Annotated in this window: 97 protein-coding genes and 1 tRNA gene (1 of these 98 running past the window's edge); 45 read left to right on the forward strand and 53 right to left on the reverse strand. The window is 65.3% G+C overall.

The features are described from left to right. Positions 1-155 precede the first annotated feature (155 nt). The gene (locus tag RMP10_RS06415) at positions 156-3,134 is read right to left on the reverse strand and encodes a M14 family zinc carboxypeptidase (protein ID WP_310569542.1); all 2,979 of its coding nucleotides are present in this window, start codon (positions 3,132-3,134) and stop codon (positions 156-158) included. A 146-nt stretch (positions 3,135-3,280) separates the two neighbouring features. On the opposite strand from RMP10_RS06415, the gene RMP10_RS06420 reads away from it, so the two are divergent. After that, entirely contained in the window at positions 3,281-4,060 is a 780-nt protein-coding gene (locus tag RMP10_RS06420; RefSeq protein WP_310569543.1) for a DUF1028 domain-containing protein, read from the forward strand. Continuing rightward, complete coding sequence (locus RMP10_RS06425) at positions 4,060-5,166, forward strand: hypothetical protein (RefSeq protein WP_310569544.1); 1,107 nt, start codon at positions 4,060-4,062, stop codon at positions 5,164-5,166. The genes RMP10_RS06420 and RMP10_RS06425 overlap by 1 nt, the downstream gene beginning before the upstream one ends. A 26-nt stretch (positions 5,167-5,192) precedes the next feature. On the opposite strand, the gene RMP10_RS06430 is transcribed toward RMP10_RS06425, so the two are convergent. The 3 genes from RMP10_RS06430 to RMP10_RS06440 form a co-directional block, all read right to left on the reverse strand. Further along, on the reverse strand, positions 5,193-8,495 hold the full coding sequence (locus RMP10_RS06430) for a hypothetical protein (RefSeq protein ID WP_310569545.1): 3,303 nt from the start codon (positions 8,493-8,495) through the stop codon (positions 5,193-5,195). 277 nt (positions 8,496-8,772) lie between these two features. Further along, complete coding sequence (locus tag RMP10_RS06435; protein ID WP_310569546.1) at positions 8,773-11,121, reverse strand: serine/threonine-protein kinase; 2,349 nt, start codon at positions 11,119-11,121, stop codon at positions 8,773-8,775. Further along, positions 11,106-11,675 (reverse strand): ECF-type sigma factor, encoded by a 570-nt coding sequence (locus tag RMP10_RS06440; protein WP_310569547.1) that lies wholly within the window; start codon positions 11,673-11,675, stop codon positions 11,106-11,108. The genes RMP10_RS06435 and RMP10_RS06440 overlap by 16 nt, the downstream gene beginning before the upstream one ends. A 202-nt stretch (positions 11,676-11,877) precedes the next feature. Between RMP10_RS06440 and RMP10_RS06445 the strand changes: the two genes are divergently transcribed. Then, entirely contained in the window at positions 11,878-15,489 is a 3,612-nt protein-coding gene (locus RMP10_RS06445) for a hypothetical protein (RefSeq protein WP_310569548.1), read from the forward strand. A 6-nt stretch (positions 15,490-15,495) separates the two neighbouring features. Then, positions 15,496-19,815, forward strand: a complete 4,320-nt coding sequence (locus tag RMP10_RS06450; RefSeq protein ID WP_310569549.1) for a hypothetical protein — start codon at positions 15,496-15,498, stop codon at positions 19,813-19,815. A gap of 12 nt (positions 19,816-19,827) precedes the next feature. On the opposite strand, the gene RMP10_RS06455 is transcribed toward RMP10_RS06450, so the two are convergent. Further along, positions 19,828-20,421: a hypothetical protein gene (locus RMP10_RS06455; RefSeq protein WP_310569550.1), complete on the reverse strand. Its 594-nt coding sequence runs from the start codon at positions 20,419-20,421 to the stop codon at positions 19,828-19,830. Between the two features lie 133 nt (positions 20,422-20,554). Here RMP10_RS06455 and RMP10_RS06460 point away from each other — a divergent pair, with 133 nt between their 5' ends. Genes RMP10_RS06460 through trxA form a run of 5 tightly spaced genes read left to right on the forward strand, consistent with a single transcriptional unit; the run spans position 20,555 to position 26,946 of the window. Further along, a complete protein-coding gene (locus RMP10_RS06460) occupies positions 20,555-21,970 on the forward strand; it encodes a TolC family protein (protein ID WP_310569551.1) in 1,416 nt (471 codons plus the stop codon). 32 nt (positions 21,971-22,002) lie between these two features. Continuing rightward, positions 22,003-23,088 (forward strand): efflux RND transporter periplasmic adaptor subunit, encoded by a 1,086-nt coding sequence (locus RMP10_RS06465; protein ID WP_310569552.1) that lies wholly within the window; start codon positions 22,003-22,005, stop codon positions 23,086-23,088. After that, positions 23,085-26,279: an efflux RND transporter permease subunit gene (locus tag RMP10_RS06470; protein WP_310569553.1), complete on the forward strand. Its 3,195-nt coding sequence runs from the start codon at positions 23,085-23,087 to the stop codon at positions 26,277-26,279. The genes RMP10_RS06465 and RMP10_RS06470 overlap by 4 nt, the downstream gene beginning before the upstream one ends. Beyond that, positions 26,272-26,478 (forward strand): DUF2892 domain-containing protein, encoded by a 207-nt coding sequence (locus RMP10_RS06475; protein WP_309672740.1) that lies wholly within the window; start codon positions 26,272-26,274, stop codon positions 26,476-26,478. The genes RMP10_RS06470 and RMP10_RS06475 overlap by 8 nt, the downstream gene beginning before the upstream one ends. Before the next feature lie 21 nt (positions 26,479-26,499). Then, positions 26,500-26,946, forward strand: a complete 447-nt coding sequence (gene trxA / locus RMP10_RS06480) for a thioredoxin (RefSeq protein WP_310569554.1) — start codon at positions 26,500-26,502, stop codon at positions 26,944-26,946. Here the strand turns inward: trxA and RMP10_RS06485 are convergent. Next, positions 26,933-27,265 (reverse strand): metalloregulator ArsR/SmtB family transcription factor, encoded by a 333-nt coding sequence (locus RMP10_RS06485; protein ID WP_309672742.1) that lies wholly within the window; start codon positions 27,263-27,265, stop codon positions 26,933-26,935. The two genes, trxA and RMP10_RS06485, sit on opposite strands and share 14 nt — an antisense overlap. A gap of 104 nt (positions 27,266-27,369) precedes the next feature. Further along, positions 27,370-27,801: an OsmC family protein gene (locus tag RMP10_RS06490; RefSeq protein WP_310569555.1), complete on the reverse strand. Its 432-nt coding sequence runs from the start codon at positions 27,799-27,801 to the stop codon at positions 27,370-27,372. A gap of 138 nt (positions 27,802-27,939) precedes the next feature. On the opposite strand from RMP10_RS06490, the gene RMP10_RS06495 reads away from it, so the two are divergent. From RMP10_RS06495 to RMP10_RS06545, 11 genes are all read left to right on the forward strand, one after another. After that, positions 27,940-29,223, forward strand: coding sequence for an amidohydrolase family protein (locus tag RMP10_RS06495; RefSeq protein WP_310569556.1), 1,284 nt, complete (start codon positions 27,940-27,942; stop codon positions 29,221-29,223). Then, positions 29,220-29,855, forward strand: coding sequence for a twin-arginine translocation signal domain-containing protein (locus RMP10_RS06500; RefSeq protein WP_310569557.1), 636 nt, complete (start codon positions 29,220-29,222; stop codon positions 29,853-29,855). Before RMP10_RS06495 ends, RMP10_RS06500 begins: the two co-directional genes overlap by 4 nt. Next, positions 29,852-31,456 (forward strand): GMC family oxidoreductase, encoded by a 1,605-nt coding sequence (locus RMP10_RS06505; protein WP_310569558.1) that lies wholly within the window; start codon positions 29,852-29,854, stop codon positions 31,454-31,456. The genes RMP10_RS06500 and RMP10_RS06505 overlap by 4 nt, the downstream gene beginning before the upstream one ends. A gap of 230 nt (positions 31,457-31,686) precedes the next feature. Next, positions 31,687-33,882, forward strand: coding sequence for a DPP IV N-terminal domain-containing protein (locus tag RMP10_RS06510; RefSeq protein ID WP_310569559.1), 2,196 nt, complete (start codon positions 31,687-31,689; stop codon positions 33,880-33,882). Between the two features lie 32 nt (positions 33,883-33,914). Next, positions 33,915-34,286: a DUF423 domain-containing protein gene (locus tag RMP10_RS06515; RefSeq protein ID WP_310569560.1), complete on the forward strand. Its 372-nt coding sequence runs from the start codon at positions 33,915-33,917 to the stop codon at positions 34,284-34,286. A 107-nt stretch (positions 34,287-34,393) separates the two neighbouring features. Beyond that, entirely contained in the window at positions 34,394-36,772 is a 2,379-nt protein-coding gene (locus tag RMP10_RS06520) for a BamA/TamA family outer membrane protein (RefSeq protein WP_310569561.1), read from the forward strand. Then, complete coding sequence (locus tag RMP10_RS06525) at positions 36,772-41,382, forward strand: translocation/assembly module TamB domain-containing protein (RefSeq protein ID WP_310569562.1); 4,611 nt, start codon at positions 36,772-36,774, stop codon at positions 41,380-41,382. Before RMP10_RS06520 ends, RMP10_RS06525 begins: the two co-directional genes overlap by 1 nt. Positions 41,383-41,484: 102 nt before the next feature. Next, the gene (locus RMP10_RS06530; protein WP_310569563.1) at positions 41,485-42,003 is read left to right on the forward strand and encodes a phage holin family protein; all 519 of its coding nucleotides are present in this window, start codon (positions 41,485-41,487) and stop codon (positions 42,001-42,003) included. 9 nt (positions 42,004-42,012) lie between these two features. Beyond that, positions 42,013-42,636 (forward strand): hypothetical protein, encoded by a 624-nt coding sequence (locus tag RMP10_RS06535; RefSeq protein WP_310569564.1) that lies wholly within the window; start codon positions 42,013-42,015, stop codon positions 42,634-42,636. Continuing rightward, positions 42,633-43,334, forward strand: coding sequence for a DUF3618 domain-containing protein (locus tag RMP10_RS06540; protein WP_310569565.1), 702 nt, complete (start codon positions 42,633-42,635; stop codon positions 43,332-43,334). The genes RMP10_RS06535 and RMP10_RS06540 overlap by 4 nt, the downstream gene beginning before the upstream one ends. A gap of 57 nt (positions 43,335-43,391) precedes the next feature. Then, positions 43,392-44,189 carry a sulfite exporter TauE/SafE family protein gene (locus tag RMP10_RS06545; protein ID WP_310569566.1) on the forward strand — a complete coding sequence of 266 codons (798 nt, stop codon included), beginning with the start codon at positions 43,392-43,394 and terminating at the stop codon, positions 44,187-44,189. A gap of 38 nt (positions 44,190-44,227) precedes the next feature. Here RMP10_RS06545 and RMP10_RS06550 read toward each other — a convergent pair whose 3' ends face one another. From RMP10_RS06550 to RMP10_RS06580, 7 genes are all read right to left on the reverse strand, one after another. Continuing rightward, positions 44,228-45,115: a hypothetical protein gene (locus RMP10_RS06550; RefSeq protein ID WP_310569567.1), complete on the reverse strand. Its 888-nt coding sequence runs from the start codon at positions 45,113-45,115 to the stop codon at positions 44,228-44,230. A gap of 94 nt (positions 45,116-45,209) precedes the next feature. Further along, positions 45,210-46,565, reverse strand: a complete 1,356-nt coding sequence (locus RMP10_RS06555; RefSeq protein ID WP_310569568.1) for an alpha-L-fucosidase — start codon at positions 46,563-46,565, stop codon at positions 45,210-45,212. A 47-nt stretch (positions 46,566-46,612) separates the two neighbouring features. Further along, positions 46,613-47,932, reverse strand: a complete 1,320-nt coding sequence (locus tag RMP10_RS06560) for a metal-dependent hydrolase (RefSeq protein WP_310569569.1) — start codon at positions 47,930-47,932, stop codon at positions 46,613-46,615. Positions 47,933-47,983: 51 nt separating this feature from the next. Continuing rightward, a complete protein-coding gene (locus tag RMP10_RS06565; RefSeq protein ID WP_310569570.1) occupies positions 47,984-48,730 on the reverse strand; it encodes a DUF2071 domain-containing protein in 747 nt (248 codons plus the stop codon). 53 nt (positions 48,731-48,783) lie between these two features. Then, positions 48,784-50,871: a S9 family peptidase gene (locus RMP10_RS06570; protein WP_310569571.1), complete on the reverse strand. Its 2,088-nt coding sequence runs from the start codon at positions 50,869-50,871 to the stop codon at positions 48,784-48,786. 9 nt (positions 50,872-50,880) lie between these two features. Beyond that, the gene (locus RMP10_RS06575) at positions 50,881-51,183 is read right to left on the reverse strand and encodes a zf-TFIIB domain-containing protein (protein ID WP_309671986.1); all 303 of its coding nucleotides are present in this window, start codon (positions 51,181-51,183) and stop codon (positions 50,881-50,883) included. 227 nt (positions 51,184-51,410) lie between these two features. Beyond that, the gene (locus RMP10_RS06580; protein ID WP_310569572.1) at positions 51,411-51,773 is read right to left on the reverse strand and encodes a TraR/DksA family transcriptional regulator; all 363 of its coding nucleotides are present in this window, start codon (positions 51,771-51,773) and stop codon (positions 51,411-51,413) included. 211 nt (positions 51,774-51,984) lie between these two features. Here RMP10_RS06580 and RMP10_RS06585 point away from each other — a divergent pair, with 211 nt between their 5' ends. Together RMP10_RS06585 and RMP10_RS06590 are read left to right on the forward strand one after the other, a co-directional pair. Further along, positions 51,985-52,290 (forward strand): hypothetical protein, encoded by a 306-nt coding sequence (locus RMP10_RS06585; RefSeq protein WP_310569573.1) that lies wholly within the window; start codon positions 51,985-51,987, stop codon positions 52,288-52,290. Positions 52,291-52,440: 150 nt separating this feature from the next. After that, on the forward strand, positions 52,441-52,983 hold the full coding sequence (locus tag RMP10_RS06590; RefSeq protein ID WP_310569574.1) for a hypothetical protein: 543 nt from the start codon (positions 52,441-52,443) through the stop codon (positions 52,981-52,983). Here RMP10_RS06590 and RMP10_RS06595 read toward each other — a convergent pair. From RMP10_RS06595 to RMP10_RS06620, 6 genes are all read right to left on the reverse strand, one after another. Next, positions 52,980-54,698 carry an ATP-binding protein gene (locus RMP10_RS06595; protein ID WP_310569575.1) on the reverse strand — a complete coding sequence of 573 codons (1,719 nt, stop codon included), beginning with the start codon at positions 54,696-54,698 and terminating at the stop codon, positions 52,980-52,982. The genes RMP10_RS06590 and RMP10_RS06595 overlap by 4 nt on opposite strands. Then, positions 54,691-54,966 (reverse strand): circadian clock KaiB family protein, encoded by a 276-nt coding sequence (locus RMP10_RS06600; protein WP_310569576.1) that lies wholly within the window; start codon positions 54,964-54,966, stop codon positions 54,691-54,693. Before RMP10_RS06600 ends, RMP10_RS06595 begins: the two co-directional genes overlap by 8 nt. Positions 54,967-54,997: 31 nt before the next feature. After that, a complete protein-coding gene (kaiC, locus tag RMP10_RS06605; RefSeq protein ID WP_310569577.1) occupies positions 54,998-56,764 on the reverse strand; it encodes a circadian clock protein KaiC in 1,767 nt (588 codons plus the stop codon). Between the two features lie 602 nt (positions 56,765-57,366). Then, entirely contained in the window at positions 57,367-58,944 is a 1,578-nt protein-coding gene (locus tag RMP10_RS06610) for a serine protease (RefSeq protein ID WP_310569578.1), read from the reverse strand. Positions 58,945-59,418: 474 nt separating this feature from the next. Continuing rightward, positions 59,419-60,219, reverse strand: coding sequence for a hypothetical protein (locus tag RMP10_RS06615; protein WP_310569579.1), 801 nt, complete (start codon positions 60,217-60,219; stop codon positions 59,419-59,421). After that, a complete protein-coding gene (locus RMP10_RS06620) occupies positions 60,216-60,758 on the reverse strand; it encodes a winged helix-turn-helix domain-containing protein (protein WP_310569580.1) in 543 nt (180 codons plus the stop codon). The genes RMP10_RS06615 and RMP10_RS06620 overlap by 4 nt, the downstream gene beginning before the upstream one ends. A 292-nt stretch (positions 60,759-61,050) precedes the next feature. On the opposite strand from RMP10_RS06620, the gene RMP10_RS06625 reads away from it, so the two are divergent. Continuing rightward, the gene (locus tag RMP10_RS06625; RefSeq protein WP_310569581.1) at positions 61,051-62,574 is read left to right on the forward strand and encodes a serine/threonine-protein kinase; all 1,524 of its coding nucleotides are present in this window, start codon (positions 61,051-61,053) and stop codon (positions 62,572-62,574) included. 140 nt (positions 62,575-62,714) lie between these two features. Here the strand turns inward: RMP10_RS06625 and RMP10_RS06630 are convergent. After that, a tRNA-Gln gene (locus RMP10_RS06630) sits at positions 62,715-62,784 on the reverse strand. A gap of 121 nt (positions 62,785-62,905) precedes the next feature. Here RMP10_RS06630 and RMP10_RS06635 point away from each other — a divergent pair. Further along, positions 62,906-64,228 carry an integrase arm-type DNA-binding domain-containing protein gene (locus tag RMP10_RS06635; protein ID WP_310569582.1) on the forward strand — a complete coding sequence of 441 codons (1,323 nt, stop codon included), beginning with the start codon at positions 62,906-62,908 and terminating at the stop codon, positions 64,226-64,228. Positions 64,229-64,238: 10 nt separating this feature from the next. Here the strand turns inward: RMP10_RS06635 and RMP10_RS06640 are convergent, their stop codons facing one another. Further along, positions 64,239-64,745 (reverse strand): hypothetical protein, encoded by a 507-nt coding sequence (locus RMP10_RS06640; RefSeq protein WP_310569583.1) that lies wholly within the window; start codon positions 64,743-64,745, stop codon positions 64,239-64,241. Between the two features lie 55 nt (positions 64,746-64,800). Next, positions 64,801-65,721 carry a hypothetical protein gene (locus RMP10_RS06645; RefSeq protein WP_310569584.1) on the reverse strand — a complete coding sequence of 307 codons (921 nt, stop codon included), beginning with the start codon at positions 65,719-65,721 and terminating at the stop codon, positions 64,801-64,803. Between the two features lie 263 nt (positions 65,722-65,984). On the opposite strand from RMP10_RS06645, the gene RMP10_RS06650 reads away from it, so the two are divergent. After that, positions 65,985-66,356: a hypothetical protein gene (locus RMP10_RS06650; RefSeq protein ID WP_310569585.1), complete on the forward strand. Its 372-nt coding sequence runs from the start codon at positions 65,985-65,987 to the stop codon at positions 66,354-66,356. Continuing rightward, the gene (locus RMP10_RS06655) at positions 66,346-66,927 is read left to right on the forward strand and encodes a hypothetical protein (protein WP_310569586.1); all 582 of its coding nucleotides are present in this window, start codon (positions 66,346-66,348) and stop codon (positions 66,925-66,927) included. The genes RMP10_RS06650 and RMP10_RS06655 overlap by 11 nt, the downstream gene beginning before the upstream one ends. A gap of 48 nt (positions 66,928-66,975) precedes the next feature. Here the strand turns inward: RMP10_RS06655 and RMP10_RS06660 are convergent, their stop codons facing one another. Together RMP10_RS06660 and RMP10_RS06665 are read right to left on the reverse strand one after the other, a co-directional pair. Continuing rightward, entirely contained in the window at positions 66,976-67,812 is an 837-nt protein-coding gene (locus tag RMP10_RS06660; protein ID WP_310569587.1) for a hypothetical protein, read from the reverse strand. Positions 67,813-67,825: 13 nt separating this feature from the next. Then, the gene (locus RMP10_RS06665) at positions 67,826-68,056 is read right to left on the reverse strand and encodes a helix-turn-helix transcriptional regulator (protein ID WP_310569588.1); all 231 of its coding nucleotides are present in this window, start codon (positions 68,054-68,056) and stop codon (positions 67,826-67,828) included. A gap of 126 nt (positions 68,057-68,182) precedes the next feature. Here RMP10_RS06665 and RMP10_RS06670 point away from each other — a divergent pair, with 126 nt between their 5' ends. Continuing rightward, positions 68,183-69,022: a hypothetical protein gene (locus RMP10_RS06670; protein ID WP_310569589.1), complete on the forward strand. Its 840-nt coding sequence runs from the start codon at positions 68,183-68,185 to the stop codon at positions 69,020-69,022. Between the two features lie 20 nt (positions 69,023-69,042). Here RMP10_RS06670 and RMP10_RS06675 read toward each other — a convergent pair whose 3' ends face one another. Both RMP10_RS06675 and RMP10_RS06680 read right to left on the reverse strand, forming a co-directional pair. Further along, a complete protein-coding gene (locus RMP10_RS06675; protein WP_310569590.1) occupies positions 69,043-69,591 on the reverse strand; it encodes a hypothetical protein in 549 nt (182 codons plus the stop codon). After that, positions 69,588-70,535: a hypothetical protein gene (locus tag RMP10_RS06680; protein WP_310569591.1), complete on the reverse strand. Its 948-nt coding sequence runs from the start codon at positions 70,533-70,535 to the stop codon at positions 69,588-69,590. Before RMP10_RS06680 ends, RMP10_RS06675 begins: the two co-directional genes overlap by 4 nt. Positions 70,536-70,690: 155 nt before the next feature. On the opposite strand from RMP10_RS06680, the gene RMP10_RS06685 reads away from it, so the two are divergent. Further along, positions 70,691-71,254, forward strand: a complete 564-nt coding sequence (locus RMP10_RS06685; RefSeq protein WP_310569592.1) for an integrase core domain-containing protein — start codon at positions 70,691-70,693, stop codon at positions 71,252-71,254. A 425-nt stretch (positions 71,255-71,679) separates the two neighbouring features. Here the strand turns inward: RMP10_RS06685 and RMP10_RS06690 are convergent, their stop codons facing one another. The 5 genes from RMP10_RS06690 to RMP10_RS06710 all read right to left on the reverse strand — a co-directional run bounded on the left by RMP10_RS06690 (position 71,680) and on the right by RMP10_RS06710 (position 73,778). Continuing rightward, the gene (locus RMP10_RS06690) at positions 71,680-72,090 is read right to left on the reverse strand and encodes a hypothetical protein (RefSeq protein WP_310569593.1); all 411 of its coding nucleotides are present in this window, start codon (positions 72,088-72,090) and stop codon (positions 71,680-71,682) included. A gap of 402 nt (positions 72,091-72,492) precedes the next feature. Next, positions 72,493-72,789 (reverse strand): hypothetical protein, encoded by a 297-nt coding sequence (locus RMP10_RS06695; protein WP_310569594.1) that lies wholly within the window; start codon positions 72,787-72,789, stop codon positions 72,493-72,495. A gap of 135 nt (positions 72,790-72,924) precedes the next feature. Further along, positions 72,925-73,185 (reverse strand): hypothetical protein, encoded by a 261-nt coding sequence (locus RMP10_RS06700; RefSeq protein ID WP_310569595.1) that lies wholly within the window; start codon positions 73,183-73,185, stop codon positions 72,925-72,927. 62 nt (positions 73,186-73,247) lie between these two features. Continuing rightward, positions 73,248-73,469 carry a DUF433 domain-containing protein gene (locus RMP10_RS06705; protein ID WP_310569596.1) on the reverse strand — a complete coding sequence of 74 codons (222 nt, stop codon included), beginning with the start codon at positions 73,467-73,469 and terminating at the stop codon, positions 73,248-73,250. A gap of 54 nt (positions 73,470-73,523) precedes the next feature. Further along, positions 73,524-73,778, reverse strand: coding sequence for a hypothetical protein (locus RMP10_RS06710; protein ID WP_310569597.1), 255 nt, complete (start codon positions 73,776-73,778; stop codon positions 73,524-73,526). A 250-nt stretch (positions 73,779-74,028) separates the two neighbouring features. On the opposite strand from RMP10_RS06710, the gene RMP10_RS06715 reads away from it, so the two are divergent. Then, a complete protein-coding gene (locus RMP10_RS06715) occupies positions 74,029-74,988 on the forward strand; it encodes an IS110 family transposase (RefSeq protein ID WP_310569598.1) in 960 nt (319 codons plus the stop codon). 97 nt (positions 74,989-75,085) lie between these two features. Here the strand turns inward: RMP10_RS06715 and RMP10_RS06720 are convergent, their stop codons facing one another. From RMP10_RS06720 to RMP10_RS06755, 8 genes are all read right to left on the reverse strand, one after another. Then, positions 75,086-75,292 (reverse strand): DUF2283 domain-containing protein, encoded by a 207-nt coding sequence (locus RMP10_RS06720; protein ID WP_310569599.1) that lies wholly within the window; start codon positions 75,290-75,292, stop codon positions 75,086-75,088. After that, entirely contained in the window at positions 75,289-75,531 is a 243-nt protein-coding gene (locus tag RMP10_RS06725) for a hypothetical protein (protein WP_310569600.1), read from the reverse strand. Before RMP10_RS06725 ends, RMP10_RS06720 begins: the two co-directional genes overlap by 4 nt. Positions 75,532-75,690: 159 nt before the next feature. Then, entirely contained in the window at positions 75,691-76,605 is a 915-nt protein-coding gene (locus tag RMP10_RS06730) for a hypothetical protein (protein ID WP_310569601.1), read from the reverse strand. A gap of 248 nt (positions 76,606-76,853) precedes the next feature. Further along, complete coding sequence (locus RMP10_RS06735) at positions 76,854-77,759, reverse strand: alpha/beta hydrolase (RefSeq protein ID WP_310569602.1); 906 nt, start codon at positions 77,757-77,759, stop codon at positions 76,854-76,856. A 171-nt stretch (positions 77,760-77,930) separates the two neighbouring features. Continuing rightward, on the reverse strand, positions 77,931-78,857 hold the full coding sequence (locus RMP10_RS06740; protein ID WP_310569603.1) for a TonB family protein: 927 nt from the start codon (positions 78,855-78,857) through the stop codon (positions 77,931-77,933). A 270-nt stretch (positions 78,858-79,127) separates the two neighbouring features. After that, entirely contained in the window at positions 79,128-79,784 is a 657-nt protein-coding gene (locus RMP10_RS06745) for a hypothetical protein (protein ID WP_310569604.1), read from the reverse strand. Positions 79,785-79,953: 169 nt separating this feature from the next. After that, positions 79,954-80,400: a hypothetical protein gene (locus RMP10_RS06750; RefSeq protein WP_310569605.1), complete on the reverse strand. Its 447-nt coding sequence runs from the start codon at positions 80,398-80,400 to the stop codon at positions 79,954-79,956. Between the two features lie 337 nt (positions 80,401-80,737). After that, on the reverse strand, positions 80,738-82,657 hold the full coding sequence (locus RMP10_RS06755) for a sodium:solute symporter family protein (protein WP_310569606.1): 1,920 nt from the start codon (positions 82,655-82,657) through the stop codon (positions 80,738-80,740). A gap of 215 nt (positions 82,658-82,872) precedes the next feature. Here RMP10_RS06755 and RMP10_RS06760 point away from each other — a divergent pair, with 215 nt between their 5' ends. Continuing rightward, complete coding sequence (locus RMP10_RS06760; protein WP_310569607.1) at positions 82,873-83,319, forward strand: hypothetical protein; 447 nt, start codon at positions 82,873-82,875, stop codon at positions 83,317-83,319. A 103-nt stretch (positions 83,320-83,422) separates the two neighbouring features. Beyond that, a complete protein-coding gene (locus RMP10_RS06765) occupies positions 83,423-84,445 on the forward strand; it encodes an acetamidase/formamidase family protein (RefSeq protein ID WP_310569608.1) in 1,023 nt (340 codons plus the stop codon). A 67-nt stretch (positions 84,446-84,512) separates the two neighbouring features. Here the strand turns inward: RMP10_RS06765 and RMP10_RS06770 are convergent, their stop codons facing one another. The 4 genes from RMP10_RS06770 to RMP10_RS06785 are packed head-to-tail and all read right to left on the reverse strand — an operon-like array spanning position 84,513 to position 88,901. Next, entirely contained in the window at positions 84,513-85,604 is a 1,092-nt protein-coding gene (locus RMP10_RS06770; RefSeq protein WP_310569609.1) for a Gfo/Idh/MocA family oxidoreductase, read from the reverse strand. Next, positions 85,601-86,416, reverse strand: a complete 816-nt coding sequence (locus tag RMP10_RS06775) for a hypothetical protein (protein ID WP_310569610.1) — start codon at positions 86,414-86,416, stop codon at positions 85,601-85,603. The genes RMP10_RS06770 and RMP10_RS06775 overlap by 4 nt, the downstream gene beginning before the upstream one ends. After that, positions 86,413-88,005: a GMC family oxidoreductase gene (locus tag RMP10_RS06780; protein ID WP_310569611.1), complete on the reverse strand. Its 1,593-nt coding sequence runs from the start codon at positions 88,003-88,005 to the stop codon at positions 86,413-86,415. The genes RMP10_RS06775 and RMP10_RS06780 overlap by 4 nt, the downstream gene beginning before the upstream one ends. Continuing rightward, the gene (locus RMP10_RS06785; protein ID WP_310569612.1) at positions 88,002-88,901 is read right to left on the reverse strand and encodes an alpha/beta hydrolase; all 900 of its coding nucleotides are present in this window, start codon (positions 88,899-88,901) and stop codon (positions 88,002-88,004) included. The genes RMP10_RS06780 and RMP10_RS06785 overlap by 4 nt, the downstream gene beginning before the upstream one ends. A 254-nt stretch (positions 88,902-89,155) precedes the next feature. Between RMP10_RS06785 and RMP10_RS06790 the strand changes: the two genes are divergently transcribed. Together RMP10_RS06790 and RMP10_RS06795 are read left to right on the forward strand one after the other, a co-directional pair. Continuing rightward, entirely contained in the window at positions 89,156-89,746 is a 591-nt protein-coding gene (locus RMP10_RS06790) for a sigma-70 family RNA polymerase sigma factor (RefSeq protein ID WP_310569613.1), read from the forward strand. Next, the gene (locus RMP10_RS06795) at positions 89,743-91,914 is read left to right on the forward strand and encodes a serine/threonine-protein kinase (RefSeq protein WP_310569614.1); all 2,172 of its coding nucleotides are present in this window, start codon (positions 89,743-89,745) and stop codon (positions 91,912-91,914) included. Before RMP10_RS06790 ends, RMP10_RS06795 begins: the two co-directional genes overlap by 4 nt. Before the next feature lie 258 nt (positions 91,915-92,172). Here the strand turns inward: RMP10_RS06795 and RMP10_RS06800 are convergent, their stop codons facing one another. Next, positions 92,173-93,330: a hypothetical protein gene (locus RMP10_RS06800; RefSeq protein ID WP_310569615.1), complete on the reverse strand. Its 1,158-nt coding sequence runs from the start codon at positions 93,328-93,330 to the stop codon at positions 92,173-92,175. An 83-nt stretch (positions 93,331-93,413) separates the two neighbouring features. Here RMP10_RS06800 and RMP10_RS06805 point away from each other — a divergent pair, with 83 nt between their 5' ends. After that, entirely contained in the window at positions 93,414-94,010 is a 597-nt protein-coding gene (locus tag RMP10_RS06805) for a hypothetical protein (protein ID WP_310569616.1), read from the forward strand. A 74-nt stretch (positions 94,011-94,084) separates the two neighbouring features. Continuing rightward, the gene (locus RMP10_RS06810; RefSeq protein ID WP_310569617.1) at positions 94,085-95,626 is read left to right on the forward strand and encodes an alkaline phosphatase D family protein; all 1,542 of its coding nucleotides are present in this window, start codon (positions 94,085-94,087) and stop codon (positions 95,624-95,626) included. 240 nt (positions 95,627-95,866) lie between these two features. Here the strand turns inward: RMP10_RS06810 and RMP10_RS06815 are convergent, their stop codons facing one another. Then, positions 95,867-97,660 carry a cation:proton antiporter gene (locus tag RMP10_RS06815; RefSeq protein WP_310569618.1) on the reverse strand — a complete coding sequence of 598 codons (1,794 nt, stop codon included), beginning with the start codon at positions 97,658-97,660 and terminating at the stop codon, positions 95,867-95,869. A 47-nt stretch (positions 97,661-97,707) separates the two neighbouring features. Here RMP10_RS06815 and RMP10_RS06820 point away from each other — a divergent pair, with 47 nt between their 5' ends. Then, entirely contained in the window at positions 97,708-98,658 is a 951-nt protein-coding gene (locus tag RMP10_RS06820; RefSeq protein ID WP_310569619.1) for a ChaN family lipoprotein, read from the forward strand. A 4-nt stretch (positions 98,659-98,662) separates the two neighbouring features. Here the strand turns inward: RMP10_RS06820 and RMP10_RS06825 are convergent, their stop codons facing one another. From RMP10_RS06825 to RMP10_RS06835, 3 genes are all read right to left on the reverse strand, one after another. After that, positions 98,663-99,196, reverse strand: coding sequence for a hypothetical protein (locus tag RMP10_RS06825; protein WP_310569620.1), 534 nt, complete (start codon positions 99,194-99,196; stop codon positions 98,663-98,665). 35 nt (positions 99,197-99,231) lie between these two features. Then, a complete protein-coding gene (locus RMP10_RS06830) occupies positions 99,232-99,810 on the reverse strand; it encodes a hypothetical protein (RefSeq protein WP_310569621.1) in 579 nt (192 codons plus the stop codon). 182 nt (positions 99,811-99,992) lie between these two features. Continuing rightward, entirely contained in the window at positions 99,993-103,211 is a 3,219-nt protein-coding gene (locus RMP10_RS06835) for a hypothetical protein (protein ID WP_310569622.1), read from the reverse strand. Between the two features lie 70 nt (positions 103,212-103,281). Between RMP10_RS06835 and RMP10_RS06840 the strand changes: the two genes are divergently transcribed. From RMP10_RS06840 to RMP10_RS06850, 3 genes are all read left to right on the forward strand, one after another. Further along, a complete protein-coding gene (locus RMP10_RS06840; protein WP_310569623.1) occupies positions 103,282-104,334 on the forward strand; it encodes an NAD(P)-dependent alcohol dehydrogenase in 1,053 nt (350 codons plus the stop codon). Positions 104,335-104,407: 73 nt separating this feature from the next. Further along, on the forward strand, positions 104,408-105,130 hold the full coding sequence (locus RMP10_RS06845) for a response regulator transcription factor (protein WP_310569624.1): 723 nt from the start codon (positions 104,408-104,410) through the stop codon (positions 105,128-105,130). 10 nt (positions 105,131-105,140) lie between these two features. Further along, complete coding sequence (locus tag RMP10_RS06850; RefSeq protein ID WP_310569625.1) at positions 105,141-106,265, forward strand: DUF4118 domain-containing protein; 1,125 nt, start codon at positions 105,141-105,143, stop codon at positions 106,263-106,265. Here RMP10_RS06850 and RMP10_RS06855 read toward each other — a convergent pair. Together RMP10_RS06855 and RMP10_RS06860 are read right to left on the reverse strand one after the other, a co-directional pair. After that, positions 106,258-107,373, reverse strand: a complete 1,116-nt coding sequence (locus tag RMP10_RS06855) for a hypothetical protein (RefSeq protein WP_310569626.1) — start codon at positions 107,371-107,373, stop codon at positions 106,258-106,260. The two genes, RMP10_RS06850 and RMP10_RS06855, sit on opposite strands and share 8 nt — an antisense overlap. 26 nt (positions 107,374-107,399) lie before the next feature. Next, complete coding sequence (locus tag RMP10_RS06860; RefSeq protein WP_310569627.1) at positions 107,400-108,413, reverse strand: DUF4956 domain-containing protein; 1,014 nt, start codon at positions 108,411-108,413, stop codon at positions 107,400-107,402. Positions 108,414-108,617: 204 nt separating this feature from the next. Here RMP10_RS06860 and RMP10_RS06865 point away from each other — a divergent pair, with 204 nt between their 5' ends. The 3 genes from RMP10_RS06865 to RMP10_RS06875 are packed head-to-tail and all read left to right on the forward strand — an operon-like array spanning position 108,618 to position 111,687. Then, the gene (locus tag RMP10_RS06865; RefSeq protein WP_310569628.1) at positions 108,618-110,219 is read left to right on the forward strand and encodes an alkaline phosphatase family protein; all 1,602 of its coding nucleotides are present in this window, start codon (positions 108,618-108,620) and stop codon (positions 110,217-110,219) included. After that, positions 110,207-110,728: a DUF4334 domain-containing protein gene (locus RMP10_RS06870; RefSeq protein ID WP_310569629.1), complete on the forward strand. Its 522-nt coding sequence runs from the start codon at positions 110,207-110,209 to the stop codon at positions 110,726-110,728. The genes RMP10_RS06865 and RMP10_RS06870 overlap by 13 nt, the downstream gene beginning before the upstream one ends. Further along, positions 110,725-111,687 (forward strand): alpha/beta hydrolase, encoded by a 963-nt coding sequence (locus tag RMP10_RS06875; protein WP_310569630.1) that lies wholly within the window; start codon positions 110,725-110,727, stop codon positions 111,685-111,687. The genes RMP10_RS06870 and RMP10_RS06875 overlap by 4 nt, the downstream gene beginning before the upstream one ends. Before the next feature lie 171 nt (positions 111,688-111,858). Here the strand turns inward: RMP10_RS06875 and RMP10_RS06880 are convergent, their stop codons facing one another. Continuing rightward, positions 111,859-112,032 (reverse strand): hypothetical protein, encoded by a 174-nt coding sequence (locus RMP10_RS06880; RefSeq protein ID WP_171226883.1) that lies wholly within the window; start codon positions 112,030-112,032, stop codon positions 111,859-111,861. Positions 112,033-112,095: 63 nt separating this feature from the next. Then, positions 112,096-113,265 carry an aminotransferase class I/II-fold pyridoxal phosphate-dependent enzyme gene (locus tag RMP10_RS06885; RefSeq protein WP_310569631.1) on the reverse strand — a complete coding sequence of 390 codons (1,170 nt, stop codon included), beginning with the start codon at positions 113,263-113,265 and terminating at the stop codon, positions 112,096-112,098. 47 nt (positions 113,266-113,312) lie between these two features. Here RMP10_RS06885 and RMP10_RS06890 point away from each other — a divergent pair, with 47 nt between their 5' ends. The 3 genes in view from RMP10_RS06890 to RMP10_RS06900 are tightly spaced (at most 11 nt apart) and all read left to right on the forward strand, a layout consistent with a single transcriptional unit that may run on beyond the window. Then, entirely contained in the window at positions 113,313-113,756 is a 444-nt protein-coding gene (locus RMP10_RS06890; protein WP_310569632.1) for a DUF3429 domain-containing protein, read from the forward strand. Between the two features lie 11 nt (positions 113,757-113,767). Further along, positions 113,768-114,586, forward strand: coding sequence for an arylamine N-acetyltransferase (locus RMP10_RS06895; RefSeq protein ID WP_310569633.1), 819 nt, complete (start codon positions 113,768-113,770; stop codon positions 114,584-114,586). Beyond that, positions 114,583-115,343 carry the 5' portion of an MFS transporter gene (locus tag RMP10_RS06900; RefSeq protein WP_310569634.1) on the forward strand. 628 nt of this gene lie beyond the right edge of the window, so the window shows 761 of its 1,389 coding nt (coding positions 1-761); the start codon lies at positions 114,583-114,585; its stop codon lies off the right edge, out of view. The genes RMP10_RS06895 and RMP10_RS06900 overlap by 4 nt, the downstream gene beginning before the upstream one ends.

The following is a 115,343-nucleotide window of genomic DNA, read 5'->3' on the forward strand; positions in this document are numbered from 1 at the left end:
CCCTCTCGAGAAAGCTGTCCACCCCCCCGTTTATTCAGGGTCTATGTTTGGTTCCCGCCCCCTACCACGGCATATGACCCCTTTAAACTCGCTTCCCTGATCCCCGCCCCCCTGCTCGCTAGGGAGTTGACAGTTTCAATCCCGCGATGCGCCCGTTACTTCCCCGCGTCCAAATCATTCCAATTCAGGATCGCGTTGAACCCGAGGAAGTACGTGCCCTGCGTCTGCCATCTCCAGAACGGCCGGATGGCGAACATGACCACGTGTCCCTTACCCACCGGCGCGTCCACCAACTGAGCGCGATTGGCGAGCCCTTCGCCGTTCGCGAGGGTGCCGGAGAGCAGCATGTCGGCGGCATTCGCCGGGAACTGCATGATCACGCGCGGGCGCGAGCCATCGATGCCCGTCGCTCCGCCGAATACAGACCCGCCCGCGCTGCCAAGCGCCCCGCCAGCAGCTCCAGCACCGCCACGGCCATCCTGACCTGCCCCGGCACCTGCGGCGGCCCCAGCGGCGGCGCCACGGCCCGCAGCGGGCATCGGCGATCCGGTCGAGTCCGTCGCACCGAAGGTCCACGGCGAAATGCGCAGCGGCACCGCGTTGGGTGTGATGTTCTGGCTCAGGGCCGACCCGCGGCCACCGCCACCGCCCGCGAAGAGGCCGGCCGAGCCAGCCACCGAGAGCACGGGGTCTTGATTGAAATACACCGGCAGTTGCGCGTCGAAGCCGTACGACAACGGGCTGGTGCGATCGGTGACCACGCCGCGCAGAATGGTGCCGCGCGCGAAGAGTCCGGCCGGCGACTCCACGGTGATGCCACTGGTAAGGTTGTACGCCGGGAAGATCGTCGTCGTGGAGCCTTCCACGATCAGCGTGCCACCAGCCTGCACGAACTTGTACAGCTCGGTCAGACCTTCGATACCCATGCCGCCGCGGATGTCGTCGGCGCTGTCGTTTACCCCGAGATTCGGCGTGGCCGCCGACTTCTTGTACGGCAGCGGCGTATCGCCCGACTTGATGATGCCCGCCACGTGCGACTGCGCGCTGCCCCCCACGCTCGGGTAGATGATGACGTCGTACTTCGCGCGAAGATTGCCTTCCCGGAGCTTGATGTCGGCGAAGTACGTGTACGGCACGCCATACGTGTCGAGGGCCGCCCGCACCCAGCCTTCATCCTGCGTGCGCTGCCAAGCATGGATGTAGCCGATCCGCGGCAGATCGAGGTCGTGCATCTTCACGGCCGGTGCGGACGCCACGGCATAGCCACTCAGCCCCAGCTCCTTCAGCGTCGGTTCGAGCTTGGCACGATCGGCTGCCGGCACGATGAATGCGCCCGCGCGGAACGTGCGACCCGCCGCCGTGAACTCGGCTTCCGCCGCCTGCATGCGCACCGTGGCGTGCGTCGTGCGGAACTTCATGAGGTTGTTGTCGGTGGTGTGATCGACGATCAACACCGGTCCCGTGCCCTCGATGCCACCGGTCGCGTGCACCTTGGCCGTTACCGCCGTCATGCCCTGCGCCAGTATGCTCTGCTCGGCCACCGGCAGCACCGCCACGTTCCGCATGTACTGGAACGTCCATCCCGTGTCATCGTACGGACTCGGGTTGGACGGCGAATAGTTCTGGATCGAGAAGTACATGTCGGCGAGCGTGCGATACGGCTGGTCGCCACGCACGATGTAGTCGCCGGCCTTCACCGCCAGCGATCCCACCGTGAACGCGCTGTTGGCCGTGTGCACTTCGAGACCCTGCTTCCGTAATTCGTTCACCGCGTCGGCGGCGTCGGCCTTGCGGCGCTGCGTGGCGGGAATCACCCAGGCAAACGGACCGGCGCCTGTCTTGCCCTTCTCCACGGCACGCTTGTTCTTGAGCCAGTAGTTCTCGAGATACAGTGACTTGTTGTCCGCGAAGTGCTTGAGCGAAAAGAGCACCGCCGACTGCTGGATGTTCGTGTTGTTGCGCGGGCCCCACTTGATGTACGGCAGCGGCGGATTCGGCCGGAACCACTCACGGCTCGTGGTCGTCGCCGGCGGACGCACTTCGTAGTTGTCCGGGCCGTAGCTCTGCACTTCGTAGAAGCGACCGATCGCGTTCTTCGTGTGCGCCGCGAAGAACATGTAGTTCGGCGTCCACCCATCGTAGAAACCGTACGTCCACACGCCCGGCACGCCGCGCTTCGTCAGCTCCTGCACGTCCACCTGGGCCATCATCCACCATTCGGAGACCGTGATGGCGTCGATGGCATCGTTGTACGGACCGGTACCCGTACTCGAGTACAGATACGTGACCGACTCGTGCAGATCGTGCATGACCTGCGGCTTCCACTGCAGGAAGAAGTCGTTCACGTTCTTCGTGAGCGACAGGAACTGCCCCATGCCGTCGCGATTGTTGTCGTGCGCCACGTACTTGCCCCAGTACATCAACGGCAAGCGCGCCGAGCCCGGCGGCAGCTTCTTGTTGTAGTAATATGTGTCGACCTGCTTCTCGCGGCCGTCCACTTCGATCACGGGCGTGATGAACGTGATGATGTTGTTGCGAATCTGCCGAATGAACGGCGTCTCTTCCACGATGAGACGATACGCCAGCTCCTGCAGCATTTCCGGACCGCCGGTCTCTGGCGAGTGAATGCCGCTGGTGAGCCAGTACATGGGCTTCGTGGCGCCGATCAACCGTCGGGCGTCGGCCTCGCTCGTTTTGCGCGGATCACTCAACGCAGCGATGTCGCCCTTGAACGTGTCGAGATTGGCGATGGTGGCCGAGTCGGCAATGGCCAGAACGACCATGTCGCGCCCTTCTTCGGTCTTCCCGATCGTCCAGTACTTGGCGCGCGGCGACGCCTTGTCGAGCGCCTCGAAGTAGCGGTGAATGTCCTTGGCGTACGTCAGCTCACCGGGCGTGCCCACAATACGGCCGTGGAACTTGAGCGGCGTCGGTACCGTGGCCGACGACGGCAAGTGGTCGACCAATTCAGTGGTGATGCGAGGATCCTGCAGGAACTCCTTGATCTTCGCGGTATAGGCCTCGTCGATCTGCTGCGCGGCGGCACCCGCTACGCCCTGCCCCTCTGCGGGCAGGGCCGCGGCGATCATCGCCACCGCCAACGCTGCACGCCATCGATGCATCCTGCCGACCATGTGCCATCTCCTCAAGAATGTGGGCCACCTGCTGCATGGAGACTACGCGGCACATGGCGCGAGCGCTCATGCGGGCGGCCGCTGGTGCACATTTATGGCTGCCTGTTGGAGCCGACCGCTCCGTCCCCTACGTCCACATCGCCGCCATGCGCTCTCTACTATTTACCGTCCGTACCATCGCGCTCGCCGTCGGTCTCCTTGCGATCACGAGCCCTGCCCGCGCCCAATCGTCTGGGTTCTCGACGACGCCGTCACTCCCTTGGCCTCCCGTCGCGACCTTCTCCATCCTCGGCTACGACCCGGCCACCGGTGAAGTCGGCGGCGCCGTGCAGTCGCGCGTGTTCTCCGTTGGCAACGGCGTGCTCTGGGCCGAAGCCGGCGTCGGCGCGGCGGCCACACAGGCCATCGTGGATGTGAGCTACGGTCCGCAGGCCATCGCACTCCTGCGCCAGGGTGTGAAACCGGCCGACGTCGTGAAGCGCGTGTGGCAGGGCGACCCCGATCCGCGGCCGGTAGACTGGACCAAGGAAGGCCGTCAGTTCGCGGTGATCGATGCGCAGGGCAACGTGGCCGCCTACACCGGACCCAAGGCCACCGACTGGGCGGGTGACAAGCAGGGAAAGTTCTGCACCGCGCAGGGCAACATCCTGGCCAGCGCCGAGGTGGTGAGCGCCATGGTGAGCGCGTTCGAGAACACGACGGGGCATCTCTCGTTGCGGCTGATGGCCGCGCTCGAAGCGGGCCAGATGGCCGGCGGTGACAAACGCGGCATGCAGTCGGCCGCGATGCTGATCGTGAAGAAGGATGGCGGGGTGTGGCTGCACAACGACGTCGTACTGCGCCTGCAGGTCGATGATAGTCCGGAGCCGATCAAGGAGCTACGCCGCCTGGTGGACAAGGCGGCGACGATGCGGAGACCGCGCTGATGCTTCGCCGCCTCGGCCTGGCGATTACCAGCGCGCTGCTGCTTGGTGCGTCGACGGTTCACGCGCAGTCCACACAAACAGCGCCGATCGGTTTGAAAACGCAGTATGTGATGCTCGTGATTTCCGACGGCGTGCGGTGGCAGGAAGTGTTCGCCGGGGCCGATGCGTCGCTGATGGGCAAGGCCGGTGGCGTGTCGGACACGGCGTCGCTCCGTCGCGACTTCTGGCGCGACACACCGCAGGCCCGACGGCAGGCGTTATTCCCGTTTTTGTGGGGCACCCTGGCCACCCAGGGGCAGATCTTCGGCGACAGCGCGGCGGGCAGTCAGGCGCGCATCACCAACACCATGAAGTTCTCGTATCCGGGGTACAGCGAAACGTTCACCGGATTTGCCGACCCGCGCATCGACAGCAACAATCATCCGCCCAACGCGAACACGACGGTGTTCGAGTGGCTCAACCGCGATGCCGCGTTCACCGGGCGCGTGGCCGCCTTCGCGACCTGGAACGCATTCAGTCGTATTTTCAACGCCGAGCGCGGCGGGCTGCCGGTGTACGACGGTTGGACACGTGGCGTGGCCCCGTCGTCGTCACCGCGATCGGTGCTGCTGCGCGATCTGTACGCGACCACGATTCGTGTGTGGCCCGACGTGGCTTTCGATGCGCTGATGCAGCAGTCACTGCTGGAATATCTGGGCACGCACGATCCGCGCGTGCTGTTCGTGGGCTACGGCGAGACTGACGAGTGGGCGCACGCCGGCAAGTACGACCTGTACCTGCACTCGGCGCGCAACATGGACGCTTATCTCGCGCAGTTGTGGGCGCGGGTGCAGGGTGATCCGCGCACGCGCGACAAGACCACGCTGCTCGTGAGCACCGACCACGGTCGCGGGTGGGGACGCGAGTGGACCGACCACGGGAAGGAGGTGGCGGGCGCGGAGTTCATCTGGACGGCGGTGATCGGCCCGGATACACCAGCCCGCGGGGTGCGCGCCAACACGCCGGTGCAACAGGCCCAAGTGGCGGCCACGATCGCGGCGCTGTTGGGGCGGGATTGGCAAAGGGCGGAGCCGAAAGCGGCCCCGCCCCTCCCCATCTTCCGTTAGGTGCTCGTCAGCACCTAAGTGACGCGTCACTGAGCGCGCGCGGGGGCGTCAGGCACTGTGATGCCCGCCACCTGCAGCGACTTGAGCAGCGCCGGCAACCTGGCCGACTTCACCGACGCCACACGCGCGCCGTGCTGTTCGAGTTCGCGCGTCAGAACGGCCAGCATGGACTGCTGCGCCGACGACAGCGGGAAGCTGCTGTTGAGTGCACTGTTCAACAGCGCCGCACGACCGGTGAACGATCCGTCGGCCTGACCCGACGCGCCAACATCGTCGTCACCACCCGGCGGCGGACCACCGGCCGGCGAACCGGCAGCGCCGCGAGGACGCGCGCCTGGAGCCTGACCGACTTCCTTCACGTAGCTCACCAGTTCCTTGTCGATCTCCGCGAGGTTCTGCTTGAGCTCCGGCGTGAGCTTCGCGCTGTTGGCTTCGGCCGCCTTCTTCACCTCGGCAAAGCGCGCCACCACACTGTCGCCACGCGTCTGCTGCGCCGTGACGGCCTTCTGGAACTGCACCACCTTGAACCGGAAGGCATCGAGCGCCTTGAGTTCGCCGTCGGACATCGCCTGTTCCGTGTCTCGCAGCAGCGTGAAGCGCTGGGTCAGCACGGTGCTCGGGCCAGCCTTCGGCGTGATGGTGAGTCGCGCGGTGTACGGGCCGGGTGCCGCCGTGTAGCTGGGCGTACCGCCGCGACCAAAGCCACCAAAGCCGCCACCGAATCCACCACCGCCCACCGCTGAGACGCGTCCCGCCGCCAGGTTGCTATCAACGGCCGCGGTGAGCGGTGCCCCCACGCGCATGTCCCACACCGGCCGGAACAGGCCGGTACGACGCGGCACCGGAAGTTCGCGCACGATCCGTCCACCACCGTCGATGATCTCGAGCTTCGCCTTGTCGTCGAGTGTGATCTTGTTGATGAGATACGCGACACGTACGCCGTTGTCCGGGTTCTGCCCCGTGAATCCGGTGGAGCCCATGCCCGAATTGCGGCTGTTGTTGAGCGTCATCGCAATCTCGTTGCGCGCCGGGAACAGATATGCCATCTCCGCCCGCTTCGCTTCGGCCAGCTTCTCCAGCGGACCGAGGTCGTCGAGGATGTACACCCCACGACCGTGCGTGCCGAGCACGAGATCGTTCCAGCTCTCCTGAATCTGCATGTCCCACACCGGCACACCGGGAATGCCGCTCTTGAGCTGCGTCCAGTGCGCGCCGTTGTCGACGGTAAAGAATGCGCCGAATTCGGTACCGACGAAGAGCAGATTCGGCTGACGGAAATGCTCGCGGATCACCTGCACCGAGCCGCCGTCGGGGAGGTCACCGGTGATCGACGCCCACGTGCGGCCGAAGTCGGTGCTGCGCATGACGTACGGCTTGAAGTCGTTGCTGCGATGGCCGTCGAACGTGGCGTAGAGCGTGCCTTCGCTGTGCGTCGAAAACTGCACGCGGCTCACGAACGTGGTGTCGGGCACGCCGGGGAAGGTGGCGGTCTTCGTCCACGATTTGCCGTCGTTCTGCGTGACCTGAATCAACCCGTCATCGGTGCCGACGGCGAGAAGTCCGGCGCGGCGCGGCGACTCGGATACCGTGGAGATGTTGCTGAATTCCGCGGTGCCTTCATGCAGTCCGAGCACGTCACGTGACGGAACGGCGCCGCGCATGGGCAGACTGTCGCGGTCGACATTGCGCGTGAGGTCGGGGCTGATCGTCGTCCATGAGTCACCGCGATCGGCGCTCTTGAACAGGTAGTTCGCCGCCATGTACAGCGTGCGTCCGGTGTGCTTCGACGGCACGATCGGCGCGCTCCAGTTCCAGCGATGCCGTTCGCCGTTCTTCGGATACGGCTTGATGCTCTTGGTTTGCCCGGTGCGCGCGTCGTAGCGCACGACGCCGCCGTTCTGTGACTCGGCGTAGGCGATGTTGTGGTCGAGCGGATCCGGCACGTTGTAGAAGCCGTCACCGCCGGCCATACGATACCAGTCAGCGTTCGACGGACCGAAGGCGTTGCGCGTGCGGCTCGCCCCCCCCCACGTCTGATTGTCCTGCAGTCCGCCGTACACGTTGTAGAACGGCTTGGCGTTGTCCACCGCGATCGCGTAGAACTGCGCGCCGACGATGTTCTCGACGTTGTACCAGGTGCGACCACGATCGTATGAGATATCGACACCACCGTCGTTGCCGAGCACGATGTGTTCACGATCTTCGGGATTGATCCAGAGCGCGTGCGCATCACCGTGCACGCCGCCACCACCAGCGAAGCCGATCCACGTCTTGCCGCCGTCGTACGACTCCTGCGAGTTCGCATTCAAGCGATACACATGCTCGGCGTCGGTGGGGTCACAGCGCACCTGACTGTAGTACCACGCGGTGCCGTTGCTGCTGTTCACCAACTTCCACGTGCTACCGGCGTCGTCGCTGCGATAGAAACCGTTGGCGGCCGCCTTGGCATGCACCGAGGCGTACACCGTGCTCGGCCGCGAGCGGCACACCGTGAGGCCGATGCGCCCGATTTCACCGGTGGGCAGACCGCTGGCAAGCTTGGTCCAGGTCCTCGCGCCATCGGTGGTCTTCCAGATGGCGCTTTCGGTACCACCAGGAAGGAAGCCGTACTCGCGACGCTCACGCTGCAGCGATGCCGCATAGAGCACGTCGGGGTTGGCCGGATCCATCACGAGTTCGGTGAAGCCGGTCTGCGCGGAGATCGACTTGGTGTTCGTCCACGTCTTGCCGCCATCGATCGTTTTGAAGAGACCGCGTTCACCGCCCGGCCCCCAGAGGGGACCCATGGCGGCCACGTACACAATGTCCGGGTCGCGTGGATCGATGACAATGCGACCGATGTGCTGCGTTTTCGGCAGCATCGCCTTCGACCACGTCTTGCCGCCGTCGGTGGACTTGAACACGCCTACACCCCACGACGAGCTGCGCATGTTGTTGGCCTCGCCGCTGCCAACCCACACCACGTCACCATTGGACGGCGCGGCGGCGACGGCACCGATGGAGCCGACGCCAATGGAATCGGACACCGGGGTCCAAGCAAGACCGCCGTTGGTGGTCTTCCAGACGCCGCCGGTAGCGACGGCGACGTACATGGAGGTGCCGAGTCGTCCGCCGCGTAGCGTGCGCGGGCCTTCGACGACGGAGACATCAGCGATGCGGCCGCTCATGGAGGCCGGGCCGATGGCACGGAACGCGAGGGGACGCACGAGCAGCGAGTCGGCGAGTGCCGACGGCGCTTGAGCCGCTGCCACGGCGGGGAGTGCCGACGCCGCGGCCACGGCGAGCGCGGCGACGGTGCGGCCAGTGGAGCGAACGAACAGGTGAGGCATGGCGAATTGAGACGGGGAAACCCGACGGACCGAACGGCCGTAGACAGAGAAAAGTACGCTGCGGAACCACCTCTCGTTGTGTCCTCCCATGCCAACGCCTCTTCGCACGCCCTCCCCGCGCCCCTTCGGCGATGCTCCGGCTGGTTCTCACCACGCGCCTTTCCACTTGATGCCGCGACGACAGCGCGACCGGACCCGGTCCCGAGCCACGACGTGAGTCAAGAGCGACACCGAGCGGGGATGGTCGCCCGATGGCCGGTCCGTAGCACAATCGGTCTCAGTGCCTCGCGAGCCGCACCAGCACCGACTCCGCCTCCGCACGCAGGCGGGAGGCCTCGACCCTACGCCCGGCGTGGACCAGCACGCGCGCCAAGGTGAGTTGATCATTCGCCACGTCTGGGTTGGCCAGTCCAAGGACACGCCGTTTGGCCGCCACCCCCGCGCGGAGGAGCGGCAGCGCCGTCTCGGTGTGTCCGGACAGGAAGTGCGCGTAGCCCAGGTTGACGGCGCTGTTCGCGCTCTCCGGATGTCCGGCGCCAAACGCGATCACATGATGCTCATACGCGCGGGCGTAGAGCACGGTGGCGTCGGCATATCGGCCGTCGTCGCGCTGCACGTGGGCCAGATTTCGCTCGAGTTGCGCAAGTCGCGCCATGTCGAGCGGGACGCGCGACCGTTCCACCTGCAGCAGCGCCGATAACACCTCGCCGGCCGCAGCGCGACGCCCTTGCTTCTGGAGTGCCGCACCGAGTGCATTCAGCGCCGACGCGGAGTCGGCCCGCTGGTCGAGGGGCAGCGCTCGGATGATCGACACCGCTTCGCGCGCATGCCCTTCCGCTTCGACTGCGCGCGACTGGTTCAACCGAACATTGGCCAAGTACACCAGCGAGGCCGCCAGATCGGCGTTTCGTGGTGAGCGACTCGCGCGCCTCAACGCCACGGCCGCCGCGGCGGCATCGCCCGCCCGGTTCCAATCACCCAAGCCGAAGTAGGCGGGCGCGATCGCACTGTACAGCTGCGCACGAATTTCCGGTCGATCGCGCAGGCGCCCCTCCATGTCCGCCGTGCCTCGGTCGAGTACCGCGCGCAGTGACGGGGCCGGTGCGCCCATCTGGTACGGATCGGGACTTGAAAGCACGTGCTTCAGGAATTGCGTCACTTCGATCGCCTTGTCGCGCTCAGTGCGAAGCGTTCGCGCCTGCTCACGCAGCACCACGGCCTGCGCCTGCAGCTGCCGAGCCTGTGCCGCGGTGAACACGGTGAACCCCGCCGACACGACGACCGCGAGGGCGGCCGCAGTGAACGAGAGCGGATGTCGCGCCATCAACCTGCGCACCCGGTACATCCTCGAGTCACGTCGCGCATGTACCGGGAGTCCACGCAGGTGGCGACGGAGATCGACCGCCAGCGCATCCGCGGTCAAGTAGCGCCGCGCCGGCTCGTCGTCGATGGCGCGCACGATGATGGTGTCGAGGTCTCCACGCAGCCGACGGGCGAGGCGTGCGGATTGCGCCGCATCGATGGCCAACGTGCGCGTTGCCACGTCAGACGGTAACACGCCGACGTCTGGCAAGGCGCCAGTGAGCAACTCATGCAACAGCACGCCGAGCGCGAAGACATCACTCGCCGTCGACGGCGACTCGCCACGCTTCTGCTCGGGTGAGGCATACGCCGGAGTCATGGGCTGCCAGCCCGGACGCGTACGATTCGCGACAGGCCGGCCGGGATTGCCCGCGCCGATACCCCCGGCATCGAGCAGCTTGGCGATGCCGAAATCGAGTAGCGTGGGACGCCCATCGTTGGTGACGAGAATGTTGGCGGGCTTGAGATCACGATGCACCACCAAGCGTGCATGCGCATGTTGCACCGCGTCGACGACTTCGCAGAACAGCGCGATGCGTCCTTCAATCGAGAGCGACCTTTCCTTGCACCAGACATCGATGGGCACACCGGCGATATAGTCCATGGCCAGCCACGGCGTATCGCCGTCCACGCCGACATCCACCAGTCGTGCAATCGCCGGGTGCGACAGCGACGCCAGAATGCGTCGCTCATCGAGAAACCGGCGCATACTTACGGCGTCCAGCGCATCGGCATGGCGCATGAACTTGAGCGCGACCTGCATCCCGACATCGCACTCGGCGCGCTCGGCCAGATACACCACGCCCATACCGCCACGACCGATCTCGCGCAGCACGCGCCATGATCCCACCTGGGCGCCCTGAGTTCGCTCGGCCGATTCGCGCGACGCGGGCGACGACGCGCCGAACGACGAGGAGGTGGCCGCACCCGTCGCGACGGCGTCTTCAAGGACACGCCGGATCACTGACGTCGTGAGCGGTACGTCGAGCATCGCGGCCGCGTGCGCACGCCCGTCGCGGCCATTCGTCGCGGCGTGCGTGCACGCGCGCAGCCAAGCCAGCGCGGCGTCGCGTAGTGCCAGATCGCCGGCGCTGTGCGCATGCACGACAGCCTCCCGTGCTTCTGCGGGTGCATCCAGCGCGAGATCGATGATGCGTTCGAGATGATGCCAGCGCGCGGGACTGTCACCACGCAGACGTGCCAACGACGAGGCGGCCAACGAGACCTCGTCCGCAGCCTGCGGTACGGTCATCGTGCGTTGCATGGCGTGACCTGCTCAGGGCCGGCGAGCACGGCATGCAGCCAGCCGCGCGCTTTCACCCAATCGCGCCGAACCGTGCGCTCGGTGATCTCGAGCGCGTCGGCCGTTTCCGATTCGGTCATGCCGCCGAAGTACCGGCACTCCACCACGCGCGCCAACCGCGGCGCCACCTGCGCCAGGGCGTCGAGCGCCTCGCTCAGCTCTATCAACTGCGTGTCGCGCTCGCGCCCACTTTCGAGTGCCTCGTCGAGTGTCAGCGGTGCCCGCGCACTGCCGCGCTTCACCGCTCGACGCTGGCGCAAGTGATCGATCAGGACGCGCCGCATCATCCCGGCGGCGGCGGCCATGAACACCGGCCGATCGGTCCACGACGTTTGGCGCTGCACGACAAGACGAAGAAACGTTTCGTGCAAGACCGCACGCGTGTCGAGCGTTGCGTCCTCGCCAACGCGCCGCAGTTCGCGACGCGCAATGCGGAGCAACTCACCGTAGTGCACGCTGGCCAGCTCGTCGAGTGCGAGGGCATTGACCGCCAGTTCGGGCTGTACCTGAGCCATAGAGTGCATTTCGACTGACATGTCCGGTTTCGGGACCGACTGCCGCGATTACAGGCGGAAGCACGCTGCAGCACGTGTACGAGGCCAAGATGTGCCCCGCCGATGGCATGGGCAAGAGTTGCACGCGGCCATCCAACACGTGTCTGTGATTCATGTTACACGCTGAACGACGTTCGGCGGCTCGTACCAACGGAGAAACCGGATGCCAGCGAAGAAGTCGGCAACGCGTAGCGACCGCGTCGACAAGGCCAGCGTGGTAGGCGAGGCAATGGCGGCCGCAAGCGCTGCGGCTGAGGCTGCACGTGTCGTGCCGATTGTGGTTACGGCGCGCCGACCGGACGATCTCATGATCGCCGACATCCGGCTGACGAACTTGAAGGTCGTTCCCGGCGCGAATCCCATCCTCACGCGCCGTGAGTCTGGCCAGCACGCGTCCATGGTGCTGCAGCTGCCGCCACAAAGTTTTGGTGAGGAAGCGCTCCTCGATTCGACACTGCCGGAAGTCAACGCAGACGCCAGCGCTGACTTCCCGAACGCCGATGGAAAGCAGACGTTTGAGCAGAACGCGCAGACGGCGCCGGCGCCCGGCGCGACACGCATCCGGATGAGCGGCCCGAGCCGCCTCGCGTTCACGATGCCGCTGAATGTATCATCCATTCCGTTCACGCTCGAGGCCATTCTCGCCGCCTGTCGCACGTGGCCAGCACGACGCGCGCTGACCGCGCTTCATGCCCCGACTGCACTCGCCGGCGGCGCCATGAATGGGAGCGTGGCCTTTCTCAAGGGCGCCGTCGCATCCGCCGAGTTCGACGTTATGCGCCGAACCGTGGCGACGGCGCTCGAGGACTTAGGCGTGCCAGCGGCCTCGGCGCCGATCGCCGCTGCGGGCGATGCGCTCGTTCCCACGATATTGACGGCGATGCGCGGCACCGACGACGTCGCCGGCGAGCGCGCCGTCGCGCAACGCCTCTCCACGCTCGTGGACGCCATCGTGGCCAGCTTTCCCGCGCTAGGTCGCGATTCGCGAACGCGGGCATTGGTGGAAACCGGCATCGGATATGAGGCCACCGCGGGTCTTGCCATGAGCGCCGAGGCGTCGCGGCCAGGCGTAGTGGGCCATCGCGTCCCCATGCTCTCCGCGTTGTTTGCGCCGTATCGCCCCGGGCAGGATATCACGGCGATCGAGATGCCGTACCGGCTCGTGCTCTCTCCGGTGGGCGAGATTGTCTGGAATCACGCGACGTCGTCGGTGGCCAAACAGGGTCGCCACGAGCTGTGGCATACGCGACTAGATCGCGGCGGCAACTTGGGCGCCACCGAGCGGCAGGCAGACGTTCGGGCCATCTGGACGGAAGATTATGGACGCAGCGATCTCGCCGTACTCGTGAACGAGCAGCGCCCGTTCCGTATGCCGCTCGACCCCCTGGATCGCGATCTGCTCGTGCGACTCTCTGCGGGCTTCAAGGAGAAGCTCGACGGCGGCGATCCGTACACCCCGCGGCCGCTGATCTCGCGCCGGTTGATCCTCACCGCGCTCGGCGGTTCGCTTGACGCGGCGGGGACATGGACGCAGCGGCCCGGTGGAATCGATCTCGAGCAGTGGCAGCACCGCATGTCGCTGGGGCGCGACCATTACGTGCGTGTAGTCTACGCCGGCTTCCTGATGCCGTTCGGTCATGCGGCGTCGCTGATCAAGGTCACGGAGCGCAAATTCGAACCGGTGGACGCGCAATTCCCGCTGCGGCGTCGGGTGGCCCGACTTCGCCAACGGTTCTTCATCGTCGTGCGTGAGACGGTGAAGACGTTCGACGGCTCGCGGCACATGTCAGGCGGCCACGCCTTTCCCTTTACATCCGTCGAGCTGCTCACGAGCGTGACGCCGAATCTGTCGGCGCCCGACGAGGTCGGCTGCCGCGTGAGCCAAGCCGGTGGCGTGCTGTACGCCACATCGTCGGCCCCAGACCTGTTGACGCATCGGGAAGCATTCTGGCCGATGGTTAACGAGGGTTTGGAGAACTTCCGTTTCAGCCTCGCCGCCACCGATCGAGACGGACGCCGCACCACATTTGCACTTCCCCTGATGTTTGTGGCCGGTCGTGCGAACACGGCCAGCCGCACCGTGGGTGCGCAAAACGTGAAGTTCAGCGACAGCCTCCGCGCCGGATACAACGTGGAGGCCGACCTGCGGCGACAGGCGAATATCGGTGGCGAGAGCATCTGCTATGCGCCACCATCTGCCGATGCCATGGGCGATCCCCGCCTTCCCACGGCAACGTTGCGCTTCGCAGCGGGTCGGGTCGCCTCGGACTCTACCTCGCAGCTCAACGCCTATCCGGAAGTGGAGAGCGCGTACGTGGCGCTCCGTGCGGTGCAGCGCATTCTCGGGCGGGATGATGCGACGGTGCACGTGGAGTATGATCCCATTTACGCCACGCAGGGCTTCGGCCCCGGCAACACGGGCGAGCTCTTTCTGGCGCTCACCAGTCAGAACCCGTCGTGGGACGTCAGCTTCGGCCCGTCATCGAATGCGTCGCGCACGGATGCGGTGGGCGCGATCGCGTCACCGTCGATGCAGATCAAGGGCGTGTCCCGGCGCATCGGCATGGCATCGGACCTGGGCGCCGTACAGAGCAACACGTTCACACCGTCCAGCTTTTTCAAGGATGCGCGCATCCTGGGTGGCATAAAGCTCGAAGAGATCATCGAACAGGTGACCACCGGCCTCTCCGGCCCCAACGTGCCCAAGTTCGTGACGCGCGATCTGCCCGCCACAGGCGGGGCGCCGGCTCGCACGGAAGCGCGTTACGACTGGAATACGGTGATGGGCAGGCCCGATGCATTGGGCATTCTCATTCCCCGTGCGGACGGTGCAACTGCATCGGCGTTCATCATGAGTGCGGTGACGACCGCGCGCGTCGGGCAACCCGACAGCGCGTCATCCGTGATCACGTCGGTGATGAAGAATTTCTCGGTGAACATGTGGGGCTTCATCGTCCTGCGCTTCAACAGCCTGCGCTTCGAAACGACCGACGGTCGCAAGCCCGATGTCACCGTCGACATGCACCCGACCGATGCCGTGATGTTCGGCGGACCGCTCAACTTCGTCAACAAGCTGCGCGAATTCATTCCGTCAGACGGATTCTCCGATCCGTCTGCGATTCAGGTAACCCCCAGTGGAATCTCGGCTGGCTACTCGCTGACGCTGCCGAGCGCGCAGGTCGGCGTGTTTGCGCTGTCCGGGCTCAGTATCGGTGCCCGCTTCGAGCTGCCGTTCGATACGCAGCCTATGTCGGTCGCGTTCAACTTCGCAAAACGGGAAGATCCGTTTTCGCTGACCGTTTCGCTGCTGGGGGGCGGTGGATTTCTCATGATCGGCGTCGGCGCCGATGGCGTGCGCGAGATCGAAGCGGCGCTCGAAGCGCAGGCGCGGCTGAGCATCGACCTCGGCGTGGCATCCGGCTCAGTCGAAATCAGCGCGGGCATCTACTTCCACTGGCTCACCGCGGCGGAGGGTGACGGCGCCGTCGAACTATCCGGCTACGTGCGCCTGCACGGTGAGCTGAATGTGATGTGCATCGTGTCGATGTCACTCACGTTCAACCTCCAGCTGGGAATCCAGAAGCGTGATGACATGCTGGTGGTATTTGGCGAGGCGACGCTCACGGTGGAGGTGGAGGTGCTGGTGTTCAGCGGCGAAGTCACCGTACGGTGTCGTCGCGAGTTCAAGAATCCGGAAGCTGATCCGACGTTCGCACAGCTCGTGACCGGGCTGCCCACGTGGGAATCGTACTGTCTCGCCTTCGCTGCGGAGTAGTTGCGTATGCCGGTGCAATCACTCATCTGGACCGTGCTCCCCAACGGCCTCACCGCCGACGGCCGCGACGTCCGCTTCTCGCTGCTGCTGTCACCGCGCCTCGAACCGCAGAATGCCGCACCGCGCGTGTCGTCGTTCGCGGACTTCGCCAATTGGCCGGCGACGCTCGCGCGCGCGAAGATCACGGTTTCGTTCGGTGACGCGGCCATTCCGATCGAGGCCGCGCATGTGGATGCCTCGATCGGCGTGCCCGACTCGCAAGTGTGGTTGGCCATGTTCCCGGCCTCGACCGCCGTTCGGTCGTTCAAGATGACCGACCACACCGCGACCAGCGTGCTGTCGTTCGACGCGGTCGCGATGCACGACGTGGTTCGCAACGTGTATGCGTCGCTGACCGCGTCAGCGGGTGAAGAGTTGCCGTCGATCAGCGAGCTGCGCGAGCAGTCCGCACTGAAGCCGGTGATCGAGGGCGTAGCCGCTGTCGACGGATTTGGAGGCAGCCGGAAGACGCCGGTGCGTGACATCGGTGGCGAGTATGGGGAATTCACGCGAAGCGGATTCAAAGGGCTCAAGGGCGCGGGAACAATGCTGGCGACCTTTCAGCTCTTCCACACGCCGTTGTCGAAGCAGAGCAGCCAAACGCACACACCAGCCGACGAGCGAAACGCCGTCACGTGGCGAACCCACGAACGCGCTGAAATTGATGCAGCGGACTTCGTGGCGTCGCTCGACTTTCACCGCATCGTCTCCGCGATGAATCAGTATCCCGTGCTGCTCCGCAAGCTGGGGCTGGTGCTCGATTACGTAGTGCCCGTGAGCGGGTTACGCCGCACCGAGGATGCGCCACTGTCGGTGCGCGTGGATCTGCCGCCGGGCATCGAGTCGCCCGGCGCGTCCAATGCGGTCACGCGGCGCGATGCGGCACCGCAGACCCGGGCAAGTTTGAGCGATTCGCGCTTCGAGCCCGTGTCGCGTCCCGCGGCCGACACCAAGAATCTGCGCGTCCGCAGTCGGCTACTCCGGATGGATCCGGCGCGTGTGGCGCTGCTACAAGCAGATGTCGATGGCTCCGCCCTCAAGCTGATGAATTTCGCGCGGAGCCTGGTGGCGCATGAGGCGACCGCGCGACAGGTCGACGCCGTGTCGAAGCTGCCGCGCCGTACCGGTGCGCCGGCGCTGCGCAATGGGGGACTGATGCTCGTGCATCGTGGCCGCGGCGCGAGCCTCACCGATGCGTTCGGGCGGAATGACTCGCTCAATACGCGGATGGAGCAACTGCTTTCCCGACGTCGTGGTGCGGTGGCCAATCTCTTCGCGGAAGATCTCGTGCGTGGATGGCGGCTCGATGTATGGGACCAATCCACGACGCAGTGGCGATCGCTCTGTGAACGCCTAGCCGGTTACACCATAATAGGCAACGCGCTCTCGCTGAGCGGCGTGCGCGAAGAAGGCACGCTGCGACTCGCGGCAACCAGCGCCGCCGATGGCAGCAACCCGAATATCATGTCGCTGCATGAAATCATGGCGGTATGGCGTGGCTGGAGCCTCGTGGCCCCCGCACCCGGCCTGTCCGTGGGAACCGATGACGAGGTGGCCGATCCGTCGCCCGTGGTTCCCGACGGTATTCCGCTCCGCACGTCGTTCGTGGCCGCGCCCGGGACACTTCCGCGTCTGCGCTATGGACGGGTGTACGCCGTGCGTGCCCGCGTCGTGGATCTGGCGGGTAACTCACTGCCGCCGAGTACGAGCAACTATAGCGGTGACGAGGAATCGCGAGAGTCGGCGGCGCCGTACTGGCGTTACGAGCCTGTCGCTCCACCGCTGTTCGCGTTGGTCGGTGACGCCGGATCGGTCGAATCACCCGGGCCGGGTGAGTCGATGGCGCGCATGGCGATTCGTACGTTCAATGACGTGTTCGATGATCCGACGCCATCGGCTGAGATTGCACGCCGATGGTCGTTGTCGCCGCGGGTGTCGCAACGTGAAGCGGAGTTGCACGGTGTGTGCGACGGACCGGGCTGGGGAGGCGCCGCGCAGTATGCGCTGCTCTCCACGCGGGACGCGGAGCCTCCGGTGCTCAAACTCGCAACCCGAGGCGGCGGCGCGGTGTCGTACACGGCGCTGCCGGCCGATGCGGTGGCCCTGCCCTATCTGCCCGACGCGCTCTCCACGAGAGTGGCTGCCAGATTACTCGACTATCCGTGGAACGGCCCCCCGGAGCTGATCACGATCCCCCTCTACGCCGCGGGGGCGAGCTGGCCCGACGTGTCGCCAATCCTGTTGCGTGTGTACGAGGCCGAGCGTGAGCGGCCACGATTCGACGACGCGACGCGCACATTGCTAATTCCGGCGCCGAAAGGGCTGCGCGCGAGATTGCGGCTGTCCGCTATGCTCGATGACGACGCGCTGGCCCTGCTCGGCGTGTGGAACTGGGTTCCGGCGGCCGAGCGAACGGCAGCGCTGGCTCGTCGTGCGCGCGCCGGTGCGATCTGGTCGCTGACCCCGTGGCGCGAGATGGAGATCGTGCACGCCGTTCAGCGTCCGCTCCGCACTCCCAAAATAGACGAGTTGATGCTGGAGCGTCCGCGTGGCGCGACGTGGGTGCGCCCGAGCGTGAAGGCCCGCGTGCACCGGATGACCACCGATCGCATCGATCTGATGGCGGCGTGGAATGATCCGACAAATGGTGGAGTGCTCGGCTCACCGGGCAATGCCGCGAAGACCGATCTGGCGTTTTCCGTCAAGATCACCGACCCGCAGGGGTACGCGGGCATTACACAGCACATGGTGCCCGACGCGTCGCAGCCCGATCGGATCGTCTTCGGTCCCGTGCTGAATGCGGTCTTCGCTTCCGAGACTGAGGCACGTCCTCAGGTACACGACTTCGGTGACACACGCTATCGTCGCGTGGAGTACCGACTCGTGGGCACGTCGCGCTTTCGAGAGTACGTGCCGGCGCCGGTGCAGACGCCGGACCCGCGTGAGCCGCGGGGACTTCCTGCGGGCGAGCGCGACGCGGAACGCCTCACCGTGACCAGCGCGGTCGAGCGGGTATGGGCGCCCAGTTCGGCGCCACCGCCGGCGCCCGAGGTGCTGTACGTCGTGCCCACCTTCGGCTGGACACGCGCATCGCGCGAAGACGGTCGCCAGACCAGTTGGCGGCGCGGCAGCGGACTACGCGTGTGGTTGGACCGTCCGTGGAATGCGTCGGGATATGGTGAGATGTTGGCCGTCGTGCTTCCCCCTGAGGGACAGCCGATCACGCCGGATGCGGCGCCGTACAAAGACGTGGTCACACAGTGGGGGAACGACCCGGTCTGGACGTCGCCGTACGTGGACGGCGTGGCACCGGTGCTGTCGCGCTTTCCTCGCGCGCGTCTCGGTCCGGATGCCACGGGAGCGTGGTTGCCGCCTGATACGCCGGCGGTCGAAGCCGATCAGCCGGCACATCCCTTCCGAACCCGCAGTATTCCGCACGCGGGGTTACCCGTTGGCTGGGGACTTGGATTGGTGGATGTCGCGCCGCACGATGTAGCGTGGGACGCCGACCGGAAGCTCTGGTACTGCGATATCGAGATTCGTCATGGCGAGTCGTACTTTCCGTTCGTCCGACTCGCGCTCGCGCGCTATCAGCCCACGTCGGTGGACGGCGCGTGGCTGTCGACGGTCGTGCTCTGCGAGTTCTCGGCGCTCGCGCCCGACCGCTGGTTGGCAGTGCAGCGGTCATCCGCGACGAAGCGGGCGGTTACCGTGCACGGCCATCGGCCCGAGCAGTCGTCGGGATACGCCGAAGCTTGGCAGCGTCACACCGAAGCCATTGGTCCCGATGGCGAGATCCGCTACTTCATTCCCACGGGGATCGCGAAGACCAATGTCGTGGAGGTGTGGGTCGAACAGCTCAACCCTGATCGTGGTGAAGACTTCGGCTGGGTCCGCGTAGCCGACAGCGCGATAACGCCGCCAGCGCGCGCGCGCCCGTCCTCGCGACCGCGCAGAGTGGAAGCGCGATCTGACGACGCGCGAGCGGAGGCGGCCGCGATCACGATCGTGCGCAACGCCGCGGGCGAGCCGCGCGCCCGGGAACTGGTGGAACGGCGCGACTACGAGGCGGTGGTGGCGGAGAATCTGGTGGACGCCACCATGGCCTGGCCGGTCATGTGGGACGGCACGGTCACGCTACCGGAAGTGCCGTCGGCGGCCAAGCGATTCCGCCTGGTGGTGGCGGAGTACGAGGAGTTCATCACCGACGAGGCCGATCCCTACGATGGTACGCTGACGTCGAAAGGACGTCGCCTGGTGTACGTGGAACACGTCGAGTTGACGTAACCGCCGCGTGCGCTAGTGCCCGTGGTCGGCCATCGCCGCGCCACGGGCCAGCGCGATGTGGTGTGCGGCGTGATGGTCGCCGGTGGCCATGAGGCCGATGAAGCCGAGCCCCCGGAGCTTCGCCACGGCGGCGGCATCGCTGGTGTCGGCCGCCGTGACGACGAGGCGAACGCCGTCGGGGAGTTCGGTGCGCACCACGCGCGGGCCACCGCCGTTCATCACCAGCGCCGCGTGCGCACCCGTCATGCGTTTGATGGCCGCGATCGCGTCACCGGTGCCGCGCACCAGGAATTGCGCACCACCAGCGACGGGCGTGGACACCACGCGACTGCGCAACGTCACCAGGTCCATGTCGACGAGATGCAGGCGCAGGCGCTCGATATTGACCTTCGACCAGTCGGTGTTGGCATCGGCCTGCAACATCGCGACGATCTCGGCGATGGCCGCGAAGGCCGCCTGCCCTCCCTGCGTGGGGAGTTGCACCGCGGCCGGATGGGTCATCCCCGGGGTGTGCGCATGCTCCTGGGCCGCCAGCGTCGTGGTGGAGAGCAGGCTGGCGAGCACGATCGCCGCCGCGCCTGCTGATGCGAAGTGAGGACGGCGCATGAAGACCTCGAGCAGAGTGATGGAATGGTGAATATGGAAGATACCTACGGCGCGGCAGGCTGACGAGCCGGCCTGGCCGACCGGTCGCGCTCCTCTTGCTATTATAGATATACGCACTTATGTATATCTGTATATGCAAACATCATCACTGTTCCCGATCGCGCTGGCGGCGGCCCTGCTGGCCGTCCTGCCGACGTCACCAGTGCGGGCCCAGTCGGCGCCGCTCTCGCTCGGCGAGGCGATCCGCGAGGCCGACCATCACGCGTTCGGCAACCGGATCGCCGCTGCCGCCACGGCCGGCGACCGGGCCCGCGCCCGCCTGCCGCTCAGAGGCATTCTTCCCTCGGCCCGCCTCGAAGCCGGGGTGATCCGCACCACCGACCCCATCGGGGCCTTCGGGACCACGCTGCGTCAGCGGCTGGTCACGCCGGCGGCCTTCGAACCCGCCAAACTCAACTACCCCAGCGCGGTCACCAATGCGCTGGGTGGGTTGGTGCTCGAGGTCCCGCTCGTGAACGGCGACGCCTGGCTAGGTCTTCGCGCGGCGCGAGCGGCGGTGGACGCCAGCAAGGCCGCCGGCGAGTGGGCGGCGGTGTCGACCCGCGCCGACGTGGTGCGTGCCTACTACGGGGCGATTCTAGCCGAGGCCATGGCCGGCGTGCTCGCGCAGGCGCAGCAGGCCGCCGACGCCGGCGTGCGCCAGGTCCGCGCCATGGTCACGCAGGGATTAGTCACCAAGGCCGACGCTTTGCAAGCCAGTGTTCGCGCGTCCGACGTGGCCGCCCAGCTGCTCGGTGCCCGCAGCGACGCGCTGTCGGCACGACAGCAGCTGGCGCTTCTGCTCGGGCGTACGGGACCCGAGCTGCCTACGTTGCCCAGCGCGCTGCCCGATGATGCGGCGGTCGTGGCGCTCGCGGTGCATGACAGCGCCGCGGCCAATACGGCGGTCGGCGCGACGGACGGCATCGGCCAGCTTCGCGATGATGTGCGCGCAGCGCAGGCCGGTGTGACGGCGGCAGGTGCCGACCGACGCCGCGCCGCCAGCACGCTGTTGCCCCGGGTGAATGGCTTCGCCCGTTACGACTGGAACGACACGCGCACGGTGTACGCGGGTCAGAAGAACTGGACCGTGGGTGTCATGACCTCGTGGTCGCTGTTCGGCGGCAACGCCGAATTGGCCGATGTGGCGGTCACCACGGCGCGCTCCGATGCGGCGCGCGCCGGCCTCGATGCCGCCCGCGCGCAGAGCCAACTGGAGCGCGACGACGCGGCGCGGCGCCTCACATTGTCGCTGCAGCGACTCACGTTGGCCCGCGACGCGGCCGAGCAGAGTCGCGAGGCATCCCGCTTGGTCCAGAAGCGCTACGACGGCGGGCTAGCCACCATCGCCGAATTGCTGGCGGCCGAGACATCGACGACCGGCGCCTCGCTCGCCCATGCCGCCGCGCGCTATGCCGTGATCGACGCGATCGCCACGTGGCGGCGCGCCTCCGGTGGCGACCCGGCCGTTCTGACGGCACTCGACTCTTCCACTACGACGGCGCGCTGATGCGTCCGAACCGATATCAGGGAGCACGCACCATGACGTCGACCAAAACGCTGTTTTCCACGGTGGCACTCGTCACCGTTGCCGGACTTTCACTCACCGCCTGCTCGGGCGGGAACGACGAGCACACCGCCTCGGGCGCGACGCCCGTCCCCGCCGCGGTTGCGGGCACGGCGATGGTTGTCCGCGACACGGTCATCGATGCGACCATCGCGGCGTCTGGTGTCGCCGAGCCGATTCAGCAGGCCACGCTGAGCACGAAGCTGATGGGCACGGTCACCGCAGTGCTCGTGCATGAGGGCGATGTGGTACGATCGGGACAGACCCTGCTGCGCATCGACGCGCGCGATCTTACAGCGAAGTCAGCACAAGTCGGCGCCTCCATCGCCGACGCCCAGGCGATGCAGCGCGAAGCGGCCACGCAGGCCGCGCGGATTCGCGCCCTCTACGCCGACAGCGCGGCCACGCGCGCGCAGCTCGACGCCGTCGAGACGGGACTGGCACGAGCCGAGGCGGGATTGCGGGCGGCGCAGGCCGCATCGGGTGAGCTTGACGCCATGCGCAGCTACGCGACCGTCATTGCGCCGTTTGGCGGCGTCGTCACCTTCCGCGCGGTCGATCCGGGCGCGTTTGCGGCACCGGGCGCGCCACTGATCACGGTGCAGGACGGCTCGACATTACGCATCCGTGTGAGCGCCGCGGGCGATGCCGTGCGTTCGCTGACGCGCGGGCAGACACTGGCCGCCACGATTGATGGCACATCGGTATCGGCCGTGATCGAAGGCGTGGTTCCGGCCGGCGCCGGCAATCTCTTCACGGTGAACGCCACCGTAGCGAATCGGACCGGCGCGCATCGCAGCGGCAGTGCCGCCATGGTCTCCATTCCGGTGGGTCGTGAACATGCGCTGCTGGTGCCGAACGCGGCCATCGTGCGCGAGGGCGACCTCACGGGCGTCATCGTGCGCACCACAGCGGGTGACGAGCGCCGCTGGGTACGCCTGGGCGTGTCGAGCCTGACGCATACGGCGGTGAGCAGCGGCTTGAAGGCCGGTGAGACGATCGTAGTGCCCACCGTGGTTCCCACTTCGACGTCGGCGACATCCGCCAAGGCGGCCACGTGAGCACGCCGCGCGCGCTGGGCATTTCCGGCCGGATCGCGAAAGCGTTCCTGAACTCGAAGCTCACGCCACTGGTCACGGTGGCGTCGCTGGCCGTGGGCGTCCTTGGCATCCTGGCCACACCGCGCGAAGAAGAGCCGCAGATCTCGGTGCCCATGATCGACGTGATCTCGGCCATGCCGGGCGCGTCGCCGCAGGAAGCGGAGAATCTGTTGGCGCGCCCGATCGAGCAGCGCATGATGGAGCTGCCGGGCGTCGATCATGTATACACGATGTCGGGCGACGGCTACGCCATGGTGACGGTGCGCTTCAAGGTCGGCGAAGACCAGGAGCGCAGCGTCACGAAGGTGCAGGCCAAGCTGGCGGGCGCCATGGACCAGGCGCCGGCCGGTGCGATGCCGCCGGTGATCAAGGCGCACTCGATCGACGACGTGCCGGTGCTGGCGCTCACGCTGCATGGCGCCGGCGTCGATGCCAACACGCTGCGCGAAATCGCGGCGCATCTCGAAGACGAAATCCGCACAGTGCCCGAGGTAACCGAAACGTTCGTCACCGGCGGCGCACCGAAGCAGATCCGCGTGCAGATCGATCCCACGCGGCTCGCGGCGAGCGGCGTGACACCGGGCGACGTGATCATGGCGTTGCGCGGCGCCAACGCGCGTCTCGCCGCCGGTGAAATCGCGGTGCGCGACAGCGTGCTGCGCATCGACGTCGGCGCCCCGCTGGCCACGTCGCTCGATGTCGGCAGCGTGGTGGTGTCGGCTCGCGGTGGCCGTACGGTGTACCTGCGGAACGTGGCCGACGTGCGCGAGGATTTCGGCGAACGCACGAGCTATGTGTCGCATCGCGATGGGAGCGGCGCGTCGGAAGCGGCAGTGACCATCGCCGTCGCCAAGCGGAAGGGTGCCAACGCGACCGCCGTCACGCATGCCGTGATGCAGCGCGTAGATCAGGCCAAGGGCCGCCTCATTCCCGGCAGTGTCAAGCTGTCGGTGACGCGCGATTACGGTGAGACGGCCGGCGAAAAGGCACAGGAACTGATTCTGCACCTCATCATCGCCACGCTGAGTGTCACGGCCTTGATCTGGCTGTTCCTGGGCTGGCGCGAGGCGCTGGTGGTGCTGGTGGCCGTGCCGGTCACGCTCGCTCTCACACTGTTCGTGTACTACGCGCTGGGCTACACGCTCAATCGCATCACGCTGTTCGCGCTGATCTTCTCGATCGGGATTCTGGTGGACGACGCGATCGTGGTGGTGGAGAACATCTATCGTCACCTGGCGATGGGTGATCGCGACGCGGAGGCGGCCGCGATCGACGCCGTCGATGAAGTGGGCAACCCGACCATTCTCGCCACGTTTACCGTGATCGCGGCGATTCTGCCGATGGCGTTCGTGAGTGGCATGATGGGGCCGTACATGCGGCCGATTCCGATCGGTGCGTCGGTCGCCATGGTGGCCTCGCTCGCCGTGGCCTTCATCGTCACACCGTATCTCGCATATCGACTGCTGAAAGGGCACGTGAAGGCGGCGCATGTGCCGAGCGGTCATGCGAGTCCGGAGCACCCGCCCGAGGAGGGCGGCCAGGTGGACCGGATCTATCGGAAGATCATGGTGCCGCTCATGGAGCAACAGGGTCGCCGTCGCGCCTTCTACGCGGGCATCATGGCGCTGCTGCTGGTGAGCGTGAGTCTGGTCGGCTTCAAGGCGGTCCAGGTCAAGATGCTGCCGTTCGACAACAAGAGTGAATTCCAGGTCGTGCTCGACTTGCCCGAAGGCACCACACTCGAGACATCCAATGAAGCCGCGTCACGCATCGCGGCGTATCTGAGCACGGTGCCCGAGGTCGTGAGCACGCAGGTCTATGCCGGCACGGCGGCGCCATTCAACTTCAACGGCCTGGTGCGCCACTACTTCATGCGCAGCGGCGCCAACGTGGCCGATGTGCAGGTGAACCTGCTGCCGAAGGGCGAGCGCGACCGGCAGAGCCACGCGATCGCGGTGGCCGTACGCCCCGGTGTCGACAGTATCGCGCGACGGTACCAGGCGTCGGCGAAGGTGGCCGAAATTCCCCCGGGCCCGCCGGTGCTGTCCACGCTGGTGGCGGAAGTGTACGCCGGCGACGACTCCACACGCCTCGAGGCGGCGAAGGCGGTGAAGGAGGTGTTTGAAAAGACACCCGGTGTGGTGGACGTGGACTGGACCGTCGAGGCCCCGCAGGCCAAGCGCACCTTCCGCGTAGACCGCGTGCGGGCCGCCGAGTCGGGTGCGAGTGTGGAGCAGATCACGCAGACGTTGTATCTCGCACTCTCCGGCGCGCCCGCCGGTATCGCGAGTTCGCCCACGGCGCGCGAAGGCATCGCGATTGTGCCACGCCTGCCGCTCGACCAGCGCAGCAGCGTGGAAGCGCTGCTGTCGCTGCCCATCGCCACGATGCAGGGTCCGCAGCCGCTGGCGCGGTTTGTCACGGTCATCAACGGCACGCGGGACGGTTCACGCATTCGCAAGGACTTGCGGCCGGCCATCTACGTGACCGGCGACGTCGCGCGTGAGATCGAGAGTCCGGTATACGCGATTCTCGACATGAACCGCCAGCTCGATGCGATTCGCGTGAACGGGGCATCGGTGACGCGCTACAACGCGGTGCCGCCGGCCACGGTGAGCGAGACGGCGATCAAGTGGGATGGTGAGTGGCAGGTGACCATCGAGGTATTCCGCGATCTCGGTCTCGCCTTCGCGATCGTGCTGCTGCTGATCTACGTGCTGGTGGTGGGGTGGTTCCAGAGCTTCACGATTCCACTGGTGATCATGGCGCCGATTCCGCTCACGCTGATCGGCATTCTCCCGGGGCATGCGATCAGCGGCGCCTTCTTCACCGCGACCAGCATGATCGGCATGATCGCGCTGGCCGGCATCATCGTGCGGAACTCGATCCTGCTGGTGGACTTCATCCAGCTCGAAGAAGCCCGTGGGCGGTCACTGACCGACGCGGTGCTTGAAGCCGGCGCGGTGCGGTTCCGTCCAATCGCGCTCACGGCCGCCGCCGTGGTGGTGGGCGGTTTGGTGATGGTGCTCGACCCGATCTTCCAAGGGCTGGCCGTCGCGCTCATGAGCGGGGCGATCGTGGCCACGCTGCTCACGATGGTGGTCGTTCCGCTTCTCTACTGGCAACTCAACCGGAGCAATACTCATGTGTAACGACAAGATCATTCGTCGCATCGCCGGCGTCTTCGTCATGCTGTCCGTGGCCTTAGGCTACTTCGTACACCCCGGCTTCCTGTTCTTCACGGCCTTCGTGGGGTTCAACCTCTTCCAGTCGAGCATCACGAACTGCTGTCCGCTTGAACTGATGCTGGGGAAGGCGGGTATGTTCGGATGCACCCCGAAGCGCAGTTAAGACACTTACGGAACCCCATCGATGACCACCACCAGTGCTCGGAAGGCGGTGCTCCCCTGCACCGCCTGCGGCAAACTCAACCGCGTTGACCTATCCCGGGCCGATGCGCAGCCGAAGTGCGGGACCTGTCGCGTACCACTCGTGCTCGACGCGCCGGTGGTGCTCACCGACGCCAACTTCGACACCGTGGTCGCAAACAGCACGGTGCCGGTGATGGTCGACTTCTACGCCGACTGGTGTGGACCCTGCAAGATGATGGCGCCGGTGTTCGCGCAGTTCGCGAAGCAGCAGCGCGGACAGGCGATCGTGGCGAAGGTCGACACCGATCGCAATCCTGGTGTCGCATCGCGCTTCGCGATCCGAAGCATCCCCACGATCGCGCTCCTCAAAGACGGCAAGGAAGTGGCGCGTCAGGTCGGCGCCGTGCCGATGGGCCAGCTGGAGCAGATGGTGATCAGCGCCCGCTGATCACCTTCTTCCGTTCAGCCAGTTCGCTCTCCAATCGTCCGCAGACCAGTTCGCAGAGCTTGAGCACATCGGCGTCGGCGAGTTCATAGCGCACGTACACGCCGTCGCGCTCGCGGCTCACCAATCCGTGATTGAACAGGATGGCCAGATGCCGCGAGACATTGGCCTGACCCATGCCAGTAGCTTCGACCAGCTCGTTCACCGTGCACGAGCCGCCACGCAGTTCCTGCAGGAGACTGAGCCGCGCCCGGTCGCTCAATGCCTTGAACCGGTCCGCCACCAGGTCAAGCAACTCCGGACGCATCACCTTGTGAGCCATCAGTATCCCCGCGCAAGAAATTCACGTATACACGCGTATGAATATACCAGAGACACCACGAGGACGGCAACCATCGCCGTCCTCGTGGACTTTCGAGGCGCGACTCAAGCCAGCGAGGCTTCCAGGCTGATCTCGGCCTTGAACAGCCGCGACACCGGGCAGCCCGCTTTCGCGTTCTCGGCCAGCGTCTGGAACTGCTCGGCCGTGATGCCGGGAATCGTGGCCGCGAGCTTCAGCACGATCTGAGTGATCGTCTGATTGCCGTCCACCGGCTCCATGGTCAGCACCGCGGTCGTGTTGATCTCATCGGCGGTGAAGCCGGCGTTGGCCAGCTGGAACGACAGCGCCATCGAGAAGCAGCCGGCGTGCGCGGCCGCGATCAGCTCTTCGGGGTTCGTGCCATTCCGCCCGTCTTCGTCCTGGAAGCGGAGCTTAAACGAATACGGCTGCGCATTCAGCACGCCGCTCGGCGTCGTGAGCGTGCCGCTGCCTTCCTTGCCCGTGCCCTTCCAGACTGCCTGTGCTGTGCGCTGCATCGACCAACCCTCGCGTACGAGATCATATCGGACGGGCACCGGACGGCACCCTCCCCAGCTCCAGAGCAAATATGGGGCCTTGCCTTGCGCCGCGCCGAGCCCTCTTTTGTGGGACGATTCCCTCTGCCCCGGCTCCCGATGTCCGCCTCACTCGCTCTGCCCCGCCGCGCCCTTGTGGCGCTGTTTACCCTCTCCGCCGCGACGCTGTCGGCCCAGACAACCCGCGATCCCGCCACCCTCCCCGTCGTGCTGCGCGCCTCGCGGGTCATCGATGGGACGGGACGTACCCTGCGCAATCAGGACGTCACCGTGCAAGGTGGCCGGATCACCGCTATGCGCGCGTCGGTTGGCCCTCTGCCGGCGAGAGGCATCGATCTGGGCGCGCGCACGCTGCTGCCGGGATTGATCGATACGCACGTCCATTTGGGCTGGTACATCACCGACAAGCAGCGGCTCCATGAGGATCGCGATGGTGATACCCCCGACGTGAGCACGCTTCAGCGCGCGGGGAATGCCTGGGCCACGCTGCGGGCGGGCTTCACCACGGTGCAGAGCATCGGCGAGGCCGACAACGCCGTGCTGCGTGATGCGATCAATGCGGGTCGTATTCCCGGTCCTCGGGTGCTCACGTCACTGGGCACGCTGAACGAACGCACCGGGGGCGGATCACCCGATTCGCTCCGCGCGTCGGTGCGTCGATTTAAGGCACGCGGCGCCGACGTCATCAAGATCTTCGCCTCCAAGTCGATTCGGGACGGCGGCGAGGCCACCATGACACCGGAGCAGCTCGAGGCGGCCTGTGGAGAATCGAAGGCGCAGGGGCTGCGCTCGGTGGTGCATGCGCATTCGGCCGAGGCCGTGCAACGCGCGGCGCGCGCCGGCTGCACGCAGGTAGAGCATGGAGTATTCGCCGACGACGCCACGCGCGCGTTGCTCGTACAGCGCGGCACGTTCTTCGATCCGCAGTGCGGCCTCGTGTTTCACAACTATCTCGACAACAAGCCGTGGTTCGAGGGCATCGGCAACTACAACGCGGCCGGCTTCGCGTCGATGGAACAGGCGATTCCGTTGGCCGAGAAGGGCATCGGGCTCGCCGCGAAGCTGCCCACGCTCAAGCTCGTGTTCGGCACCGATGCCGTGGCGGGCGCGCATGGGCGAAATGCCGAAGAGCTGGTGTGTCGCGTACGTCGTGGTGGCCAGCCAGCGATGGACGCGATCGTCAGTGCGACCAGCCGGGCCGCCGAGTCGCTTGGACTCGAGAAGGAGATCGGCCGCATCGCCGTGGGATACGCGGCGGACCTCATCGCGACCGACGGCGATCCCGTGGCGCAGATCGAAGCGTCACAGCTCGTGTCCTTCGTGATGAAGGGTGGCCGCGTGTATCGCCACGACGCAGCACGCCGTACCGGAGCTCGGAAATGACGTCCAGACGCAGCTTTCTCAAGACCGCCGGCGCCCTGACTGCCGGTGTCGCCACCGTTGGCACCAGCACCGCGTGCGCCGTGAAAGACCCGACCGCAAGCAATGCGACCGGACAGGAGAACAGCGCGGAGCGCGTGCGCGGATTCGATCGCGTACTGCTCGATGCCGTGGCGACCGCCGTCTTGCCGGCGTCACTCGGCGCGACCGGTATCCGCACGGCGACCAATGCGTTCGTCGCTTGGGCCGACGACTACGAACCGGTGGCGGAGGAGATGCACGGATATGGCTACGCCGACGTGCGTTACCTGCCGGCCGACCCCTCTCCGGCCTGGCGCGCGCAGCTCTCCGCACTGGAGCTGCTGGCGCATAAACATGGCACTGAAGGCTTCGCCACCCTCCCAATGGCACAGCGTCAGGAGCTGCTCAGCGCCGTGCTGCGCGACCAGCGAGGCGACCGATTACCGGCACCGCTCAATGCCAACCACGTTGCGATCGCGTTGCTGTCGCATTGGTCATCGGGGCCTAATGCGTGGGACGCCGCTCTCGGCGCCCGTGTCGCGCCCGGTGTGTGCCGCACGCTGGGTGATGCCACGCGCAAGCCGTTGCCTGTCACCATGGAGCCGCGCACATGATCACGCACAATGCGGATATCGTGATCGTCGGCAGTGGCATCACCGCCGCGTTGATGGCGGCGTCGCTGGCCGAGAAGACCACGAAGTCGATTTTGGTCGTTGAAGCAGGAAAGCCCACGACACCGTTCGCCGACCGGGTCAAGGCGCGCGAGCGTTGGCGCGCGTATGGAGAGAGCCCCTGGAAGCAGGATCATCTCGACGACCAGAACGCGACGGGCACCACGTGGGGCTTCTCACCCAGCATGAACGTGGGCGGCTTGGCGATGCACTGGGGCGGTGTGTCGCCGCGCTATTCGCCGGAGGACTTTGCACTGCGCTCGATGTACGGCGTGGGCAGCGACTGGCCGTTCAACTACGACGATCTCGATCCGTTCTATCAGGAAGCGGAAGAGCGGATGGGTGTGGCCGGCGAACAAGGGCCGGTCGCGCTCGATCCGCGAGGCAAGCCATATCCATTGCCGCCGCTTCCGATCAACTACAACCTTGCACAGTTGCAGCAGTGGGCCACCAAGGCCGGCATTGTCACGTGGAGCACACCGAGCGCGAAGAACTCCGTGGCGCAAGACGGGCGTGGGCAATGCCAGCGGTGCGACACCTGCTATCCCGTGTGCCCCACGGGTGCGAAGTACTCGCCCGACTTCACGTGGGATGCGTTGGTCGCGCGCAAGCGGATCACGCTCGTGACCGAGACACTGGTGCGTAAGCTCGAGGCCGACCCGAAAACGGGCCGCATCACGCGGGCCACGGGCAATCGCACGAACGCTTCGGGCGAGGAAGTCACCATTGAAGGCGGCACGTTCGTACTGGCGGCCGGCTTCGTGTGGTCACCGCATCTGCTGCTGTTGTCGAAGAGCAGCGCGTTCCCCGATGGACTGGCCAATCGCAGCGGACTGGTTGGCAAGTATCTCGCCGGGCATCGCAACGTGAACGCGTATTTGCGGTTGCCGATGGAGCTGTTCCCCGGCATCAACGTGCAGCATTCGCTGGTGTCGAAGCAGTTCATGCGGGTGCCGCGCTCGGCGCGCTATCTGCGCCACGACCTGCGCATCTGGGAGTCAAGCGTCGGGCGTGAACCGCGTTTGCGCGACGACGATGGCCGCGTGCAGTTCGGCGATGACCTGATGAAGGATTGGCAGCAGCGCGCGAAGGGCGCGACTGCTCGGGTGCGTGGCTACTACGATGTGCTGCCCGACAAGGAGAGCGCGCTCGCGCTCGACGCGAAGAAGGTCAACCGCTTCGGCGATCCGATGCCGAACGTCTCGTTCAAGGACGCGCCGGAGAGCGCGGCGTTGAAGGAGTGGCAGGAAGAGCAACTGCGTGACCTGTTCCGTACGATGGCGAAAGCCGGCGGCGGCGAAATCCTGCGCATGGAGAACAGCGCCAACGATCTCGGGCAGGAGCACCCGGTCGGCGGTTGCCGGATGGGAACTGACCCGACACAAAGCGTGGTGGATGCGCACGGACGTGCCCACGACCACGAGAATCTGTGGGTGGCCGGCGCGCCAGCACAGCCCACGGCCTCGTGCTGCAACGGCACGCTCACCTTCGTGGCGGTGGGGCTGCGCACAGCGGCGGCGATCGCGGGAGCCGCCGCAGTCTGAGCAAACGACACCCGTCGACACTGCAACAGCTGGAACACGGATTGTGGAGGATTGCGCGGGTCACACAGATAAGCCAAAAGCGATAACTGCACGACGCGTAGATGACGCGGCGGGCGGCAGATTTGTGTCGAATCTGGAGATCTCCGGCTGATCGTTTCGGCTTCGGGCTTTCCCTGACACGGTTCGCCAAGGCACTTTTCAGGGGTACGCACCCTCCACCCATCCTGCCGATGCGCCGTTCTCTCCTTCGTGCCATTCTTTCCGGCCCGCTCGTGGCCGCCCCTCTGCTTGCCCAGTCGCGCGCTATCACCGCCGCCGACTACGCGCGGGCCGAGCGCTTCCTCGCGTTCAACACGTCGAACCTCGTGTCGCGCACCGGCGTGCAGCCGACGTGGCTCCCCGATGGCCGGTTCACGTACCGCGTGCGGCTGGCGGATGGAAGTTCACCGCTCGTGGTGGTCGACCCGATCAAGGGGACCAAGACGGACTGCACCGCCGCGGGCGCCAACTGCCCGGCTGAGCCCGCACGTGCCAACGGCCGCCCGGCCGCCCGGCCCGGTGGTCGCCCGCCCGAGCATGTCTCACCCGACGGCAAGACCGCCGCGTTCATCCGCGACTGGAATCTCTGGGTGCGCGATGTGGCCACCAACAAGGAGACGCAGGTCACGACCGATGGCGTGAAAGACTTCGGGTACGCGACCGATAACGCCGGCTGGATTCACTCGGATCGCGCGATCCTGACGTGGTCGCCCGATTCCAAGAAGATGGCCACGTTCCAGCAGGATCAGCGCAACGTCGGCGAGATGTACCTCGTGAAGATGAAGGTCGGTCATCCCGAACTGAGCGCGTGGAAGTATCCGCTGCCGGGCGACAGCGTGGTGTCGATGATACACCGGGTGATCGTCGATCTGTCTGCGTCGACGCCGAAGGTGGTGCGCTTCAAGATGCCGGCCGATCAGCATCGCTCGTCGGTGTGCGATCACATCTCGTGCAGTGGCGGTGAACTCTCCGACGTGGAATGGTACGCGGACGGCTCCAAGCTTGCGTTCCTGTCGAACTCGCGGGACCACAAAATCGCCACACTGCGCATCGCCGACGCCAGCACGGGTGACGTGCGCGACGTGCTGCGCGAAGAGGTGGCCACACAGTTCGAGAGCGGTGACAACGTGGCGAACTGGCGTGTGCTGCCGGCGACCAACGAAGTGATCTGGTTCTCCGAACGCGATGACTGGGGACAGCTGTATCTGTACGACCTCGCCACGGGCGCGCTCAAGTCGAAGATCACGACTGGCGACGGGCCGGTGCTCTCGGTGGAGCGCGTGGATGCGAAGGCCCGCATGATCTGGTTCGTCGCCGCCGGCAAGATTCCGGGGCGCGATCCGTACTTCCGTCATCTGTATCGCATCGGCATGAACGGGAAGGGGCTGACGCTCCTTACGCCGGAAGACGGCGACCACAACACCACGCTGTCGCCCAACGGCGCCGTGTTCGTGGATAGTTGGTCGCGCGCCGACCTCGCGCCGATCGCCGTGCTGCGCAACGCGAGCACGGGAAAGCTGATCTCGACACTGGAACAGGGTGACATTTCGAAGCTCGTCGCGACGGGCTGGAAGGCCCCCACGCGCATCACCGTCAAGGATCGCGCCGGTAAATGGGACCTATACGGCGTGATGTGGACGCCGACCGCGCTCGACTCGACGAAGAAGTACCCGATTATCAACTACATCTATCCAGGTCCGCAGGGCGGCAGTGTGGGCAGCCGTCAGTTCTCGGCCGCGACGCGCGACAATCAGGCGCTGGCCGAGTTGGGGTTCATCGTCGTGGCGATCGACGGCACCGGAAACCCGACGCGCTCGAAGTCTTTTCACGACGCGTACTACGGTCGCATGAGCGACAACACGCTTCCCGATCAGATCGCGGGCATGAAGCAGTTGGCCGAGCGCTATCGCTTCATCGATCTGGAACGCGCGGGCATGTGGGGCCACTCGGGCGGCGGTTTCGCCACGGCCTCGGCGATGTTCCAGTACCCGGACTTCTTCAAGGTCGGTATTTCCGAGTCGGGCAATCACGACAACCGCAACTACGAAGACGATTGGGGCGAGCGCTACCACGGCCTGCTCACCAAGAGCGGTGCGGTGGACAACTACGACAAGGAAGCGAATCAGACGCTGGCCAAGCACCTGAAGGGGAAGCTGATGCTGGCGCACGGCACGATGGACGACAACGTGCCTCCCGACAACACGTGGCTCGTCGTCGATGCCCTGATCAAGGCCGGTAAGGACTTCGACCTCGTCATGATTCCGAACGCGGCACACGGCTATGGCGCGGCCTCGAACTACATGATGCGCCGTCGGTGGGACTACTTCGTGCAGCATCTTCTGGGTGCCACGCCGCCAAAGGAGTATCAGATCGGGCCGAAAAACTGAGATCGCACACGCCACGCTGCTAGATTCCACATATGGACCGTCTCTTTGTGATGATCGGCGCCCTTTCTGGCGGTATCGGCGTAGCCGCCGGTGCCTTCGGCGCGCATGCCCTCAAGGCCCGTCTCGAACCTCGCATGCTCGAGGTGTTCGAGACGGGCGCTCGGTACCAGATGTACCACGCCATCGCGCTGCTGGCGGCGGCGTGGATTGTCACCCGCTTCCCAGGTTCACTCGCCAACGCGAGTGGGTGGCTCTTCCTGGCCGGCACCCTGCTCTTCTCGGGGTCGCTCTACGCGATGGCGCTGACGGGCGTCAGGGCACTCGGTGCGATCACGCCGTTGGGTGGCGTCTGCTTCATTGCCGGCTGGGCTTGCCTGGCGCTCGCCGCGATGCGCGCGCGCTAATCCGGTGTGCGGACGACCGTGAGTTGAGCGCACGGCTGCTGGGCGCGCAGTAGTCACACAACGGCTGCGATGAGCGGTGTGGACCGCAGTTTGCGTTGCGATGCGGGATGCACGTCTTACATCACACGCCACGTACGGCGCCAGCGAATTGGCTCCCGTTCGTCGTCCGGCCCGCCGTTTCTTTATGGCTCACGTCGCTCGTGCTCTTGCTGGCAGCAGTATCCAGCCCTGCCGACGCGCAGCCGAACACTGAGCGCGGCCCCCGAACGGCGCAGCGGGAGTCCCCTGAAATTCGGGAGCTGAAGATCACGGGGACGTCGAAGCTGCCCGTCGCAGCATTGCGGCAAAGCCTCGTGTCGAAACCGTCTGCATGCAAGAGCCTGCTGCTCAAGCCGTTCTGTGTGATCACGAAGTCGCGGCACATCTACGAGCGAAGCTATCTCGACCGCGATGAGTTTCAACGCGACGTGCTTCGCGCGCTGGTGTTCTACTTTCGCCGCGGATATCGCGACGTCGCCATCGACACCAGCATCGTTCGGGTCGGTTCCAATGCGGTGCGGATCACGATGTCGGTCAAAGAGGGACCGCCTACACGCGTTGCATCCACGAGCGTGGTCTCATTCGCTCCCGTCCCGATCGACAGCGCCGGCCTGATCCGTCCGCGCGTGAATGAGCCCCTCAACCTGCTCGCCATCGATTCCACCGTCGCGAGCGTTCGCGACGCGCTGTGGGAGAAGGGCTTCGCCGATGCGGTCATCACGCCGTCGACCAAGGTCGATTCCGCGGCTGACAGTGCCTCGTTGAGCTTTCGCGTGGACCCCAAGCGGCGAGTCACGATCGGCGAGGTGCGCATCGAGGGTGTTGAGAAGATCTCCGAACTCGCGATTCGACGGTCGCTGCGAATCGCGCCCGGCGATGTCTTTCGTCGTTCCCGCATCGCGCAGAGCCAGCGTGCGCTCTACGAGTCGGCGCTCTTTCGTCGCGCGACGATCGATACGCTCGCGCACGCCCCCGGCGTGCCGGACAGCGTGAAGTCGCTCATCGTGCGCGTCATCGAGGCGCCGCAGCGCGAAGCACGCGCCAGCGTCGGATTCACGACGGCAGATTTTGTCCAGGCTGAGGCCCGGTTCACCGACAACTATTGGCTTGGCGGCACGAGAAAGTTCGACGCGACCATCACTGTCGGCAATCTGCTCGCCGAGCAACTCACGCAGAGTCAGTTTTTTGTGAACTTCACGAATATCTCGCGAGATAACGCGTTGGGCCGCTTCTATTCGCCGACGTATCAGGCCAGTGTGGAGGCGCGACAGCGCTGGTTCCGCTCGCCACGGAACACGATCGGAGCCGGTCTTTTTACCCATCGGCGAAGCTCACCAGGTGTGTTCGTAGATCGCGGATACGGCGCCAGCGGCACGTTCACGCGCGAGCTGGCCGTGCGCACGCCGCTGAGTGCCACCTATCGCTTCGAAATCAGCAGTGTCGAGGCTGGCGACGTGTACTTCTGTGTGAACTACGGCGTGTGTGATGCCTCGACCATTCTGGCGCTCCGTGGTCAGCAACGACTCTCCCCCGCCGCCGCCGTCATTTCGATGGACCGCAGCGATTCACCGCTGTCGCCCACGCGCGGCATTCGCTTCCGCGCCGAAGCTGAACACGCATCGGCATTGACTGCCTCCGACTTCCGGTACAATCGCGCGTTGGCGGATGTGGCGATGTATAGGCCGCTGCCCTTCCGAAACATCGTCGCCGCGCTTCATGTGCGGGCGGGATGGGTTCAACCGCTTGCCAGCACCGCTGGCGCCGTAGGGCTGCCCGCGAACCGCGAAGCACTGGGCTCTGCGGAAATCCTGCATCCGCGCAAACGCTTCTACGCCGGCGGTGCGCAGAGCGTGCGAGGCTTCGGCGAGAACCAGCTCGGCCCACGGGTGCTCACGATCGCGCCGGACGTTCTACGCGGACGGGCCATCAGCAAGGGCGACACCACGTACGGTTGCGCGCTAGCCACTCCGATCGCCTCGTGCGGCGTCAACGCTGCGTTCTTGCGCGACAGCGACTTTCAGGTGCGTCCGTTGGGCGGCACAACATTGCTCGAAGGCAGCGTAGAGTTGCGGATTCCGGTGTGGGGTTCTCTCGTCGGAGCCCTGTTCGTTGACGGCGCCATTTTGGGAGAAGGCACGCTGAACTCGATCACGCGGGGCACGGGCGCCATCACGCCGGGATTCGGCGTGCGATACGAATCACCGGTAGGGCCTATTCGGGTCGATCTGGGACTTCGACCGACGCTGCGTCGCGCGCTCCCTGTCATCACGCAGACGACAGACAGCGCGGGGCAGCGTGTCCTCGTCGCGCTCGCGCCGGCGACAGGCTGCGGTGCGCTGTCGAGTGAAGGCTGTCGCACGTTTCCCGATCCGTTGGAACGCATGGGCCTGCTTCGCAAGTGGGCGAATCGTCTCACGCTCCACCTCAGCATCGGTCAGGCCTTCTAATGGGAACTCCCCTGCGACGCGTCGCTATCGGTGCCGCCGCCATCGTCCTCGCCATCGTCTCGCTGGCGGTGGGGGCGGCCTTCGTGTTTACCAATACCGATTGGGGACGCGAGCAGGTACGCGTTCGAGCACTGACGGCGCTGAACGGCGCCGCGCACGGGATCGTCAAGGTGGGCGCGGTGAGCGGCAACTTGCTGACGGGTCTTACGCTGCACGATCTCTCGATCACCGACAGCGCAGGCAGTCCCTTCATTGTGGCCGGCGAACTGCACGCCGATTACGGCCTGCGGGCGCTCATCAGCCGACGCATTGCGTTGCGCAATGTGCGACTGGTTGACGCGCACATTGTGATCGAGCGCCCGACGGGCGGCGTGTGGAACTACGACCGCATCTTCCCCACGGATTCGGAGACGCCCACGGACAGCGCGCCCGGCTTTGGTGATTGGATCGTGCTGAACGATGTCACGGTGCAGCGCTCTCGCCTCACTGTACGGATACCCTGGACCCCGGACGACGGGCTGCGAGGTGCCGCGCGGGACAGCGCCATCGCCGTCGCACTCGCGGGGAAGGAGCGGGCGGTCGTCGCGCGTGCCACCACCGGCGGCGGCTGGCAGGCCACGCAAGACTTTCTGGACATCAACGGACGTCTGCCCTTGGTGCGCATCGCGCATCCCGAGTTTACAACACGACTGATCCGCACCGACTCGCTCAGCATGCGGGCGCTGCCGTTTGCGCCCCCCGGCGCGGACGTGCGCCAGCTCTCCGGGGCGTTCGAACTCAATACCGATTCGGTGTGGTTCCAGAATGTCACACTCACACTACCGGCGTCGCGGGCGCAGCTGAGCGGTCGATACGTGATCGAGAATGGCGATCTATCGCTCCGTACCATCGGCGCGCCAATCGCATTGTCCGATATTCGCTTTCTGTATCCGGCCCTTCCAGACAGTGGCGAAGGCCGCATCGATCTCTCGCTCGACTGGACCGGCGATGTGCAGCGCTACAAGGCGCGAGATCTTGACCTTTCCGCGCTCGGGGGGCGCGTGCGCGGCACCCTTGGCATCACGGTTGGCGATACCCTTCGCTTTGCGGACACGGCACTTGAGTTCGTCACGCTTCCCACCTCGCTCATCGAGCGCCTTTCACCAGCGCTCGACCTACCGCGATCAGGCACCATCAGCGGTCGCGCGTCGCTCGACGGCACCGCGACCGCGATGACCGTGGATGGTGACATCATCTTTGATGATGAACGCTCGGGACGAAGCCGTGTGTATGCGTTTGGTGAGCTTGGCGCAGCAAACGGCGTCTTCTCGGCGCGCAATCTTCGCGTGACGTTGGCACCGCTCCAAGTCGACCTGGCTCGCATCGCGATGTCGACTTTGCCGGTGGGCGGCACGCTCACCGGCAGCACGACGCTCAACGGACAGACCGACCGGCGGCTCGATGCGCGCAGCATCGTGCTCACGCACCTCGACCGGGGTGAGCGATCCCGCGTGGTGGGTAAGGCCGCGTTCCGAATGGCTTCGACCTCCTCGCCGACCTGGCTTGATGCGCAGCTCACGGCGCGTCCGCTCTCGCTGGTGACCGTCGGGCGCTTCGCTCCAGCGGCGGGGCTTCGCGGGGCCGTGGCAGGGCCACTGCGCGCCATCGGACCGCTCAGCGCACTCGTCATCAACACGACGCTGCGCACGTCGGACGGAGGCGGTGTGAGCGCGAGCGGACAGCTGGATCTGGCCAGCGCCGAGCTTGGCTATTCCCTCAACGTCGCCACCCAGCTCTTCAACGCCAACGAATTGCTCGAGCAGGCTCCACGCACGTCGTTCAGCGCCGAGATGCAGGCGCGCGGTCGCGGCGTCGACCCGGCAACGATGCGCGGCGAGTTTGCGGTGGACGCGGTGGCCTCGCGCGTCGATACGGTCGCACTCGACTCGCTTCGACTGCGCCTCCGCATCTCTAGCGGCCTGGCGACTTTGGACACGCTGACCCTGAACGCGCCCGGTGTCGCGGCGGATGCCACGGGAACGTTTGGACTCTCACGCACGTCCACCGGAGATCTTCGCTACGCGGCGCGGGTTGACTCCTTGGCCCGTTTGTCCCGGTATTTCCCCCGCGACACGACCGAGGTATTCCCACGGCCACTTTCCACCGCCGAGCGCCTGCGCCGCGCCCGAATGGATTCGTCCCGGGTGGCGATGCAGCTCGCCGTCGCGCGCGCCGCCGGCGTTGAACGGCCGGCCTCGCCGGTCGTGATCGACTCGTTGCCCAATCAGCGTCGGGACACGCTCGCGGGATCGCTGTCGGCATCCGGTCGGGTGACCGGCGGGCTGAACGGCTTCGATCTCACCGGCATGCTCGAGGGGTTGGGAATCGTGGCGATGGGAAGCCGCGTGCAGCGCTTACAGTCGGAGTACACGTGGCAAGGCGCCCTCACCGACAGCGCGCACATCCGACTCCGGGCCAATGCCGATACGGTCGTCGCGGCCGGATTCTCGCTCGACAGCGTGGTGGTCCGGGGCGACTACCAAGCTCCGGGAGGGAATGCACAGGTCGCGGTGTTTCAAAGTAGCGATCGGGACTACACGCTCAATGCACTCTACGCCATTCGTCCCGATCAGCGCGAGATCACCTTCAACGACCTGCGGTTGCGCTTCGATACGACGCGCTGGAGTGCGGCGGCGCCCGGCACGATCCGGTGGGGCCAGCCGGGTATTGAGATCGACAGCCTTGATCTCCGCAGCAACACGAACGGTCGGGTGTTCGCGAATGGCATCGTGCCTACCGACGGCATCGCTGATCTACGCCTCATCGTGCAGAACTTCCAGGTTGGCGATCTGCTCGGACTCGTGCAGAGTGATCTCGAAGCAAACGGCGTCATCGGTATCGATACCCGCATCACGGGGTCGGGGCGCAGTCCGCGCATCGTGGGCACAGCCAGTATTGCGCGCGGCACCTATCGAGGCACGCCAGTGCCCGACCTGCGGAGCAGCTACGATTATGCCGATCGTGTTGCGCAGATCGATGCGCAGCTGACCGATTCAGTGCGGGGCGACCTCCGGCCTCTGGCAACCGCGACTGCGCGACTGCCGCTTGATCTGGCATTTAGCGGCGTGGAAGGGACACGCATGCTCGAGGGTGCGGCTACCGGCGAGCTTCGCGCCGACAGCCTGCCGCTCGATCTGCTATCACGCGTAACCGACGCGGTCGCGAACGTGCGCGGGGACGTGAACGGCCAGGCACAGCTGCGTGGGACGCTGCGCGAGCCCGACTTCACGGGTGCTTTGGCACTCCGCAACGGCCGTACCGACGTCGTCGCGCTCGGCATCACACTCGACCGCATGCAAGGGTCGCTGAGGCTGGACGGCGACAGCGTCGTGATCGACTCGCTGACGGCCGATAGTCACGGCCGCATCGCGGTGTCCGGTGGCATCGGTGTCAAGGACGTGGCCTCGCCGAGCTTCGACCTGCGCATGAGGGCAGAGCGCGCGCGCATTCTGGACAACGAGCAAGGGCGTGCCAGCGCCGATGCCGACGTCACCATGCACGGGCCGTTCAATGATGTATTCGTGCAAGGTCGCGCGCGCATCCGTGAAGGCGTGTTCTACATACCGAAACCGGATAACAGCGAAGTCATCAATGCCGGCGATCCAGCGGTGTTCGCGGTCATCGACACCAACGACGTCCGTCAACGTGATCTCGTGCTCGCACCGTCGCCGCTTCTGGCGAACATGCGCATGGACCTTGGGTTGACGGTGGATCGCGATACCTGGGTTCGCTCGCAAGAAGCGAACATCGAGATCTACAGCGAAGACGATCTTCGCATCACGGTTGACCGACGCCGGCAGGCGCTGGCGCTCGACGGCATCGTCAATACCGACCGCGGCGAGTACGAATTTCTCAGCAAGCGCTTCCAGGTGAAGCGCGGCGCTGTGCAGTTCATCGGCACGCAGGACATCAATCCACTACTGCAGATCACGGCGGAATATCAGGTGCAGCAACCGTCGCAACAGGCGATCGATATTCGTGTGCTCATCGGCGGTACGCTGCTCTCGCCGCGGCTCTCGCTGGAGAGCGACGCCCAGCCGCCGATCTCGCAGAGCGACCTGCTCAGCTACCTCGCCTTCGGCAGCGAGTCCGGGTCACTCCTGCAGTTTGGCGGCTCCAGTTTGTCTGGCGGGTCCAGCGGCGGAGGACTGGTCGGCACCAGCGCCGCACTGGCCACTCGTCAGCTGACCGGCGTCGCACTCGGCACCATTGTCGGCGAACTGGAGGGACAGGCGGCGCGCTCGCTCGGTGCAGACGTGTTCAACATCACACCGTCCAATATTCCGACGGAACTCGCGAGCGGAAATTTCGGCGCACTCACGACCTTCCTGAAAGGCACGCAACTCGAGTTCGGCAAGTACCTCACGACGCGCACGTTCGTCGGGTTGCAGTTGCAAGCGACGACGACACCTGGCTTTCGTGTGCAACACCAACTCAGCCGCAATCCCGGACTCTCCGTAGAGTCGACGTTTCAGCCGCGCTTCTTTCTGCCAGAGCCGTCGCTCTCCACGCAAGAGATTACGAAAGCGAATGCGTTCGGTCTTTTTCTGGTGCGTCGCTGGCGCTTTTAAACATCTGGATTGCGCTCGATATGCGCGTAGCGCACAAATGTGCACACGCGTGGCACTGTTGCTGCACCGGGGAGTTGTCACACGCCGCCCGGAGAATCACACATGCAGCACGACGATGTAGAAGTTCGACTGGATCGACAGAGGGAAGGGACGGCGCCGCTCATCGATGGGCGCATCGACGACCGGCACGAGGCACCGCTCGGGGCGCTGCTCAAGCAGCTTACGGGCGACACCGCGGAATTACTGCGGCAGGAGTTGGAGTTGGCAAAGTCTGAGCTCCGTGAAACCGGCACGCGACTCGTGCGCGACGCGACGAAGGTCGGGGTCGCAACTGGGCTGGCAATGATGGGCGGACTGGCGCTCACGACGTCGTTGATCGTCGGACTCGGCGTCGCACTCAACGGCAACTACTGGCTGTCGGCGCTCATCGTCGGCGTGGTTGCCTTCGGTGTCGGCTACGCCATGGTGAAGAGCGCGATGCGGGATCTCACCGCCCCCGGACTGGCGCCGAAGGAGACGATCGCCTCGCTCAAAGCAGACCAGCACTGGGCGAAGGGCGAAATGCGCGACCTGAAGCATGAACTCACCGATGAGACTGTTCCCCCACACGTTCGACGCTAAGGAGGTACCATGTCCGAGCATGATATGAATTTTTCGAGTAACGAGGCTGCGAGTGGTGCGAGCAACGCGGATGCCGTGAACACCGCACCGAAGGCGATAGCGCAGAAGCTCGGCGCACAGACTCGCAGAGTCGTCGCTGACGTACAGCAGAACGCCACGCAACAGGTTCAGACCGGCATCGACGGCGGCATGCAGCGCGCCGCCGGAGCGCTCAAAGGCGTCGCCGATTCGCTGACGAACGGCAGCGCCATCGATGATGTCGGCGCTGGCCGGTACGTGCGTCAGGCCGGCGAACAGGTTCGTCGCGCCGCCGAGTATCTGGAGAAGTCGGATGTCAAGCAGCTTGCCCGCGATACGGAATCGTTCGCGCGCAGGCAGCCCGCGGCGTTTCTCGGTGGTGCCTTTGTACTCGGCGTAGTTGCCGCGCGGCTCTTCAAGAGTTCACAGCGCGCTGACGGACAATCCGACGAAGGATTCAGCGCCTCCCGCACGCCCGAGCCGTTTCCGATCGTAGCCGGGGACGCTGAGTTTACCTCCGATCGCGGACCCGAGCGTGGTGGATGGTACGCCGCAGAGACGCCGATGGACAGCTATCGGGAGCCGCTTCCGCCGAGCCGTGGAGAGCGGCCATGACGTCGGCCGACATGATGACGGGCGACGAGGAGTCGCGCGAAGTTCGTCGCGACCTGAAAAGCGAGTCGTCGAGCGACACGCAGACCATGCGTGAGGAGATTGCGTCAACGCGCATGCGCATGAGCGACACCCTTGATGAGATCGGCGAGCGCCTCAATCCGCAGACGATCAAGGACAACGTGAAGGATTCCATCAGAGAAGCCACCATCGGGAGGGTCAACGACATGGCACGAAATGCGACGGACAGCATCCAACGAAGCACCAGCGGCATCGCCAACGTGGTGCGTGACAACCCGATTCCGGCGGCCATGATCGCCATCGGCCTTGGCTGGATGTTCTTCAACGGAGGAAAGTCCGACGATGCGAGTCGCGCTCCACACGCGATGGCCTCACGCGGGCAGGACAACCCGACGGGCGTGAGCGCCGGTATCAAGAACACCGCCAGCGATGTGGCAGCGAGCGTCAAGGACAAGACGGGGGAGCTGGCCGACAGCGTGAAGGAGCGCGCGCAGCATCTTGCGTCGACGGTGGCCGAAACAACTCGACGCGGGCAGGGACGGGTCGAAGAGACCTACCGCGCGAATCCGCTGGCCCTGGGCGCGGTGGCCGTGGCCGCCGGCCTCGCCGTCGGTCTCGCTGCACCCGCCACGGATCGCGAGCGCCGAATGCTGGGCGGAGAAATGCCAACGTTCATGTAAGGCGGAAAGTGCAAACGGAGGGGTGACGAACTGGAGCGCATCAGCGATTCTTCTTCCATGCTCCTCAGTCAGCCATCCGTGCCGCAACTCGCTGCGATCGCCGCCATCTCCGCCGTGGGTAGCGCCGTGAACTCCATCGCGGGCGGCGGCACGTTGCTCACCTTTCCCGCGCTGCTGGCGTTGGGGGTGCCGCCGGTGTCGGCCAACGCCACGAGCACCCTCGCGCTTTGGCCCGGCTCACTGGCGAGCATGTGGGGCTATCGACGCGAGCTGGTGGGGGCCGAGCGCTGGGCGCTGCGGCTCGCGATCCCGAGCATTCTGGGCGGCGGTATCGGCGCGGCGCTGTTGCTGGCCACCACCGACGAGCAGTTTCGCGCGTTGGTGCCGTGGCTGGTATTTGGCGCGACGGTGTTGTTCGCCGTGCAGGGGCCCGTCATGAAGCGGCTACGTGCGCGCGCGAGCGCGACACCGACGGGAGTGATCGCACGCCCAATCAATCCGACCACCGGCATGCTCATCGCGCAATTCGCGGTCGGTATCTACGGCGGGTACTTCGGCGCCGGCGCCGGCATCGTGATGCTGGCGGTGTTCGGTTTGATGGGGCTCACGAACATCCACCAGATGAACGGCCTCAAGAACTTCAATGGCATTTGCTTTAACGGCATCGCCGCGATCACCTTCGCCATCATGGGGCAGGTGAACTGGCCGATCGGTGTGGTGATGGCCGTGGGCTCGAGCGCGGGTGGCTACCTGATGTCGGGCCTCGCGCAGAAGGTGCCGCAGGCCTGGGTGCGCAATGCCGTGACGGCCATCGGTTTCGCCAGCGCGATCTGGCTCTTCGCCTCGAAGAGCTGAGATCGCGCCGGCGACGCCGACGCCCGCGCCAACGCACGCTACTTCACGGAAATCTGCTTGATCATGCCGTGGGCGAGATGCGGCTTCCCGTCTTTCATGTCGGGCGTGAAGCACATGAAGGCGAACTCGCCCTTCGGCACATCGACCTGCAGATAGACCACATCACCCGGCACGATGTCGGTGATGCCGCCCATCGGCTTGCCCGGCGGTGCGCCCACCGGATTCTCGGCGAACTTCGCCATGTCCATCGGTGTCTTGCCCGGCATCAGCTGCGCCATGAAGAACTCGTGCGGTTGCTTCCCCGTATTGCGCACGGCGATCACATGCTTGCCCGGCGCCAGCGGCTTCGAGAAGGCGAGGTCGTAGTCAGACAGCGTGAGCGTGATGTCGGCCACCGGTGCGGCGGCTTTCCGCGCCGTGGGTGTGACCGTGAGCGCTTTCATCATGCCCTTCATGACGTGCGGCGGTCCACCCGGGCTCGGGATCACGCACAGTGCAACGTAGTCGCCCGCTTCGAGGTTGCTGGTGAAGACCGTTTCATCGCCCGGCGCCGGAGCGTTCGGTCCGCCGACCGGCTTCATCCACTTCGGCGGCGGTCCACCGGCTTTGAAGAAGGCGAGCACATCGTCGGGCTTCTTGCCCTTCTCGACCTTCACGAGATAGACGTGGTGCAGTTCCTTGCCCTTGTTCGAGAAGCGAATCGTCGTGAGTCCGGCCGGCACAGTCGCCGGCATGTCGAACGCGTAGTCCGACGCGACCACGGAAATGACATTGGCACCAGGCAGCGACGCAAAGCGGGCGGCGAAGCGCGACGCGGTTGCGGGCTTCGCGGCGGGCTGCGCGCCGAGCAGCGCGGCAGACATGACCGACGCGGCCGCCGCCAGCATGCCGGGCGTACGACGATTCATAAGCGAACGTTTCTGCATGATGACTCCTGATACGAATTTCTGAGGGTGGTGGATTGGCACTGCGGTACACACGATGGTGAAGAGTCGTACGGCCGGCTCCCGGATCCGGGTTTCAAGCGAAGAGGTTGACCTCGACAGGCTGCACGATGTCCACCGTCTCCACGCGCAGCGTGAGTGACGAGACGGTGATGCGCGGGATACGACGCAACTGACGGTGTCCGATGGTGGTACCGCTCGCCAACAGCTGCGGGCGACTGCCGGTCGTGGACACGCTCCACGACGACACGCGCTGTCCCTGCGAGATGGGCTCACGCATATCAAGCAGCGAGACCGATTGCGGCGCGCGCAATTGAATCGTGCGAACGCCGGCGCGGGCGCCGTCCGTGCGCCATGCGCTGTGGCGCACCGAGAGCGGGTGCGCGAACAGCGACGCGAGCGACGCACGCATGGCGGCCAGTCGCGCGACATCCACGTCGTGCACCAGTCCATCGCGCGTGGGAGGCACGTTCAACAACAGCTTGGAGTTCCGGCCGACGCTCGTGAAGTAGAGCTGCACGAGATCCTCGACACTCTTCACCGTGGCGTCCTCGGCCGGATGATAGAACCAGCCTGGCCGGATGGACACATCAGTTTCGCTCGGTCGCCACACCGACCCATCGGGATGCCCGTGCTGCAACGATGCGATCACATCATCGCCGCTCGCCCCGATATACGGCACCGACTCCGGCCGGATCGTGCTCCAATGCGTTTCACCCGCGACGCCGCGCTCGTTGCCGATCCATCGCACATCGGGGCCGGCATCGGAGAACATGATCGCGCCAGGTTGCAGCTTGCGCACCAGCGCCCACGTGCGCGGCCAGTCATACGACTGGCGTTTGCCGTTCGGCCCTTCGCCGTTCGCGCCATCAAACCACACTTCGTGCAACGCACCGTAGCGCGTGAGCAGTTCGGTGAGCTGCGCCATGTACACATTGTTGTAGCGCGCGGAATCGCCGTAGGCGGGATGGTTGCGATCCCACGGCGAGCAGTACAGTCCGGGCTTCACGCCTTCGATGCGGCAGGCATCGACGAACTCGCGCACCACATCGCCGGAACCACTTCGCCACGGGCTCGACGCGACCGAGTGCGTCGTGGTGGCCGTCGGCCACAAACAGAAACCGTCGTGATGCTTGGCGGTGAGCACCATCGACTTTGCGCCCGCCGCCTTCGCCGCGCGCACCCACTGCCGCGCATCCAGTCGCGTGGGATTGAAGATCGACGGCGATTCGGTGCCATCACCCCACTCGCGGTCGGTGAACGTATTCACGCCGAAGTGCACGAAGACGGCGAACTCGTCGCGCTGCCACGCGAGTTGCGGCGGCGTAGGACGCGGTCGCGACTGGAGGCCGAGCGAGGGCACCGCACCGAGGCGACCGATCGCCGCAGCGGCCGTGAGCTGGGTCAGAAAGTGTCGACGACTGAGAGACATGTCTGCGCGAGAAAAGAGTCGAACTACTCGCGCAAAACATGCGGCGGTCAGTGCCCTGGCGCGAGCACGTCGGCGCGCGGCGCGACCCAAGGTGGAATCCACTTCCCGGTCAGCGGGCAGCCGGTTCCCGGCGCCACCGACAGCCCGGCAAATCCGCCTCCACCGATGCCGAACCTCGCGTCGGCCACGACGGCCGTGCCGCTGGCGTCGAGCGACCACACTGGGGTCCGCATGAACCGCATGGCGGCCGCGAATTCGCAGCGCGTGGCCGCCAGCGCCACGAACTCGGCGCGCGGCACCGCCCACGTCTCCCCCCACGCCACCGCGGGCGAGGAGGCAAAGGAAACCGAGCGGGAGACACCCGGCAGCGAGCCCAGTGTGTTCCGCGAACTCCCGGTGCCGGCCGCCATGCACCCCGCCGCGTTCAACCCTGAGTTCCACGGCGCCACGGTCGCTGTCGTCACGCGGTACTCTGTACTCGTGGACGTAACGACCATAGCCGAGAAGCAGCGCGGGTCGGCCGCCGCCGGCGTGAGTACCACATCACGCAGTGAGCCACCGTTCACCAGCTCCGTCACCACGGCGCGCGCCTGGACCGACGACAGGAAGAACAAGGTCGTGACCACGACCCACGCCGCGATCCCCGTGAAGGGGCGTGCCGCCGGGGACACCGCACGCTGCAGGGCCATCCCGACGAACGCCATGATCGTGACGCCCAAGGCGACGGGGGGCGAGACTTGTCCGGCAAACCAGCAAAGCGCGAGGATCGCCACCAACGCCAGCAGCAACAGCACACGTCCGACAATGCGGCGCGGCCCCCACACGAGGGGTGGGATCGCCACGACCATCAACCATGGCTCCACGATGAACACCGCGTCGCCGTAGAACCAGCGATTGTCGAACGGCCAGAACGGATGCACACCGTAGCTATTCGTGAAGTCGAGTGCCAAGTGCGACAGCGTGCCGACGATTGCCAGCACCAGGAGCGCCCGCGCGCCAACCCTCGAGACAATCGCCGACGAGGCATCCGCCCGCTCGCGCCCCTTGAGGCCATGCTGCCACCACCAGCGCGTGATCCACCACAGCACCACCGCGCTCACCAGGGCCCAGACCACCGTGTGGGTGTGCCCTCGGTGATGCAGCAGGTAGCCGAGCTTCCCCATCGCCACCATCGGACCCGAGTACACCAGGTCCGCGTCGGGGAACTCCGCCGCCGCGATGCCCAGCACCACGGCGGCCCGACGGAATTGGGCGAGTGACGGTGCCTCCGCCCCCGAGGAGGAGGCGCGCCCGATGCGACGCTGTACAGACGAGACGGTGGCATCGGCCATGAGCAGGCCGGCCAGAGCGTGTGTGACGTTATCCACGCGTGGTACTTGAGCGCTCGCCTGCTGGCTGTCAACCGACCGCCAGGACGTTCAGCGAAGACGTGTGGGGCGGTACACGGTGACCTTCGACCCTTCGGCCACGAACATCGAGCGCGGCGGCACCGACAGCGGCGCCTCGAACGCCGGGCCGTACAAGCCGCGTACATCGGCATCGAACGAGGGGGCCGACGCCTGCCAGACCCGCCACGAGGGATGCGCGACCTGATACTCCACGGTACTGCCATCCCGCTGCGGCGTGTAGCCCCAATAATGCTCGGCGATGAACTCGGGCTCCGAGCCGGGCACCAACGGCGCCGGCTCGCCAACAGCCGTGACGCTGACCTGCTGATGCTGCGCGTTACCGAACCAGCCGTACATCAGCCGGCCGGGGGACGACATGAGCGCGGGCGGCACTCGGCTGTGCATCGGCAACGCAGAGTAGGGCTCGTTGTAGAACAGCCGCGCCGTGTAGGCGATCGCTGCCCGCGGTACGAGTTCGCGCACGAATACCACGCCGCGGCGGGCCGCGCCATCAGGCATCAAGCGCTTCACGTAGAAGCGCAGATTGACTTCGTCGAAATCGCGGTGAAACGGCACCGGTACGCCCAGCACGCGCGTGTCGAGAAAGCGGAAGCCGACGATGCTCGCCAGGGCGCGCCCCTCGAATAGATCGAGCACCGTGTGCCTCGGCACAAGCGGCTCGAGCACGGCCGACGGGATCTCGTAGTTCAGCATCACGAGATAGCGCCATTCGGCGGTCAGAAACGGTCGGCGGGCGACTTGATCAGGTGTGGTCACACCAGATCAACCCGCCCGCCGTGTCTGCGTTCCCGCCGACGCTCACCCACGAGCTACATCGCCGTCTTCACCGCGTTGCCAAGGGTGAAGCGCGCCAGCCATTCATACTCACGCTTCATGCGGTCCATCTGATGATAGTACTCCGTGAAGCCGTGTCCCTCGCGCGGATAGAACACCAGCTCAGTAGTCTTGCCGCGATCCTTGAGCGCGCGATAGAACTCCATCGGCTGACCGATCGGCACGCGCTCGTCGTTGCCGCCATGCAGAATCAGCAGTGGCGTGGTGACGTTGTTGCTGTAGCTGATGCCCGAGCGCTCGAGATACTTCCGGATGTTGGCGTTCACGATCGACCCGTCGTACTGGGGATCGCCGAAGAAGGTATTGATGTACCCCGGAATGTCCGTCGTGCCCGCCATCGACAGCAGCGACGGCAGTCCGGCGCCCATCATCGCGGCCTTGAAGCGTCCGGTCTGCGATACTACCCACGACGTCATATAGCCGCCGTAGCTCCAGCCTTCGAACGCCATGCGCGTGGAATCGGCGATGCCGCGCTTGATGAGCTCATCAACGCCGGTCATGATGTCGCGATAGTCGCCACCGCCCCAGTCACCGGTGTTGGCGTGCATCCACCATTCGCCGTACCCGGTCGAGCCACGCGGATTCGGATAGAGCACCGCCCACCCGCGCGCGGCGTACGTCTGCCCGGGGCTGGTGCCGCCCTTGAATCCGTTGGTGTGTGCCCCGGTCGGACCGCCGTGCGCCGACACGACCAGCGGCACGCGCGCGCCCTCGCGGTAGCCCACCGGCAACAGCAGCACGCCTTCCACCTCACGGCCGTCCTTCGACTTCCAGCTGATGACGCGCGACGCCCCGAGGGTGCGCTCGCCGAGCCAGGCATTCGTGGTGGTGATGCGCGTGGGCGTTCCACTGCCGCTCTGCACGTACACTTCGCCCGGCATGTCGGGCGAATCGAGTACCATCGCCAGCTTCGATCCGTCGCTGTTCGCCGAGAGCCCTTGCACGAGCACGTCCTTCGTGCGCTTGCTGTAGCTCTTGCTGGCGAGGTCGTACGCGTACAGTGAGTTCCACACGCGATCGCTGGCGGTGAACCACAGCTGCTTGCCATCGGGCGACCAGCGGAGCGCGCCCGGACTCACATCGAAATCGGCGCGGGCGTGGTTGGTAAGCGCGCGCGTGGCGATGTCGAACGTGACCACGCGCGCGTTCCGCAGCGTGCGCGGCATGATGCCGTCCTTGTGTGGCGCCATCTCGTGCGGCAGCATTGTGAATGCCAGCATCTTGCCATCGGGCGAGAACTGCGGTGCCGTTTCCGCGTCGTTGGTCGTCGTGATCGCGTCGAGGGCGAGCGAGGCCACGTCCACCACATACGCGTTACCGCGTTCGTCGCGGATCATCGGCGTGGGCGATGCACGGAAGCCCAATTTCTTGCCGTCGGGCGACCAGTTGGGCACGCCGCTCACCGTGTACGCCCCGGACGTGACCTTGCTCGCCTTGCCCGACGCCACGTCGACCACCCAGATGTGGTTCAAGCGGAAATCATCTTCGTACACCTTGGGGTCGTCGCGCCGGCGAAGCTTCGCTTCGTGATCGCGCGTGAGCGTATCGGTGGTCACGATGGCGATGCGCGAGCCATCCGGCGACCACACGTACGACGACACACCGTCACGTACCGTGGTGAGTTGCCGTGACTCGCCGCCGTCGGCCGGCAGCAGCCAGATCTGCGGCTTTGGTGCATCGTCGCTGGTCCCAGTGCCACGCGCGGCCACGAACGAAATCGTGCGACCATCGGGAGACCACTGCGCCTGGGATTCCCCGCGCTCGCCGAACGTGAGCTGACGCGGCGCGCCGCCGGCGGCCGACACCATAAACACGTGCGAGCGACGTTCGTGACGATCGCCAAGCGCCGTGTCACCCTTCGCGTTCGGATGCTCCCACGCGCTGATCGCGTAGAGCACCCGCGCGCCGTCGGGCGCCATCGCCACGCCGCCCACCGACTTGAGGCGCATGATGTCGCTCTCGTCGAGTCCCTTCGACTGTGCACGCGCGAGCGACGGAACGAGCGATGGCGCGGCGACGAACGCCGCCGCGAGCACCGCAGACGAACAGAAACGACGCGACATGGCGGCCTCTTACTTGAAGATGTTCAGCAAATTGGTGACGAAACCGCTGTGCTCGGCCTGTGCCTTCTCGAGAATCTCGAGTTCGCCCTTATCGAGCCAGAGGCCTTCGCAAGTCGGGCAGGTATCGACGATGACATGATGCGTTTCGCGCGACACGAGCGGCGTGCCGTCGCGCGGGCACTTGTTGCGCTCGGCGGCCACCTGTGCGGCGCGCTCGACGTCGGCCTTGGCGCGCATCTCCTTGCGCAGGTCGGCGTCGATCCGGGCAAAGTATTCGTCTTCGTTGCGACTGGGCGTGTGCTCGATGGCCATGGCTCTACTGGTGCGTGAGGGGAACGGGCGTGATACGCTAAGAAACGCGTCGGCTACGGCTGAGCGCAAGTCGCTAGGTCCGCCCGGGCGCCAGGAGGTGCTGAGTCGGGAAAACGCAAATGCCGATCGACAGTATCATCGATCGGCAGGTGCCGCGTGGCCGGTGGGGTACTCGCGCTTCGAGATGCGCAACGTGGTCCATCGGGCGCACGCCCTGTACGACTCGGCTACGCGGCGACGTTCGCGCGCGCGTAGGGGATGATGTCGAGTCGTTCGAACGGGATCTCCTCGCCCGACTGCTCGTCGAGGCCGAACGTTTCCGGCGAGGAAGCCAGTCGTTCCAGCGCCGCGTCGATTTCGGCGATCTCGGCCGAGCGCCGAGTGGAGACGGAGGCTTCGAGCGCTTCGTTGGCGGCGTCGGTCCCAAGGTCGGCCGGATGCGTCGGGAATTTGGAAAGGTCGCCGGCGAGATCCTGGCTGTCTTCGGACGATTCCTCGCCCACGAAGTCCTGAAGCTGCTCGAGAAGGCGGGTGCGCTCCTCGTGGAGGCGCTTCTCGAGGTGCTGCAGCTGCGATGCGGTCAGTGGCATGGAAACTCCGAATCCGAGGGAAGGTCATCGTGACGGGCTGAAGAGCAGCCCGGCGCGGTGAGCGAAGCGGCTCAACTGCATGGATCGATCCAGCCGCTCGGGCACGCCGTCGCCGACACCACCGGATGCTGCGCGAGGCGCTAAGTTCCCTCTGGGGATGGCGGCGGACGTCGCACCTGCCCTGCCCCATTTCCCGAAGAGGAGCCGCTCGATGCCCGATCAGAGTTCGTTTACCGCCGAGCACCGCTCGTTCGAATGGGAACTCGTCCTCAAGTACGAGGACCTCTCGCTTCCCGCGTCGGAGTGGAACGAAGCCACGCTCGCCGTTGTCGCCGGGTGGTACGCGAAGAATCTGCCCAGCGAGCAGGCCGAGGCGCGCTACGAGAAGTCGTATCACCGCAACCGCCGTCGGCTGTCGAACCGTCTGGATCCCGCGTCGGTGGACACGGCCGCGATCGAGAAGCTCGATGGTGTCTGGGAGTCATTGTTGACGCGAGTGCTGCAGGCGAAGAAGTAGCGCCTCGCGGCGAGTCTCTCCGTGTGACGGTTCGGGCCAGATCGCGCGGGCATTCGTGTTGGCCCCTTGCCCCACCGGCGCACCGCATCAATGCTGCACTATTCCAGACGCACGCGAGTCGTCGATTGGGACTACACTGCACCGTGGGCAATGACTGTTCCTGAGATTCCGTCCGATGGCCCGAGTACCTCCGACCCGCTCGATGCCGAGCGTACGGCGCGCACCTGCGCGGCGCACGTCTTGGCGTGGGTCCGCGGGGTTGGGCCAGTGCCCGCACCGCACAGCGTGTCGCGACTGGCGCATGACGCGATACAATCGCTGCGTGCGGAGCGTGAATTGGCGCTGGCGTATCGACGCCATCGCACGCCGGCGGTGAAGACACCAACAATGCCGAGTGGTATCCTGGCGGCGCTGCTCGATCCCATGCTGATCGATTTGCGATACCATGACGTGGTGCAGCTCCATCGTACACCGACGCAGTACTTCGTGGCCTTCGACCCGGCCACCGACGAGCTCCTCTCCTGGGAATCGGGCGATCCCAGTCGGGTGAAGCGATGGGGGCCGGCCGCGTGTCGCGGCGACGTACAGATGGCGTCGTTGCTCCGCGCTGGGCGTGAGGCGCGCTATCCGTGGGTGTATCCGGATGCGGCGGCGATGGACGTCGTGCCACCGCTCTCGGCGGATTCGAACTAGCCCTCGATTGACTGATCGGCTGCCGAGAGACGATCTCGCAGCACACCTTGCACGGCCTCACGGAGTTGGAGCGGCGCGAATGGCTTCTCGATGTGCAGGTTGCTCGAATTCGAGAGAAACGCCTGTGCGCTGGCCGTGAACGCGCCCCCCGTCAGGAATATCAAGCGGTGTGCCTGGTCTGGCAGCGTACGCAACAGCTCCGCGTGCAGCTCGCCCCCCGTCATCTCGGGCATCATGATATCGCAGAGAATGACGTCGAACCGATCACCCGCTTGCAGTAGCGCCAGCGCCTCGCGTGCGGCGGTCACGCCGATCACGTTATGCGCGCCCCCGAGGGTGCGCACGATACTGCGCACGATGAGCTCTTCGTCGTCCACGATCAATATGCGCGCGCGCGCGCTGCGTTCGTTCGCCTGAATAGGCATTGGTGGAACGACGGACGCCATCGTCGCAATCGGCAGGGAAACGGAGAACGTCGTGCCTGTTCCCAGCTCGCTTCGTACGGACAGTGTACCGCCGAAGTCGGTGACGATCCGCTGGCAGATGGCGAGACCCAGTCCAGTGCCAAGCCCCACATCCTTCGTGGTGAAGAATGGATCGAAGATGCGGTTGAGATTCTCGGGCGGTATTCCAGCGCCGGTGTCGCCCACGTCGACGACCACGCGCTGCTGAGCATCATCGTAGCGGGTCGAGAGGCTGATGAGATTCTGCTTCGCGTGACCTTCGGAGAGCGCCTGCGCCGCATTGACCACGAGATTCAGAAAGACCTGACCAAGTCGGGCCTCGCTCGCATCGACCAGCGGCACCGTGCTGTATTCGCGTACGAGTCGCGCACGATGTCGAATCTCGTTCCACGCCATGCGGACAGTCGAGTCCAAGACGCCGTTGATGTCGACCGCGCAGCGTGCTTCATCCGGCTTGGCGCGCGAGAAGAGTTTGAGGTCACGCACGATGATCCGAACGCGTTCGGCCGCCTCGCGCGCATCGTTGAGCGGCTCCCACAGATTGGATTGCAGCCACGCCGCACCGTCTCCGCTGGCTATGGATCGGTCAGAGGCGTGCTCGAGGCGCTCCGCGATAAAGTCCAGGTTCGCCGTGACGGCGGCCAGTGGGTTGTTGATCTCATGGGCGACGCCTGCGGCCAGCGTCCCGACCGACGCCATGCGATCGCTGACGACGAGCTGCGCCTCGGCCGTCCGCAGCGAGTCTTCGGCCTGCCGCCGGCGTGTGCGATCCGACATCATGGCGAGCATGCCCACGTGCTCACCATTCGTGTCCCGAACGGCACTGCACTTGAGTTCGACGTAGAGCTCTGATCCATCCCTTCGAAGAATGGTGACCTCACTCGCCCCCTCGGCATCGTGCTCGGCGCTTCCGATGCGATGCATCGCCTGCGCGTGGGAGAGCTCCGGCAGCAACTGCAGTAACGACCGTCCGATCAGTTCAGCCGTCGTATACCCGAGCATTTCTGCGACGCGTGGGTTGGCGAACGTGAGGGTTGCGTCCAACGTTACGGTGATGATGCCTTCGTTCGTTGTCTCGACTATCCGACGATATCTCGCTTCGCTTTCACGCAGCGCGTCCTGCGCCTCCGCGAGCAAGACGGGCGTGCGGCTGCTGCTATCGACCACGGCATCGACCTGACCGGAAACCAACGCCGTAATAGTCGCGTTTGCTTCGGCGAGTCGTTGCCGGAGCGTTCGTACGTCAATCATGGCGACGTGGCCGGTTGCCGAGCGCGAGCAGCACTTGCTCGGTGTCACTCAGATTGCCGATGATGCGTTCGGTCGGTCGTGGCTGCAGCTTCAGGAGCGTCGGCGTGACGACGATGCCGTCGGCAGCGGCCTGTTCGGGCGATTCGAGGAGATCCACGATCTCGAGCTTATAGGCGTCGGCGAAGTGGGCCTCGCAGATGGCCGTGGCGTTGGCGATCGCTCGCACCGAGTTCGGCGCGCGGCCGGCGACATACAGTCGAAGGTGCATGCGGACGGCATTGGATTCGGAGCGGGCCATCCTACGGCGCCTTTCGGCCGAGGGAAGTGCGCCGAGGCTTCGGTGCGGCCTTCGGTGATGCGCCCGGCTTGGCCAGCATAGCCTCGGCATCCGCGTGCCGCATTTCGAGCAGCGCCGTGCGATCGGTGTCGAGCAGTTCCGAGGCTTCCCTCATCGTGCGAGCCAACAGCTCGAGCTCCGCGCCTCGCGCTTCCGTCTCCGCTTGCACCACCTGTAGGCGGGCCGCCGCCTCCACCTGCTTGAGTTGCAACTGGAGTCGTTTCAGCTCCGTTGTCACTTCGTTGCGTTTTCTTGCGGCAATGCCCTCCTGTTCCCACTGCCAGCGCGCGACGCCCATCAGCACCTTGCCATGCGCCACAAACACATCAGTCAACGTGACCCCGCTGTCGGTCAGCGTGAGCTCACGCACCTGATTCGAATGGCCCGTACCGCGCGACTTCACGATGGTGAGCGCGCGATTGCGCTCGCCATCCTGCACCAGATACGACATATGAATCCAGGTGTCGGCGATCGTGGAGATTCCGGTCGCCGTCGCTTCATCGGTGTTGATCCCGTCGAGCAACGACGTGTTGACGACCGTGATGCCTTCCACTTTGAGATAGTCGAGGAACTGCTGCGCCGCGTCGGCCGACGCGACGTGCGCCAGTTTGGTGGAGAGCGCCGACAGCGGGTCAATGACCAGACAGCGAGGATTGTGCAGGCGCACCATGGCGCGCAGTTCTCCGAACTGATCTTCGACGTTCGGCCCGCGTGTGCGCGTGGAGTACATCTTGAGCAGTCCCGACGCGAGATATGGTGCGAACTGAATGGCGACCGACTGCAGGTTGCGCACGATCTGCGCCGCGCCTTCGTCGAAGCTCACATACATCGTTCGCTCACCGCGTTCGCAAGCCGCAACCGCAAACAGGGCGGCCAGCGTGGACTTTGCGGTTCCGGGAGCGCCGGAGATCAAGATGTTGCTACCGCGATGATAGCCGCCACGCAGCATGTGATCGAGCCGAGGCAAGCCCGTGGATATGCGCTCGTCGGAAACGTCGTAGCGCAGTTCAACCGGACCGCGGTTCGTGAGTTGCAGTCCTTCGGTCGTCAGTGTGATGGGGAACTCGTCACCGGCGAATCCGGAGCCGCGGTACTTCATGACCCGAAGGTTGCGGAACGCCGAGCCCTCAACCACCTGGTGCCGCACGATCACGACGCAATCGACGATAAACTGCAGATAGCTATAGCGCTGATCGACGATGTCGGTCCCGACTTTCTGCGTAATGACGCCCGTGAGGCCGGTACGGGCGAGCCAATCGCGAATGCGATAGATCTCCCGACGCTCCACGACCGGATCGTCGAGCAAGCCGAGGAGGACGTCCAAGCCGTCGAAGACGATGCGCTGCGCGTTGCTTGTTCGCGCCAGCGACTCGAGGATGGCCAGCATGCCGACAAAGTCGAATTCGCCCGACTTCACGATCTCGGGCGAGAGGCGCGCGTCGAAGAATTGCAGCCGCTTTTTCGCGAGTCGCGGGAGGTCCCAGCCAAACGCCGAGGCGTTGCTGATGATCTGAGCGACGCTTTCCTCGAACGCGACAAAGATTGCGGATTCGTTCGATTCGCGCACGCCGTTTACCAGCGACTGTAGGGCAAACACCGTCTTTCCGCTGCCCGCTCCTCCCATGATCAGCGTCGTTCGACCGCGCGGAAGACCGCCTCGGGTAATTTCGTCGAACCCGCGGATGCCGGTGAGAATCTTGGGCGAAGCCAGCGTCGGAGTGATGGTCACGATCGGATGTCCTTCTCGAGGTAGCGAAAGACGAGCCGCAGAAGGCGGCCATGCGCTCGGCAACAATCGAGTCGGCGTCTTGCTCAGTGCAGGTCCAGTCGCATGCAAGCCTCCGCCGGGGCGTGGCTGGCTCCTCCCTCAGGAGGATCGAAAGGCGGGGTTGTCTTCACCCGCCGCGCAAAGCGATCTGGATCTCGGAATGAGCAAGGAGGGGCAAAACGCGCACCCTTCCCCGAACGGCGCTGCATCGCGCGCCGTTACCGGTTCCTGCACGATCTTTGGTAGGAACGGTTGGTCAGCGCCAGCTCACGGGTGACCACCGTATCCCTCGGACGGTGGAAAGATAGCGGACGCAACGGCGCGGCGCTCGACGTCTCGGAGATGGATCTCGCCGCGGCGGGCGCGACGTCGCATCGGTGGAGCCTTCCCGGGGCAACGGCAAAGCGCCGCTTCGTCCTACGCCGACGCGGCACTTCTTACTGCCCCTCCGGAGGTACGCGGCTGCGAACGGGCTCGATCCGACGGGCAATGGGGCACCGGCGAACGTGCTCGCCGGTGCCCCGTCAGTGCAGCATTACTCGCGGGACCGCGTGCCGCAGCGGCTAGCGGCCGGCCGCAGGCTTCACGACCACTTTGCCGCTGAGCATTGGCGCCGGCGACGCCAACTCATACCAGGCATACTCAGTAGTCTGCCACAATCGCAGGCGCACGGTCTGATCGATCGCCGAGACCCAAATCCGGAATTTCATGGGGATCGAGTACTCCCGAATCCTGACGATGCCCTCGCCTTGGTATTCGGCTTCATTGGGCCCGGAGAAAAGCAGATAGCTGTGCGAGGTGCTCTCCAGCGTGAAATCAGGTGTGCGAGCGCCCACCGCCCCGACGCGCAATGTGGTCTTGCCGCTCGGCACCGATGCTCCTGGCCGATAGTCCGCCGTGAAGTGCAGCTCGACTTCGTCGTCGTACCGTATGCCCTCGTACACGTATGACGTGCGAACTTTGCCGTTGCCGGCGATGATGCCGCCTCTCGGCTCGTACGCCACCAGCTCGTGACATTCGGGCAGATTGGTGTTGCCCGCCGCATCCGTGGCCCGCACGCACACCGTGTGTGAGCCGATGGTCGACGCCGTGAGCACCGCGGTCGCCGTTTCACGTGCACTGTCGAACGCGCCATCCTGCGGCGTCATCTTCACCCACGCGCCGCCATCATCAAGACGCACTTCGAGGCGCGCGACGACACGGTTACCCGTATTCTCGTCGGTCGCCGACGCCGTCACGAGCGTCGGGGCCCCGACCACCACGACATCGGGATTGACCGTCAGAAAGCCTACACTCTGGGGTGCCTCGCGGTCGGGAACTCCCCAGATGGACTCCGAGATCCATTGCTGCAGGCGGAACACCGACGTGTGCCCCGAGCCATAACCGCATGGGATTAAACCGAAACTGGTCAACCCGACAATCTCGCCGGCCGCGTTGATGGCCGGCCCACCGCTGTCTCCCAAGCACGTGCTGGACTGCGGCGCACTGGCCCAGAAATGCGTGCGCGTAATGAGAAAGTCGTACCCGCTTCCGCCAACGGTCAGGCTGGTCTCGCGCAGCACATCGGACGTGAAACCGCTTTCTGTCACTCCGAATCCTGCCACGCGAACGGTCTCGCCGGCCACGACGTCCGCGTTGGGAAGGCGCCCCGGTGTCACGTTGGCGTCGCTCTGCAACTCCAAGAGCGCCACATCATTAAACACCGTGGCGAGTCTGAAGCCCGGGTGCGTGAGGATGCGGGTAACGGCGATTGTACGGGCGGCGCTGCTACTGATGTCCCGATCGCCCACAATCACGAAGGCCCGGCTGGCCTGGACCCCCACCACGCAGTGCGCGGCCGTGACCACCCACCGCGAGGCCAAGACGGAGGCCGTACAGAGGCCTGCGTCGTTCCCATTTTCATCTTGAATCCGCAGGCCGACCACAAAGGGCCAGGTCGTCGAGAAATCCTGCGCCGACACCGTCGACCCGTTGACGATGCGGCGGGGGCCGACCGGCTCGGCGGCCGTGGGAAGCTTCTGATCGTGGCAGCCGAGGACGGCCAGCAGTACGGTCGCGAGCGCGAACTGGCGGCGAACGCTGGCTCGACGTTGAGAAAAGGGACCCGCGGCGCGTCCGAGCCGCGTAGGAGTGATGTGCATGGGCGATGCTCCGAGTCGTCGTGTGGACGGCGCCGTCGCACGACGTCACGACGTCGACGACAGGCTTCGTCCGAATGGCTGTGAACAACGACAGGATGGGTCGAACGTGAGCGTTCGGCGTAGCATCCACGTTGCGGGATAGTGCGTGGATGTTGCCGGGATCGTGGCGATTGGCCGTGCTTCTTCCGGAGGGCGCGTGGGGCACGTGGGGCGCGGGAGTCGATCAACGGCGGAACCGCAAAAGGGCCACCCCCGACGTGAGTCGCGGATGGCCCTAGACTGCTTTGTATTGCCCCTCTAGGAATCGAACCTAGAACCTTCTGAGTCAGAGTCGATCCGCGAGGCGCGCCGGAGCCGCTTCCTTGCGATTGACGCCAACATGCTTGCCGTTTCGAGCAACTGGCGCGGAGTTGTGGCCAAAAGAGAGCGCTGCCTGCCCCCCTCGTTCTCCGCAGCTTGCGTATCGTTCCGTGTTCAAGACGGCAGGCGGGCAGCGTAATACGAGTCCTGGTCGATGGCGCACAGGCTTTGGAGTCGCTGTCGCACGCTCTCTCTTACTGCGATCACGGTGCCCGCAGGCAGGTGGGCCGCCATGAGTTCGTCGGCCATGTCGGCGTCTGCGAGGAGCGCTCGGCACTGTTCGGCGAGGAAACGGCGCACCGCAAGCGGCGCGGCGCGACCCTCAGTGACAATCGTGGGCCGTGACGCCATCACGCCGATGATGTCCTCCAGGTCATGGCTATCAAAAGGGCTCTCGCGTCCCCGGTCACTAAACGCCGCCCACTTCAACATCAGGAAGGCGACGGGGCTTGCATGTCGTACGATGCAAGGCGCGTCGCCGTCCTTCTGTCTGAGGTCGATACGAACGGCGGATTCCACGGCGTACGCATCAGCGACGGCGCCCGTGCCGCCAGGATGTTCCCCGACCGGCACGAGGTCGAACGGGCCACCGCCGTCCGGCGCGATCCAGCGGTGCATGTGCGTGGTCGCTCCGTGTTCCGGCGGCACCGCCGCCTCGGAGAATCCACGCGCGCGCAGCGCATCACGGAGCGGCCCTAGCTCTGCGTAGGAGCTCGTGGCGATGACGGCGTCCACATCGTTTGTGGGGCGCACGCGCGGTATTACGTCGTCCGACTGCAGCAGGGGCGCCACGGCTCCGCCGATGAACACCACACGCTCGCACAGTGCACCGAGCTGCCGCGCGATACGACGAAGGCGGTCGAGCGCGGGCGTACTCCGGCGGGTATATCGCGGAGGCACTGGCGGGACTGTCATACGGTGGACGGCTGGCTCGGTGACGGCACCTTCAGTACCTCGCGAAGGTAGCGGCGTGCGATGTCCCGCTCGCGCGCGCGCCCAACGCGCAAGGCGTCGACGGCCGTAAGCAGCGCGTATGTTGCCGGTGCGCGTTTCACGAGTTGGCCAGCCCGTGGGAGCAGCGGGACCAGGGCGCGCCCTTCCACCGTGCCTTGCGGGTCCTCCCACACGAGGGCATCGGCGGCGTCCATCACGTCGGTGAACACCGGGCCCGAGTGCGCTGTCGGAACGCCGCGGGTCGGGGTGCCGGCCGCGGCCGGAAACGCGTAGCGCACGCCGTGCTCGAGAAACTCGAGCAATGCGTGCCGGTTCACCGCACCAACCCCTGCACCCGTCGGCCGCACCAACCCGGCGAGCATCAGCCGCTTCACCGCCGCGTGCGTGGTACTCACGCTCAGCGCGAGATCCTCCGCGAGCGTGCGGAAGTCCGCCCCGGGGCTCTCGGCCAGCCGCAGCGCGACAACGACGTCCAGGGCATGTAGTGCAGTTATGGTCATGACAACCCCATAGTTCTTTGTTCGCGAACTCCGAACAGAAACATGTCAAGTCGTCGTGGGTAGCGCAACGTGGGAGCTGCGGAACCCTTTCACCTACGCGAACACGGGGCAAGGAAGCGCGGCCTTCATTCAACGTGGCCCGATTCGGCTTCCTTTTCCAAGGCGCCCCTCTCGTTAAGTTGCCCTCTCGTTGATCCGGCGAGCGTTCCCGCAAACAATCCGACATGCTGGTTTCCGTCCATCCGCAGTCGCCATCAATGTCCGAGTGTTCCGCCCAGCTGGTGATGCGGTAATGGCGTCTCAATCCGCCCCGCTTCCGTCGCGTTTCCGGTTTGCCAGCCGCGACAGCGCGACCGGCACCGATGATCTCGCCGCCTTGCTGCAGTCGCGACTGCTCGTGATCGCGATGGTCATCGGCGTCACCTTTGTGGTGTTCTTCCTGCTGTTGACGACGCGTATCGGCGCAGTGGACGCCGTCACCGCGACGTCGATGGCGCGCGGACGGATCATCATTGCGTTGGCCGTCCCGCCGAGCCTGGGCTGCGCGTGGTGGCTGCGGCAGCGAACGCCGCGCTCCATGACGGCCCTGCGGCGCGTCGAGATTGCACTGATCGCCGTCTTTTGCTTCTGCATTGTGCTCTCGATAGCCGCCGACTTTCCGAGTCTGGTGTTGGCGCTCGACATCGCCCCCGTCGACCTCGGTTTGAGTCAGTCTGTCTGGATGGGGCTCATGATCGTGGCCTACGGCATGATGGTCCCCAATCGTTGGCAGCGCACGGTGCAAGTCATCGCAATGATCCTCGTGGCCACGGCGCTCGTTGATCTCTGGTGCTTGTGGCAGTACCCAATCAGCGCGTCATCGACGGTGGCCTACCTGAGCGCGCAGTGGAGTGCGCTGTTTGGCTTCACTACCTTTGCCGTGTTCGGGGCCTATCGCCTCGAAGTCGCCAGCAACATCGCGCGCGATGCCCTGAAGCTTGGTCAGTATGTGTTGGTGGAGAAGTTGGGTGCCGGTGGCATGGGGGAAGTGCATCGTGCCGAACACCGGCTGCTGCGTCGTCCGTGTGCCGTCAAACTCATTCGCCCGGAGCACGCCGGCGATCCGGAGGCCTTGCGACGGTTCGAGAGGGAAGTGCAGGCCACGGCCGCCCTGACGCATCCCAATACCGTCGCCATTTACGACTACGGGATCTCCGACGACGGGACGTTCTACTACGTCATGGAGTATCTGCCCGGGGCCACGCTCGAGGAAGTCGTCACGCGGGACGGTCCCATGACGCCTTCGCGCGCCGTGCATGTGCTCCGGCAAGTGGCCGGCGCCCTCCAAGAAGCGCATGAGGCGGGGCTGACGCATCGCGACATCAAACCCGGCAACGTGATGCTCACCGCGCGCGGTGGACGACGCGACGTCGCGAAGCTGCTCGACTTCGGTCTCGTCACCGCGCAGGCGACCGGTGCGAGCGGCGGTGAGGGGCAATCCGACGTGACGCTGGCCGGCATGGTGGTGGGCACCCCGGCGTACATGTCCCCAGAGCAATGCGCTGGTGATGCCCAGCCGGGACCGTCGAGCGACCTGTACAGCCTGGGGGCGTTGGGATTCTTCTTGCTAACCGGCCGCTCTCCGTTTGAAGGGCGGGCCGCACTGCAGATGATGATCGCCCACCTGCACGAGCCACCGCCGTCGGCGGCGGCGCTGCAGCCTGCCGTGCCGCCCGCCTTGGACCGCGTGCTGCAGCGCTGTCTCGCCAAGCAGGCGGCGGACCGGTTCGCGAGTGCGGCCGAACTTGAGGAGGCGCTGGTGAGTGCACTGGCGTAGTCACTTTTCCGAGCGCAACACCCGCGAATGTTCATCCGCACGCGAAACGCTTTGCCAAAAGGGAATTGGGAATCGCCGCACTATGCCCGGAAAACACAAACGCCGCCATCACTCGTAAGTGACGGCGGCGCTTTGTATTGCCCCTCTAGGAATCGAACCTAGAACCTTCTGAGTCAGAGTCAGACGGTTTGCACTCCCGCGCGTTCCCCCGTATACTCTGTAGGTACATGCTACAGAGGGGAACAGTACTGTCGCGCTACCTTGGCGCCGCCCCTCGATTCCCGTTCAGGATCTTCCGGTATCATTCCGGAAGAAACCACCGGATCGCGCCATGCCGAAGCTCTCCCGCGTCAAACTCACCAAACGGACCGTCGACGCCGCGAAGCCCCCGGCGCACGGCGACACGTTCACGTGGGATTGTGAGGTTCGCGGGTTCGGGCTGCGGGTCTACGCGTCCGGCCGGCGGCTCTTCCTATTTCAATACCAAGCACCGGGGACGGCACAAACGCGGCGCCTCGGCCTCGGCGAGTATCCCGCCATCACCGCCGAGCAGGCGCGCGAGCTGGCCCAGCGTGCCGCGAGTCAGCTCGCCGACGGGCGCGACCCGAAGGGCGATGACAGCGACGCGCTGCAGCGCCGGACGATGGCGGACGTATTCCCGGACTACCTCGCGGAGCGCAGCGGCAAGATCGCCCCGCGCACCTATGCCGAGTACGAGCGCACGTGGGAGAAAGCGCTGGCGCCGACCTTCGGGACCAAGCGTATCGGGGTAATCGACGAGGCTACGATCGCGCGGTGGCATAGCGAACGCCGGGAGACGCCTGTCGCCGCCAATCGCGCCGTTGACCTGCTCTCGTCCTTCCTCGCATGGGCGGAACGTCGGGGCTACCGCGCCAAGCACAGCAACCCGTGCGAGAACATCGAGCGGTATGACGAGGTGAAGAAGGGCCGCAGCCTCAGCGTTGCCGAATACCGGGCTTTGGGTGCCGCTCTCGAGAAGGCCGGCACCGTTGGGATCCGACCGGCAGAGAAGCTGCGAAAGACCGCAACGCGAGCCGAGACCAAGAAACATCGGCCGAAGATGGCGGACCTGCCGCGCCAGCAGAGCCCCGTCATTCTCGCAGCGCTGCGGTTCTTGGCACTCTCCGGCTGGCGCGAGCAGGAAGCGCTGTCGCTGCGTTGGGACTCGCTCGACCTCGAGCGAGGAGTTGCCGTCCTCACCGACACCAAGAGCGGCCGCAGCGAGCGCCCGCTCGGTAAACCGGCGCTGGACGTGATTCGCGAGCAGGCGCCGGTCGAAGGCAATCCGTTTGTGTTCGTTGGCGGTCGCTCTGGGCAGCACGTTACCGACGTGAAGTACACGTGGGCAGGCGTGAAGGAAGCGGCGAAGCTCGAATCCACCGCGTCGTTCCGACTCCATGACTTACGGCATAGCTTCACCACGGTTGCGCGTGACGAGCTCGGACTCGGGGACCACGTCATCGCGCGGCTCGTGGGTCACACCATGGGCGGGATCACGTCGCGGTACGGCGAGGTGCGTGACCAGACGGTGCGCACGGCGGCCGATGCGATCGCGACGACGATTCGGGGCTACCTCGATCGGGTTGAGGCGAGGGTACTCCCGCTTGTGCCGCTTGGATCGAAGATCGGATGACAAACCTTCGCTAGGGTTGAGAGTCGACTATGGACGGCAACCCATTGGCATGAACGATTTCCTCCCACGCGGTCATGCCCGCGCGAAGCGCTAAATCGGCAGCAACGCGCTCGCCTGTTTGCGCGACGTTGAGGAAACGCCGGACGAGGAGATCGCCATTCGCCAACTGATGAAATTCGACTTCACCGTCGTCCACGCGGAGCTGATCCCCCTTTCCAACGGGCGTGATCTCCAGGTGCTTGGTACCGTTCGCAAATCCCTGAACAACGCGTAGTCGCGGGTCGGCGTGCGCTTGAGTCAAGATGCCGCGGCGAACAGACTCCTCGATCCCATTATCGTTCTTTATCCAGTCCTTGATGTGCCAACAGCACTGAAAGGCCGCGTGCAAAAAGTCTTCGGCATCGTTGTGCGCCGCCCCGCCATTGGCGAAGGCATCAGTACGGACTGCGTCGACGTAGCGATCGAAGAACCGCCACGTGCGCGCGGCCATCACGTGGTACGGGTGCCACTGGGTCATCTGGGAAGTTCGCCGAGAGATAGACACACTGGAGAGTTTCCTCGTGGCGCAGCGGCTACGTCGCGTGAGGCGGAAGCACCGGAGCCGTCAACGCGGGGCGCTTAATCACTGCTGCGATGTCACGTCGCAGTGCCTGCACCATAACATTGTTCGCGCCAATACGGTAAACGGGAACGCTCGTGTGCGTCCCCTTGTCGTCGGTGATCGCGACAAGACTCCACACCACCTCGATGTTGAGGCATTCGCCACAAGAATGCGAGGCGGCGGTCAGCCCGACCACACGGCGAACGGCGGGCGAGTTGTCCAGTACGGCTTGGAGAGCGTTGCCCAGATTGCCAAAGTCCCAATTGTCCTCCTGCATGAGCCGGTCAATACGCTCAAGCGGGATGGCTTCCTTTTGCAGCTCAGCAACGTTCGCGTAACGGCCGCACGATTGACACGTTGGGGACTCTTTCAGCGCTTGAAAAACGACCAGGGACCCGGCAAAGACACCAAGTACCGAAAGGCCCTCGCGCCAATAACCCCACGTCCCCGCTTCATAACTGCTACCCTGACCATAGCGACCGAACGAATAGGTCGATTTGGTCACGAGAATGTCGAGGAACTGCGGGAACGTGAATGCGGAGTTCACCGCAGCGCCATCTATGTCGAGGGTTCGATACGTCGCATACCGATAGAGAAACCACGTCCATCCGCCAATCAGCAACAGCTGCACCAACATGATCGGCGACGGCCGCGTGTGCGTGGCCTTTGCGATAAAATACAGACCTAAACCGCTTGCGGCTCCGGCTAATAGGGGACCAGCGGGGATGACGAACCAAAAGAACAAAGAGAAGGCGTCAAATCCAAGCTGATTCGCGACAACCCAATTCAGAGCAACGACGCCGACAGACGACGTAAGGCCGCCGAGTCCGAACAAAAAATCGTTGGCGGTGCTGCGCTGCTGATCGCCATTCGCAGTGGGCGGCGTGGACATTGTAAAGTTGGGGAACAGGGATTGGCCACTTTGGAACTCCGTTTGAGAAGCTACCGCCGATTCGTGTAGCTGCAAGAGTGAAGTGGGCGCCCGTCCGGTCCCATGCCGCGATGCCCGCTAAGGTCTGCTGCTCGCTCGACTATACGTCGCATTAGCGACCGGACGGCCCGCGGTTGAAGGGCCGCCCACACACCGCGCGTTCTATCGCGACCCACCCGCAGCGCCGTAGCTTGCGACAGCTCATTCCTCACAGCCCCATTGAAATGATTCGGCTGCTGTTTGTTCTTGGCCTGCTGATGGCCTTCGTACCGCCTCACGTCGCCGCGGCGCAGCGCAACTGCAAGAAGGGCATCCCGTGCGGTAACAGCTGCATCGCTGCCAACCGCGTGTGTCGCGTCGGGCCGCGAGCGCCTGTAGATCCTCCGGCGCCGCCCACCACCTCGAAGGCCTTGAAGCTGCTCACGGCCGCGGATTCGGCGGCCTTGATAAAGGTGTGGGTGAACAAGAAGAGTCGCGTCTACCACTGCCCGGGCTCCCGCTACTACGGCACGACGTCTGCCGGCGCCTTTATGCTCGAGCGCGAGGCGATCGCCGTCGGGTACCGCGGTGCGTATAAGCGCGTCTGTGGCGCGTAAGCTCCTCCCGCCGATCGGCGCGCTTGCGTGTATCGTCCTCTCAGCCGTCGCGCCGCCGCAACTGGTACAGCCGCGCTGCGGGGTCGATCGATGGGCGGTCAAGGTGATGGCCGATCCGGACGCCGCGCGCATCGACACGGTGCCTATGGCGAGTAGCATTGCCGCCCTCGGTGCGCTGCCGATCCCTGAGCTCGCGTATCCGTCCAACGGACGCATCCCCCCGCACGAGTTCCGCGTGTACCAGGTGCGCGCCGTGGTCGAACAGATCCTAACAGAATCGGACGGTGACTGGCACCTCGTGCTGCGCGATCCCACTGCCAGCGACGCGACGCTGATCGCGGAGATCCCGTCCCCGTTGTGCGCTGCGAATGCGATCGACAGTGCGCGATATGTGGCCGTGCGCGATTCGCTCCGCCGCGTGCCGCGTCGAGGCGCGGTGGTGGTCGAGGGTGTCGCGTTCTGGGATTACATCCACAACCAGCGCGGCCGCGCACGCAATGGCATCGAACTGCATCCCGTGCTGCGATTGGTGCGTGATCGTGAAGCCGTTGATGGCCGACTAAGGGACTGAATACATAGCGGGCAACGTGTGGGTGCCGCCAATGGTGAAAGTTGCCGGCTAATCGCTACGCGCGTCCGTTTCAGCTTGTCGCCGCTTCGTCGCCAGCTGCAGCGCCATCTCCGCCAGTTGGATCCAGTAGGTAACGTCTGCGTGTGGGCCCGGCTTGCGCTCGTCAACCTCGACTCCATCGACCTCGAGCACCAGCCGACGAAGTCGGGCATCCACTGTGAACCTCGGTCGGGCAAGCGTTCCGGCGTAGGACCGAGCAAGCGCGTTCGCCCGTTCCTGAATGCTGACACGCTTGTGCTCAAGCCGCGGTGCATCGCCTCCCACGTACGGGAGCAATCGCAGCTCGTGGTCGATGAGCTGGAAGTACCAGCAGGACGACTGATTGCGAGCGCGCGCCGTGTCTACGTGCACCTCAATCGCCACGAACTGCTGCGCCGCTGACCCGTACGTGACGACTGGCAATTCGAGGCTTGCCTCCACGTGACTGCCTGCGGGAATGAAGCTCGGAAAGGGTAGCGCGGCCGCCGGAAACAGCAGGCCGTCAGCATCTGGCTTCCACAGGTCAGCACGTAACGCAATCGCACCGCCCTTGCCGAGATTGTGCAGCTCGGCCATGACGACGGTGTCACCGTTGACCTGTGTGGCCCGCAGCGCGACTTGGAGCAGAGGTAAGAGCTCGGCCTCTCGGATCGCGCGCATCTCGGCAATGTTCTCTGCGGCGTATTTCGTCGCCCAGATTACCGAAAGTGCCGCTACGAGATCCATCGCGACCGCCGACGAATAGTGCGCGCTGCCGAGTGCGGCGGGGAACACGGCGAGCAACAGCACCACGGCACTGGCGAACCACGCAAGCTGATCGCGTGATGTTAGACCTTGTGTCTTCATTTCGCGCACACAGTTACCGCCGCCGCTTGGCCTTCTCGCGTTCAAACAGCTCGCCAGGCTCGAGGCGCAGCACATCGCACAGCGCCTCCAAGGTCGGCCGAGGGAACGACTCCAGCTCGCCGCGAAACTGCACGAGGCGATAGGCGGTTGAGGCGCTGATACGTCCTTCCGATTGCTTGTGCAGGCCCCACGCGGTCAGTCCGGCCGCCTCGAGCAATTCTGGGATACGAAGTCGAAGAGTCATACTAAAGAGTGTGAATGTTATCCGACGTATGCAATATCCGACGCTTGCGATAGTCGCGACGGCGTTGTATGGTAGTCGTGCCGGTGATTGGCGCCGGCAGACACCCTCCGCCACAGGAGATGGCCAATGTTCCGCGAGACGTGGATGTACGAAGAGGACTCCCCGGGTAATCCGGTGCCGCTGGACGGCGGCGCCCGCGAATGGTTCTTCCGATGGGTGCACGAGCGCCCGTCGGTGCGCGAAATGGACGGCGATATTCGCGACCGCGTGGTCGACCTGATAGTCGACCGCATCGCAGAGGCGGTGCGGTGGATACCATCCGCCAGCTACAAGGGGGAAGGCCACACGCATGGCGAGTGGAAGGTCGAGCCGGAGCAGTTTGACGTGGCGCTCGCACGATGCCGGCAACAGGCCCTCCGGGAGCGGGCGGCGCAGGCCGACGCTCCCCACCATCGCTCGCTTGACGCGTGGCTGCACGCTGAACGAAACGGCCTGCTGGCCGCTCGCGGCTCGTGCGGCGGCAGCGCACAGCTCTCGCGGGACGTGCGACTCGCGCTTGCCCGCACGGCAAACGCGCGCTCGCGCTCGTGGCCGCGAGAGTGCCGGGACTGCGGACACGAGTTCCGCCCGACAATCCGCCACACTGTGCGGTGCGATACTTGCCGCGCGGGTCTGCGATCGCGCACGCGCCCCACCAGACGGACAGAACGTCCGGCTGATCTCGTGGAACACGGAGCGGACGCCGTGCTGCCGTCGGTGCTTGCGCTGGCCGGGAGGCAACGTCGGGGCGAATGGATCGCCCTGTGGCCGTCGTTGACCGCTGAGGAGCGCGACCACGTCTCCCGAGTCGTGAGGCTCAAACGCCGCAGGCAACTTGAGCAGGTACTCCACAGCTTCGTGATGGCGCGAAAGATCACAGAAACGCTCGCGGCCATTCACGCCAACTTGGGGACGCCTCGCACCTGATCGATTCGTCTCGGCACGTGTCACCTTCGCCGCAGCTCGAGCGGCTTCACCGTGGACGCCGCGATGTAGTTTCGCACGACCGACCGTCGATAGCGCGACTCGCTTCCGATCATCACACTCTCGAGCGGAAGCCCACGGACGCTCCGCGTCGTGATGCGTAGTACGCTCGCGACTTCAGCCACCGTAAGTAGTGGTTCTATGAACCAGTCGTCTCGGGGGGTGGGTCGACCATAGCTACCATCGGGTGGCAATTCGACGCGCAGCAACGGCGCTAGCCCGGCGGCGGATTCTACTTCGAAACGCGCGGTGTGCAGCGCCTCGAGCGAGGCATCCAACACCCGCGCGACACGGAGCGAGACGGCCGTCGGTAGCTTCGACGCTGGCGTTTCCGGCGGCGTCGGCTGCGCCGTTGGCTCAGGTTCAGGCGTGGCGAGCCCGGCCCAAGTCCACGACGTGCGCTTTCGGGTGCCTAGTCGGCTGATGTGAATCTCGTCGGGCGTGACCACGACCTTGTGGGGCTCACCGCCGATGAGCACTTGGCGCGTGAACGCGCGGAGAATCGGGATCATCTGACCTCGCTGTTAGAAGGGGGCGCGGGATCGACCGACGACGACAAGGCGCGCTGCACAAGGCGTTGCACGGGGTCGGGACGCCCCGCGTACGAACGCGCCCACGTGAGCCATTGCCGGACGTCAGTAGCAAGCGCCTCGCTCGGGCCGTCCGCCAACGCCTGGTCGATCGTCGCCACGAAGTCACGCACCTGCCGCATCTCGTGCCACTCCTTCGCGGACGCCAACAGGTCTCGCACGCGCCCCTGTTCGGCCTCACGTTCTTGCTGAACACGGCGAGCCTGCTCCTCACGTTCGGCTTGGAGTCGGCGCTCCTCCTCCCACCTCCGTGACCGGGCGGCAAATGCAACGCCCGCGCAAACGACGCCAATTACCACTTCGTTGAGCTGGTCCTCTAGGCGCTGCGTCGCGCTGTCGATCCACTCGTTTCGGCCAATACCGGTCGAGTACTCGCCGCCGACGCGAAACAGCAAGCGCCCGGTCCCGACCCACTCGACCTGCGGTGTTTCCCACGAGGGCCGCACCTCGCCCTTTCTCAACTCTCGGAGAGGTTTCTCCCGTCGCTGCGTGCGCTCCATCAGCCGCAAGTCTACGGTTTCTTCGCCGTAGTGCGCCTCTGTCTCCCAGCGAGTCCACCCCTTGTTATACGTCACCGTCACGCGCATCCCCCGCGCGTTCAAGGCCTTTAGCAGCGCATCGTAGAGGCACATGGCGCGATCCGCGTGCTCGCGTGACACACGCACAGCAAGACACTCGAGGTGTCGGTAGTCCATCACGCCGCGATCGCCGTTCTTGAGCCCTCGAAGCGCTTTTACCGATGTCGCCACGAGCGGGTGCGGCCGCTGGAGCATGGTCGCGACCTCAATGCGATTCTCCGGGAGAACTTCGAAGCGCCGCTGCTCAGCTTCCGGGCCGACCGCTTCCGCGAGGGTCGGCTTCGGCACCTTCGGTCGTGTCAATGCTGATTGAAATTGCACACTTCTTGGAGTGACCCCCATCGGCTGGACAGATGGCGGGTCACTCCACGCTTCTGTGCAATTTCATTTCAGCACTGACACAGAGCCCGGTGCGGGGCCTCTTCTGGTATCTATACCTCATCATGAACATCTGGAGCCGCCGCATCATGGGATGGGCGGTGCACCCGACGCAATGTGACGCGCACGCGGCCACCCTGTTCACGACCGTGTGTCGCGAGCACGCCGTCACGGCCGCCGGCCTCGTCCTGCATGCCGACAACGGCGGCCCGATGAAAGGGGCCACGATGCTCGCGACCCTCGAGCGCCTCGGCGTGGTACCGTCGTTCAGTCGGCCGCGCGTCAGCGATGATAATCCGTATTCCGAGGCCCTGTTTCGCACGCTCAAGTACTGCCCGGCCTTTCCGACCCAGCCCTTCGCGACCCTCGACGCGGCGCGCGCCTGGGTGGAGGCCTTCGTGACGTGGTACAACCACGACCATCACCACAGCGGGATCCAGTTTGTCACGCCCGATGATCGGCATACGGGGCGTGACATCGCGATCCTCGCGCAGCGCGCGGCGGTGTATCAGACCGCGCGGACGCAGCATCCGGAACGCTGGCGCGGGAACACCCGCGACTGGTCGCGCCCGACGACGGTGTACTTGAATGATGCACGATCCGCGAGCGCCACCGGCGTCGCGGGATAGAACGTCATACGACAACTATCTTGACACTCACCGTCACCGTCACAACCGTCCCACTCGGTATCTGATTTGTCCGCATATCCAGTACCGATATCTGGATACCAGGCACGCCGATGCTCACGCAGTCACTCAATGTTATGAGTGAGCAGCCCGAAGCTACAACAGCGACTAGTGCGACACTTACGACGCAGTAAACCGAACTTCGTATTCCCATTCTTACCCCAAAGTGAACGACTTCTCGCTGTCGAGCGTATAGCCTCGGTTGCAGCGACTCGAAGCGAATGCGACTTGCGACTGCAGGGTGCAAGTCACGCACCACAACGTTGCTGTCAGCCGCACGAGGGGGTTGGACCGCACCGCACTGACCTCGCAGCGCCACCTGCGCGAGGCGCGCCGCGGTGCTCGTGCGCCTGCAGAGCACTCGGCCCTTAGCCCGCCGAGCTGCTGAACGGCGTGCGGCGCGCGGTAGACTGCGGCAGCGGTTGAAGCCGAGCCAGTAGCCGTAGGAGTACGGGTCGATCACACTGTCCCGAAGAACGCACCCGTACGGTCGAGTCGAACGGGGCATAGCCTGCCCTGGCGATGCGAATGCGCCAGTTGCCCGGAGTGCAGCAGATCGAGAACCCGCTGCTCGTGTCTGAATTGGGCACCACGCGCTCGAAGGGTGACTGCCGCTCATTCTCGTAGCGCAGCGTCGCACCGCCTAGGGCAACCGAACGACCGGTAACGCGGTCCTGTACCAGAACGTCAACGGCGGGATAGCCCACCGCGTCACAGCCGCATCCGGTAAGTAGCGATGCGGCGCTCGCATACAGCAGTATCGCGAACGGAGTCTTCACGGGGTCACTCGCATGGGGATGCACACGGGGTGTTGCGGGGGAGCATCGGACAACTGCATCACGGCACGCAGCGTAGACGCCGGCATGGACCGGCGCACTCAACGGAGTGAAGAGTATCCTCGCGTGCGCGCCGTGCAACGCCAGCTTCTGCTGCAGCGACTCTCAACAAATAGCGATGAACGGAGGAGCGCCGGCGCCGCAGTTACGCGGGGTAACGCATCGTCGCTGTCGGCAGCAGCGAAACGTTTGACGCCTGCGCGATTCTCTGAGGTGCGGCCGATCTTGCGGTGTCGGGTGCTCTCGACCTCTGCCGCACCGATGATGCGTGGGGATCGGCATGAGCAGTCCAATTGCGGCATGCACGCAGGTATGTCGCTTGATCTGTGCTCGCTCAGATAGCGACTAGGTTGGACGAAGGCTTTGCCAAAACATCACCACCACGTATACGAGACCACCGACGACCATCGTCAGCTGCAACGGGATTACGCGAGCCCTCTGCGGCGGGCGGAGGAACACGAGCACAACGTGATTCACGGCCAACATCGCCACCACGACGAGACCAACTTTGGCTACATCTCGCGTCGACTCACCCGCGAGCATCCACACTTGGAATAGCGCAAGGATCACGAAGACGAGAAGCATCCCAAACTTGTAGATCGGACGCTGAAGGAGGGGCTCGATGGCATGCGAATCATTCATCAACTTCTGCTCGCCTAGGTGTGTCGAACGCTGCGCTCTGCCGCAGCGACTGCGAACAAACAGCCGTGAACGAAGGCGCGCCAGCGCCGCAGTTACACGGCGCACCGCATCGTCGCTGTCGGCAGCAGCGAAACGTTAGACTCGCACGTGCGCGATCGCGCCGACGGGTGTCACCGTAATGGCCTCGACGACGAGCGGGCCAAGCGGAACGAGATCCGGCAGCCGGTTGGTGACCGCATGCATCACGATCGCTGCGATACCCGACGCCGCAATGTGCTGCTGGAACGTCAGGTTGCGATCAACGGTCACCAGCGTGGTGAAGCCCGCGGTGCGCATCGCGGCCAGAAGTTCGCCGTTGCGAAGACTGTCCCAGCCTTCCTCGCGCGCGGTGGACACTTGCACACCCGGTAGGACCGAGCGGAGACGACGCGGTACACACTCATCGAGCAGTACGCGCACTAGGCCACCGCGCGCGCGAGCAACAAATCTTTGGCGAGTTCGAGAACCGCCACCGCCTGCTCGCGTGAGACGCTCGGAAAATCGATCAGGAACTCGTCGAGCGGGTCCCCTGCTTCGAGATACTCGACGAACGTCTGGACTGGCACGCGCGTCCCGGCGAACACAGGCGTGCCGCCCAAGATGTCAGGATTGCTCAGAATTGGCAGCGATTGCACGCTCATCAGTAGCCTCCGGGTAGCATCGAAATGTACACCAGTTTAGGACTGCCGCGCAGGTTATCGCGTGGCGTGCGGCCGCTCGAAGTCTACGTGGACATACGCATCAACGATCGACCAAGCCGCGACCAGTGTGAACTCAATGACAACAGGTAGCGCGAACTGCTGGGCGCTTGCGGCGCGCAGAAACCCGATGGCGCTCACACCCGTCCATACTGCGAAAAAGGTGCCCGGCAGAATGCGCCCCTGAAGCAGCTGGCCCAGTCCGGGCCAGAGCAGCGAGAACAGTGCACCGCTCAGATTGCGTGGCTTCAAGGCTATTCCTCCCGAGACGAATGCTGGCAGGGCCGGTCTTGTATCTACCGTTTTCATGATTCTGCAGTAGTTCTGATCAGGGTGCCAGCTCGATGCAGTCTGGGTGGCAAACACCGTGCGTTAGCCGCAGCGGCGTACCTGATCATTCGTCGTGAGAGCCCGAACAGTTGTGGGGGCCGACCACCGCGTCGAGCCCGAATTACTACAAGGACGGGCGCGGACGACGCTTCCTGAGCGGTTGGAGGGGCAGATGTTTGTCGGCATCGATGTGGCGAAGGCCGAGTTGGTGATCAGCGTGCTGCCGAGTGCAGAGCGATTCACCGTGGAGAACGACGAAGCGGGCGTGCGCACGCTGGTGCAGCGCCTCGCCGCGAGCCGTCCGCAGTTGATCGTGCTGGAAGCGACCGGCGGCTACGAGCTGCTCGCCGTCGCCGCGCTCGCGGCCGCGGCACTGCCCGTCGTGGTGATCAATCCACGCCAGGTGCGTGACTTTGCGAAGGCGACGGGGCAGCTGGCGAACACGGATCCCATTGCCGCCGACATCCTCGCGCGCTTTGCTGATGTCGTCCGGCCGGAGGTGCGCATCATTCCGGACGCCGCCGCACACGAGCTGGATGCGCTGCTCACGAGACGGCGGCAGCTCTTGGAGATGCTGCAGGCGGAGCGCAATCGCGTGCGCCAGGTGTTCGGCACGGGCAAAAAGCAGGTGCAAAAATGTCTCACGGCGCACATCGCGTTTCTCGAGCGCGAGCTGCGCAAGACGGACACGGACCTCAGCGAGATGGTTCGGCAGAGTCCCGTCTGGCGTGAGCGCGACGAGTTACTCCGCAGCGTGCCCGGTGTCGGCCCGGTGCTGTCACGGACGCTCCTCGCGGACCTACCGGAACTCGGTCGCTTGTCACGCCGTGCGATTGCCAAGCTGGTGGGCGTGGCCCCGCTGAGTCGCGACTCCGGCACCATGCGGGGTCGGCGATTCGTGCAAGGCGGTCGTGCCGCCGTGCGTGGTGTGTTGTACATGGCGGCCTTGGTCGCCACCCGTCGCAACACGGTCATTCGCGAGTTCTACCTGCGCTTAGTCGCGGCCGGCAAGCCCAAGAAACTCGCGCTCGTCGCGTGTATGCGGAAACTGCTCACCATCCTCAACACGATGGTGCGAACGAACACCACGTGGAGCGCAAAAACTGCGGGAGAGGTACTCGCCGTCGCTTGACTTTCAAGACAGTTGCTAACGCGGGCTTCTACAGCGGGCGCTTAAATCAGATGCGAGCGAAGCGAGCAACCACTTCGCCCGACTGCAGCAAGCATCGTTATGCAGCGCTCGCGTCGATCTCCTCAATCTGCACCTGCGGGAGGCTCGCCACCGTCGCCGCATGTTCGATGGTCATACTCACCAGATTGCCCGCCTTGTCGAGATCGACATAGACGTTCTCGCTAATCTCGCGCGTCTCTTCCACCTCGGCGTTCGAAAACTCCAGCAACGCCGTGTCGGTATCCTTGAAGTACTTCACATTCATGGCTCGAACCTGCGGTCGAAGAAGGCGTTGTGGACCGTGAGCGCATCCGGGAGCAGCTCCACCCACAGGTACCGTCCCACCTCTGAAATGTAGGCCCATCGGCGAATCCGGCCATCCCCCTGCACGGCCTCGGCCATCGGATGCTCGATGGCCAGCAGGATCCATTCGTCCCGAATCGCGGCGCGATCGGCCCTAGTCCGGGTGTATGCGAAGTAGTCCGTGGTCTTGAACATAGGCATTCTTAGTCGAGCGGTATAACGCTGACGGTGTACAGCAGCCGCTCGGAATAGGAAGCAGTGAACGACCACACGCCAGTGGGCGAGTTACACGACGCACCGCTGAGCGGCCGACTGCACCAACGTGAGATCAGGCAGCCATCGCGCGGCCACTGCGGGCGCTCACGACGACTGCATGTCGAATCCCACCGTCAGCAGGCGCAGCGCCATCAGGCGTTCAAGATTCGCAAGATCGTGGGAGAGCACCACGTGGACGCCCGCCCGCTGCACGTCGCGCAGCCACCGGAGCTCCGCGTCGACCGCCAGCCGATCCTCGCCGCCAAACCGTCGCGTCGTTGCTTTGGGCTTGTGCTGCTGATTCGCGATGCCGTCCATCGTCCACGCAACGTCCCCCGCCAGTAACAGCTCCTCGCCGGTCTGGAGCTTCACAAACACCATTTGCGCGCCCGGCGTGTGCCCGGGGGCTTTGATCACGACCACGCCGGGGGCCAGCGGCATCAGGCGGTCATAGTCGAACTGCAGATACTTGGCGCCCGTCGCCGAGTCGATGTGGATATCGGGGCGACTGGGGTGATTCACAAGCGTACGAACCTGCGCGCGCAAGAGCAGGGTGTGCGATTGGATGGTTGCGAGAAAGGGCGACTGCAGCACGCCCGCGATGTGGTCGTAGTGCTCATGCGTGATGAGCACCAGGCGCGCGTCGCGCATGGCTGCATGAATCCGTTGGTGCATGACCTCGTCGATGGTCTTGCTCGTCGGCACGAACGAGCGATCCATCGCGGCGTCCACGATCATCCAGCCACGTGGGAATCGTATCTGAAAGACCGGTACCGCCGCGCGTATGGTGTCCGGACCCGCGCCTTCGACCCAATCCGCTCGCGGGATCGAGAACGGCGTCTGCAGCTCCAGTCGGATCGCGGTCGGCGCGGCGCCGGGGATAGTACCGGCCAGGCGCCGAACCTCCGACAGCTGCGGAGCCACGAAAGGCTCGCCCTGCGCCGCGACGCGCGTGCGAACGCAAACGCTCAGCAGGGCACACATGACGAGGAAACGACGACCGAGGCGTGCCATCGGCATTCAGGAAAGGATGCTGAAAGGAGAGGAAGCTGGTGGGCTGAATAACGCCCAAGTTCACTTGCAAAGGAACATATAAAATGCGAGCGCAGCGAGCTACCGAGGCTCCTTTGACAAGTGCAACGCTCGTTATGCCGCTGGTACATCGAGCTCAACGTCTGCGGGAGTGGTCGGACGTCTGAAATGGAGAGAAGGCACTCGGATCAGGATCTCGAAACCCGCCTCACAGCGGTCATCGGGCCCGCCTCGATCTAGGGCAACGGTCGTCCGAGGAATGCCCGCAACGCAGTGAGCGTCTCGGAGCGTGTGAGAATCCCGCGCACGCCGCTATGTGTTGCGCTATCGACTACGACGTACTCAATGGAAGGACGAAGTACCTTCAGCGCATCGAGGTCTGCCTTTAGCGGATCGAGTGATCCTACGATCGCGAGCGTTGGTACAGTCACGGCGGCGCCGGCTGCAGGCGCAACCACCTGATCGGCTCGCGAGCGTGTGAGTGCTGCAAGGGCGAAGCGGTCCTGCGTTGTATCGGCAATGCAAGCCGCAGAGAGCGCACGCAGACGCTCGGCTGTCGGGGCAGGTTCCGTTGGGGGGCGTAGGCGCGCCATAAGCGTGGGGCTGATGCACTGCGCATCCCGCTCGCGCGCCTCGACGTTGGCGACCTCTGCAAGCGATGCATTCCACACGAGGCGCCCCGCGCCTGCGATCAGGACGGCCGAACGAAACCGCTCAGGATGCAGCGTCAGAAGCTGCGAGGTCACCATGGCGCCGAGTGAATAGCCGACCACGTGTGCCTTAGCGAGGCCAAGATGGTCCAGCAGGCGAACAACGTCGAGCGCCATTTCACGGCCGTATGCCGCTGCCTCGTGCGGTTTGTCGCTCCGGCCGTGCCCCCGCTGATCGATGGCTATGACGCGATAATCGCGGGCAAGGTCGCTGAAAATTGGCACTCGGCGCCAGCCGGCGAGCGTACCTTCGATGCCGTGAATCAGGACGACAGGGACACCGCGCCCCTGTTCCACATAATGAATGCGCACGCCCTTGCTCACGAAGCTCGTATCAACGAGCTGCGCGGGCGCAGCGGCAGGGGCCAGCGCGAATCCAACTGACGCGATAAGTGCGGTGACTCGCCACGACCGCGGGAACGGGGTCATCATAAGCTCCATCGCAGTCGGGTGACGATTGACGGTGACAATGTTTGCTGCTGCGGCATAACGCTGGCGTTCTCTTGCAGGGCCCTCTAATCAAATGCGACCAGTGAGCGCAGCGAACGGGAAGCCTTCCACAGCGGCCCTGTCAAGAGCAACCGAAGGTTAGGACGCGCGCCCCTAGTGCATCGCCATCCGCCCAGGGCGACATCCGGCACGCCAGCCGCCGGCCCGCGAGACGTCCCGCTGGGCGACACACCGATACGTCCCCGACGTGGTGGCGTGGGACATCGCAATATCGATCAGCACCGTGGCGTCATCCACTGTGCGGGGCACAAGCGGCGTGAACACCCACGGGTCCTCGCCCGGGGGATCCGGCGCGGGCGGCCGACCATCGGCGGTCATCACGCGCACTGGCGATCCTAAAGTCGGCGGACACCGTTTTGCGGCCACCACGGTGTAGGTCGGTCGTGACAAATCGCGCAGGAGGGTGAGCGGTGGTTGTAGCGGCGTTCCGCTCATCCCGAGCGCGAGGCAGACGATCCGCGCCGGATATGCGGAGTCGACCGGGAGCGATGCGAGGAGCGTGTCCATCGCCGCCTCGGCGATGGCGACATGCGACGACTCCGACACCGGCCCGGTGCGCGTTGTGCGGGCGGGTCCCCCCACCGCGAGACGCCAGCGCCCGGGGCCTAGCGCCTCGCGCGATAGGACGGTCGGTGCGATGTGCAGGAGCTCTTCCGTAGACGGCGGGACAAACTCGACCAGTTGCTCGACCGAATCGACCACGAGGCGGTTGGCGCGACGGGCAGGGGTGAATCGCCACCGCTGGATCACGTTCTTGACGGCATTGCTCAGCAGGTCATTCGCCGACGCGTGCACCACGTAGCTCGACATACGTGCGCGACCAGTCGAATCGACGATGAAGGTGACGCGCACGATACCCCCGACCCCCGCCTCGCGCAGCATCATGGGATAGATAGGGACCGCATTCGTGCTCTCTGGAATGGCCGCACGATCGGAGGGTAGGCGCTGCGCCGCCGAGGGCGTCGCCAGCAGCGCCCAGGAGATGAGTATTCCGAAACATCCCTCACGCACCGTGTGCATTCACCGCCCCTCGATCACGTTGTGGTCGTACAAGCGTCCTAACGCTCGCGTGCTGCAGCAAACGCGCGCACCAATGCAAGCGGGGCGTTCGCTCCTTCACCAAAGGCTACCGCGAACGCCCCGCGCTCGCCACACCAATGCTGACAGCGTTTGACTGCAGCAACGCAAGGTTAGGCGGCGACGTGCGCCGCGGACGCGTGGCATTCGAACCGAGGCGCGGTCCGTGTCTCCTGCGACCACCGCCCGCTCGCGCGGCGCGGCCTCCATCACTCACGGCAGCCACCACGGCCCCACAATTTGCATCCAGAGCGCCCAGCCTAGCGCGGTGCCACCCAGTAAGCCAATCCACCCCGCCGTGCGCGCACCGTCACGCAGGTGACGCCCGACCCACCACAGGACGAGCGCGCAGAGCAGCGTCGTCACACCGAGCAACGCATCCCCCGACCAGCCCAGCGCAGTGCCCGCTTTGTACTCATCGAAGGCGGGTGGCGTCAGCTGACGGCCTCGCACACGCACCCAAAGATTCACCAGCGTGTAGGGCACGCCCACGGCGAAGCGAGACGCCGCCGTCACGGCGAGCGCGGCCGCCCAGACGGCGCGACCCGGGCCCCGTAGCCACGCACATCCTAGGAGCGCCAGCATAGCACTGACGATCGGACCGGTGAGCGCGACCAGCCCAGATGCCGCGAGCGGTACGTCGGCGCTCGGACCAGGGTCGACGCCGCTGAAGTGCAAGACGGGACTCGGGTACCCTACCAAGTGCGCAGCCCAAAAATGACCGAGTTCATGTAGGAGAATGGTGGCCGGTGCCAAGCAGAGACTCCACGCGGCCGCGGGGAGCGCCGGCCAACGCGATGTGAGTCGTGCACGCCGCGCGCTGTCCTCAGGTCGCCGCTGCTGCGCGGCCGAAGTGGATTCCAATGACATATGCGTAAAGAGTCTTGAAACCGAGTCGTCTGATTCGCCGCTTAACGCCTTGCGTTCTGCTGCAGCGCATCAAACAAAATGCGGCCGGACGGGCGACGTGCGCCAGCACGGCGACCGCCTGCCGCACACCGCGTTGCGCTGACAGCAGCAACGTCCCGTTCGGCAGTGCTCACTCTCGCGCCAGTCTGTCCCATGCGGAGTGCTCGTCCATCCATCGAATCGCCTTGGCCGAGATGGCGGCACAGCCGAAGAACCACAGGCCAGCAGCGAAGAAATGCGCGGGTGAGAGTATCGAAGGCAGTAGGATCGCGCCCGCTCCGCTGACCAGTCCCGCCGTGCACGAGAGTTGATACCAGAACTGTGCACCGGTGCGATCGGGGACGCCGATCAGACAAAAGCGAACCCATTCAGGCGGCGTGACATCCGTCCCTGCCTCGAACATCTCCTCGGCCGCGTGATTGACCGCGTCGACGCTCAGCCCCGCCTCAACTGCCGCCTCGCGAACATGGCGAAGCTGCACGGAATGTCCGGCGTCGAGCTGACTGGCGCGACGAAGGAAGTCCGCCGCCTCGGCCTCACTGAGCCAACGCTCGTCATTCGTGTCGCGACCCGTCATTCGATGTGATCTGAGGAAAGTTGGAATCTGCCGAACGCCTATTCGCTCGACCGACATACCGCCGTTACAGCGGTCGAGTTCCGGCGCACCACTCACGATCCCACTCGGCCCGCCACATCGCAACCCCACCATTTCACGGCATCCACGCGGCTCGCCCCCCGAGCGTATTCCTCCCTGGTTATTCGCTCGACCGACCTAACGCGCAACGCCGCATCGCCGACATCACGGGCTATGACGCATAACGCGCGTGCCACGACCGCGACGGCCACGACACGCGCGTTTCCAGCAGGCCAGCGCGCCCCTACCTTTTTACTCCCTACTCCCTACTCCCTACTCCCTACTCCCGCGCCACCCGCGCGTCTTCCCGCGCCTGTGACGCCGTGCTGTCCGTCCACAACTGCTGCGTCACACGCAACAACACAAACCCACTCACCGCCAGCACCGCGGTCAGGATCCACGCGGTCGTCAACCGTGACGGATCGCCCGACGCGTACAGGAAGTTGCCGATCGCGAACAGCGACGACCAGATCACCACGCAGCCCGAGATCCACCCCACGAACGCCGCGCCGATGCGATTCTCCTGCGCCACCTCGGCGTCGGAGACACCCGCCGCCGCGCGCAGTTCGCTCCACCCGGCTCCCACCGGCTTCACTTTCTGCACGAACGCAATGAGCGTGGCGCGATCGGTCGTGGGTCCCACGAACGCCGTGATCAACCACGCCACCGTGGTAATGCCCACCTGCACAATCGTAGTCGTCGCGAAGCCGGCGCCGGGCATGAAGTACGGCACCGCGAGTGACGTGATCAGCGACATCACCATCGCCACGATCTCACACCACGCCGACACGCGCCACCAGAACCAGCGCGCGATGTACAACAGCCCCGTGCCCGCACCAATCGACAGCAACACCTGAAACGCCTGCTGCGCTGAGCTCATGGTGAGACTGAGCAGCGCGGCGACGATGTAGAGACCGATCGTGGAGAGACGGCCCGCGTTCACGTAGTGCGCTTCGCTGCCGTCCTTCTTGATGAACCGGCGGTAGAAATCGTGCACGAGGTACGACGAGCCCCAGTTCAGGTGCGTCAAAATCGTCGACGAATTGGCCGCCAGGAGGCCGCCGATCATGAGCCCCACGAAACCCACCGGCAGGAACTTGAGCATCGCCGGAAACGCCGAATCGTGTCCGATGAGCGACGCGTCGGCATTCGGGAATGCGGCCTGGATCGACGCCAGATCGGGATACACGATGATCGAACACAGCGCGGTGATGATCCACGGCCACGGACGCAGCACGTAGTGCGCAATATTGAAGAACAGTGTGCCGCCCAGTGAATCCTTTTCCGACTTCGACGCCAGCATACGCTGCGCGATGTACGACCCGCCGCCCGGCTCGGCGCCCGGATACCAGTTCGCCCACCAGCTCACGGCGATCGGTAGAATGAAGATCATGAGCGCCAACTCGGACATGCTGAAGTTGGGGAGCATGTCGAGGATGGGCTGACCGGAGCCGTCCTTCACCGACATCACCGGTTGCGCGTTGGCGGTCGTGCTCTGCACCACCTGCAGCGTGGACAGCCGTTCCGTGAGCAGCTTGAGACCGAGCCAGCCGTCCGCCTCACCGGCCAACCGACGACCCACTTCCACCAGCGAGAACCACGCGGCCGCAAATACCGCCGTCATCTTGATGAAGAATTGGATCATGTCGATCACCAGCACGCCCCAGAGACCGGAGTGCGCCGCAAACGCCACGTTGAGCACGCCGCAGATCACGATCGTCTGCCACGGCGCGAGGCCGAACAGGATATTGGCGATCTTGCAGGCCGCCAACGTGACCATGCCCATGATGAAGCAGTTGAAGAACAGCCCCAGATACACCGCGCGGAAGCCACGCACCACCGACGCCGACTTGCCGGAATAGCGGAGCTCGTAAAACTCGAGGTCCGTCATGACGCCCGAGCGGCGCCACAACCGCGCGAAGAAGAACACCGTAGCCACGCCGGTAAGCACGAAGGCCCACCATTGCCAGTTGCCGGCCACGCCGTAGCGGCGCACCTGCTCGGTGACCCAGTTCGGCGTATCCGACGAGAACGTCGTGGCCACCATCGACAGGCCAGCCAGCCACCAGGGCACCGAGCGGCCGGAGGCGAAGAACTCCGAGGTACTGGCCCCCGAGCGCTTCGCCAGGAAGAGCGCCGGGACGAAGCACACCAGAATGGACGCCGCGGCGATGACCCAATCGATCCAGGAGATGTTCATGGGCCGGAATCTCGCGTTGGGAGCTCGGGTCGGCAACGCGTGACAGGGAAGGCCCGCTCTGAAACGCGCACTTTTCGGAATCTGGGGCCTAGACCTTCAAGTCCGAGCGCCGGGGGCCGATCCTCGTGGGGGTAGCGGGTGTTGCACGGTCGACGACGGCCTTGGACATACCGACTCACCTGGGTCGTTGAATGCCGCTCGACACCACATCCCGAATGCTTGCCCCGTTCCTCGATCGCCTCACGGTCGAGGAACTTGATGCGATCCCCTACGGCGTGGTCCAACTGGACCTCGACGGATTGGTCCTGTCGTACAATCGGGCCGAAGCCGAGAACGTCGGCGTGATGCCGCGCCCGTTGGGACAGCATTTCTTCTTTGAGGTCGCACCGAGTGCCAACGTGCCCGAATTCTTCGGACGCTTTCTGCACGGCGTGTCGGAGTGCCGGCTCGACGACACGTTCAGCTTCACCTTCTCGTGCGCGCTCATGCCGCGCCGCGTGATGGTCCGCCAATACTTCTCGATGCGCACCCGGACCATGTGGCTTTTCGTGGGCCAGCCGGATGGCTCGCCGTTCACGCGCCACACGGCATCGCACGGCATGTCGGCCATCCGGGATACACCGGCCTACGGCAGCGCACAGATCGCCGACCGCGTAGCGTAGGGCGACTTCGCGGAGAACAGCCAGTCGACGGAATGGGCACGGAGCCACCACATTGCATGGTGCCCGTGCCTCTCCCGCTTGTGCCTCCTCTCGGAGCCGTCGCATGACCGTTCGCCCGTGTACTCTCCTCTGCCTCGGCAGCAGCCTGCTGGCCACCGTGCTTGGCGCGCAGACGAAGCACCGCCTCATGCCCACACCGGAAACGGTGGCCGTTGGGCACTACTGGTCGGAAACCAAGCCGGTGTTACGCATCAAGTCGGGTGACGAGGTCACGATCGGCACCCTGATCACCTCGAATCCCACGCGATTGGAAGGCGCCGGCGTGAAGCCGGGCGACGTGGAGCCAGCCCTGCGCGCGATCACCGATCAGGTGAAGGATCGCGGTCCGGGCGGACACATTCTGACCGGCCCGATTTTCGTGGAAGGGGCCGAGCCGGGCGATGTGCTCGAAGTACGCATCAAGAAGGTCGACCTGGCTATTCCGTACGCGTACAACGCCTTCGGTCGCACCAGCGGCTTCCTTCCGGAAGATTTTCCGTATGCGAAGATGCGTATCATCCCGCTCGATGCGAAGAAGATGATGGCGCGCTTCGCCCCCGGCATCGACATCCCGCTCCGTCCATTTTTTGGCAGCATCGGGGTCGCCCCGCCGCCGTCACGTGGACGCGTAAGCAGCGCGCCGCCCGACATTCACGCCGGCAATCTGGACAACAAGGAGCTGGTGGCCGGCACGACCTTGTTCATTCCCGTGCACGTGCCAGGGGCCCTGCTGGAAGTGGGCGATGGACACGCCGCGCAGGGCGACGGCGAAGTGGACATCACCGCGCTCGAGACGTCTCTGACCGGCGTGCTCGAAGTGATCGTGCGGAAAGACATGACGCTCACGTGGCCGCGCGGCGAAACGCCCACGCATTGGATCACGATGGGCGCCGACAAGGATCTCGTGGTCGCCACCAAGACCGCGTTGCGTCAGGCGATCGAATTCCTGCAGACGAAAGGCCTGTCGAAGGACGACGCCTACATGCTGTCGAGTGTCGCGTGCGACGTGCGCATCACGCAGCTGGTGGACGGCAACGTGGGGGCGCACGTGATGATCCCCAAGGCGATCTTCACCAAGGGGAGGTAGGCGCCCGAGAACGGGGTTGAATCACTGGATGACGCGATGCCGTACGCGCCGCGGAATACGGCTGAAGCTATTCGCCCGATACAGGCGCCACATGGAGCGCATCGAGCGCTCCGCGTTCGCGCCAGAGCATCGCACGCGAGACATGACGTGAACCATGTGCGGGCGGATCGGTGACCGACACGCCGCTCTCATGTGCCGTCACGCCCTGCTGTGCTGCCTCGAGCCAGATAAAATCCTGCTGCGCCATCTCCAGCGTGTAGTACGGACAGACTCCGCTGCGTATCGCGTTGATGAAATCCTCGTGCATGCGAACGTAGCCAAGCGTGTCCCGAAAATGGGTGCACAGCGATGCGGCGCGCCCCGATGTCACGCTCAGCGCGCCGTTGGATTCGAAGGTCACGGCACCGAGGGTGCCTTGCACCGTCGAGAGGCGCGCACCGCCCAGCGGCGCCGCCAATTCCCAGGAGTGCGCGAGAGAACCAACAGCACCGTTGGCATAGCGAAAAACGGTGAGCGAACTGAGATCCGCTCCCGAATCGTCGCCAGCGCGCAGGCCACTCACGTGCGTCAGCTCCAGGCCGATGCGCGCGGCGAACGCGATCCAGTGCACCCCCGCTTCGAACAGAGCGCCACCCCCCGATAATTCCGGCTTCGCACGCCATCCAACCGCCGGCTGGCGACGCGTCGCGTTGAGCAGCACGAAGCGCACGTCGCCGAGATCTCCACGCTCCACATGGCGACGCAGCTTTTGCGTGAACGGCTTGTATACGTAATTCTCGGCCACGCACACCAAACGGCCCGTGGCGGCGGCCGCACGTCGGACCACGTCGAAATCACCCGAGGTGCTGAACGCCGGCTTCTCCACCACGACATGGCGTGATGCCGCGAGCGCCATCAACGTGAGTTCGAGGTGGGAGAACGTCGGAGTCGCGACCAGCACGATCGCGGTTTGGGGATCGGTGACCGCATCGCTGTAGCTTCCCCATGAGGCCACGCCGCGGTAGCGTTTGCAGTATTGCGCCGCGCGGGCGGGATCCCGACTCGCAAACGTGAGCTCGACGTCGGGCAGTCGCCGCAACGCGCGCGCATGAATACGCGCCGCGTACCCGCATCCGAGAATGGCGATGCGAAGTCGCTGAGACCGCATTGTCGTCATCATCGCGGGTTGGTGATTGCAAGGACGGTGCAGCTCGCCAGCGCGACACGAATGCCGACATAGGCCGGTACAAAATGACGACGACGGACGAGCATCTCCGGGTGCATGATTGCCTTGCCGGCGAATTTGCCTCGAGGCCGATCGGGGAAGCCGAATGTCTTGTAGTTCTCCGAGATTGCGCGTTCGTAGCCGATCGCCGCAAGCGCAGCCAGCAAGGCGCCGACACCCAGCGAATACAGCAGCAGCGCCATTATCATCGCCAGCGCCGGACTGCGAAAGAATTTGAGCGTCTCGAAGCCTTCAATGGGTGCGTCCTTCCAGGCGCCGCCGACGGCGATGACAAATCCGACCACCGCGCCAAGCAGCCCGGCCTGCCACCGTGCGCCGCCGCTGCCGATCCATCGCTGGACCACCACAATGGAAATCGCGATCAGCGCCACGTAGGCGATGCCGGATAGCCACCGGCGCGTTTTCGACTCGACCACGACGCCACGCACGGCGATCTGCATGGGAATGGTGTACTTCGACTGGTTCTCTGTGCGAAAGAACGATTTCCATGTTTCGACGACCAGGCGTTCCGTGCCGTATGCCAGTCCGAACAGGAGCAGAATTGCGTGCGGACTCGGCAGCGGCAGCCGCACCACGAACTGGATAAGCAGTGCAGCGCATGCACCGATCACGATGCTGCGGGCGAAGCGCGGCCAGTCGAAGCCTTCGTGGGCGGCATCTTTGTACATGCCCCAGATGGCAGCGTCCGTGCCGGCGAAAGCGCCGACCAACAACGCGGTGGCGAGTACGGTGACGGTATCGGTCATGTTGTGCTTAGAGCCGGATGAAGGATCAGATGACGGTTGCGAAACGGCGTGGTTGAGACCTGCGCGGCGGCGAGGTGCGTGCCGATGCGCAGCGCGTTCGCGGCGATGGTAAGACTGGGATTGAGTCCGGCCGATCGGGGCAGCGCGCTGCCATCGCTCACGAAGAGATTGTTTACGCCGCGAAAGCGACCGTCCACATCGAGCGGTGCGGATCGCTCATCGACGCCCATACGGACGGTACCCAGCGCGTGCGAGAAGGTGTTGACGTCGGCGGTACACGTACCGAGGGCACCGGCTTCGTACAGGATGGCCCGCGCGCGAGATGCCAGTACGCGATTGGCGGACCGATCACGCGCCGAGTACCGATGCGTGATACGAAGCCGCGGCATCCCGTAGCGATCGGATGCGTGGTCATCGAGGCGTACGCCGTTCGCCGATTGCGGCTGATCTTCCGCCATCACCAGGAGCGCCTGCGCGCGGGCGAGAAAGAGCGCGGCAGGCGCCCCCAGAAGGCGCGGGATGGAGGCACGGACAAGGCCCGGAGCCAGTGTCATCTGCTGGAGGCTGCCCAGCGGACCGCGCGGGGCATCGTCGTCGCTGCAACCATGGTAGAAATCATTGATAGCGACTTGCTTATCGTATTCCCGAGCCGGATTTGTCTGGCGGGCAAACAGACCAAAGGTCACGGAATTGCAATGGCGTGTCAGATAGCGTCCAATGATCATTCCCGCGGGTCCGACGCGATCAAGTTCCGAGGCGAGTAGCAGATGTGGTGTGGCGAGCGCCCCAGCTGCCACGATCACGTGGCGGGCATCCACTCTTTCGGTGACACCGGTTACGCGATCGACGCACTCCACGCTGGTAATTCGCGCGCCGCGGCGCAGCAACTTCGTGCACACGGTGTTGATACGCAGGGTCATGCCAGAGGCGATCAGCGCCGGAATCAATCGCGTCGCAATGTCGTTCTTCGCCTGAGCAGCGCAGGCGAACCCGTCACAGGTCCCACACCTTATGCAGCTCGCCATTTCGGACGCCGGCACGAAGTTGATCGCCAGCGGGATGCGACTCGCATGCAGCCCGAGCCGTCGTGCCGCGGACGCGATCCGCGTCGCGCTCGGCGCGAGTTCGCTCGGGGCATGACGGAACGCGTGTTGACGGAAAGGTTCGGTCGGATCAGCTCCGCTCTCACCGCACACGCCGAGCATGCGTTCGGCCATGTCGTACGACGGCTCGAGATCGGCGTAGCGGATCGGCCATTGAGCCAGGCTCTCGCCGACGATGTGCGGGTCGGACTCGAAATCCGTCTCACGGAAGCGATACGATGCGCCGCCGTAGAAAACCGACTGGCCGCCGACGCAATTGATGGAGCCGAGTTTCGTGCGCGGCCAGGCGTCTTCAACGCGGTACGCGGACTCGGTGCTGAAATGCGACGAGATGTAGCCGGCGGCGCGGTCCCCCCAGTTCTCGGGGCCGCGGGATACCCAGCCGCCGCGTTCGATCATCAGTACGCGCAGTCCCCGCTTGACGAGCGGGTAGGCGGCCATGGCGCCGCCGAATCCGCTTCCGATGACGACCACGTCCCAGCTCATGGCTGTACCCTCGCCACCATGGCACCCCGACGTCGTACGGTACCAAGCAGATTCGCCACGACGTGCGGAGCTTCTTCGTGGGGAAAGTGACCAATGCCAGGTAGCCGCACGATCGCGAGTCGGGCACCGAGCGGACGCAGGAGGTCGAGTTCGTCTGGGCCGGCGCCCGATTTGTGTGGCGCACCACCGAGGATGACTGTGACCGGCACCCGAAGTTGGTCGATGATCTGCTCCAACGTGTCGCGCTCCATCGTTTGATGGAGCCGCATAGCAAGCGCCACGACACGGCTGATGTCGTTCAGCATCGGATCGACGTACGCGCGCTGCACGGAATCGGTCAGCCATCCGTGTTGGCCCGCGTGTTCGCGCACGCCATTGGCGAGCCGACCACGCACGTACGCTCGTCCTCCGGGAAATCGGGTGACGAGCGGAATGAATCGAATCGAGCCACGGAGTGTCGTGCCGGCGCTGGCGCGCAATGCACCCGCGTCGAGAAACGTGAGTGACGCCACGCGCGTCGGCGTCAGCGCGGCGAGCCGTATAGCGACACCTGCGCCGTTTGCATGTCCAACGACGTGCGCGTCGTACACGTTGAGCGAGATCAGCGCGCGATCGACGCGACGGGCGAGCGCTGCATACGAGACGTCCTGCGAATCGAGCGAGAGTCGGTAGGGATCGATGATGACCACACGGGCGCTGTCGCGTTGCAGCACAGCCTCGAGCGCGCGAAACCCGGCAACGCCCCCGACGAGGCCGGTGATCAGCACCCAGGCGGGCTGCCCCCCGGCTTGGCGACCGGTGGTGTGATCACGTGGTGCTTGTGCCGCGAGCGGAGAGCGGTCGGCACTTACCACTGTCATCGCGAGCAGCCGTAACGACAGCATTGACAGCAGCATGAGCCTTGGGCGCGCGGAGCGTGTCATAGTCTGTCCGTGGTTCGTGGTGGGCGCCAATACGTCGGTCCACCATCAAACGCGGATTTTCTGGTCGAATCAGTCGGACCAATGCCGTATCGATGCCGTTGCGTACGGCCGCACCGCGCGGCCTGCTTGACAAGATGTCGATTGCGTTGCCCTATCTGTCCAGGCCGACTGAATGGCCGACTGACAGTTTTGCTGGCATCTCTCGCCATTTGCCGTCGCCTCTGCGCATGACATCCAATGACTCCGGGCGCGATGCGCCAGACGCACCGCCAGATGTGACTGGTCTCCTGCATGCGTGGGGGACCGGCGATCACGCGGCGGCGGAAGCATTTCTGCTCGCGGTATATCGCGAGCTGCACGCACAGGCCTCGCGAGCGATGCGTGCTGAGTCCGACGTCACGCTGCAGGCCACCGCACTCGTGCATGAGACGTACCTCCGGCTGATCGACCAGCATCGCGTGGTGTGGAAAGACCGCGCGCACTTTTTCGGCGTGTCAGCGCAATTGATGCGTCGCGTGCTTGTCGATCACGCACGCGCGCGTCACGCGGACAAGCGCGGCGGCGGCGTCGCTCATCTCACGCTGGACGACGAGCTTGCGACGGCCGTCGACGAGGCGCCCGAAGTGCTGGCACTGCATGAGGCGCTGGAACGGCTGGCCGTGATCGATCCGGACCAGGCCCGAATCGTCGAGCTGCGCTACTTCGGCGGTCTGACCATCGAAGAGACCGCAGAAGCGTTGAGCATAGGTCAGACCACGGTGAAGGCCGAGTGGGTGATCGCGCGCGCATGGCTGCGAAGGGAGTTGCACGCGTCATGAACGCCGAGCGGTGGCGTGAAGTAAAGCGCGTGCTTCTCGCGGCACTGGAAATCCCGCTCGCTGAGCGGCCGGCAGTGCTGGCGGCGCAGTGTGGAGGTGATACCGCGCTGCGACACGAAGTGGAGACGCTGCTGGCCGCGCACGATGATCTCGACGCGCACGAGGAGCCGGCTCGCCTGTTCGTCGCCGATCGATCGCTGCGCACGGTGCACGGGGCGCTGGCGACGGAGGTGCAACAGTTGCGGACCCGCGTCGAAACCGGGCTGGCCGACGATTTCGATATTCTCGGCGTGCTTGGCGAGGGCGGGATGGGCTCCGTGTTTCTTGCGCAGGAACGCTCGTTGGGGCGCACGGTAGCCATCAAAGTGCTGCGCCCCGATCGTGCCGCGCGCCCGGGCAGTCGCGAGCGATTTCACCGGGAAGCGCGGATCGCCGCTCAGCTTTCACATCTCGGCATCGTTCCGCTGTACTCATTCGGAGAAGTGGACGGACTCTGGTATTTCGTGATGGAGTACGTGCGCGGCCCGTCACTCGCTGAGCGACTGGAAAGCGAGGGGCGTCTTCCGCCGGGAGAGGTGCGACGCATCATGCTGGCGATGGCCGGTGCACTGGAGCACGCGCATTCACGTGGGGTCGTGCATCGGGATATCAAACCGGCGAACATCCTGATGGATGAGACGTCGGACGAACCGCGCTTGGCCGATTTCGGCATCTCCAAGTTCGACGGTGCGCCAGAGCAGATCACCCTCACGGGGGCGATTGTCGGCACGCCGCTGTTCATGTCGCCCGAGCAATCGATGGACGGTGGACAGGTCGACGCGCGTAGCGATCTCTATTCGCTCGGTGCGGTGGCGTATGCCATGCTGACGGGCCGCGCACCGATTACCGGGAACAGCGCGGTGGATGTGCTGTCGCGCCGCCAGCTCGAGGACCCGGTGCCGCTGCGAGAGTTGGCGCCCGGATTACCGACGGACTTTGCGTATATCGTGATGCGATGTCTCGAGCGCGATCCTGATCAGCGATGGCCCGACGCGGGCGCGCTGCAAAATGCGCTGCGGAACAGCGGCAACGTGCATCGCAGCGAACTGCCGATGGCGATCGCCGATCTCCCCGGGTACGCCGCCTATGCGCTGACTTGGCTGATCCTCTGGGGGACATTCGCGTTCAGCAGCGACCGCGGGCTGACCAGCCGTCTGCTGCTCATGCTGCTTGCCGTGCTGGTCCCTATCGGCACGGCCTTGCACTTCTGGCGCGTGCGTGAGCATGGCGTGCGCTTTCGGCAGCTGCTGCGGTTGGTTGGCCGCCCCCCGCGCTGGTGGGGCGCCTGGTGGCCGCGGCGGCTGCGTGGACCGGATGACCTCTGGCCGCTGCTACCGCCGGTGGCGCGGCTGGTTCGATGTGTGATCACGCTGGCGTTCGTAGCATTGGCATTCGTGGCCCTGATGGCCGACCGCACAGCAGCTCCGTTCGACGTGGCGCAAACGGTGGCGCTGGCCGTGCTTCTCGTCATTTTCCCCGCGACCGTGCTGCTCGCGCTGTTTTGGATCCGACAGCAGCGTATGAGCCTGGATCATACCATTCAGTTCTTTCTGGCGTCGACGGTGTCGTCGACGTTCTGGCGCGAGCCCGCCATCGCCAAGCTCCTCTCTTCATCCGCCGCGTCCGTGCGTCCACCCGACGCCGCGGTAACGGCGGATCATGCGCGCGCCGTCGAGGAGCTGGTGCGTCGATTCCCTTCGACACTCGAACCGGTCGGACGCACGGCGTTGCGTGCCGTGCAACACCGGTTGGCAGGTATCGCCAGGATCGAACGCGATATGGCGATTCTGGCACGCGACACGAGCCCGGTGGAGATCAATCGACTCAACGCACGGCTCGCGGGATTGTCGGCGAGCGAGAGTCTCAGCGCCGATCACCGGGCGCTGATCGACACCGTGCAGCAGGAGATTGACCTGGTTCGCAAGATTCAGGGTCAGCACACGCTTGCCGTTGCCAAACGCTCGGCGCAAGTCGCCGAACTGCGCGCGTTGTGGACCCAGCTGACGGCACTGGTCGACGCCGAACGTCAGGGCGACGCGATGGTCCGTATGGCGTCGGAGCGCGTGCAAGCGCTGTGCACGCACATGATGGAGCCGACGACCGATGCGCACGGCAGCCGTCAACCGTAAGCTGCACACTTGCACGATAGATGGAGAGCGCGGTAGCGGTGCAGCAGCAGATTGCCGATCGTGATACCGCCCACGACCAGCAGCGGTGGCGGGAACGACACGTCAGGACCGCAGTCGGTCGGCGGCGTTGGGTTCGCTGATGTGGGCGGCCACTCTCCTTGAACGCAGTCGGTTGGGTTGGAACTGATCACACAGAGGCTAAGCGACAAGGAGAACAAGAGTTGTTCTCCTTTTCTCCTTTGCTCTGCGTGATCAGTTTCAATCCCCCGGCAGCATCGCCCACAGTGCCGTGCGGCCCACGTTGCAGTGCACCGCGCGCGACAGCGGCGTGCACGCCCCCCAGCTCAGCCACAGCGCGTGGCGCGCCAGATGATGCGCGTGCCACGGCTTCACGGCGCCGGCATTGGCCACGAGGCGGGTAATCCGACCGCGGCGACCGGGCACAGGGTGAAACACGGTCTCGACTCCAGCGCGGCGAACCGGCTCGTCGTCCTGCCATTTGTCGAGCTGTTCGATGCCCGCTGTCATCGACGTGATATCGGTCGAGGCCGTGGCGGCCGCGTCGATGGCGTACACCGCGGCGCGCGACGGCGTGGGCAACAGCAGCACGCCAACGAACGCCCAGAGCGTCATCGCGGCGGCGAGCGTGATCACGCCGCCGGCCGTGGCGGGTGACACGTCAGTGAGCAGGAGGGCGACCGCAAAGCCGATCGTGTTCCAGCCAATGGCGCCGAAGACGCCGCGCAGATGCGCCCCGCTCGTGCTGATGATGTGGCGACGCCGAAGCATCGCGGTCAGCGCCGCGTCAGGCAGTTGCGCCCAGCGCGCCGGCACCACGAGCGTTCGGGCGGTGAGCCCGGACCAGCCGCCTACGAAGCTTTCATCGGGGCTCTCGACCACCTGCACCCGCGATACATCAAGACCGGCCTGCGTCGCTGCACGCGCGATGCGCTCGGGCGTGGGTACGACCGGGAGGTTCGCAATCACCCGCGACATGCGCCCCCGCCCCGCGGCCAGGAGCAATTGCACCACCACGAACACGGCCACGGCAGCGGCACTCCCGCCCGCTCGCGCCGCCAGCATCAGCGCGGCGGACGACAGCATCCACACCGCCCACTGCACCGCCACGCCGCGCAGCCAACGCGCCAGCCACGTCGACGCCCACTCACGACGTCGCACCAGCCACGCGCCGCCAATCAGGTCGAACATGAGGAAGGCCACCTGCGCGAACGCGAAGATCAGCCCCACGCGAAACAACGCCGCTGGCACCGGATGGGCGGTGGACAGCGAGAGCCCCTGCGATGGAATGCGGAAATACAACAACGCGGCCGCCAGCAGGACCGCGCTTCCGACGCCGGAGATACCGAGGTACAGTCGGGCGCGGGCGTACGTGACGCCGCGAGGCAGCGTGTTCACAGGCAAAGTCGAGATCGTCATTCAATGATAACGCTCCGACGGTACGTTCAGGTTGCAGCAACTTTCACGCATCCACTTCCCTCTTGTCCACGCCGCCGATGCCGCTGCCTCGTTTGACACGCATTGCCCTCGCCCTCGCGTTCCCACTGAGCACCGCTCACTCGCAGCCGCATACGGAGCCGCTCCCTGGACCACCGGTGTCGCTCGACCTCGCCCTCGGCGGCGGTGCCATGCAACACGATCCCTACGCCGACGCAAACGGCATTCAGGCCGAAGCGCTGCTGGCCGCGCGTTTCCTGACGCGGCCCGGCGGCTCGCTCGTTCTGGCGGCGAATGGGTTCGCGACCGTCGTCGGCTTCGGGAGCGACCTCGAGTGCTTGATCGACCCCAGCGTTTCAGGCTGCGTCGCCCGCGCCATGCTCGAGCCGATCGCGGCGCTGCTCGGCGGTGCAGAGTTACGACGGTATGGCGCCGCCTTGCGCGTACTGGCCGGCCCGATCCGATATAGGACGGGAGACGCGGGACCACGCACCGGCTCCCACGTACGCCTCGATCTCGCCGTGCCGGCGTCGAGCCGCATGGCGGTCGTCCTCGCCACGCGCATGTCGTACGTCGGACGCTTCCGCGGCGAAGCCCTCCAGATTTTCAGTATGAGTGTAGGTCTTCGCTTTCAGCGCTGAATCCGATACGCGACATGCCCCAATCGTGACGGCGACCGGTAGCCGAGTCCGTCGTTCCGCCGTAGCGTAACCGTATGGACCGCCGACTCTTTCTCACCGACCTCTCGCGCTACGCCGCGCTCGCCGCCGTCGTTCCCAACGTCTGGCGCGTGACCAGTCGACCACGCTTCGCCGACGATCCGTTCCAACTCGGCGTCGCGTCGGGCGATCCGACCGCTACCGGCGGCGTGCTCTGGACACGACTCGCACCGCGTCCGTTCGAACCCGACGGCGGGATGGACGGCACCCGCACCGCCGTGAATTGGGATGTCGCTGACGACGACCAGTTCAAATCGGTCGTGAAGAAGGGACGCGCCACGGCCGCCCCCGAGCTGTCGTTCAGCGTACACGTGGACGTGGATGGGCTGCAGCCGGATCGCTGGTACTTCTATCGCTTCACGTCCGGCGACGCCGTCAGCAAGACCGGCCGGTTCCGGACCACACCGGCCGATGGCGTGAAGTCACCGCTCGCGTTCGCCTTCGCGTCGTGTCAGCGGTGGGACCAAGGCTACTTCACCGCCCTCGGACATCTGGCGCAGGAAGAAATCGACCTCGCCGTGCACCTCGGCGACTACATCTACGAGTACGCCAGTCCATCCACCGCCGTGCGAAAGCACCAAGGACTCGAGATCCGCACGCTCGACGACTATCGGCGACGCTATGCGCAGTACAAGTCCGACGCCGACCTGCAGGCGGCGCATGCCCGCTGCCCGTGGCTCGTCACGTGGGATGACCACGAAGTCGACAACAACTACGCCGGGCTCGCCGGCGAGAATGTCATGGAGTCGGCGGAACAGATGCGCACACGCCGCGCGGCCGCCTATCAGGCGTGGTGGGAGCACCAGCCGGTGCGCGTGCCGCGCGCGCAGTCGTGGGCCGACCTCACGATCACGCGCACGATCAACTGGGGCGCGATGGCGCGCTTCTGGATGCTCGACACGCGGCAGCACCGCGACGTGCAGGTGTGCGCCGACGTACCCCTCAAGGAGTGCGCGCCATGGACCGATGCCAAACGCGGACTGCTGGGCGCAGCCCAAGAGAAGTGGCTGGTGGACGGACTCGGCGCCTCGAAATCGCACTGGCAAGTGCTCGCCAATCAGGTCATGATGGCGCCGTACGACTCGGCGCCGGGCGACGAAGTACGCACGTCGATGGATCAGTGGAGTGGATACCCGGTGGCGCGCGATCGACTCCTGACCGAAGTCGCCAAGCGCGCCCCGAATCGCACGGTGACCATTACCGGCGACATTCACACGAATTGGGTGAACGAACTGCACGCCGATTTCTCACGCCCCGACAAGCCCACGATCGGTGCAGAGTTCGTGTGCACCAGTATCTCGAGCGGCGGCGATGGCAATGACGTGCCGGCGCAGCGGATGGCCACGATGCAAGGCGACAATCCGCACCTCAAGTGGTTCGAGAATCGCCGTGGCTATGTGCGGTGTCGGGTGACGGAGGCGGATTGGACGGCGGAATACCGCAGCGTGCCGTTCGTGACGAAACCGGGAGCGCCGATCAAGACGGCGAGCGGGTGGAAGGTGGAGCACGCACGGCCGGGGATAACAAAAACCCAGTAATAAGTGTGTACTGGTCAGAGTTCTGGCGTCAGACTGCTTATAGTGGTCAGAGTCCAGCAAACGACAGTCCGCAGTCACTCAGCGTGTGATGGTGCGGCCCGCACCGGACGTGGTGCTCCACGATGAACCGTGCCACCCCGCCATCATATTCTCGGCACTGCGGACTGTCGTTGCTCAACTCTGACCACTATACCCAGTCTGATCCCTGAGCCTGACCGTCAGAACTCTGACTACTGGGTTTTACATCCGCAAATCCGTCGGCATCAGCGCGCTGAACTCTCGCGTCTGCATCCGTCCGCCGCCGCGCAATCCCTCGACGATGCCATCCGCGTGATCATCGTCGACGCCGAGTGAACGCAGGCTGTGGTACGCCATGCCGAAGGCCAGTTCGCGTTCGCCCATCAGCGCCTTGCTCACGCCGAGCTGTTCGAACATCGCCTGCTCCTGATCGCTGTGCGTGCGTACCACGATATCGATGGTGGGATTCTTCGCGCGCACCATGTCGATGATGTGTCGCGCGTGATATGGATCGGGGGCGGCGATCACCAGCAGCCGGGCCGTGCCCGGGTATGCGTGCTCCAGGATTCCCGGGCGGGTGGCATCGCCGTAAATCGAGGCGACACCAATGGTGCGCATGGCGTCCACCACGCGACGATCCTGTTCGATCGCGACGAATGGCACGCCTTGGCGCTGCAGCGCGTCGCCGATCGTGCGCCCGACGCGACCGTACCCGATCAGAATCGCGTGGCCCACGGTGATCGTCTCGAACAGATCCGTATGGGCCATGCGCGGCGCCTTCTGCCGCTCCATGCGATCGAGCAACCGCGGATGCCGAGCGATCCACGTGGACAACCGGTCCAGCGTCGCGAAGAGCATCGGATTGAGGACGATCGTACAGAGCGCCGCCGCCAGGATCAGACTGCGTCCCTCGTCCGACAGCACGCCCAGCGACACGCCCATGCCGGCGAGGATGAACGAGAACTCGCCGATCTGACCGAAGCTGGCGCCGATGCGGAGCGAGGCGCCAAGCGGATGGCGTAGCAGCACCATCAGCACCGTGGCGACCACGGTGTTGCCGAGCAACACGATCGCGACCGTCGACAGCACCTTCGCGGGCTGCGTGAGCATAACGCCCGGATCGAGCAACATGCCGACCGACACGAAGAAGAGCACGGCGAACGCGTCTTGCATGGGCAGCGCGTCGGCACCGGCACGATGACTGAGGTCCGATTCGCTGATAACCACGCCGGCCACGAACGCGCCGAGTGCAAACGACACGCCGAACAACGTGGCGGCACCGACAGCCACCCCGAGCGACACGGCCAACACGGCCAACGTGAACAGCTCGCGTGAGCCGCTGCGCGCCACGTGCGTGAGCAGCCACGGTACCGCGCGACGACCGACCACGCCCATCAGCACGATGAACGCCACCATCTTCACCAGCGTGAGCGCCACCGAGGTAAGCAGCTCGGTACGCCCCATCGGCGATGCGCCTGCGGTTCCAGCGCCCAATGTGCTCAGGATCGCGGGCAGCAATACGAGGGCGAGCACCACCAACAAGTCCTCGACCACCAGCCAACCCACGGCCACGCGACCGTCGATCGAGTCCATGAGCCCGCGATCTTCGAGGACGCGCAGTACCACGACGGTACTGGCCACCGATAAGGACAGCCCGAACACCAACGACGCCGCCGACGTCCACCCCCACGAACTGGCCAGCCAGTATCCCAACCCGATCGCGGTAAGCATCTGCAGCGTCGCCCCCGGCAGCGCGATGCGACGCACGCGCAGGAGGTCGCCGGGCGAGAAGTGCAGTCCCACGCCGAACATCAGCAGGATCACACCGATCTCGGCCAACTGGCTGGCCAGCCCCACGTCGCCCACGAACCCGGGCGAATGCGGTCCAAGCGCGATGCCCGCCAGCAGATAGCCGACGAGCGGCGGCATTTTCAGCTTCGACGCGATGAAGCCGAACAGGAACGCCGCGCCAAAGGCACCGGCAATCGTGAAGAGGAGGGCGGTTTCAGGGTGCATGACGAGGGAAAGCTAGCGCCACGAATGACATGTGCGAGATTCACCGCATGACCTCATCCCGTCGATTCCTCATGGCGCTGCTTGGCGGCGCCTCGTTGCTCTCTACGGCCTGCGCCTCTGGCGGCGCCCACACCGCCGTGCCCATCGGCGCGGCCGCCGCTGCGCTGCGCGTGTACGACAGCAAGGCCAATCGCTTCATTCCCTTTACGCAACTGGCCGACGCCGCGGCCAAGGCCGACTTCGTCTTCTTCGGCGAGCAGCACGACGATCCGGCCACGCACGCCAGTGAACTGGCGGTCCTGGCCGCGCTCGGTGAGCGCAGGCCGAGCGTCGTGGTCACGCTCGAGATGTTCGAACGCGATGTGCAGCCGCTGGTCGATCAGTATCTCGCCGGCACGATTTCGGAAGCGAATTTCCTGGCGGGTTCGCGCCCGTGGGATCGCTACACCACCGACTATCGCGCGCTGGTGGAGTTGGCGCGCGTGCGTGGCTGGCCGGTGGTCGCGGCGAATGTCCCGCGGCGCTTGGCCAGTGCGGTTGGCCGTCGCGGACTGGCGTTGCTCGATACGCTCAACGCGGCCGACCGTCGCTTCATCGCGAAAGAGAACATCTGCCCGAAGGACGCCTACTACACGAAGTTCGCGCAGACGATGACCGGCCACAGTGCCGGCGGCGGACCGCCGACGGCCGGTGATGCGGCGGCGATGGCGAAGCTGACCGACACGTTCTACGAAGCGCAGTGCGTGAAGGACGAAGCGATGGGCGAAGCGATCGTGAACGCGTGGCGCGCCGCGCCCAAGGGCGCGATCGTGTTTCAGGTCGACGGCGCGTTTCACAGCGATGCCGGCCTCGGCACCGCCGAACGGGCACGGCGTCGTGCGCCGGACGCCAAGACTGTCGTGCTGAGCGCGATCCCGATCGCCGATCTGTCGAAGGCGAACGGCAAGGCGCACGCGGACAAGGGTGACTACATCCTCTTCACGCGCGCGCCGAAGTAAACGACTAGGCCGCGCTGTAGCCGCGGTCGATCAAAAAGGTGCGCACCTTTTCCGGGTTCCGTTCCACTTCCAGGGAGCCCGGACGCAAACCGGTGCGAATGAGTACCCCGCTGCCATCACTGGCCGCGATCACGAACGCATCCGTCGTCACGCACACCACCTCGGCCGTATCGGTGAGCTGCCCCGGATGTCCCGAGAAGTGCATCACCGAGCCTTCCGTAAGTCCCTCGGCCCGCACGGCGCCCGTCGGCTCGCTCCAGGTCACACCAGAAAAGAGCACGATGTCGTTGCTCCCATTGGCGAACGCCTCGACCGGCACGCCGTACATCCCTTCGGCGTCTTCGATGTCGGCCTGCAGCCGGTACGCGTCGAACAAGGATTCGACCTCGACCGTCTCGCACTGAATGCGCACCGCGCGCTGATCCTGCAGCACCACGGTGACGGAATGTTCGGCCACCATCATGCCGCGCCACGCGCCGCGCAGCAGACGGAGCGCCTCAACGGTTTCAGGCGTGGCTTGGAAACGATACTCGCGCACAAGATCCTCAGGGTGTAGTCGACCCTGCAATCTCGCTATTGGGCGCGTCGCAGCACATAGGCGCGACGGAAGGCGAAATCGCCTCCGATCGGCCGGGCCTCCTGCACGAGCCGGATCTCGGACGGCGAGAGCTCGAGCGTTTCACGGATCATCGTGGGTTCGTCGCCATTGTGCTCCTCACCTTCGAGCACGAGCCGGAGCGCGTCGCCGTTCCGCCCCCCTTCACTGCTGCGCACAGCAAAGGCTTGCGGCGCCGTGGCTCCCGCATCGCCCCACACTGCGTCGGTCATGGTTCGATCGAAGTGCACATGGTCGACGTGCGGCAGGGATGTGCCGGAGAGGTCGGAGCTGTAGCGCAACTCGAGTCCGTCCTGATCGGGCGCGGGCACCACCTGCAGCGCCGCCGGTCGCGTCACACGCGTCCCCGTCCCCGTCCCCGTCCCCAGCCCGTCGGCGACCTCGAGCGTCCCCTTCCACGTGCCGACAAAGTTGACGTACAGCTGATCACGCGCCGGCGCTTTCGATGCGGGCGTCGGTCGCACACAGGCATGCAGCAGCACGACCGCCAAGGCGGTCGTCGTAGCTGCGAAGAGTGTACGAAGACGTGAATGCATGGAATGCGGAAGGCGGGGAGGGACCGGCAGCAGTTAGACACCATGAACACGCCAGAGGGTTCAAACCCTGCGCAAACGGGGTGAGACGCGTCCTGAAGGACACACCCCACCCCGCGCTTTTGCTGAGTATGGAGTCGGGAGTAAGGAGTAAGAAGTGCTCCGTACTCCTTACCCCTTACCCCTTACTTCCTACGGTCTTCCTCCTCGTCCGGACCGAACGGCGAACCACCGCCCATCGCGCCCTTGTTCTCGACGCGTAGCTTGCCCTTCACGATGGTCGTGCCGACCTGCAGCACGATGCCGTAGTCGCCCGTGTCAGCGGTGCCGCCACCGCCGAACCCACCGAATCCGCCGCCGCCACGACCACCCGGCGCCGGCGCCGGAAGGCCGATCAGCGAGAAGATCTTGATCACGGCTGCGCTCGGTGCCGCCGGTTGTGCGATCACCGGTGCCTGCACGGCGCCGGCACGCGGCGGGGCCGCTTCAGCCGGACGCGCGCAGAACGGTTCCCACTGCGTGAGCGGACGCTCGCAGCTGCCCGCGCCGCCACGTCCACCACCACCACCTCCGCCACGGCCGCCGAACGGCACGTTGCCGAGCCCCGGCGGATTGATCAGGGCACGAGCCTGCGCGATGGCGGCGCTGTCGAACTTGGCCTTGGTGAGAGAATCGAGCACCTGCGGTGCCCGCACGGCGCGCAGGATGCTGTCGCGCTTCTCGCTGGCCGAGAGGGCCGCGCGACCGGTCGGGCGCGGCGTGATCGCATACGCCCACGTGACCGTGTGCAAACCCGGAGCGCCCGGGCCGGTGAGCGTGGTGAGCGTGTCACCGCCGGCGTCCACGATGCTGATGCGGGCCGACGTCGAGCCAGGCGTCGTGATGCGATACGAAATCGCGGCCCCGTACGCCGGGTTCTGCGTCGCAAAGAAATTCTGTGCATTGCCGTTGCCGCTCGCGCCGCGCAGCGGTTCTTCGCCCCACTGGAAGCCCGTCTTCGGCGAGAACAGATGCACCGGCTTGGCGGCCACGGCTGCCGTCATTTCCTGCAACGGCGCCACGTCCACGATCCAGAAGCCACGACCATGCGTGGCCGCAATCAGTTCACGGTCACGCGGATGAATCTGCAGGTCGTACACCGGCACGCTGGGCAGATTCGCCATGAAGCGCGACCAGGTGGCACCACGATCGATCGACGCGTACACGCCGATGGAGGTGCCAACGTACAGGAGATCGCGGTTCATGGGATCTTCGCGCACCACGTGCAGGAAGTCACCCGGGCCACCGGTGGGCAGGTTGTTCACGATCGACGAGAACGACTTGCCGCCGTCCTTTGACATGAACAGATGCGGGCGGAAATCACCCCAGCGGTGATTGTCGAAGGCCACGTACACGACGTTGGTGTCGAACTTCGACGCTTCGATTCGCGTGACGTACACTTCGCCGCCGTTCGGCAGTCCCTGAATGCGCGACGACAGATTCTCCCACGTGGCGCCATCGTTCGACGACTTCCACACGTTGCCGTCGTCGGTGCCGGCGTACAGCAGGCCGGGCTTGGCCGGGCTCTCTTCGAGCGCCACGATCGTGCCGTACGTCTCGGCGCCGGTCGCGTCGAGCGTGATACCACCCGTGAGACGCAACGCGGTGTCGAGCTTCGCCGTGAGGTTCTTCGAGAGATCGGGCGAGATGATGCGCAGATCTTCGCCACGCTTGGTCGACTTCAGCACCTTGTTGCCGGCGAAGTAGACCACCGACGGATTGTGCGGCGAGAGAAAGAACGGCGCGTTCCAGTTGTAGCGGATCGACAGCTCGGTAGAGTCCTTCACCTGCTGCGCGCGGAGTGCTGCGATTGCCGTGTTCTGGGCCTTGGTGGCGGCCACGAGCGGGTTGCCACGAAGGACGGCGATCGAGTCTTCCCACTGCTTGTAGCGCGCCTGCCACGTGGGCTTGGCGAAGGCCATGCGCTCACCGCTCTTCAGGTTCACGCGCGACACGTTGCCGCCCTGCGACTCGCCGTACACGACGTTCGGATCGGTCGGGTCCATCGCGGCGTAAAAGCCGTCACCGCCGGCGATCGTGAACCAGTAGCCGAGGCTCGTGGTCGGCGTGCGACGCTTGCTCGGGCCACACCAGGTGCCGTTATCCTGCGCCCCGCCGCAGATGTTGTATGGCACCGCCGTGTCGTACGCCACTTCGTAGAACTGCGCGACCGGAATGTTCTGGCCCTGCACGAAGTTGCCGCCCTTGTCGAACGTGATGGCGATGCCGCCGTCATTGGCCACCACCCAGCGCTCGGGATCACTCGGATCGATCCAGATGCCGTGCGTATCGATGTGCACGCCGTTGGCGGTGGCGCGATTGGTCTTGCCGCCGTCTTCCGACATCTGCAGGTCGGTGCTCGAGAAGTACACGCGGTCCGGGTTCTTCGGATCGCTGCGCACCTGCGAATAGTAGAACGGACGCACGTTGTAGTTGTTCATCTGCGCCCACGTGGCGCCGCCGTCGGTGCTCTTCCAGAGCCCGTTGTTCTTCGGGCTCCGCTCGCCGACGATCGGGCCGGTCGCGTTGGCGGCGGCTTCGATCATCATGTACATGACGTTCGGATTCATCGCGTTGATGTCGAGCGTCATGCGTCCCTTCTGACCGGCCGGGAATCCGCCGCCCTTCACTTCCGCCCACGTGGTGCCCCCGTCGGTGCTCTTCCAGAGCGCCGAGCCCGGGCCGCCGCTGAACAGCGAGTACGGCGTGCGACGCCGCTCCCAGCTGGTGGCGAACACGACGTTCGGATCCTTCGGGTTGAGGGCCACGTCGATCATGCCCGCCTTGTCGCTGACGAACTTCACCAGCTGCCAGGTGGTGCCGCCGTCGGTGGTCTTGTACAGGCCACGCTCCGGGTTGGAACGCCACGCGGCACCGAGCGCGGCCACGTACACCACGTTTGGGTTGCTCGGGTGCACCGCGATGCGACCGATGTGCTCGGTCTTCTCGAGTCCCTTGGCGGTCCAGGTGATGCCACCGTCGGTCGACTTGAAGATGCCGCCGCCTGGCTCGATGGAGTTCCGCGAGTTCGGCTCACCGGTGCCGGCCCACACCTGCTGCGTGTCCGACGGGGCGATGGCGAGCATCCCCATCGAAATCACACGCTTGTCGTCGAACACCGGCCGCCACGTGGTGCCGTTGTTGGTGGTCTTCCAGATGCCACCACCCGCGGCAGCGGCGAACAGGGTCTTGGATGGGCCAGGAATGCCGACCACGTCGGACATGCGGCCCATGAAGTTGGCGGGGCCGACCGTACGCCAGCGCATGCCGGCCGCGGCCGCCGAGTCAAGCGCCTGTGCACCCAGCGACTGGGCACCCAGCAGCACGCCGCCAGCCAGCCATGCGAGGGATGAAATTCGGGACATAGGGGAACGGTGGAAGGAGACTTGCAGGTTCACCATGGAAAACGTACGACCCCTCCCACACGTTTAGCCAATGACTCAAACTCTCGGTTTTGCCGCGTTCAGCGCGGCTGCTCCCCTCGGTCCGTGGAGCTTCGAGCGCCGTGCACCCGGCCCGAACGATGTGCAGATCCAGATTCTCTTCTGCGGCATCTGCCATTCCGACCTGCACACCGTGCGGGGTGAATGGGGCCCGATCGCCTATCCGCAGGTGCCGGGGCACGAAATTGTGGGCCGGGTCGTGTCGACCGGCGCTGACGTCACGCGGTTCAAGGCGGGCGACATGGTGGGCGTGGGCTGCATCGTCGATAGCTGCCGCACCTGCCCCTCCTGCGAAGAAGGGCTCGAGCAGTACTGCGAAGGTGGCATGACCGGCACGTATGGCGGCGTCGAAAAGCAGACGGGCCTGCCCACGCAGGGCGGCTACGCGAACGCGATCGTGGTCGACGACCGCTATGTGCTGCATATCCCTGAGGGCATGGACCCGGCCGGTGCCGCGCCGCTGCTCTGTGCCGGCATCACTACCTTCTCGCCGCTCCGCCACTGGAAGGTCGGTCCCGGCAGCCGCGTTGGTGTGGTCGGCCTCGGCGGACTGGGACACATGGCAGTGAAGCTGGCCGCCGCGATGGGCGCGCATGTTGTGGTGCTCACGACCTCGCCGTCCAAGGTCGACGACGCCAAACGCCTCGGCGCCCACGAGGTCGTGATTTCGTCGGACGCGGCGGCCATGAAGTCCGCGCGAAACTCGCTCGACCTCATCATCGACACGGTCAGCGCGTCGCACGATCTGGAGGCCGAGTTCGCTCTACTCAAGCGGGACGGCGCCGTCTGCCTGCTGGGCGGCACGCCCGAGGCGCATCGCTACCCCGGCGCCTTCTCGTTCATCATGAAGCGGAAGAAGCTGGCCGGTTCGCTCATCGGTGGCATCCCGGAAACGCAGGAAATGCTCGACTTCTGCGCGGCCCACAACATCGTCGCCGACATCGAAGTCGTCGCTGCATCGGCCATCAATGAGGCCTACGAGCGCATGCTCAAAGCCGACGTGAAGTACCGCTTCGTGATCGATATCAGCACGCTCGAAGCCTGATCGAAGGCGGATGGGCGTACCCAGGCGCCCATCGACGGTGACGGACAGCGGCGAGGACCGTTAGCATTGGGACATGTCGCCCGCACTGCTTTCGGAAGGGCTTGACCCGGACTCGATCCTCGTCGTCGAAGATGACGCGGATCTCCGGGATGTGCTCGTGCACACCCTCGGCACGATCTGCCGTTCGGTCCGTACCGCGTCCACGTTCTCCGACGCCGTGCGTGAATGCACCGTCAGGGCGCCGGATTTGGTGCTGCTCGATCTCGGGCTGCCCGATGGCGACGGCGCCGACCTGCTGCTACGACTGCGTGGCATCACTGACGTGCCGATCATCGTGCTGTCCGGGCGGGCGGAAGAGGAGGAAAAAGTGGCGCTGCTCGATGCCGGCGCCGACGATTTCATCATCAAGCCCTGTGGTGCCGGCGAGTTGCTGGCCCGTGTGCGCGGGCAGATGCGACGCTCGGCCACGTCAACGGCGGCTCGTTCGTGGGCGCGCATCACCACCGACGGCGTCGAAATCGACCTCGTCGCGCAACGCGTGGTCCGGCACGGTGAGCCGCAGCGACTCACACCCACCGAATGGGCGCTGCTGCGCGCCCTCGTGTTGCATGCCGGGCGTGCGCTGTCCCCGCGCGAGTTGTGGGATCTCGTGTGGGCCCGTGAGTTCGGTGACTTCGCCACACACGTGCGCGTACACATGACACACCTGCGACGGAAAGTCGAACCCGATCCGTCGGTACCGCGCCTGATCATCACCGAGCCGGGCGTGGGCTATCGATTCGTTGGCCCCGGCTAGGCGGGCCGGCATGCGGTCGACGGCCCATACATGGGTGATCTGGCTGGGCCTCTACGCCATGGCCACCCTGTTCTTCATCCGCCTCGACGAGCTTCCGGAGCTCCGCACGTCGCACGGCATCTTGGTGTATCTGCTGCTCATCATCGGCGCCAGCCGACAGGGCGGCCGTTGGCTCTCCCTCGTGATGGTCGCGCTCGGCTACATCGCCGTCGATGCGCTCTTCGTGCCGCCACGGTTCGGATTCGGCACCGAGCGGCGGTTCGACCCGCTCATTTTGATCGGGTTTCTGATCACCGGCGTCGTGATCTCGCAGCTGTTCGCGGGGCTGCAACGCGCGGCGCGGCTGGCGAACGAACGATCAGCGGAGGTGGCTCGCCTCAGTGATGCCCGCGTGCAGCTCGAGCGCGAAGTATCGGCGGCGCGGGTCCTGCGTGACGCCGATCGTCTCAAGAACGCGCTTCTGCTGTCGCTCTCGCACGACCTCCGCTCGCCGGTGGCTACGCTCGCGCTGCTGTCGGATCCGGAGTCGGCCTTCACGCCCGACGCGGCGATGCCTCGGATAAGCGATCAGGCCGAACGCCTTGGCGAGTTCATTCAGACGCTACAGCGGTTCGCGAATTCCGGCGCCGGCTCCCCACTCGAGATGGCACGCCATGACGCCGAGGCGCTGGTGCAGACGGCGCTTCGTTCATCGGAAGCGCTGCTGGTCGCGCGCGACGTGCAGGTCACGTGGCCGATCGGTGCACCGCTCGGTGTATACTGCGACTTCACACTGGCGCTGCAAGTGCTGGGCAATCTGCTGCAGAACGCCGCGCGCTACTCCCCACCGGGAACGCCGATCGAGGTGGCGATCCTTCCCGCCGCGCATCTCACCGAGATCGTCGTGGCCGATCGCGGCCCAGGCGTGAACGACGCCGACGTGGAGCGGATCTTTTCCCCGCTCAACCGACACGCCTCACCGCTCGATCCGCACCAGGAGCGCATGGGCATGGGACTGTCGATTGCGCGCACGTTCGCCCGGGCCCAGCGCGGCGATGTGCGCTATCGCGCGCGCGATGGCGGGGGGTCGGAATTCGTGCTGGTAGTCGCGTCAGCCTCTGCGTCAGCCTCAGCGATCGAGGCCAACGCTATTTGACGCAGGTGGTGAACAGATTGCGCTGCACGTCTTTCGGCGTCTTGACGTTCTCGTAGAAATCATCGTAGTAGCCCAGCGTGCTCTTCACCTTGTTGGGCGAGATCAGCTGGCCGATCTCATCGCGGTACAGCGCATAGATCGCGTCCTTCTTGGCGATGAACAGCTCGACGGCTTTCGGATAGGCCGCCTGGTGGGAGCAGTAGCCACGGAACTGCCGGTCACGCACGCGCGTCACCTTCATTTGCGGATCGACGCCAGCGTAGGTCGCGTCGATCGCGCCGGCGAAGTCGAAGTCGTACGACACGGGGAGATTGCGGCCATCGGCCAGCGCGATCACTTCGCCGTTGTGCAAGCCCCCGAACGAAAAGTCGGTGTTGCCGATGAAGTACTGGAAGGTGAAGGCGAGCGCGGAAATGTCGGGATCGAGATCGTCGGCGGTTGCGCCCTTGCGATCGAGGATGGCGCCGTTCGCCCGACGCGCCACCTGGGCGGGATCTTCGATCAGGAACGAGTAACGCGTGACCTCCACCTTACCGCTCGCGCTGTCGGCATACGACAGGCGCACGAGTCGCACCTTGTGGCTCACGTCCGTCACGAGCCGATTGATGCGATACAGCTGCGCCTCCTGCACCACGTATTGCTCGTAGGTGTCGAGATTGCGGCAGTACGTGACCAGCTTCGGCTCGTCCAAATCCTCCAGCAGCGTGCCCTTGCCGACTTTGTCCGCGACCTTGATGCGAATGGGCGGATAGTCGCAATGTTTGAGGCGCCAGATGCCGCGCGTCTTCACGCGCACCGGCACCGAGACCGTCTTGCCGTCTTCGCCCGTGTACGCAATCGTGCCGGTACGCCACGGCGCATCGGCCGTCTTGTCCTTCTTGATCTGCTTGATGTTCGCGGTGAGCGTGAGCTCGATCGGCTTCTCGCTCGCGAACATCGGTGGCGCCGGCATCTTCTTAGGCTTGGGCGGCCCGGCGTCCGCGAGACTGTCGGCGGCCGTCTTGGGTGCTTTCGGCTTCTTGGGTTTCTTGCCGGTGTCCTGGGCCTGGGCGGCCGATGCGCCGAGCATCAGCAGCACAGCCGCAACCACACGCGAAGCGCGAATCATGAGTGTCTGGCTCCCTGACTTGATGGTCATACCACTTCCGCGCTGGCGACCTGCGTCGACCCCGCCGCACGCACGAGCGCGAGCAGCTCCTCGGGTCCGGTCTTCTTGCGCAGCTGAATCCGATACTCGAGCACCGACACGCCATCGGTCGACTCCATGCTGCCGAAGCGCCACGACTTCGTGAACTCCTGCAAACGGGGCTCGAGCACCCGTCGCAGCGCCGTCGCATTCTCGGTCTGCACGCGGAGAATGCGCTCTTCCACGACGGCCTGCATCTCGCCCGTATGATTGTTGGCCTGCGCGCGCTTCCAGGCCCGCTCGGCGATGCCTTCGAGCTGCTCACGTGTCATGTTCTTGAGCACCTCGTCGTCCACGCGCGCCACGAACGTGCCGGTGCGCGCGAGGTTCTTGGCGCGGCTGAGTCGGCGCTCCGCGATGCGTCCGTCCATCTCGACCGGTGCACTGCCGAAGTCGGTGTACCACAGAATCAGCGTGACCGCGTTGAAGCCGATCGACAGCACGGCCGCGACCGGCAGGTTCACCGCCGATGACAAACCGATTGCCGTAGCGAGAAACACGTACACGGCGTCCTTGCTGTCGTCGAGTGTGTTGCGAAAGCGCACGGCGGCCACGATACCGGCCAGACTGAAGGCCAGCGCCAGCGAGTACTTCACGAGCAACACGATGCCCGCGACCACCGTGGGCAGAATGACCAGCAGCTGTACCACCGACTGCTGATACCCGCGCTTGGCCCGCGTGAGCAGGTACACCCACGCCACCGGCAGTGACAGCAGCACCGCCGCGGCCATCGCCACCGCGACCGTGACCGCCAGCGTGACGTCGTCGAGCGGTGGCACAACGCGCGGCTCCGGCTCGGTGCCGGTGCCCAGCAGCGCTTCGAGTGACGCGGGAATAGCGGCCGAGCTGTGCGGCAGGAACCGCCAGAGCAGCGTCGCACCGCCGATGAGGACGATGTAGTACACGATGGCGCGTACGACCACGCGCGTACCGGCATCGGCCCGTTTCACAGTGGTCGTCACGCGCGTTCCATCCTCGGGAGAGGCACTCGGTGGCTCGGCAGGGGTATCGGTCGACAAGGGCCGGGCTCGGGCCCGCGTCGCCCGTGCAGCAGGTGGTTGCTCCGGACTCGCACCAGTATCGTGCGAGTGGTGCATTCGCGCCATGGGAGGTCGGGATGGGCCCGCGGCTTGCCGTGTATCACTCGCTGCTCCACATTCGCCCCCATGATGCGACTGACTCTCGCGGCCCCCGCCGCGCTCGCGCTGGCCTGCCTCTCCGGTTCGGCCCGTCCCACGCCGACGGCGGCGCAAGCGCTCCCGAAAGCGATTACGCCGTCGCTGGTCGTGCTGATCACGATCGACCAGTTCCGCGCCGACTATCTCGACCGCTATCCCGGTCAGCTCACGGGTGGACTGGCACGGCTGGCGCGAATCGGTGCCCGGTTCGACAACGCGCATCATGATCACGCCATCACGGAGACCGCCCCCGGGCATGCCACGCTGTTGTCGGGCCGCTTCCCGCGCTCCACGGGGATCATGCTCAACCGCGTCGGCGTGGAGGACAAAGCCTTTCCACTCGTCGCCGGCGGCTACGGCACCGGCGCCTCGCCAGCGCGCTTCGTCGGCACCACGCTCGCGGACTGGATGAAGAGCGCCAACAGTAAGACGAAGACGCTATCTGTCTCGATGAAGGATCGCGGCGCGATTCTGCCGATCGGCAGGTCGAAGAGCGATGTGTACTGGTATTCGATAGACGGGCGTTTTCTCACCAGCACGTACTACCGCAAGGATCTGCCGGCGTGGGTGCGTGAGTTCAACGAACGCGTGCCGGTCAAGGCGTACGCCGGCCGCACGTGGTCGTTGCTGCTCGCCGACAGTGCCTATCACGAGCCGGACAGCGTGAGCGTGGAGATGGGTGGGCGTAATTTCGTCTTTCCGCACAAGCTCACCGACGACCTGATCGACGCCGGCAGCGAGATCCGCATTACGCCGTACATGGACGACCTCACGGTGGAATTCGCGCTGCACGGCGTGAATGCGATGGAGCTCGGCAAGGGACCGCACACCGACCTGCTGGCCATGTCCCTGTCGGCCACCGATGTGATCGGCCACAACTACGGCCCCGACTCGCGCGAGATGCACGATCAGGTGCTCCGGGTGGATCGCACCATCGGCCTCTTCCTCGACTCGCTCTACAAGCTGCGCGACTCCACGAAGATCACGATCGTCGTGACCGCCGATCACGGCGTGGGCAGCATTCCCGAGATCGCGCCGGCGTCCATTCAACCGCGCCCGCTCCGTGTCTCACTGTATGACTTGATGCCGGCCACCGTCGCCCGCTTGCAGGCCAAGAAGCTCGACACGTTCGCGATCGATCTCGACGTGCAGATCCTGCTCGCCAATCGCGCGGCGTTCCGGAAGCAGACCGATCTCGACATGATCGTGAACGCTTTCGCCGATGACGCCCGTAAGGTGCCGGGGGTCGCACGGGTCGACCGCTTCGCGACCCTGGTGGCCGACACGCTTGGCGACGACATCGCGCGACGCTGGGCGCATCAGTTCCCCGCGACGTCGGCGATCGAACTGGTGGTCACGCTGACTCCGCTTAGCACGTGGGGGGGAAACGTGGCCTCACACGGCTCGCCGCGGGAGTATGACTCGCACGTCCCGTTGATCTTCGCCGGTGCCGGTATCAAGCCGGGCACGCACTCCCAGTTCGTGCGCACCGTCGACCTGGCACCGACACTCGCCGAACTGCTTGGCGTCAAACCCGCGGAGCGCCTCGACGGCGTCCCGCTGAAAGACGCGCTGCGTTGGCCGCGCTGAGCGACGCGCGGCGCATCACGTTGGCCGAGGCGCTGGCGCGCTTCGATGCGTTGCCGGCCGTGACGACAGCGGAGATGCTGGGCGAGTGGCGCGGCTCCGGCGTGCCCACCGGTCACGACATGGACGGGTTGCTCGAGACCTATGCGTGGTATGGCAAGTCGTTCCTGAGCGACGAGGCCGTCCATCCGCTCGTGTTTCGCACGCGGGCGGGCGAGAAGTACGCCATCGATCCGCGCCTGATTCCGCTGTCACTGTCGCGCTACCACGCGCTGAGCCGGCACATCGTGGCGCGCGCGCTCTTTACGTTGGCCACGCCGCTGCTGCGCACGCGCACTCCGCGGGCGCGATTGCGCGCCGTGACCTACCGGGGCGTGACCACGGCCGCGATGGTGTATGATCACCTACCGATTATCGACTGCTTCCGGCGGGTCGACGACGATACCGTGCTCGGCGCCATGGATATCCGCGGAGCCGCACCATTCTTCTTCCAGTTGGAGCGGGACGCATGAAGCTGGCGCGTTGGCTGATGGGGGCATTCGTGCTGGCCGTACCGCTCCTGCTCGGACTCGCCACTGTCTGGGCACCCGACAAGCCGGTCGCGATGCTGACCGCGCGCTGGGCGCCGCCGCCTTCGCGCTTTCTGGCGCTCAGCGGCATGCAGGTGCATCTACGCGACGAGGGGCCGCGTTCCGATTCGGTGCCGATCGTGCTGGTACACGGCACATCGGCCAGCTTGCATACCTGGGACGGCTGGGCCGCCTCGCTGCGCGGCGCGCACCGCGTGATCCGCTTCGATCTGCCCGGCTTCGGCCTCACGGGCCCATCGCCCGAGCAGGACTACACACTCGCTGCGTACACGCGTATCACCCTGCGGCTGCTCGACTCGCTCGGGGTGTCGCGCTTTGCCATCGCGGGTAATTCACTCGGCGGCGAGGTGGCGTGGCATGTCGCAGCCGCCGCACCGGAGCGCGTGGCGGCGCTGATTCTGGTGGATGCCGTGGGCTATCCGATTGTCTCGCAGAACGTGCCGATCGGCTTCCGCATGGCGCGCACCCAAGGACTGGCATGGCTCTTCACGCGTATCCTGCCGCGCAGCGTGGTCGAGTCGAGCGTGCGCAGCGTGTACGGTGATCCGTCGCGCGTGACCGATTCGCTCGTCACGCGCTACTACGAGCTCACATTGCGTGAAGGCAATCGCGGGTCACTGCCTCGTCGCTTCGCGCAGAGTAAAGATGGCGCAGATTCGGCGACCATTGCAACGCTCCGCGTGCCCACACTCATCATGTGGGGCGGGCGCGACGGACTCATCCCGCCTGATCACGCGGGACGCTTCGCACGCGACATTCCCGGCAGCCGCATTCAACTCTTTCCTGACCTGGGCCATGTACCGCACGAGGAGGACCCCGTGAGGACTGCCGCCGCAGCGCGCGGCTTTCTCGAGTGCGCCGCGTGTCCTTCAGGTCGCTAAAAAGGGTTCACGCGAAGCTCGCGAAGAGCGCGAAGGTTCGCGAAGAAAAGCCAAAATTGAATCGCTGTTCTTCTCGTGCCTTCGCGTTCTTCGCGAGCTTCGCGTGAACTATCAGGGGGCAGCCAGTCGCACCGGCGCCGCCGAAGCTCCGAAGCACCGCAACGGCTGCGATCAGCTTGGCGGATCCTTCATGCGCGTACGTGTTACGCCCGTCATGATGCCGATGCCGAGCAACACGAGGCAGGCGATGATGATGTACGTCGACGCGACGCCCATCACGGAAAGTCCCCACGCGACGCCGCCGATGAAGACGAAGAAGCCGACGAGGTAGAGTCCAAAATTCATAAGAGGCTCCGGGATTGAGTGATTCCCGAAGCCTCCCATGCAATTGCTGTGCTCGCGGAATCCTTACCGTCCCGCGTTCACCCGTACCGAGAGCCCCTCCAGCCGTTCACCGGCCGCCCTGAGCGTCTCTTCACGCTTGGCAAAGTGAAAACGGATGAGATGATTCACCGGTTCGCGGAAGAAGCTCGAGCCCGGCACGCCGGCTACCCCGATCTCCTTGATCAGCCATTCCGAGGCCAGCGTGTCGTTGGCAAAGCCGAGCGCGGTGATGTCGACCATCACGTAGTAGGCGCCCTGCGGCTCGGTGAACGGCAATCCGGTGCTGCGCAGAATATCGAGGAAGATCTCGCGCTTGGCGCTATAGCGCTCGGTGAGACCGTGATAATACGAATCGGGAAGTTCGAGGGCGCCCACCGCCGCCTCCATGAGCGGCGCCGCTGCGCCGACAGTGAGGAAGTCGTGCACTTTCTTCGCCTGCGCGATGACACCGGCCGGCGCGTGCACATAACCCAGACGCCAGCCGGTGATCGAGTACGTCTTCGACAGCGAATTGCAGGTGATCGTACGCTCGAAGGCGCCCGGCAGGGTATTGAAGTAGGTGTGCGTGTGCGGCGCGTAGATGATGTGCTCATACGGCTCGTCCATGATCACCCAGGTGTCGTACTGCTGCGCGTACTTGAGGATGATCAGCAGCTCCTCGCGCGTGAACACCTTGCCGCTCGGGTTCGACGGGTTGCATACCACGATCGCTTTGGGACGCTGCGCGAACGCGGCGGCCAGCACGTCTTCGTCGAAGTTGAAGTGCGGCGGATGCAATGGCACGTAGATCGGCTCGGCGCCGGAGAGAATCGCGTCGGCGGCGTAGTTCTCGTAGAACGGCGAGAAGACGATCACCTTGTCGCCCGGATTGCAGGCGGTCATCATAGCCACCATCATCGCCTCCGTGCTGCCGCAGGTGACCACGAGTTCGGCGTCCGGATCAACTTCGATGCCGCTGAAGTGCGAGATCTTCTTCGCCAGCGCGGTGCGGAAGCGCGGCGCGCCCCACGTCACCGCATACTGATGGAATGGCCCGCGCGTGGCGCGCTCCAGCCCCGCGAGCAGCACTTCCGGTGGATCGAAGTCCGGAAATCCCTGCGACAAGTTTATCGCGCCGTGCTGATTCGCGAGGCGAGTGGTGCCGCGAATCACGGATTCGCTGAAGACGGAGAGACGCTGGGCAGTCGTTGGCATGGCCTCGACATATACCGCGCGGTGCGGGTCGGCGCTACCTTCGCGCCATGCCTACCCGCACCTTCTGGCTGATCAGCGGATCGGGGCTCGCCCCCTTCCTCGTGTGCCTCATCATTGCATACGGCACACCCGATGTCAGCGCGCTGCACGACGCCGCTGTCCGGACTTTTCTCGTGTACGCCGCGCTCACGCTCAGCTTTCTGGGCGGAGCGCGCTGGGGTGCCGAACTCACCCGGGCACCCGATGCGCCGAACCTGCGGCGCATGGTCGCGGCGGCAGCACCGTCGGTGGTCGGCTTGGCAGCGCTGTTGCCGCAAACACCGCTCAAAGTCGCACTCGGCTTGGCTATGCTCAGTGGTGGCATCCAGCTCGCGTGGGATGTCGCCGCCTCTCGCGAAGGGCTGCTGCCACCCTGGAATGCTCGTGTACGCACCGTGATGACGGCTGCCGGCACGCTCTGCAGTCTCGCGCTGTGGCCCGCGATCGCATGACGAATTCGGACATGCTCCCGGACACCCTGCGCGATGAGCTGTGCGCGCGACTCGGCGTGGCGCTCGGAGCGCCGACCGAGACGCAGCTGGCACGGGTGTATGCCGCGTGGTGTCGGCAGGTCCCGTTCGACAACGTGCGCAAGTTGATTGCGCTGCGCGAAGCACACGTGCCGCCGCTCCCTGGATCGAGCGCTGTCGACTTCTTCACGCATTGGCTCTCCGACGGAACCGGCGGCACGTGCTGGTCGTCAAGCCACGCACTGTTTACGCTGCTCACGGCCCTCGGGTTCACGGCGAGACGTATCGCCGGCTCCATGCGTGATACCGGAATCGTCACGCACGGCAGCGTCATTGTGACCATCGACGAACAAGAGTGGCTGGCCGACTCGTCCGCGCTCACGAGCCGACCCGTCCCGATCTCGGGCGATGCGTATCGCGACACCGATCCGGTATTCGCGACCGAGTGGCAACGTGAGGGCGACACCCACGTCCTGCGGTTCGCGGGCGCACCGGGGCCTGAGCTGACCCCGTGTCGGTTTCTGGTGGATCCCACCGACACGACCTACGTACACCAACGCTACGAGCTCTCGCGTACCTTCGGCCCGTTCAATCACTTCACGTATGCGCGCCGCAGTGTACGCGACGGGTTCGTGGTGCTACGCGGACCGGTGCGCTATCACCGCACGGCACAGGGCATGGCTTCGAGCACGCTCGACCGCGACGGCATCCTTCACGTCCTGGCACACGATATCGGCATCTCCCCCGCCATGCTCCGGCAGTACGAGGCGTGCGGCGCGCTCGATCTGAACTTCCTGCCCCTGCCGCAATGACGGCCGCCGACGTCACGACGAGCGCAGCCGAGTCGGGATTCGCGATCGCGGCTCGCCGGCTGCTGCCACTGCTGTTCGTGAGCTACATCGTCGCGTTCCTCGATCGCGTAAATGTCGGCTTCGCGAAGCTGCAGATGGCCTCGGACCTCGGCTACTCCGACGCGGTGTATGGATTCGGCGCCGGCATCTTCTTTCTTGGCTACTTCCTGTTCGAAGTGCCCAGTAATCTGTTGTTGGAGAAGTACGGGGCGCGGCGCTGGATCGCGCGCATCATGTTCACGTGGGCGATCGTCTCCGGCGCCTTCGCGTTCGTCGACCGGATTCCGTGGGGACCGCTTCCCGCCCTCTTCGGTGTCGCGCCGATCGAGTTCGGGTTCTATGCGCTGCGTTTTCTGCTCGGCATCGCCGAAGCGGGATTCTTCCCGGGCATCATTCTCTATCTCACGTACTGGTTTCCCGCCGCGCGGCGCGCCCGCACCGTGGCGCTCTTCATGACTGCCGTGGCCGCCGCCAACGTGATCGGCGCGCCGGTGTCCGGCGCGATCATTCAATACGCTGACGGCATGGGTGGCTTGAGCGGCTGGCGCTGGCTGTTCGTGTTGGAAGCAATCCCGTCGGTGATCGCGGGCGTCGCGATCTGGGTGCTGCTGCCCGACCGTCCGGAGCAGGCCGCGTGGCTTACGCCGGAACAGCGCGGCGCGATCACGGCGCAGCTTGCGCAGGAAGACCGCGACGCGCACGGGGCGGCGGTCGGATC

This window comes from Gemmatimonas sp., assembly GCF_031426495.1.
Taxonomy (GTDB): Bacteria; Gemmatimonadota; Gemmatimonadetes; order Gemmatimonadales; family Gemmatimonadaceae; genus Gemmatimonas.

What these genes read in the sequence shown, in the direction of transcription:
- RMP10_RS06475 (WP_309672740.1), top strand. Translation starts at nt 26,272, where the DNA reads ATGTGTAACGACAAGATCATTCGTCGCATCGCCGGCGTCTTCGTCATG.
- RMP10_RS06585 (WP_310569573.1), top strand. Translation starts at nt 51,985, where the DNA reads ATGCCCGATCAGAGTTCGTTTACCGCCGAGCACCGCTCGTTCGAATGG.
- RMP10_RS06815 (WP_310569618.1), bottom strand. Translation starts at nt 97,660, where the DNA reads ATGCACCCTGAAACCGCCCTCCTCTTCACGATTGCCGGTGCCTTTGGC.
- RMP10_RS06425 (WP_310569544.1), top strand. Translation starts at nt 4,060, where the DNA reads ATGCTTCGCCGCCTCGGCCTGGCGATTACCAGCGCGCTGCTGCTTGGT.
- RMP10_RS06465 (WP_310569552.1), top strand. Translation starts at nt 22,003, where the DNA reads ATGACGTCGACCAAAACGCTGTTTTCCACGGTGGCACTCGTCACCGTT.
- RMP10_RS06445 (WP_310569548.1), top strand. Translation starts at nt 11,878, where the DNA reads ATGCCAGCGAAGAAGTCGGCAACGCGTAGCGACCGCGTCGACAAGGCC.
- RMP10_RS06525 (WP_310569562.1), top strand. Translation starts at nt 36,772, where the DNA reads ATGGGAACTCCCCTGCGACGCGTCGCTATCGGTGCCGCCGCCATCGTC.
- RMP10_RS06435 (WP_310569546.1), bottom strand. Translation starts at nt 11,121, where the DNA reads ATGCAACGCACGATGACCGTACCGCAGGCTGCGGACGAGGTCTCGTTG.
- RMP10_RS06670 (WP_310569589.1), top strand. Translation starts at nt 68,183, where the DNA reads ATGTTCCGCGAGACGTGGATGTACGAAGAGGACTCCCCGGGTAATCCG.
- RMP10_RS06735 (WP_310569602.1), bottom strand. Translation starts at nt 77,759, where the DNA reads ATGATGACCCCGTTCCCGCGGTCGTGGCGAGTCACCGCACTTATCGCG.
- RMP10_RS06895 (WP_310569633.1), top strand. Translation starts at nt 113,768, where the DNA reads ATGCTCCCGGACACCCTGCGCGATGAGCTGTGCGCGCGACTCGGCGTG.
- RMP10_RS06660 (WP_310569587.1), bottom strand. Translation starts at nt 67,812, where the DNA reads ATGAAGACACAAGGTCTAACATCACGCGATCAGCTTGCGTGGTTCGCC.
- RMP10_RS06515 (WP_310569560.1), top strand. Translation starts at nt 33,915, where the DNA reads ATGGACCGTCTCTTTGTGATGATCGGCGCCCTTTCTGGCGGTATCGGC.
- RMP10_RS06460 (WP_310569551.1), top strand. Translation starts at nt 20,555, where the DNA reads ATGCAAACATCATCACTGTTCCCGATCGCGCTGGCGGCGGCCCTGCTG.
- RMP10_RS06730 (WP_310569601.1), bottom strand. Translation starts at nt 76,605, where the DNA reads ATGCCGATGGCACGCCTCGGTCGTCGTTTCCTCGTCATGTGTGCCCTG.
- RMP10_RS06890 (WP_310569632.1), top strand. Translation starts at nt 113,313, where the DNA reads ATGCCTACCCGCACCTTCTGGCTGATCAGCGGATCGGGGCTCGCCCCC.
- RMP10_RS06555 (WP_310569568.1), bottom strand. Translation starts at nt 46,565, where the DNA reads ATGTCTCTCAGTCGTCGACACTTTCTGACCCAGCTCACGGCCGCTGCG.
- trxA (WP_310569554.1), top strand. Translation starts at nt 26,500, where the DNA reads ATGACCACCACCAGTGCTCGGAAGGCGGTGCTCCCCTGCACCGCCTGC.
- RMP10_RS06550 (WP_310569567.1), bottom strand. Translation starts at nt 45,115, where the DNA reads ATGCAGAAACGTTCGCTTATGAATCGTCGTACGCCCGGCATGCTGGCG.
- RMP10_RS06505 (WP_310569558.1), top strand. Translation starts at nt 29,852, where the DNA reads ATGATCACGCACAATGCGGATATCGTGATCGTCGGCAGTGGCATCACC.
- RMP10_RS06430 (WP_310569545.1), bottom strand. Translation starts at nt 8,495, where the DNA reads ATGCCTCACCTGTTCGTTCGCTCCACTGGCCGCACCGTCGCCGCGCTC.
- RMP10_RS06635 (WP_310569582.1), top strand. Translation starts at nt 62,906, where the DNA reads ATGCCGAAGCTCTCCCGCGTCAAACTCACCAAACGGACCGTCGACGCC.
- RMP10_RS06595 (WP_310569575.1), bottom strand. Translation starts at nt 54,698, where the DNA reads ATGATTGACGTACGAACGCTCCGGCAACGACTCGCCGAAGCAAACGCG.
- RMP10_RS06615 (WP_310569579.1), bottom strand. Translation starts at nt 60,219, where the DNA reads ATGACAGTCCCGCCAGTGCCTCCGCGATATACCCGCCGGAGTACGCCC.
- RMP10_RS06715 (WP_310569598.1), top strand. Translation starts at nt 74,029, where the DNA reads ATGTTTGTCGGCATCGATGTGGCGAAGGCCGAGTTGGTGATCAGCGTG.
- RMP10_RS06640 (WP_310569583.1), bottom strand. Translation starts at nt 64,745, where the DNA reads ATGACCCAGTGGCACCCGTACCACGTGATGGCCGCGCGCACGTGGCGG.
- RMP10_RS06780 (WP_310569611.1), bottom strand. Translation starts at nt 88,005, where the DNA reads ATGAGCTGGGACGTGGTCGTCATCGGAAGCGGATTCGGCGGCGCCATG.
- RMP10_RS06530 (WP_310569563.1), top strand. Translation starts at nt 41,485, where the DNA reads ATGCAGCACGACGATGTAGAAGTTCGACTGGATCGACAGAGGGAAGGG.
- RMP10_RS06865 (WP_310569628.1), top strand. Translation starts at nt 108,618, where the DNA reads ATGATGCGACTGACTCTCGCGGCCCCCGCCGCGCTCGCGCTGGCCTGC.
- RMP10_RS06685 (WP_310569592.1), top strand. Translation starts at nt 70,691, where the DNA reads ATGAACATCTGGAGCCGCCGCATCATGGGATGGGCGGTGCACCCGACG.
- RMP10_RS06785 (WP_310569612.1), bottom strand. Translation starts at nt 88,901, where the DNA reads ATGCTGCTGTCAATGCTGTCGTTACGGCTGCTCGCGATGACAGTGGTA.
- RMP10_RS06590 (WP_310569574.1), top strand. Translation starts at nt 52,441, where the DNA reads ATGACTGTTCCTGAGATTCCGTCCGATGGCCCGAGTACCTCCGACCCG.
- RMP10_RS06440 (WP_310569547.1), bottom strand. Translation starts at nt 11,675, where the DNA reads ATGGCTCAGGTACAGCCCGAACTGGCGGTCAATGCCCTCGCACTCGAC.
- RMP10_RS06810 (WP_310569617.1), top strand. Translation starts at nt 94,085, where the DNA reads ATGGACCGCCGACTCTTTCTCACCGACCTCTCGCGCTACGCCGCGCTC.
- RMP10_RS06495 (WP_310569556.1), top strand. Translation starts at nt 27,940, where the DNA reads ATGTCCGCCTCACTCGCTCTGCCCCGCCGCGCCCTTGTGGCGCTGTTT.
- RMP10_RS06570 (WP_310569571.1), bottom strand. Translation starts at nt 50,871, where the DNA reads ATGTCGCGTCGTTTCTGTTCGTCTGCGGTGCTCGCGGCGGCGTTCGTC.
- RMP10_RS06760 (WP_310569607.1), top strand. Translation starts at nt 82,873, where the DNA reads ATGCTTGCCCCGTTCCTCGATCGCCTCACGGTCGAGGAACTTGATGCG.
- RMP10_RS06675 (WP_310569590.1), bottom strand. Translation starts at nt 69,591, where the DNA reads ATGATCCCGATTCTCCGCGCGTTCACGCGCCAAGTGCTCATCGGCGGT.
- RMP10_RS06885 (WP_310569631.1), bottom strand. Translation starts at nt 113,265, where the DNA reads ATGCCAACGACTGCCCAGCGTCTCTCCGTCTTCAGCGAATCCGTGATT.
- RMP10_RS06625 (WP_310569581.1), top strand. Translation starts at nt 61,051, where the DNA reads ATGGCGTCTCAATCCGCCCCGCTTCCGTCGCGTTTCCGGTTTGCCAGC.
- RMP10_RS06645 (WP_310569584.1), bottom strand. Translation starts at nt 65,721, where the DNA reads ATGTCCACGCCGCCCACTGCGAATGGCGATCAGCAGCGCAGCACCGCC.
- RMP10_RS06540 (WP_310569565.1), top strand. Translation starts at nt 42,633, where the DNA reads ATGACGTCGGCCGACATGATGACGGGCGACGAGGAGTCGCGCGAAGTT.
- RMP10_RS06650 (WP_310569585.1), top strand. Translation starts at nt 65,985, where the DNA reads ATGATTCGGCTGCTGTTTGTTCTTGGCCTGCTGATGGCCTTCGTACCG.
- RMP10_RS06695 (WP_310569594.1), bottom strand. Translation starts at nt 72,789, where the DNA reads ATGAATGATTCGCATGCCATCGAGCCCCTCCTTCAGCGTCCGATCTAC.
- RMP10_RS06420 (WP_310569543.1), top strand. Translation starts at nt 3,281, where the DNA reads ATGCGCTCTCTACTATTTACCGTCCGTACCATCGCGCTCGCCGTCGGT.
- RMP10_RS06740 (WP_310569603.1), bottom strand. Translation starts at nt 78,857, where the DNA reads ATGCACACGGTGCGTGAGGGATGTTTCGGAATACTCATCTCCTGGGCG.
- RMP10_RS06880 (WP_171226883.1), bottom strand. Translation starts at nt 112,032, where the DNA reads ATGAATTTTGGACTCTACCTCGTCGGCTTCTTCGTCTTCATCGGCGGC.
- RMP10_RS06705 (WP_310569596.1), bottom strand. Translation starts at nt 73,469, where the DNA reads ATGAGCGTGCAATCGCTGCCAATTCTGAGCAATCCTGACATCTTGGGC.
- RMP10_RS06770 (WP_310569609.1), bottom strand. Translation starts at nt 85,604, where the DNA reads ATGATGACGACAATGCGGTCTCAGCGACTTCGCATCGCCATTCTCGGA.
- RMP10_RS06750 (WP_310569605.1), bottom strand. Translation starts at nt 80,400, where the DNA reads ATGACGGGTCGCGACACGAATGACGAGCGTTGGCTCAGTGAGGCCGAG.
- RMP10_RS06845 (WP_310569624.1), top strand. Translation starts at nt 104,408, where the DNA reads ATGTCGCCCGCACTGCTTTCGGAAGGGCTTGACCCGGACTCGATCCTC.
- RMP10_RS06795 (WP_310569614.1), top strand. Translation starts at nt 89,743, where the DNA reads ATGAACGCCGAGCGGTGGCGTGAAGTAAAGCGCGTGCTTCTCGCGGCA.
- RMP10_RS06455 (WP_310569550.1), bottom strand. Translation starts at nt 20,421, where the DNA reads ATGCGCCGTCCTCACTTCGCATCAGCAGGCGCGGCGGCGATCGTGCTC.
- RMP10_RS06600 (WP_310569576.1), bottom strand. Translation starts at nt 54,966, where the DNA reads ATGCACCTTCGACTGTATGTCGCCGGCCGCGCGCCGAACTCGGTGCGA.
- RMP10_RS06580 (WP_310569572.1), bottom strand. Translation starts at nt 51,773, where the DNA reads ATGCCACTGACCGCATCGCAGCTGCAGCACCTCGAGAAGCGCCTCCAC.
- RMP10_RS06545 (WP_310569566.1), top strand. Translation starts at nt 43,392, where the DNA reads ATGCTCCTCAGTCAGCCATCCGTGCCGCAACTCGCTGCGATCGCCGCC.
- RMP10_RS06535 (WP_310569564.1), top strand. Translation starts at nt 42,013, where the DNA reads ATGTCCGAGCATGATATGAATTTTTCGAGTAACGAGGCTGCGAGTGGT.
- RMP10_RS06575 (WP_309671986.1), bottom strand. Translation starts at nt 51,183, where the DNA reads ATGGCCATCGAGCACACGCCCAGTCGCAACGAAGACGAATACTTTGCC.
- RMP10_RS06855 (WP_310569626.1), bottom strand. Translation starts at nt 107,373, where the DNA reads ATGATTCGCGCTTCGCGTGTGGTTGCGGCTGTGCTGCTGATGCTCGGC.
- RMP10_RS06725 (WP_310569600.1), bottom strand. Translation starts at nt 75,531, where the DNA reads ATGCCTATGTTCAAGACCACGGACTACTTCGCATACACCCGGACTAGG.
- RMP10_RS06745 (WP_310569604.1), bottom strand. Translation starts at nt 79,784, where the DNA reads ATGTCATTGGAATCCACTTCGGCCGCGCAGCAGCGGCGACCTGAGGAC.
- RMP10_RS06610 (WP_310569578.1), bottom strand. Translation starts at nt 58,944, where the DNA reads ATGCACATCACTCCTACGCGGCTCGGACGCGCCGCGGGTCCCTTTTCT.
- RMP10_RS06510 (WP_310569559.1), top strand. Translation starts at nt 31,687, where the DNA reads ATGCGCCGTTCTCTCCTTCGTGCCATTCTTTCCGGCCCGCTCGTGGCC.
- RMP10_RS06665 (WP_310569588.1), bottom strand. Translation starts at nt 68,056, where the DNA reads ATGACTCTTCGACTTCGTATCCCAGAATTGCTCGAGGCGGCCGGACTG.
- RMP10_RS06850 (WP_310569625.1), top strand. Translation starts at nt 105,141, where the DNA reads ATGCGGTCGACGGCCCATACATGGGTGATCTGGCTGGGCCTCTACGCC.
- RMP10_RS06835 (WP_310569622.1), bottom strand. Translation starts at nt 103,211, where the DNA reads ATGTCCCGAATTTCATCCCTCGCATGGCTGGCTGGCGGCGTGCTGCTG.
- RMP10_RS06620 (WP_310569580.1), bottom strand. Translation starts at nt 60,758, where the DNA reads ATGACCATAACTGCACTACATGCCCTGGACGTCGTTGTCGCGCTGCGG.
- RMP10_RS06415 (WP_310569542.1), bottom strand. Translation starts at nt 3,134, where the DNA reads ATGGTCGGCAGGATGCATCGATGGCGTGCAGCGTTGGCGGTGGCGATG.
- RMP10_RS06840 (WP_310569623.1), top strand. Translation starts at nt 103,282, where the DNA reads ATGACTCAAACTCTCGGTTTTGCCGCGTTCAGCGCGGCTGCTCCCCTC.
- RMP10_RS06755 (WP_310569606.1), bottom strand. Translation starts at nt 82,657, where the DNA reads ATGAACATCTCCTGGATCGATTGGGTCATCGCCGCGGCGTCCATTCTG.
- RMP10_RS06485 (WP_309672742.1), bottom strand. Translation starts at nt 27,265, where the DNA reads ATGGCTCACAAGGTGATGCGTCCGGAGTTGCTTGACCTGGTGGCGGAC.
- RMP10_RS06830 (WP_310569621.1), bottom strand. Translation starts at nt 99,810, where the DNA reads ATGCATTCACGTCTTCGTACACTCTTCGCAGCTACGACGACCGCCTTG.
- RMP10_RS06775 (WP_310569610.1), bottom strand. Translation starts at nt 86,416, where the DNA reads ATGACCGATACCGTCACCGTACTCGCCACCGCGTTGTTGGTCGGCGCT.
- RMP10_RS06490 (WP_310569555.1), bottom strand. Translation starts at nt 27,801, where the DNA reads ATGCAGCGCACAGCACAGGCAGTCTGGAAGGGCACGGGCAAGGAAGGC.
- RMP10_RS06875 (WP_310569630.1), top strand. Translation starts at nt 110,725, where the DNA reads ATGAAGCTGGCGCGTTGGCTGATGGGGGCATTCGTGCTGGCCGTACCG.
- RMP10_RS06720 (WP_310569599.1), bottom strand. Translation starts at nt 75,292, where the DNA reads ATGAATGTGAAGTACTTCAAGGATACCGACACGGCGTTGCTGGAGTTT.
- RMP10_RS06520 (WP_310569561.1), top strand. Translation starts at nt 34,394, where the DNA reads ATGCACGTCTTACATCACACGCCACGTACGGCGCCAGCGAATTGGCTC.
- RMP10_RS06765 (WP_310569608.1), top strand. Translation starts at nt 83,423, where the DNA reads ATGACCGTTCGCCCGTGTACTCTCCTCTGCCTCGGCAGCAGCCTGCTG.
- RMP10_RS06450 (WP_310569549.1), top strand. Translation starts at nt 15,496, where the DNA reads ATGCCGGTGCAATCACTCATCTGGACCGTGCTCCCCAACGGCCTCACC.
- RMP10_RS06820 (WP_310569619.1), top strand. Translation starts at nt 97,708, where the DNA reads ATGACCTCATCCCGTCGATTCCTCATGGCGCTGCTTGGCGGCGCCTCG.
- RMP10_RS06500 (WP_310569557.1), top strand. Translation starts at nt 29,220, where the DNA reads ATGACGTCCAGACGCAGCTTTCTCAAGACCGCCGGCGCCCTGACTGCC.
- RMP10_RS06790 (WP_310569613.1), top strand. Translation starts at nt 89,156, where the DNA reads ATGACATCCAATGACTCCGGGCGCGATGCGCCAGACGCACCGCCAGAT.